Genomic DNA, 115,343 nt, shown 5'->3' with positions numbered 1-115,343 from the left:
ATGATCGGCACGCCGTATTCCGCCGCAGCCCGCGCGCAGGCGTCGATGGCGGTGATTTGCGGCATGCCCACGCCGCTGACAATGCGCGTGGTGCAAATACTGCCCGGTCCCATGCCGACTTTGACGGCATCGGCGCCGGCTTTGATCAAAGCGACGGTTGCCTCGGCCGTTGCGACGTTTCCGGCGATCACTTGGCATTCGGGATAGTGTTTCTTCAGCCACGCGACCATACGAATCACGTTGGCGTGATGTCCGTGGGCGGTGTCGACACACAAGACGTCGACGCCTTTTTCCAGTAACGCGACGGTGCGTTCCCGGTCTTCTTCCTCGACGCCGATCGCGGCGCCGACCCGCAAGCGACCGCGCTCGTCGGTGCAGGCGTGAGGGTGCATCTCGGCGTTGACGATGTCCTTGATCGTCATCAGGGCCTTGAGCAGGTTGTTTTCGTCCACCACGAGCAACTTTTCGATGCGGTGGCTGTGCATGATTCGCTTGGCTTCTTCCGGGTCGGTTCCTTCCGGGACGGTGACGAGCTTGGTGGTCATGAACTTGGAAACCGGGGCGTCCAACTCGGTCACGAAACGCAGGTCCCGGTGGGTGATGATGCCCACGAGCTTGCCGTTATCAATCACCGGCACGCCGGAAATGCCGAATTTCCGGGTGTTCTCCAACGCCTGACGAATGGTCGCGTTGGGAGGCAAAGTGATGGGGTCGGCCACCAATGCCGAACGCGCTTTCTTGACCTTGTCCACCATGCCCGCCTGGCCCTCAACTCCCAGGTTCTTGTGAAGGACCCCCATGCCGCCCTCTTGCGCCACGGCAATGGCTGTGGCGACTTCGGTCACCGTGTCCATCGCCGCGGAAAGAAGCGGAATGTTGAGTGTCAGTGTTCTGGTGAGTTGCGTACGCAGATCGACCTGGCTGGGCAGGACCGAACTCTGCGCCGGCACCAGCAATACATCTTCAAACGTTAACGCTTCTTTTGGATTTGGGTTCAGCATCGAGACTCCCCGGCATCATGGATTCGACAGTTTATTCAGTACTTCGGTAACTTCACGTTCCTTGGCGGCATCAAAGTTCCAGGTGAACAACTCGAAGCCGCCCACCGCGATCGGCCAATCATATGAATATGCACAAATTACGGCTTTTGCTTCCCGGTGGCATGTGATGTCGTTAATGCTCAGCGGGATGTTGTTATCGGCGGCGTATTTCGCGACGGCGGCGGCGATTTCGTGGTCCGCCATGGTTTTCGCGTTCACCATTTTCAAGTACATTTCTTGCTTCACGTTAAAGTCGGCCATCCACTTGGGAACGATCATCACGCCGAAAAACATCACCGCACCCACGATAAGCAGCAGCACGACCGAAACGTAATTGAACTTCCCGCCCTTCGAATCTAAGATTCGACGCCACATGGTTCCCTCCCCGGCAATGTGCGAAAGGTTGGATTTCCCGTCTTTTTCGGCCCCCAAGGGCCGATCATCCTCGTCTAGGGCAAGAGTAACAACTGACCATTACACGGTCAACAACCCGCCTTCGTCCGGGGGCCATTGCGCGTAGACCGCCAAGCCTTCCAAAACGCCGCCCTCAGTCACCAACATTCGTTCGACCTGGAGCAGCTTCATTACTTCCAGCGCGATGATCGCACCGGCCACGATCGTGTCCTCCCGGCCTTTTTCCAATCCCGGTAGCGACAGCCTCCCCGCAGCGGGCATCGATATCAACAAACTCAGCAATTCCTGTACGTTTTCCACCGTCAACACGGCGCGATTGAGTCGCCCGGGTTCATAACGTTCCATCTTCAGCGACATCGCGGCCAAATTCGTGATCGAACCCGCCGTGCCGACCAGCGGGCCATGATCGCCCAAATCCTCGATCCTGACGGCAGCGCGCAACTCTTGACCGACACGTTCGGCGCACGCCGCCAACTGCTTATCAGTCGGCGGATCTTCGTGCAGGTAATCGGCCCGCATCGAGACCGACCCGACATCCACGCTGACCGACGTTTCCGCCTTACCGGCGACGATGGCCGCCAGTTCCGTGGAAAAACCGCCAATATCCAGCAGGACGAAAGGCTGATCCGCAAAGCCCAATTCCAACGTCGCGCCCAGCGAACTGATCGCCGCCTCTAAATCGCCCGCAATCAGGACCGGGTCGAGACCGGCCTCGTCGCGCAACCGCATCAAAAACTCTTTTGCGTTCTCGGCCCGCCGCATCACGCCGCTACAGGACACGCGAATCTCCACGGCGCCGAAAGCTCGCGCTTCTTTCGCCATTTCCTTGGCTGCCTGCACCGTCCGATCCATCGAGGTCTCGGCCAAGCGTCCTGCGGCAAATCCATCAGCCAGACGCGTGATCGTCCGCTTGACGACGAGCCGGTCGAAACTGCCGTTTCGCTGCTCGCAAAGCATGACCCTTACGGTGCCGCTGCCAATGTCCATCGTGGCTAATTTCATGGACGGGGAATATAGCAGAGCCCCCCCTTTCAAGCAATCCGGGAAATGCTTGACAAAAAACGCTAGTGCGCTATATCTAGGGCGTTCTTACGTGCGCCAACACTACATATTGTAAAAAATGGAGAAGCCCATGGCCCCCAAACTAGTAAAAGTTGCAGCAATTTGCGCCGTGTTCGTTCTTTGCGTCGCCGGTTTGGCCGAAGCCAAGGATCTCGCGCAGCGGATCAGCGTCGGCTACAACCACCAACTATCGTTTGGCGTATTGGGCGGATCACTGGATGACACGTTCCTGTCCAACCAAAGCATCAGCACGAAATACTGGATTACGAACCGGTACGGCGTGGAGGGGCTGCTTGGTTTCACGTCGTCCAAGTACGAAGATGACCGCGGCTTCGGCGCGACGATCGCCGGGCGATTTCACGCAAACGTCATCACGTACGAGAAAAACATGAACGTGTACGCCGGTGGCGGATTGGGCATCATTCCGGTGTCGATAGAAGTGAACGACAATGACGACAACAACGTCGGCGTGATGGCCCAGGCGTTTTTCGGCTTTGAATTCTTCCTGCCGGGACTGCCCAACCTCGGTTTCGACGCGGAAGTCGGCCTCCAATACCTGGACTACGACGAGTTCCAGCAGTTCGGCACGTACGGCGGCGGTTTCGGAGTCGTAGGTATTCGGTACTACTTCTAGCCGGGTGTCGCGGCCCTTGCCGGCCGCTCGCTTCAACGTTTTGACTCATCAATAAAACAGCCGCCCGGTTTCCCGGGCGGCTGTCGTTTAATGTCTGGGTCGCGGTTTCCGCATCACCCTCCGCAGCCACCGCTATCGTTGTCATTGTTGTTGTCGTCGTCATCGTCGGCGGCGGAGTCGTCGTTGTTGTCATCGTCGTCGTCATTGTCATCATCGTCGTCATCGTCGCCGGGCGTCGTATCGTCGTCACCGGGCGTCGTATCGTCATCGCCGGGATCGTCAACGCATTCGTCGCTATCCTCGATGCACAACTCGCCCTCCAGGCACGGATCGCCCTCGTGGCCGCATTGGTCGTTATCTTCGTCGCAGAGTTCCGCACCGTTGCACCACAGGCTGTCGTCGGAACACTCAGGCACGTTGCGCACGTCGCACTGATCGGCGTCTTCGTCGCAGAATTCCTCGCCGGTGCACCACAGGCCGTCGTCGGAGCAATCGGGCACGTCGTTGGCGGTACATTGATCGTTGGCCTCATCGCAGACCTCGACGCCGTCGCACCACAAGCCGTTGTCCAGACAAGGTGCGGTCACCGCGGGCATGCAGAGGCTGTCGGCGCATTCCTCGACGCCGTTACAGAAAACGCCGTCATCGCAGTCCTCGTCCTCTTCGCAGAATTCGGTCCAGCCGAGAACCTGGATGTTGTCGATCGCCCACCACCATTCGTAATCGGCGTCGTAGTAGTGGAAACGTACTTGCACACTCGTGATTTCTTCACCCGGGACGGAGACTTCGGATTGTTCGCTGACGCTCTCCTGCCACCGCGCGATGTTCGTCCATTCGCCGTCGTCCACTTTGACATCGACGTCGGCGGTCTCCGGACTAAGATGCCGAAGTTCGTTTTCAAAGCGAACCACGATGTCGCGGAATCCGGACACGTCGATTTGTTCGCTGATTAGTTCCTCGTCCATGTCTTTTCCGGACCCGGCGCAGTCGGAATCGGCGATGGCGAAGATGTTATCCATACGGTCCAAGACGCGGTCGCACGGATTTCTCGTGTTCCACGTGTGCATGCTGCTGCCGCCGTTGACGACTTCCCACGGGTGGTCGTATTCCTCGCTCTCCCACGTTTCCTGCCACAGCAGGACCGGCCCGATGGGCACGACGGAGAGTTCCACCGTGTTGCTCTCCCGGTGACCGAAGACGTCTTCGGCGCGCACGACGTAATAGTAGCGGGTCATGTTGGTGACCGTGTTGTCGATGTAGGTGGTCGTCGAGGTCGTGGCGAGAGGTTCGGAGAAGTTCTGGCCGCCGGACGTGGCGGCGCGGTAAACGAGGTAGGTCACCGCGGTGGCGTCGTCGGCTGCGTCCCAACTCAACTCGACCGCTTCATCGAGGCCGTCGGCGGACTGCAAGCCCGCAAACACGGGCGCCGCGCAATCGACGAAGGCGGTATCGGTTTTCAGCACGTTGTAGTTGCCGTTGCCGTCGTCGGCATCCAGGTAACTCACGGTGATCGCATCGGCATCGGATACCTGCAGAACGCCGTCGCCGCTCGGCGCGCCCGTCGCCGTGTTGATCGAACCCACGTAACGCCCTTCGTCTTCGGTGAGGTTCAGGGTCAATACTTCGGGCGTCGTTTCGGTATCGCTCGAAATATCCACGGTGATGGTCGGGCCGGTGAGGTCGGCATCGGCGACTTCAACGTCAATCGTGTCACTGCAGGTGAAGGCGTCGTCGATTCGCACGTCGCCGTCGGAGTTGATGAAGTAGTCGAGCAAGAAGTAGTAGGCTTCCACGACATCGATGCGGCCCATACCGAAGGTATTATCCTCGCCGGTGGTCCCCAGATCGACCGCCGTGAAATACAAACCCATCTTGATTTCATCCGGCGTACCTTCGGGGAAGGCCTGCCGCAAAAGCAACACGGCGCCCGCCACATGGGGCGTAGCCATCGACGTGCCGCTTTTCGTGCCGTACTGATCGCCGGGCTGCGAACTGCGAACGTCCACACCCACAGACGACACTTCCGGTTTCATGGTCGCGTCGTCGCAATGCGACGGCCCGCGGCTGGAGAAGGAGGCAATCGTTTCGCCATCCTGTTCCAGCGCACCGATAGCAAAGACGTTGTAGTCGCTGGCGATGCGGCTGCCCGGAGACCGGAGGCTGTTGGCGCTCGGCCCTTCATTGCCGGCCGCGAACACAACCACCACGCCCGCCGCTTCGGCGGCATCGATGCCCGCGTTGAAATCTTCGACACACTCACCGTAATAGCCGGGGTGCAAACCCCAGGAGTTGTTCACAACGTCCGGTACGTCGTCGGTCGTGGCGGGGTTGCCGTCCGGATCGGCCATCCACTGAAAGGCCGCGACCGCATCGGAGAAAATGTCGCCGCCGGTGTCGATGGTTTTCGCACCGATCCATTTTGCGCCGGGGGCCATACCGATCTGGTTGCTCCCGCCGTCGTCACCGACCATCGTACCCAGGGTGTGGGTGCCGTGCGTGTTGTATCCCGACTCGGTGGGGAAAGTTTCGTGATCCAGGGGATCGAACCAGGCGTGCCCCGGGTCGACGCCGGGATCCAAACCGCGCCACCGATCGGCGTAGGCCGGGTGCGAGCCATCGGCGCCCGTGTCCTGATCGCAAGCCAGCGTGCCGGTGCCGTCGATGCCCAAGGCCCATAGCTCCGGCGCGCGGGACACGACGATGCCGTTCTCGACGCCCTTGCCCACCGCCGAGGTCATGACGGTTTCGCCTACGGGTTCAATCAGTTCAATCGGCGCGTCGAAGTGGATGCGCTTGACGCCCTTGGCCTGGGCCAGTTGCCGGATAAAGCCCGGTTTGGCCTCAGCGGCGAAGGAATTGACGATCCAGAAAAAACGCACGTTGCGTACTTCTTTGAAGCGCCGCCCTTGGTCTAGCGCGTCGTTGATCGGCGGTTGGCTCACGTCGGCGATGTCCTGCAACTGTGTGATGACTTCATAGTGTCGCCGCGCCATGCCGCCACCGGCGATTTCCGCGTCACGAACCGCGCCGGTGAGATCTAGTTGCTCTTCCAGCGTCGCGTAAATGGCGATGTATTCATCGGCCGCGGCGGTGTCGAGTTTCTTTTGGAGGTTGAGGTCGAGATCGGCCGCGTATGCCGGCGCCGCGAGGGCGCACACGACTAGGAATATCGGTAGGAGGGAGAGGATGCGTCGCATGGGGTGTTCCTTTTCAGTTTGTTTCAGCTACGGTTTGCCCCGCCTGCGTAAAATAAAATTGTAAATCGCGCGCACTTTCTCACAACCAAGCGCGCCGTGTGGATAATGTGGGTCGAGGCGCCGATTGGTCAACCGGCAAAGCGACGTTTTCTTTCTTCTCGTCGGATCGTGGCAGACTAAAATTCCGTCTCAATTTCGATGGTTTCCTCGATCCACGATACCCGTACGTCGCCGCTTTCGTCAGTGCGATAGAGGTCTGCGCCGGTAGCCAGGTAGGCGTCGACAGTCGCCTGGCCGGGATAGCCCATATCGTTTCCGCCGACGGACAAAACGGCCACCTGCGCTTGAAGAAGCGCCAGGAAACTGTCGGAATGCACCAGCCCGTGGTCCGGCACCTTGATAATATCGCACATCAGTTCCACGCCGTATTGTTCGGCCAGCGCGTCTTGGGCAGGCCGGCGAATATCGGCGGTCATTAACGTGCGCAGGCCAGCGTATTCGAACATTTGCACGAGGCCGTTGTTGTCGTAGTCGTCAAATTCGCCGAAGGAGTGATACGTGCCCACGTAAAGCAGCCCGAAGTTATCCAAGTCGCCTTCTTGTTTCACAACGACGGGACCACCCCACTCGTCGAGTGCTTCGAGGAAAGTCTGGTAGGCGGCGTGCGGATTGTCGTCGCCGTTGACCCACACTTCACCGACGTCCACGCAGTCGAAGATTTCATGAAGTCCGCCGCAGTGGTCGTACTGCGGGTGGCTCATGACCATCACGTCGAGATAGTCGATACCCTTGGCTTCCAGGTCGTCGCAAATATTGAAATGGCCGTTTCCTTGCGAACCGCCGTCGACCAGGATGGCGTAGGGTCCGGGCACCTCGAACAAGGCGGCATCGCCGAGACCGACGTCGTAGAAGGTCACCGCGAAGTTCTGCGGATCGTACACGTCGTCATCGTCATCGTCGCCGGCCGTATCATCATCGCCGGCCGTATCGTCGTCGCCGGCCGTATCGTCGTCGCCGGCCGTATCATCGTCGCCGACCGTATCGTCGTCGCCGGCGGCGGTGTCATCGTCACCCCCGAAGCCGTCGGGTGCATCATCGTCCACGCCGGCCATTTCAGGCGGAGCGTCGAGCCTCTCGTAATCCAGCCCGCCGCAAGCCCACATCAACGCGGCCACGGCCAACACCGCCGTTACCATTATCGACCATCGGGTGTATCGCATCGGTCCTCCCGAGATTTCCCATTTACATCGGCATTCTACACTAACTCCATGAGTGAGCCCAAACCCTTTATCGGCATGCCGCCGCGCCCCCTACCCCGCCAACCGACCTTCTATTGACGGTTGACAGGGGCACTAGTTCTGTTAGCGTTTCGCCCGGAAACGGACGCAAGCCAAGGGGGTAAAACACATGGCAGACGTTCGGCCTTTCCGCGGTTATCGCCCCACGCCCGACAACGTCGAAAAAGTCGCTTCACCACCTTATGATGTGCTCGATTCCGAGGAAGCCCGGTGCATGGCCGAAGGCAATCCGTTAAGTTTCCTGCACGTGGTCAAGCCGGAAATCGACCTGCCGCCGGACACCGATCTGTATGCGCCCATCGTGTACGAAACCGCGCGCGATAACCTGCGCCGGTTCATCGACGAAGGCATCCTCGTGAAGGACTCCGTTCCCTGCTACTACGTGTATCAGCAAAAAATGGGAGATCACGTGCAGGTCGGCGTGATGGCCGCGGTCAGCGTCGTGGAATACGACAACGACCTGATCAAGAAGCACGAGCATACGCGCAAGGACAAGGAAGACGACCGCACGCGGCTGGTCGACGTCACGAACGCGAATGCCGGGCCGGTCTTCCTGACCTACCAGGCCAACGCGGGCCTCGATGCGCTGGTGGACGAGGTTCGCGCGGAGAAACCGGACTTCGATTTCGTCGCGCCGGACGGCATCGGCCACACAGTGTGGGTCGTGAACGATACGACGCGGCTCAAGAAACTTGCCGAACTGTTCGCCGAAGTGCCCGCGCTTTACGTCGCCGACGGCCACCACCGCAGCGCGTCGGCCGCTCGCATAGGCCGCGAACGGCGGGGGAAGAATCCGCACCACACCGGCGAGGAACCGTACAACCACTTTCTCGCGGTGCTCTTCCCCGACGATCAGTTGCGCATTCTCGATTACAACCGCGTTGTGACCGACCTGAACGGCCTGACATCGGAGCAGTTGCTGGACGGCATCGCGGTGAATTTCGACGTCGGCCCCGGCAGCGAGGCCAAACCGACCGAGCCGCGCACCTGCGGCATGTACCTCGACGGAAAGTGGTACACACTGCGGGCCAAACCGGGGGTTGTTCCGGAAAACGATCCCGTGCGCAGTCTCGACGTGCAAATCCTTTACGAGAAAGTTTTAATGCCGCTGCTCACCATCGGCGACCCGCGTACCGACAAACGAATCAACTTCGTCGGCGGCATTCGCGGCACGGCCGAGTTGATGCGACTGGTGGACGGCGGCGGTTACGCCGTGGCCTTCGCCATGCACCCGACCACCATCGCCCAGCTTATGGCGATCGCCGACGCGGGATTGGTCATGCCGCCCAAGTCGACGTGGTTCGAACCAAAGTTGCGTTCGGGTGTCGTGGTACGCCTGATTGAGGATTAAGCGAAGCTCCAGGGCGGCCACGGCCGCCCATTTTGTTCGTGAACTTGGAATAAGGAGAAGCAGCCATGTTGATTCTGATTTCCGACGCGTTTGATGATGCATTGCCGAGTAAGTTGGCTCGCTTCGGCGAAGTGACCGACGACAAGGCGCGACTTCCGGAGGCCGATATCGTACTTGTGCGCTCGGCCACGAAGTGTAGGCGAGAATGGATTGATGAGGCCACAAGCCTGAAACTCATCATTCGCGGCGGCGTGGGAATGGACAATATCGACCGGGAGTACGCACACTCCAAGGGCATCCAGACGACCAACACTGCGCAGGCTTCGGCCATCGCCGTGGCGGAGTTGACCCTTGCCCTGATGCTGAGCATCCCGTGCAACATCGTCCCGGGCAACGAAAGCATGCACGAGCGCAAGTGGCTGAAAAAGCAACTCAAGCGCACCGAACTGTACGGCAAAACGCTCGGGTTGATCGGTCTGGGTAACATCGGCACGGAGGTCGCCAAGCGCGCCAAGGCCTTCGGGATGCACGTGATTGCGCAGCGCAAAACCGGCAAGCCCAGCGACCATGCGATCGTCGTCACACGCGCCGAAGAGCTTTTTGAGAAGGCGGATTTCATTTCCGTGCATGTGCCGCTCACGCCCGAAACAGAAAACATGATCAACGCCGAAACCATCGCGATGATGAAAGACGGCGTGATCATCATCAACACCGGCCGCGGCAAAACGGTCAAGGAAGACGACCTCGCCGCGGCGCTGGAAAGCGGCAAAGTACGCGCCTACGGCACGGATGTATATTACAGTGACCCGCCCGCTGAAGACTGCCCGCTCTACGATGCGCCCAACGTCGTCATGACGCCGCACATCGGCGCTTCGAGCAAAGAGAACCTGGCGCGGGTCGGCGACGTGGCGGTGTTGAAAATCGAAGAATTCCTACGCTCATAAAGCAAATATAGAGGAGGAAGGTCCATGAGTCGCGTTCACAACTACTACGCAGGCCCGGCGGCGCTGCCCCTGGCGGCGCTGGAATATGCCCAACAAGAATTCCTCGATTTCGAGGGCACCGGCATGTCGGTCATGGAAATCTCGCACCGTTCCAAGGAATACGACGCCGTGCACAACGAGGCGGTCCAAATGGTGCGCGATCTGCTGAAGCTGCCGGAGAACTACCACGTGCTCATGCTGCAGGGCGGCGCCAGCACGCAGTTCTATCATGTGCCGATGAACTTACTGGGCGGCGAAAAAAGCGCCGACTACGTCATCACGGGCGCGTGGTCGAAGAAAGCCTTCACGGAAGCGAAGATTGTCGGCAAGGCTCGCGCAGCGGCGAGTTCCGAAGGCGATAGCTTCACGAGCATTCCGCGCGAATTCGATTTCGATCCCAACGCGCAGTACGTGCACATCACCAGCAACAACACGATCAAAGGCACGCAGTTCTTCGACTTCCCCGACACCGCGGGGATCCCGCTGGTCGCCGACATGTCCTCGGATATCATGTGCCGTCCTTTCGACGTGAAGCCTTTCGGCATCATGTACGCGGGCGCGCAGAAGAACCTGGGGCCCTCGGGCGTGACGCTGGTGATCATCCGCGACGACGTGATCGAGAAATGTAATCCGGCCGTCCCAACGATGGTCAAATACGCGACGCAAGTCGATAAGAACTCGCTGTTCAACACGGCGCCGACCTTCGGCATCTACATGCTGCGCAATGTGCTGAAGTGGCTGACCGATTTCGGCGGCCTGGAGGCGATGGAAAAACAGAACCGCGCCAAGGGCGAATTGCTCTACGGCCTGATCGACAACTCCGGCGGCTTCTATCGCAACCCGATTCAGGTGGAAGACCGCAGCTTGATGAACGCCGTGTTCCGCCTGCCCTCGGAAGAGTTGGAAGCCAAGCTCGTCGCCGAAGGCAAGGCCAACGGTTTCATCGGCCTGAAGGGCCACCGTTCGGTCGGCGGCATTCGCGTTTCGATGTACAACGCGACCTCGCTGGAGTCGATCCAGGATCTGGCCGCCTTCCTCAAGGACTTCATGCAGAAGAACGGGTAGCACGGAATCGAGACTCATTCGATCGAACCGGGGCGGCAACAAGCCGCCCCGTCTCTTTTCAAGCGGAGCAGAACTTGCTACTTTGCATCGGGTTTCTGTTGGGGAGACGCGTTAACCCATACGTAGGCGAGATATAACGATGAAACGCACGCTGATATCGATGTTCTTGTTCCTTTTGATCGTGTTCACGCCCGCCGCGGCGCAGGATACGATCGAAGGTGTCGTGTACCATGACGCCGACCAGTCCTCGCGCTCGGTCTATTTCCAGGACATTTCCGGCGAAGACGCCGTGCTGCCCGGGATCTCCGTCTACTTGATGGACGGCGAGACGGAAATCGAAGCCATCACCGACGAGTTCGGTGAGTACCTTTTCGAGAGCATAACCCCCGGCACGTATTTCGTGGATGTCGGGTTGCGCGGCTACGAAAGCACGAGCAACAACCACGCCAAGCGGGTTCCCGACGCCATCCGCGAGGGCTACCTCAACATGGTGGCCTTCGGCGACAGCATCGGCGTGTACGGCGGCGAGCATCAGTACCCCGAGCGCTTCGAGTGGATTATGGAAGACTTGGTGGAGATCGATCTGCATAACATTCACGTCGGCGGCAGCCGGAGTTGGGAATGGTTGCCCGGCGACGAAAAAGCCTACTGGGAAGAGCGCCTCGTGCCTTTGCTGTCCGATGCCGACCTGGTCACCTTCACCCTCACCGGCAACGATTTGGACGCTTACGTCGAGGGCATGCAGCCGCCCTACGACATGTGGCAAATCGTGCTGAATTTCATCGAACACCCTGAATATGCACTGGAAGCCGTGCCGCGCCTGCGGGAGATTCTGGCCAACGTCGTGGCGATCAATGATGAGTGCGACGTGGTTTTCATCGTGTACCCGAATTTCGCCAACAGCACGATCATCCAAAGTTACACCGGCGATTTTCTGCAACCCGTCGCCGCCTGGATTTTTGAGATCGCCCTCGGTCTCGAACGGCAGGCCGCCGCGGATACGACCGATGTCAGCGTTACGGATATGATTACGTTCTACGGCGACACATGGCTTGACGACTATCTCGTGGACGAAGTGCACCCTTCGGACCTGGGTTCGCAGGATTACGCCGAGCAGCTCTTCAAGGCACTGGGCGGAGTCATTATTCCCGAAGTTCCCAGCCGCCTCGGCGAAGAACGCATGACCGGTTTCTACGCGCCGGAACTGGTTCCCGGTGACGACGATGACGACGACAATGACGACGATAATAATGACGACAACGACGATAACAATGACGACGACGACAATAACAATGACGACAACGACGATAACAATGACGACAACAACGACGATGACGACACAAATGATGACGATGACATTGCCGAAGACACCGACGACGAGCCCGCAAACAACGCCGATGATGATGACGATAACGATGGCGGCGGAGGGCTTTGCGGTTAATTTCTGACGGGAGACACCATGCGGGTCGCGCGAATTCTGGTAATCGTTTTCTTGCTTTCTTTACCGTTGGCCTTTGGCTTCGCATGCGACGACGACGATGACGACGACGCCCCGGCCGCCGCCGACGACGACGACAACAACGATGACGACGACAACGACGACTCTCCCGCCCCGCTAAGCTTTTGCGCAGTCGATGAAAGCGAAATCGACGCCATCCTGGACCGGCTGACGTTGCGGCAGAAAGTCGCACAGATGTACTACACCGCCGTCAACGTCTTCCCCTGGTTCGACTTGCCGGAAGCCGCCTATATGGTCGGCGACGTGCAGGTCGGCGGCATCCATGAGGTCGTGGCGCTCACCCTTGGTTTCTGGCCCAGTTGGACCGTGCAAAACACGAACAAGCTGCAAAATATTGCGCTGAACTCCGACGCGGGCATCCCGCTGTTTATCGGCATCGATCAGGAAGGCGGCATTCCGCAGATGATGACCGGGCTCACCGGCGGTACCGACACCCCGGGCAACATGGGACTCGGCGCGACCTTTTCACCCGATGCGACCCGCCTCGCCTACGACCTGATGGCCCGTGAACTGCACGAAACAGGCATCAACCTCTCTCTCGCGCCGGTGCTCGGCGTCATGACCGACCACGAGGAAGCCTCGATGTACACGCGCTGCTTCGGGGAGAATACGGAGTGGGTTTCGCAGCACGCGGCTGCCGCCGTCGAGGCCACGCAGCGCAACCTGGTGGTCGCCACGCCCAAGCACTTCCCCGGCCAGACCGCCGCGCCGGGCGACGAACATTACGTGCGGGCCGTCTCGGAGCATTCGGAAGCGGAAATCCGGGAGATCTATCTACCGCCGTTCGTGGCGGCGATCGAGGCCGGCGCCGACATGATCATGCCCACGCACGCGCGTTACGCGGCCTGGGAGGACGAATACCCCGTGACGCTCAGCTCCCGCATGCTCACCGAGCTACTTCGTGACGAGTTGGGATTCGAAGGCGTCATCATCACCGACGACCTGAACATGGACGCTGTGGCCGGCATCGATTGGGGCGAGTTGCCCGACGTGCTGGCGATTCAGGCGGGCGCAGACATCATCATCGACATCTTCGAGGATTTCGAAGCGCGTGACGCCGGAAAGGCGGGCGACTATCCCTCGACGATCGCGGAACAAATCGATTACGTCGTCGGGGCCGTCGGCGATGGTCGGCTTACCGAGGCGCGAATCGACCAGTCCGTGCGCCGCATCCTCAACCTCAAAATGAAGTACTGCCTGTTTGAGAACCCGTTCCGCACCGTGGAAGACGTCCCTGAACGGGTTCACCGGCCGGAAGACGCGGAGTTGTCGCTGGCGCTGCATCGGCAGGCGATCACTCTGTTGCGTGACGAGGACGCGCTGCTGCCTCTGGATGTCGACGACCGCGTTTTCGTGATCACGACCGGGCCGCTGGTGACGCAGATGTACCCCGAAGCCACGTGGCCGCAAATGACGATCAAAACCCTGCTCGGCCCCATGCAGGACATCGACCCGGATGTGACCGGAATGATTTACGGAGGCACGCCGGTCGGCTTCGTGGCCGACATGCTCGTGGACGCCGCGGCGGCAAGCGGAGCGGATCTCCTCGTAATCGGCACGTACAACGCCTATTTCGACGAGGTGCAGCAAGACTTGGTCAACCGCCTGCTCGCCCTCGGGCTGCCCACGGTGATGGTCGCGCAAGCCATGCCGTACGACTTGATGGTTTTCCCCGACGTCGGTACCTACGTGGCGAGCTACAGCAATCGCGGCTTGGCCTTGCAGGTCACCGCGGAAGTGCTCTACGGCCTCTCCGAACCCGGCGGCCGGTTGCCGGTTGCGTTGCCGGGAATGTACGAAATCGGTTGGAGTGCCGCGCTCGACTAAATTTCTTCCAGCGCCGTTTTGATTCTGGCGAAAAGCCGCGCCGCCTCCTCGATCAGTGGGGGTATTTGCGATGCGCGTTCGCCCGAAGCCGCACGGGTGATTTCGGCCATGAGGTCAACCAAGCGTCGCAGTTCCAAACCGCCCGCCGCGTCTCTCATGTCCTCGGCGATTTCTTTCGCGTCTTCGACCTTCGCCGCGGCGACCGCCGCCTGCAGCGCGTCGAGCTTTTCGGCAAAGTCCTGCACGAAAAACGCGATCACTTCCCGCAACATTTCGCGGTCGTCGTCGAAGTTGCGCAGCAGGGTTTCCGCATCAACAAGCGACGGTGAAGCGACCTCTTCGGCACCGTTTTGTTCCCGCCACGCAACGATACGTCCCACGGCATCGCGCAGCGCGGCTACAGTCAAAGGTTTGCCGATCACGTCGCGAACGCCCTGCGCCAGTAGTTCCTCGCGTTGCTGTCCCGCTATCTCGCCGACTACGGCGATGACGGGAACCGCCGCCGTGTCGCCGCTGCGGGCAAGCAACTGCTCGACGTGCGGCTCGGTCGCCAGCACAAGGTCGAAACGCTGCGCCGGGATTTCCTCGGCCGCCAACGCCTTGGCTTCACAGCCCATCCTTTCCAGCAGCAGCAAGGTGATCATCCGGGACGTCGCGTTGTCGTCGAGGACGGCGACGCGCAAACCGCGCACTTGCCGTTCGCGCAAAGAATGCCGCGTGATGATCGCCGCGGCCCGCTGTTTCGGCGGCAAATCGATGTGTTCAATCACGATGCCCATGGCGTCGCGAAACTGCCGCTGCGTAACGGGTTGAGTGAGGTAAAACGAAAATCCGATCTCCCGCAGTCGGGCGGCATCGCCTCGGCGACCGACGCTTGTCACCAAGCCCACGGCCGTGTTGCGCAGGTCCGGATCGCTCTTGATCGTTCGACCCAAATCCTCGGCATCTTGCCCGTGAGAGTGGTTGACAATCAGCGCGAACTGCATGGCCTCATCTTCGCCCGCCGCCTGCCGCAAAAGAGCCGGTGCGTCGTCCATAAGCGGCACATGGCGCACGTCGCAATTCCATTCGGCAAGCCATGTGGCGAGCGGCGCGGCGGCCTCGTCGCTGTCGGATACCAAGAGCACCCGCAAGCCTTCCAAGCCCGCCGGGTCGCCCGCGTCGCGGTGGCTCAGCGACTCGACGCGTCCCAATGTGGCCCGAAAAACCAACGTCAGACCATCGCCGCCGTCGGTTTCGGCTTCCAGGCCGCCTCCCATCGCCGCGGCAATTTCGGCGGCCACCGCCAAGCGCAGTGCGCCCTCGTCGTCGAACTGCTCTTTCTCGCCGTGACTCGAACCGGCGAGCGCCTCGATCATCTTCACCGCGAGGGCCGCGTCCGCCGGCTCGACCTGCAAGTGAAGCGAGAACGCGAGGCGGGTTTCATACTGCGATTCGCCCTCCACCGCGGTTTCCAGCAACACCTCGCTGGACCCGGTGGGCGGCGGCGTGGCCAGCGCCATATTGAGTAGGGCTTGTTTCAAGCGCCCGGCGTCACCCGACACGAGCGCCGGGGTATCCGGGTGAGGCAAGAGGGTGAACGGAGCGTTTCGCTTCTGCCCAAAGAAATCGGTCAGGTTTGCCGCAACGCTATCCAACACGTCGAGCAGATCCAGAGGCTCGTCGGCCAGCACGAAATTACCCGCTTGCAGTCGCGCGAGGTCCAACACGTCGTTGAGAAGCGCGAGTAGCTCGTGTGCGCGCCGTTGCACCAAGTCAATAAGGCTTCGTTGCGAAGGATTCAAGTTGGTGTCCAACAGCGCGTTCAATTCCTCAAGCACGCCGTTGAGGGGTTGGCGGACGCGATGACTGAGACCGGCGAAAAACTCGCTGCGCGGATGTTTCGGATCGTCGCTCATGTCCGTTTCCTTCGCCTGAGAATGTTGAGTGCCTGAGCCCGCGTTGCGCCCGGGACGCCGCGGTTGAACGCTAAGCGTTCTACATCGCGCGGATTCAACCGTTGCAGAGCCCGAAAAACGAAACGCATCGGCGTTTTGGGGTGGCAGCACAGTTGGAGTTGCACTTCGTAGTAGCGGGTCCATTCACGGTTGTTGCAGATTCGTTCGACCACGTTTTGCGGCGTGGTTTTTTCCTTCACGGCCGCCAGCACTTCCCGAATGGTAATGCGTGGATTCTGCAACACCGCTTCCTGGATGATCTTATTCGGATTGCGCAGCAGGATCCGTCGGGCTTCCCGATTGCCCTTCATCGCGAGCAGCAATTTATCCACCATGTTTAATTTGGCGAGCCGCGACATTATCGACTTCGTCTTCTTCTGCTGCTTTTCGGCGTTCTCCGGCGTGACCGGTTCGTCGTCGTCTTCTTCATCCTGCATGAGGTCGTCGGCGAAAAGCATATCGGTATCGAACTCCGCGCCGGCGAGATCCGCGATTCGCACGCACGGGTGCATGCGGTCGTCCGGGATCACGAGTTTTTCCGGCCCCGGGGGAGGCGCGGCCTGTTCGACGCCCGCAGGCTGGGCCAGTCGCTCCCGCTGCTCCGGCGTCAGATCCTCGTCAAAAGCGTGACCTTTTTCGATTTCGTAAAAACGCGTCAGACGGTCGATCACGCTGCGCGGCGTACTCGGATTGACTACCAAACCCAAAAGGATGGGCGGCGACTGTAAGATTGCCCGCTCATTGCCCGCAATGATCGTCAGCACGCGTTCCAAGCGAGAGGTTTCAGCAAGATACGCCAAGGTCGCGGCGGCGACGTTTCGATGCAACGCCACCTGTTCGTAAATGTGGTTGTTGTCGAAGCCGCGGGTGGCAATAAAGTGAAGCAACTTGGGGTTCGTTTCGCCGCTGATGCCGATCAGAATGAGGCTTTCCGGTAACTCTTTGAGGCTTTTCTGCGCCTCTTTCGCCACTCGCTTATCCTTGTCGCCGGAAAGAAAAAACAGGGCGATCAGCAGTTCCTTGGTGCCCAGCGGAATGAGCCCCTTGGCCATGGCGATTCGTTTGGCCGGCGGCACATCGGGAGGAATCCGACGCTGCAATGAGGGCGTCAATTCGTCCCAAGTCAACCGTTGAAACTTCACCATCAAGGTCGCCTATCGTGTGTTGAAACCAAAACTTCGCCGCGCCTGGTTTCCGGCCCGGTCCGTTAACGTGATTTCGGCTTTATGCGCGCCGGTCTTGAGCGCCCAGTAGATTTCGGCTCCCCCGACGCCCCGGCCCGGCTCGTAGTAAGCCAACGCCGACTTGCCGTCAATGAGAACCTGCGCCGCCTGCCACGTTAGCCCCGACAGATCGTCGCTCGCCGAGAACGTCACCACCGCACGCCCGCGGCCGCGTCGAACATTGGAGATCGCCGGCACGTTGCCGTCCCCAGCAAGGCAGAATATGCCGAATTCGCTGGTTCGGGCCGCCACGTAGCCGCGCGGTCCGTCGTCGATCGGCTCGAGCCATTCCGCTTTATCCCGCTTCCAATGGACGATCCCAGGCCGCGGTCCCACCGCCTCAGTTTCCGGCAACCGGAAGCCGACGAGGTGGTCGCGTCGCATCACCGTGCCGGGGTCGCTGACGGTGTAGCACGTCGACCCCACGAGCGGCGACTCGCGCCGAACCACGTTGATTCGAACCGGCTCGTAAAAGCTGAATTCTTCGCCCGCGATGTAGAAAGCGCCGTCGTCGACAGCGACGCGCCGGTTGTTGAACAACCCATGGGAGCCCTCGCCGCGCGCCGCGGTCTTGGTTACATCGCCTGCTTCAACCTCTATGGCCAACGTGAAAGAAGACGAATTGCCCGCCGCGTCGGCCACCGCAACCTCAACCTTATGCGGTCCCGGCGGCAATCGGTCGAAGGTGCCGGCGGCCGCCGCCGAGAAAAACGGGATATCCACCGGGTAAGGATTGTAGGCGCGGTGGAAGAGACGCTGTTTCGCGCCCACGTCGTATTGCGCCCATATCAGCGACTTCTCAAACCAACTCCACTGCTCGTAGCGAGTCTCGAAAAACGGCTCGCCGTCTACGACCACGCCGATTCGATACGGCGCGAACCGTCGCCCCTTGGAGCGAGTGCGATCAAAAGCGTCTACCGCGAGGCCGACGCGGCCTTTCACCCGTATCGGATTGGCGACGGCGTTTCCCGCCGGAATGGGAACCACCCGGGAGCGAGCCGCGCCCGCCACGCGCGCATCGGGGCTCACGGGCACGACCAAAGCCGCACGGATCGTCGGGGCGAGATGATCCTCGACCGGAAAACCGTTGGTCAGCGGATTCAAGTTCACGATGTCGTCGTCACGCAGTTCGAAATGCAGGTGCGCGGTCGAGGTGCCGGTATTGCCGCCATAGGCGATCACTTCACCGCGGGCGATGGGAATCGTGAGTTCCCATTCTTCGAAGTAGTAATCCAGACGACGCAGTCCCTGGCGGCGGCGCAGGTCTTCGCCGATTTGTTGTAAGCGCGGGCTGAAGCGGTCGAGGTGGGCGTACACGGCGACCCGCTTGTCGGGCATGCGCACATAGAGCGCCTTGCCGTAACCGTGGCGATTATCGCGAATGCGCATAAGCACGCCGTCGCCTACCGCAACAATCGGCACGGTGCCGACGCGGCCGTGCAAACTCAAGTCGATGCCGGCGTGCGGGTGATCGTTACGCTTGTCGCACATGACGCTGGTGAGTTCGACGGCAATTCCCCGCGTCGGCCACAAATACCCGCCCGCCGCCGCCAGCGTGGTGGCAAGCAACAAGATCACCGGAAACGCCCATCGCCAAGTTTGATGCAACAACCGGGCTCCTTTCGTGTCTGAAAATAGTGCCGTTTTCGTAAGGGAAAAACCAGCGCCCCAGGCAATTCGTCCCGGCGCGTTGCTAGTTGGGGCGGTTTTTTGTATACTTCCAGGTCTCACCAGGAGATAATTGGATGTTCAAAGTAGGTGATACAGCGGTTTATCCGGCCCACGGGGTTGGAATCATAGAGGGCATTGAAAAAAAGGCGATCGGTGACGTCGTCTACACTTTCTTTATGCTCCGCATTCTCGAAAACGATTACATCATCATGGTGCCGACGGACAACGCCGAGAAGGTGGGTCTACGGCATGTGGCCGGCAAGAAGGAAATCCAAGAGATCTGGAAGATATTGCGAAACACGAAAGTGAAGATCGACAACCAGACTTGGAACCGCCGCCAACGGGACTATACCGACAAGATAAAAACCGGTTCTCTGAAACAATTGGCAACGGTGCTTCGCGACCTGTACGTGCTAAGCAAGGGCAAGGACCTGTCCTACGGTGAGCGCAAGATGCTCGAGCAAGCGCGCTCGCTTCTGGTCGGCGAAGTTGCCGCCTCGACCAATCAAAAAGCCGAACGTGTCGTGTCCAAGATCGAGGCCCTCTACAATTGATGCGCGCCTTCGTTTCGTATGCTGTTGAGATGAAATTTTAGAGAGAGGTTTGGGCATGCGACTGAGACTCGGACTGCTTCTCGTGATTTTGGCGCTCTGTGCTTCGCTCGCTCTGGCCGCCGACCTCCAAATTTGGCCGAAGATCGAAGGTCTGCCTAATTTTTATGTCGGCCTGCCCGATTCCATTAACGGCCAGCACCCCATCGACCGCGAATCATACGGCGAAGGCTGGTTTTGGATGGCCGCCTACGACGACGGCGCCTACTCATTCGCCAATTTCATGATCAGCAACATCGGTCCCGGAGACAACAAGGGCACGGTGGACTTCACGCTCTGGGAACCCGACGGCAACACCTACCTGGACCGCGTGCCGTTCCATCGCGGCTCGGTAACGACGGCCAAAGACCGTCTCGACGTGACGGTCGGCAAAAACCGGGTGTGGGGCTCGCATCCCAATTTCAACGTCAAAGTCAACACCGACAAGCTCGGTGCGGACCTCGCCTACAAGGCCGAACTACCCGGCTTCGCGGTAAACAGCGGCCGCGTCGTGTACGGCGACGTCGACGATTACTACTCGGTTTACACCACTATACCGCGCGCCAAAATCAGCGGCACGCTTCGTACGCCAAAGGGTACGCGCCAGGTTACGGGGCGCGGATACAGCGACCACGGCATTGTTACGATGCTGCCCCATCACTACTCGAAGGCGTGGCATACGCTGCGCTGTTTCGACGACAAGTACACCTTCGACATTCTGGAATTTACGACGCCGGGGAAATGGGGCGCCAAACGCGTGGCGCTGACGATTCTGGGCAAGGACGGCAAGATCCTTTACGGCGGCAGTCGTTATACGTTGACGCCCAGCGGCATCAAAAAGGACGCGAAGTTCGGTCTGTCCTACGGTACGCGCTACGACTTCGCCATCGACCGACCCGGCAAGGTCAAAATGGACGGCCATTTCAGCATCAAAAAGCAGATGCACGCCATCGACCTGCTTTCCCAGCTAAGCTTGATCGAGCGCAAAGTCGCGGCGCTTTTCAGTAAGTCGTACATCTTGCGCTTCGTGGTTGAAGTGCAAGCCGAGGTTACACTGCCGGACGGCAGCCGGGACACGTTTACTGCCCCCGGCGTCGCCGAGGTCATCCACCTGCGGTAACAATGAACGCAACACACGTCGGTCGTCTACACGCTTTCACCGCCTCGCTGCCGGGGTTGCGACGCCTTGCGGCCGGACCGGATACGGCCCGTTTGAGTCGCCGTTACACCTCGCCGCTACGGCGTTTTCTTCACCAGCTTTTTGCCGAAGCGAATTTGGAAAACGCTGACGACGGCTTTCGCTTCACGATTCGTAATCCGTGGTTGCCACAAAACCTGCTGAACGTCGAAATCGTCTTGGACGGTCGCCGCGTCGACGGCTCGCGCGTCGCGTTGGGCGGCAACAAGACCGCTGCGGGGCACCTGAATTTCGCCGCGCCGATCACGGTGACGGTCGCCGGCAAGCGCCTGGGCAACGGCCGTCATTTTCTCGCGCTGACGCTCGTCGGTACGACCGCGACCCTGCCCCTGCCGCAGGTGCCGGTCTTCATGGAAGGCGACCGCGGCCATATCGCGCTTGACCCGGATTCCACTCAGGAAGACGTCGCGGCGATTGTTCCCTTCGCGTATAATGACGCTCTCTGTTTGCTCACTTCCGAGAAGCACCGCGATTGGCAAATCGGCCACCTGCTGGAAGTCATACGCAGCCTCGAAGCCGACCCGCGCGGCGTTTACGCCCTGCCCGATATCGCCGCCGTTCGATTGCTGGCGGTCCATCAACCCGCGGCGTTTGCCACGCTGAAACAAATGATCGAAACCCAGCGCGTTGAGATGGTCATGGGGTTCATGGCCGAGCCTGGTTTCTCAGGTCTCGGCGGTGAATCCGTCGTCCGGCAGGTCACTCGTTGGCAAACCCTCGCGACAGAATTGCTGGGACGACACGCCCCCGTTGCCTGGCTGCCCACCGCCCCGGCCGCACCGGCGACGCTGCCGCAGGTCTTACGCAAAGCCGGTTGCGAATCCTTAGCCATCGGCTGCGCCGCGCCGCACGGCACCCCGGCCCGTTTTTCGTGGGAAGGCCTCGACGGCACGCGCCTGCGTTGCGCTCGTTTGACGCCCGTAAACGCCTCTTTCCCCCTGCCGCTGGCTCCGGTCCCGACTGATCCCGACCAAGGCCAACCCCTAGGAGCGGCGGCATCGGTTTCGGGTTCGTTACCCAAAATCTCCGGTGCCACGTCGCCCGGCCGGTTTTTTGTCGGTTTGCCCGAAAAGACTTTACCCGTCGTTCGCGGAAGTTTCGTCGCCGAGGATCTCGGTGCGGCGCGTCCCGCTTTGCGCCGAATGTTGCGACAAGCCGAGACCGCCGTTACGGACCTCGAGCGGTTGCCGGTGATTCTCGATGAGTCGCTGGACGCTTCCACACAGCAGTTCCTGGCTGACGCTTGGGACCAACTGCTCGACGCTCAGCGTTACGGCGTCGTTTCCGGAGCCGTCACCACGGAAGTAGCCGCCGACCTGACGCATCGACTAAGGAACATCGTCGAACATTGCGCGATGGTGCAAAACGAGATGTTGACCCGCCGCGCCCGTGCGGTTTCGGCGCCGGATTCCGCGACCGGAGCCGTGATCGCCTTGAACACGCTGCCATTCTGGCGGGATCAAATCGTCACCGTGGCACTGCTGGCCGAAGACGGCGTATTGCCCGACCTCTTCGACGGCAAGTATCGGCTGGCCAAGCAAGTGCTGCACACCGAAACGTACGCTGACGGCGAACTCAAGCGAGGCACAGTGGCGTTTCGACTTGCGGTTCCGCCGCTGGGATATCGCGTCGTATGGACGCAACCCCAGTTAACGCTGCCCGACGCCCCGGCGCGGGCCGTAGCGCGGGCCGAGACGCACTGCTTGGAAAACGGTTGGCTTACCGTGGAGTTTGATCCAAGCACGGGCGCTGTGGCGACGATTACCGATCGTCATCGCAAGCGCGTTTATAAGCTGAACGACGCGGGACTGCTGAGTTTGCTCGGAACCGGCGTCACGCCGTCCCAACACTTTCAGGTACAAAGCGCGACCGTCGTCGAAGGCGGGCCGCTGCGTTGCGTTCTGCGTTTCGCGGGCTCGTTGGGCGACCGCGAAGCGGAGATCCTTTACACGCTGTCGCAAACCAGCAAAGCGCTGAGCGCCGAAGCGCGAATCACGGGAGCGGTCGGCCCAGGTCGCCTGGCGGTGCGCGTGCCGCGACTAAAAGGCGCGGGCCACATCGTCGCCGAGATTCCCTACGGCCAAAGCGAGTGCGACGGCGGGCGAACTCCGGCGGGCAACTATTTGGACATCGATCCGCCGGGTCACGGACTAACCATACTCAACCGCGACGGCGCCGCGTTCGAAGTCACGGACAAGCACGTGCTTCTGCACCTGGCGTCGCACTTGGATCGCATTCATTGGCTGCGCGACACGCCGGTGCCGCTGCCCGAACGGGCCGAGTTTAGCTACGGTTTTTTCCCGCACGAGAATCCAACCGGCCCGGCGCTGGTTTTCCGACGCGGTCTTGATTTCACGACGCCGCTACTGGTCGCCCACACGTTGGTGGACGCAGCCGTGGCGACCGAAAAGATTCCCCGCGCAGCCGCCGCGCTGACGCTCTCGCCGGACAATATCCAGGTGGGCGCGGTGTATCGCGAGGCCGACGGCGCCATCGTTTTGCGGCTTGTGGAACGTGGCGGCAAGGACTGCTACGCCCAGTTGAAGATGCATCGTCCCCACGGAAAGATAGAGGCTACGGACTTGCTCGGGCGGCCGGTCAAAGCGTACGAGCCGGGACGATGGTTCAAGAAAAAAGGCGTGATTGATCTGCGTTTTCGCGCTTTCGAGATCAAGACCCTTCGTTTTCATCCGGCGTGAGGCGCTTGAAGAACACGAGTTCGAATCCGTAATGGCCGCCGTCCTCCGCGAACAGATGCCCGGATTAGTACCACCACTCCGAGCGAAAATCGTCGTGCGCGTAGTGGTCGCGCGGCAAGTCGATCCCGTTCTTTTCCGTGATGCGATCGTAATCCACGGCTTTCAGGCAACCGACCGCGGCCAACGCGAGGAACACCAACCAAACGCTTTTTCGCATCAAACTATGTTTCCTTTCGTCGCATCCGCGCCATGATAATCGTGATCGCCAAGCCCAGCAGGCCGAGGGCCGAGACCAGCCAAGCCGCCGCCCGCAGCTTCGTGCTTCCGAACCAAAATTCGACGTCGAAGTCCCCCGCTGGCAATGTCACGTTGACGAGTCCGTCCCGATCTCCGGCCGCTGTTGTCAGGTCGACTCCGTTGACCCGCGCTCGCCAGCCGGGGTACCAGAAACGGTGCAATTGCAGGTCGCCCGTTTCCCTCATCGTGACCTGCGCCCGATAGCGACGCGGCCCGACACGTTCGATGTCGGTGACCGTGCCCCGCGGTGCGGTAATCCGATTCGCCGCCGGGCGGCGCGGCAATAGTTTCACGCCGGCGGGCAGGAAATCGTCGCGCGCGGTGGCGTTGATCCGCGTGTTTCTGATGTGCTCGATGCCGAATTCATCCGCCGGGCGTGCGAATTGTTTCTTCTTGACGCGTTGGTCATATGCCGCTTGGCGATAGCCGCGAAATCGCTGCTGCTCGCGGTTATACAAGAGGTGCTTAGCGTAGGTGTACGGGAAGTACGTCACCAGCGGCAACGCAATAAAACAGAGTGCGAGCCCCAATCCGACGCCTTGTTTCACGTGCTCGGCCAGCCACTGCGCCACCGGCGCCGCCACGAGCGAGGCTGCCAGCGCCGCGGGCAACAGAAAACGCCAAGGGAACTGCACGAAGGCGAGTAACGGGATCAGTCGCCACATCGGCTCCGATACCGCGTGGCACATTGCTAATGACGCAAGCAGCGCGCCCCACCAGAAAAAGAGCGTGCCGCGCCACTTTTGGGACCAGACGAGCACCCAAATCGACGCCGCTAAGCCCACCCAGTGAGCCAAACCCAGTTGGAAGGACATGGTGTCGTCCAACCCGGCCCGCGACCCACCGTGTCCCCAGGTCAACGAGAAGAATTGCTTGAGATAAACGAAATGATCCCAATAGACGAAGTAGCCCTGCGTCAAGCTGCGCTTGGATTGCACGAAGCCGGTTTCGGCAATCGCCGGCAGCCAGAAGAACGCGGCCAGCAGCAATCCCCACAGCCCGGCGAGCGCGCCGTACAGCGGGCCGACGTAGCCCTCGCCGCGATGCCGGATGGTCAAGAATATCCACCATGCGGCCAGCAGCGGAGCTGTGATCATCGCCGTGATGTTGTGTGTCAGCAGCAAGAAGGCGCAACCGATCGCGCCCGCCGCCATGCGTCCGGGCGAGCGGTCCCGCACCGCGCCCAGGATTCCCCACAGCGCCAAGGGCAGCCAGGCGAAGGCCACCGCTTCGCCGAAAGCATGCCGCGCCAGCACGTCGGTGAGGTGGTAGGGGGCCATCACGTAGTACGTGCCCGCCGCGGCCGCCGCCCAGGGGCCGAAAAGTTCCCGCGCCAGCAGCGCGGCGAAAAGCCCGGAGAGCAAGATCGTCAAGCCGTGGGTCAGCTTGATGGCCACGGGCACACCAGCCCCCAGCAGCACGAACAGTTCGGTGATCCAATAGGTCAGCGGTGCGTAGAAATGAAAAAGCAGGCTGCCGTGCCCGGCGTAGAAGGCTTCGGCGAAACGCGGCCACACATCGCCCTCGCGGACCGCCGCGTCCAAAACGATCTGGCGATAGAAATCCATGTACGCGCTGTGTCCGGCCAGCATCCCGGTGTTCCACCATTCGCGCGTGACGACCAGCGTCGCCGCCACGACAAAGAGGTAGGGCCAGGAGTCTTTGAGCCGCTCGCGCAAACCATCGCCTTTCATATTTGGATCGGTGACATTTTGAGGAAATTCGGCCCCGGGGCCAAGCCCGGTCTATTGGGCTTCCGGATACCCGCCCTCGCCCTTGAATTCATCCTCGGCGACGCCCTTCTCGAACTTGTAGCCGCGCCGCTCGGCCTCGGCGACGTAGCTTCCCTCGGCGAGACGAATTTCGTTGTCGGGTCGGATGACGATCGCGCCCGCGCCGGCCACCGGGCAGACCGTCTCGCACTGCCCGCAACCGTTGCACCGCGTGCGGTCGACGTACGGGCGTCGCTTACCCTGTTCATCTTGCACGAAAAATATCGCGTTGTACGGGCATGCCTCGTCGCACACCAGGCAGAATCGTTCCCCCGCCCATACGACGCAGCGCTGCTGATCGATCACCGCCGTGCCGATTTTCGCATATCGTTTTTCATAGAGGTCCAGCGGGCGGATCGCGCCGGTGGGGCACACCGATCCGCAGACGTTGCACCCTTGGTCGCACGGTCCGACGCGCATCCGGTGCAGCGGCGACCATAGCCCCTCCAGGCCGCTTTCGAACCAATCCGGCTGCAGCGTATTGGTCGGACAAGCTTTCACGCACTGCCCGCATCGGATGCAGCGTTTGCGAAACTCGTCTTCCGGTAGTGCGCCGGGCGGGCGCAGCAAGGTGTCGCTTTGTACGGCCCGCGCCGGGCTGCCGTGAAACAGCAGCGCGCCGAAAGCGCCGCCGGCCAAACCGGCCAGCAGCCGCCGCCGTGTCAAATCCAGCGGCCGCCCCAGGCGAAGCAAAGGCGAACCCGGGCCGAAACGAACGACGTGCAGGTGACAATCGGTCACGCAGCGATTGCAGTTGATGCATTCGGCGGGGTCGTATTCGAACTCGTTTTCGCCGATGGCTCCGGTTTCGCAAACGCGCCGACATTTACCGTCGTGGTCGCACGCCGCGCCGACGTGCCGCGGAAAGGGAGTCAGCCGCGCCGCCAGCCCCAGCAACGCGCCGAGCGGGCAGACGCTGCGGCACCAAAAGCGCCGTTGCACGCGGTTGAGCCACAGGATACCCACAAGCATGATCGCGGCGACGATCGCCCCCGAAGACAGCAGCGGCTGGTGCAGGTCGAGATAGTACAGAGTCAGCCAATCCGCTTTACCGGCCAACGGCCGCATGGCGTCGAGCCCCGCATTACCGACAAACGCCGTTGCCGGGTGCAGAAGATACGCGCTGATCCGCGTAAACAGGGCGATGGGGTCAAAGAGGAAAGCCAGCCCGTAGCCGGCGGCCGCCGCGGTCATCACGATCAGCAGGTGAACGTACTTGAACCACCGGCCGACTCGTTCGTGGTTGCGATAGCGCCGCTTCCCTTTGCGCTGAAGCAGGTCGTCGGCGAGTTCGATGGTCGTTCCCAGCGGGCAAATCCAACCACAGAAGAACCGCCCGAGCAGCGCCGTCGCCGCCAGAATGACGAACGCCGCACCCAACCCCGCCACGGCGGTACGGGCCGCGAGCGAGGCGCCGATAAGCAGCAGCGGGTCCATCCGTAAGAACAATTCAACGGGCACCGGTGTTTTCAGCGGGTACGTCGTCAAGCCGATCAGAACGAAGAAGACCAGCAGGAAGAAAAGCTGAAAACCGCGGCGCACGCTCATCACGCCACCGTCAGAATCGGGATCCAGGCCGTGGGAATCGTGCCCACCCCGGCCTCGGCCGCGAGTCGAATGTGCGGCACATCCTGTGGTTTGAGCGCGCGTCCGTTCCACTTGGCAAGTTGCACTGCGACGCTGTCGATGGCGACGTGATCGGTACCGCCGATGATGGTGAACAATTCCTTGATCTCGCCGGGGCCGCCGGGGCCGCCGGTGGTCAGCGCGCGCGTGGCATCAAGAATAATCAGCTTCGGTTGGATATACGTGGCGAAGTCGGCGATCGCCTGGTGCAGGTCCATATCGGCGTGCCAGGTGCGGCGATTTTTGACGGCGCCCATCCAGTTTTTCAAGCTGAAGGACACCAAGGCTCCGCCGTGGCTTTTCGCGACGGGCACGTTGATCAGACAGTCGCACTCGAGAATCGGGCGCATCACTTGGGCTTTTTTCAATTGCTTGCCGCGCGGAATCACCACCTCGGCGAAATAGCGCGCGTCTTTGAGCAATTTGACGTGTACGTCGTCGAGTTTACCCAGCACTTCTTCGTACCCGTTGCGCGCCGCGCACGCGATGGCGGGATGCACGGGGTTGTCGAGCACCTGCACCGACTTCGCGCCGGCTTCCAACGCCATGATCGCCAGCACGCGCACGACATTGGGGTCGGCTGTGGCAGCGCGCAATGGCGGCACCGCGAAACCCATATTCGGTTTGATAACGACTTTGTCGCCCTTGCTCACAAAGCGTCCCATACCGCCCAGCGATTCGACGACTTTCTTGACTGTCTCCAATTGTTTGCCTTTGTATGCCACGATCGGCGCCCCGGCCCGGGCCTGAGTCGGCAACACGGCCCCGGCCGCCGCCACGGCCATCGCCTGTAATACTTGTCGACGCGTGAAATCCATTTGTTGCTCCTTCTTTGCTCGTTGGGTCATCATCGCCGAAACGAGCGGCGTCTTTCAACAGCGGTCGGCGATTGCGACGACCTCGCAACAAACTCACTTCAACGCGGCGATCGCCTCGCGCAGCCGCTCCACGAGCACGTAGTCGTTGCCGGTCATCGCGCCCATGCGCACGTGCGGTTTGGTCTCCATGCCGTGAAAATCGCTGCCGGCGGTATGTAGCAAACCGAAGCGCCGCGCCGCATTCAACCAGTACGCGGTTCGTTCGGCGTCGTGATACGAGCAAATCGCCTCGATGCCGACAAGTCCCGCAGCAATCATTTTTTCCAGCGCCTCCAACGGAATTCGATTCGGATGCGCCACGACGGGAACCGCCCCGACCTCGCGCAATCGGGCGATCGCCTCACGGGTCGGCAAGTTGGCCGCAGCCACGTCCGCCGGTCCGCCTTTGGCCATGACCTCAAAATAGAAGCGAATGTAAGCGTTTTCGTCCGCCGCCACATTCAAATAGGGCTGCACGAGGGGATGCGCGAGGTTGGCCGCGTGCCGCACGAGCACGTTGAAAAAGGTCGACCCGGTCGGCAGGCGTCCACTGGATTCGGCAAGCACTTCATCCAGCGTCAGCTCCAGCCCCAGCTCGACGAACTTGGCCACTCGACGCGCGGCCTGCTCGTGAAACAGGGCGGTGATCTCGTCGAACCAGGCGCGAACGTCGGGACGTTCCGCGTCGACCCCGTACCCGAGCAAGTGGAGTTCGAGACCGTCCAGTTCGGTGTTCAACTCCACAGCGGACACGAACTCAATGCCGGTTTCGCGACTCAGCCGCCGTCCTTCCGGAAGCGCCGCGAGGGTGTTGTGGTCGGCGAAGGCGATACATCGCAAGCCCAATTCGGCGGCCATCGCGAATAGTTCAGCGGGCGTGTGCTGGGCGTCAGCGCTGGCGTCGGTATGCAGGTGCAGATCAATCATTCCCGGTCCTTATGCGTTGCCCCCGGCGCGTCACCGGGCTAAGCTAAGATAAACCATTCGCTCTTGGTGACACAAGAAAGGGTTCGCTATGGTACGTATCGAAATCCTGGTGATTGGTCGTGAGATTTTAACCGGCCGCACGTTAGAGGCTGACGGCAACTGGATTGCCAGGCAGATTTCTTCCATGGGCGGCCGCATCGCGCAGATTTCGGTTATCGACGACGATCAACACGAGATCGCGGCGCGGCTTCACGAGGCCCGCGAACACGGCGCCGATCTGGTTATCACAACCGGCGGCCTCGGTCCGACTTACGACGACGTCACGGCAGCCGGTATCGCCCAAGCGTTGAACGTGCCTCTCGTTCTGCATCAGAGCGCCCGCGATTTCATTGAGGATAAATACCTCGAACTGCATCGCAACGGCATGGTGGAACGCGGTGATTTAACGCCGGAGCGCGAGAAAATGGCCATGCTGCCGCAAGGTGCCGAGTGGATCGATAACCCGGTCGGCGTCGCGCCCGGCATTGCCGTCACCGATAACGGCATGGAAATCGTCGCCCTGCCCGGCGTGCCGAGCGAACTGTACACCATGTTCGACCTCGCCCTCGGTTTGAAGTTGGCGCGCACCTTCGGCGATTCCGGGTTCGCGGAACTCACGCTGGCGACCGAACAACACGACGAGTCGGTACTCAGCCCCATCATCGAAGCCTTGTCGGCCAAGCATCAGGGCTTGCACATCAAGTCGAATCCGACGTATTTCGGCGACGTGGAAGGGATCAGCGTGACGCTCTCCGCGTATGCGCCGACGCAAAACGCGGCCGAGGCCACAGTTCGGCAGGCGATGACGGAAATGGAAGCCGGTTTGGCGAAGCAGCAGGAAACCGACGAGTAATCGCCTATTTCTCCGCTGAGGGCAGCGGTCCGACGCGGGCAATCACCATTCGTTGCAGGTCGATGTACTTGCGGGCGGCCTTCGCCACTTGCTCCGAAGTCACCTTGCGAATTTTCTCCGCTTGCCGCTGATGCGCGCGATACCCCAGGCCGAGCAATTCGTTCAAGCCCATGGTCAGCGCGATCGATCCCGCGGTTTGCAGATCGAGTTGCAGACTGCCGATCAGCATGCGTTTGGCGCGCTCGAATTCTTTCCCCTTCGGCGGCTTGGCAACGACCCGCTCGAGTTGCTCCAACAACGCGTCCTGGGCGGTCTCGGCGGTTTGCGGACCGGTACCGATGTAGACTCCGAATGAACCGCGCTCGATGCCCTCGCGGTGAAAGCTGAAAACGCTGTAGGCCAGATGCTTGCGGTCGCGCAATTCCATGAACAGCCGGCCGCCCTGGCCCGACAACGCGGCATTGAGCACCTGCAAAGCGTATTCGTCGGATTGGCCGATGCGGCACCCCAGGAAACCGACAAGCAGATGCACTTGTTCCTTGTTCATCGTGCGATCCGCGGTAAGCACGCCTTGGGGAGGCGTCGGGGCGGCGATCTTCGCCTCGCGAAATATTTTTTTCCGCATTTTGCCGAAATTCTCCTGCGCCTGTTCCAACACTTCCTCGAAACGCACGTCGCCGGCAATGGAAATGATCAAATTCGCGGGGCTGAGTAAACGCCGCCAATACTTGGCGAGGTTTTCGTTGTCGAGCGATACGAGACTGTCTTCGGTTCCCAGCAGGTTCCGTCCGTAAGGATGGCTCGGGTAAAGATGTTCCAGGAAGAGATCGCGCACGACTTGAGAGGGCGAATCGAGCCGCTCACGCACGTGCCCGATGAGCTCCTCCTTGGCGCGTTTGAGCTCGGTCGGTCGAAAGGCCGGCTGCAACATGGCTTCGGCAACCAGGCCCAAACCGATGTCGAAATCACGAGATAAGAACTCGGCGGCCACGCCGATGGAATTGTACCCGGCCACACCGTGCACGGCGCCCGCCATACCTTCGACGATTTTCGCGAACGAAATGGCGCTCTTCTCCTTCGTTCCCCGAGCCAGCATGTTGGCCGTCAAATTGGACAGGCCGTGTTCGTTTCGCGGCTCGTAACGCGCGCCCCCGAGCATCAGCGTGCGCATGGCGACGATCGGCGCGTGGGCTGTTTCCTGCACGAGCAGGGTCACGCCGTTGGCGAGCACGGTTTTTTTCAGCCGTCCGCGCCGGCCTTTTTCGCCAACGAGCGCCGGCGAGGGAGCGGGCGGCCGCGGCTTGGCGGTTCCCCTTTTTTCCCCGTCGACGAGTTGGGCCATCTTTTGCGACATGGCGTCCAGTTCGCGCGGGTGGAGACTGTAATTCTTGGGAATAAGAGCCGTCGCCGTCAGATTATGGTGGCTCAATACCTTTTGCGCCGCGTCGCGCAGTTTTTCGCGGTTAGCGGACATGACGCGCTGCAAATACTCACGCACCAGGTGAATATCTTCGGTCATGATGACCGAATACCCGAGCGCCTGGCAGATGCCGCCGGCGGTCTCGCGGCGTCCGATGAACGAGGCTTCGATACTGCGGCGCGCGCGGTCGAATTCATCTTCGCGGACCAGTTCGGAACGCAGTCGGTACACTTCGGTCAGGATGGCGGAATACGCTTGGCGCAGCAGGTCCGGACTGGTCACGGCGTCGACGCCGAACACGCCGGGGTCGCGCGGGGCAAACACGTGGGCGGATACCTCGTGCACGAGCCCCTTGATCGCTTTGACCCGGTGTTCCAGCCTCGAACTGTACCCGTGGCCCAGAATAATCGAGAGCAAGTCTAGTTCCGCCGCCAGCGGTTCGTCCCATTTGGCTCCGTGCCACGCCAGATACAGATGCGCGGTGCGGATGGGATCTTGAATCACCTGGCCACGGAATTTCGTTTGTGCAGGTTCGACTGCTCGCTCAAGCCTACGGACCGGAGCCGCATCCATGGATGAAAAGAGTCGTTTGATGAGCTTCAACGTGGCGTCGGTATCCAGGTCGCCGGCCACAGTCAGCACCATATTATCGGGGCGGTAATACTTGGAATAAAAGCGCAGCACGGCGCGCCGGTTGGTTTTCTTCAAGACGCTGGGCAATCCCAGAATCGGTCTCCCGTAGGGATGCGCTTCGAATGCTTTGGCCCAACACGCTTCCGAGACCAGGAAATTGGGTAGGTCGCGATAGAGCTTCATTTCCTCCAAGACGACCTGTATTTCTTTTTTGAGTTCCTTGCTGTCGAAGGCGGCCGACGACATGGCATCGGCGAGAATATCCAAGCCGACCTTGAGTTCGTCTCGGCCCAACGTGAGGTAATAGCAGGTTTGGTCGTAGGAAGTGAACGCGTTGATTTCCCCGCCGGAGCCTTCGATCTCGGCGGCGATCTCGCCCACGCCTCTCCTTTTCGTGCCCTTGAAAATCATATGTTCGTGCAGGTGCGCCAAGCCGGCTTCCCGCAGCTTCTCGTCGGCGCTTCCCACGCCCACCCATACGGCCATCGACACGACCGGCGCAAAGCGCACTTCCTGCACAACGACCCGTAGGCCGTTGGGCAAGGTTAGGAGGACGGGCTCGCCTGACTCTCGATTCCGGCTGCTTGTGTTTTTTGCCACAGATCTTCCCTCACCATGAGATTAACGTGCCATCCGGGAAAAACCGGATAGGTGCCGAATTCGTGGTATTCGGCTTTGTATTGCTCGGCGTATTTCTTTTTTTCCTTATTCCGCACAATCACGACCGCGCTATTGACCGGCTTTTTGTTCGGGTTGCGCCCCACTTTCACCTTGCGGTAATCGTGCAGGTACAGTCGCCCCGGGTTCTTGGAACCCGCCGATAAATGGATCGGCAGTTTTTTCCCACGCCCATCCGCAGCGGCGATTCGGTCGAGATCGTCGATCAAGTCCTCGTACTCCCGCACGGTTTGGACGTAAACGATCTCGTGCTGCCGCGGTCGGCTTTGATCGTTGTGGTTGTAGTCATACTCGTGAAAATTCACTTTGTACGAATACGCTCCCTGCACGACCAGCGCCGCCAACGCCGCACCGGCCAAGACAGCCCGCAGCCAGTTTCGCGGCAGCAGGCGCCACAAATCGTTCAGCCCGTCGGCCGCCAGCAAAATCACCGCGATGCCTATGGTCAACACGCACCACGGAGTCTTGTACGGAATCGCGCTGTACAGTCCAAGGAGTCCCACCGCCACAATCGCCAGCACCAACGTCGTCGGCTTCCGCTTCCAAACGCCTCGCACCAGCGCCCAAGCGGCCAAAGGCAGCGCCGGCCAATAGTACGTCACCAGTAACTCGCCGAAATAGTACCACACTTTGACGTGAGTAGCCTTTTTTACGCCCGTTTCGAACCAAGGCATATAGGCCCGGAAGAAGTCCACCGCCCCCTGCGGATGGGACAAAAAGCTCGTGAACAACAGCACCCAAAGGGAAACGGCGATGCCTACGCCCCAAATCACCGGATGAAAACTCTCGCTTCCGAACAACCGCCCCACGGCCAGCGGTTCTTTCGTGCCGCCATAGGTCGAAGCCAGCCACGCGGTCACGATGGCCGGCGCCATGACCAGGACGTTGAACGCCGTGGTCTCTTTGTTGGCAAAACCGACCACCCACGCGACATAAAACGCGACGATCAACCACGGTCCGCCGCGCCGCGAAGCACGAAAAAAGGCCCAAAGCATCGCAACGGTCGCAAAAGCGAAGTAGACCTCGTGAATAAACGTTCGGTCGAAATATACCGAGGCCGGGTTAATCGCCAGCGCGGCCGCCGCAAAAAGCGCCCCAATTTCGCCGAGAATCGGGCGCATTAGCAGGAGCAGTAGGACGGTTAATACGCCGAAGAGCGCCGGCGTAAAGCGCAACGCGGTCTTGGAATATCCGCCGATCAACGCCGCCGGTAAGCCCGCGAAGTACAAAAAGGGGCCATGATACGCGGTCGGATTGTAGTGATAGACGCTTTTTTCGACCAGTTTTTTGGTAAATGCGTAGTTGACGCACTCGTCGTGATGCGCTGGTTTCAAGCCTAATTGAGCAAAACGGAAGGTGACCGCGGTTAACAAAATAATTGCGGCCAACGCCCAAAACCATCGACTGGAGTGATTCATCGGCGCATCTTGGCATAGGCCATCAAACCGGTCAACGGGAAGCGTCGGCCGAACGTGGAGACTGAAATATCTTTCCGTATCAAGCAAATCCGCACCATGCCTGACAAAGTACTTGAACAATAGCGCCATTCCCGGCTATGATGCATGGGGGTGGTGAATCCCTTGACATTGTGAACGCTTACTCGCAATGTAACGGGGTTTTGTATTAATTGATGAACAGGCGTGAATCACCGTTCCATACGGATCGGCGACGATAGACTGCAAGGATCATTTGAATGATCTTAGATGCGTTATTCGGGATGTTCTCGAACGACCTGGCGATCGACTTGGGTACCGCCAATACCCTGGTGTACGTCAAGGGCCGGGGCATTGTGTTTTCCGAACCCTCGGTGGTCGCCGTGCAAAAAGACGTGCGCGGCATCAAGCGTGTGCTGGCCGTGGGCAAGGAAGCCAAGATGATGGTCGGCAAAACGCCGGGCAACATCGTCGCCATCCGCCCGATGCGCGACGGCGTCATCGCCGATTTCGAGGTCACCCGCGAAATGCTGCGCTACTTCATCCGCAAGGCGCACAACCGCAAAACCCTGGTACGTCCGCGAATTATTATCTGCGTTCCCTACGGTATTACCGAAGTTGAAAAGCGCGCCGTACGGGAGAGCGCCATTTCGGCCAGCGCCCGCGAAGTGTATCTGATCGAAGAGCCCATGGCGGCGGCGATCGGTGCGGGCCTGCCCATCACCGAACCGTCGGGCAACATGATCGTCGACATCGGCGGCGGCACGACCGAGGTGGCGGTGATCAGCCTGGCCGGTTTGGTACACTGCCAGAGCGTGCGGGTGGCCGGCGACAAGATGGACGCGGCGATCATGCAGTATCTCAAACGCAAGTATAATTTGCTGATCGGCGAATCGACCGCCGAACGGATCAAGATGACCATCGGCACCGCCTACCCGAGTGAAGAAGTGATGACTATGGCCGTTAAGGGCCGGGATTTGGTGGCCGGTATCCCCAAGACCATTGAGGTCAACAGCGACGAGATTCACGACGCGCTGATCGAGCCGATTAACACGATCGTCAATGCCGTTCGCGTCGCGCTGGAGCGTACGCCGCCGGAGTTGGCGGCCGATATCGTTGACAAGGGAATCGTACTGACCGGCGGCGGCGCGTTGCTCAAACACCTGGACATCCTCTTACGCGAGGAAACCGGACTTCCCATCAACATTGCCGACGATCCCCTGGCCGCGGTGGTGTTGGGAACCGGCAAGGCGTTGGACGAATTGGACCTGTTGCGTCAGGTCAGCATCCAGGGCTGATCCTCCCGCCGCGCCGGCAACCGCGAGATAAAATATGTGGCGTTTTCTCGGACAACATCGTGTGTTACTGCTGATTCTGTTGCTGGTGCTGATCGGCCTGCACCTGCTCAGTAGCGGGCTGCGGCAGCAAACCGAGTTGTCGCTGGTCGGCAAAATCATCCTTACCGTCTACACGCCCATCTACAAGGTACTCTCCTGGCCCTTCGTCAAAATTGCCAACGGCATCGGCCACTACTTGTACCTGGTCAACGTCAAGGAAACCAACGAGAAGCTCCGCCACCAGAACGCCGTGTTACGCGGCAATCTCGTAGAACTCAACGAACTGCGTACCGCGAACAAACACTTGACCGAAATACTGGAAATGAAGGTGCCGAACACGAGCCCGGTGGCGTACGCGAGCATTATCGGCCGTGGCGATAAGACCGCGTTTCATGTGATTCTACTCGACAAAGGCACCGGCGGCGGCATCGTCAAAGGTATGGCCGTCGTCGCGCCGAGCGGCTTGGTCGGCTACGTTGCCGCGGTCACGAAACGCGCGGCGAAGGTTGTACTGCTCACCGACGCCGGGGCGCGCGTCGACTCCGTCATTCAGCGCACGCGTGAGCCCGCCATGGTTTTCGGCCTCGGCAAAGATCGGTGTACCGTGCACTACCTGGAGAGTGGCGCGGATGTAGCCGAGGGTGACGTGCTGGTTTCATCCGGCTTGGGCGGTATCTTCCCCAAAGGCATCGCGGTGGGCGTCATCCAACACGTTGAGCGCGGTGAATTCGACGTCATTCGCAATATCACCGTAGCGCCCGCCGTCGACTTGGACCGCCTCGAGCACGTCGCGATCCTGCCCTCGGTGGCCGCCGATTTCGAGGGCTTGAAGCCTTGAGGAAATTCGTCGCCTATCTCGTGGCCGCATTGTTGTTTGCGGTTCTGCAATCCATCCTCAAGCGCTTGTTTGGAACTCAGACCGGACCCGAGTTCTTGTTCATCCTGGTCATTTTCTCGGGCGTCTACCACAAGCCCTTCGGTGGTTTGATCCTCGCGTTCATTTTGGGGTTCGTCGCCGATTCTCTGTGGGGGCTGATGCCCGGCCTTTACGCCGCGCTGTTCACGATCACCTTCGCCGTTTGCCGCATCGCGGGGCGGCGGTTCTACATGCGCAGTCACCTATTCCAGATCGCTATCATTGCGGCGATGACCTTCGGGGTTAAGCTGCTGGAAATCACGTTTCTCAATTCGGTGGAGACGCGCACGAATTTGGGTTGGGGAACCTATCTGATCCTATGGCGTCCGTTGCTTTGGAACGCCATATTCGCCATTCCTGTGATTTTCGTCCTCGATCGTTTCGAACAATTTTTCGGCGACGAGTACGCCAGCCAGTTTATCGATCGCCGGGAGTTTCTGTAAGTCATGCAACAGGAAATCGCCGGCGAGAAGCAATACCAAAAATCATTCAACCGATTATCGGCGGTCATCGTCGCGGTTTTTGCCATCCTTTTGGCCCGCTTGTGGTACCTGCAGGAAATCCAAGGTCCGCAACTTCAAAAAAGCAGCGAAGCCAACCGCATCGGCGAGTATCGCATCGGCGGCCCGCGCGGGATGATTTTCGATCGCGAAGGCGAAGCGCTGGTCGACAACCGCCCGTCCTTCGATGTGATCTACAACCCTACCCTCGTCCCGAAGAAAAAGCGGCGCGCGTTCTTGTATCGCGTCTGCGAGGAGATCGGTTGCGATGTCACCTTGGCCGAAGAGCGACTGCGACGACGCCCTGGGGCGATTACGCTCAAGGAAGACATCAGCCGTTCGGAACTCGCCCGCGTCGAAACCCTGGCGATGCTCTACGAGGGCAATCAGTTTCCGTTACGCATCGAGCAAACGGGGAAGCGCACCTTCACGTTCGGCTCGCTTTTCGCTCACGTGATCGGCCACACCGGCGAGATCAACCAACAACAACTCGACCTGCCCGAATACGCCGGCTACCGCCCCGGTGACCGCGTGGGCCGCACCGGTGTCGAGGCGACCTACGAGAAGCACCTGCGCCCCGGCTTTGGCTTAAACAAGGTCGAGGAAAACGCCCGCGGCGTCAGCATTCGCCAGCTCGAATTCGTTCCCGCGGAACCGGGCAAAAATCTGGTTCTCAATCTCAGCCGCCGCCTGCAACACACCGCGGCTCGTGCACTGGCGGGGCACGCGGGCGCCATCGTGGCGCTCGACCCCCGGAACGGCAAGGTTCTCGCGCTCTACAGCGCCCCTTCCTTCGACCCGGAATTATTCACGCGACCGCTCTCGAAGGAGGAGTGGGCCTCGCTGAAAGACAAGCCGCATCACCCGCTGCAAAACAAAGCCATCGGCGGTTTGTATCCGCCGGGTTCGACCTTCAAAGTCGTTTCGGCCCTCGCCGGTTTGCAGGAGGGGGAAATCACGCCGAAGAAAGGCTTCGAATGCCTGGGTAAGTGGCGGTTCGGCGAACGCGATTTCCGCTGCCACAACGAACGCGGCCACGGCTTCGTCAACCTGTACAACAGCATCATGCGAAGCTGCGATGTGTACTACTACAAGCTTTCGGTGGAGCTCGGTATCGACCGCATTTCCAAGTACGCCCGCATATTAGGCGGCGGCTCCAAGACGGGCATCGACATTCCCGGTGAGTTGGACGGCTTAATACCGGACCGCGAGTGGAAGGAACGCGTCTACCATAAAAACTGGATGCCGGGCGAGACGCTCAATACGGCGATCGGCCAGGGCTCGGTGACGATGACGCCGCTCCAATTGGCGGTGATGTACGCCGCCATCGCCAACCGCGGCACGCTCTACCAGCCGCAAGTCGTGGACAAGGTGCTGGCGCCGAACGGCAAAGTGATCAAACAATTCGAGCCCGTCGTGGTCTCCGAAGCCGCCTTTGACGAAGAGAATTTCGATCACTTGCACAAAGCGCTGTCGATGGTGGTCAACGCGCAGGGCGGCAGCGCCTATCATATCCGCCTCAAGAGCATGCTCGTGGCGGGGAAGACGGGAACCAGCCAGGTGCGCCAACTCGGCCGCAACCGGGCGACATCGCGGTACGTGGATTACAAGTACCGGGACCACGCCCTGTTCGCATCTTTCGCGCCGGTCGAGGAACCGGAAATCGTGGTCATCGTTGTGGTGGAACACGGCGGTTTCGGCAGCCGCACGGCGGCCCCGATCGCCCGGATGGTTCTGCAGACCTACGCCGCCATGCGCGCCACACAAGCCGTTGAAAGAGCCACTCAATAATGGGATAGTCCGCGCATGTTGAAGCGACGCGCCTCCATTTTCCGCAACCCCGACAGCCGTTACACCGGCCGGATCGATCGCCGCCTCGTGGCGAATTTCGATTGGCCCTTGTTGACCATTTTGCTGCTGATCCTTCTGGTCGGTCTGGTCAATTTGTATAGCGCCACGCATCACGACGAGGTGCATCAGGGGCGATTCACGCTGCAGTTCGTATGGATTCTCGTCGGACTGGTGCTGATGGTCCTCGCGTTCGCGGTGAACTACCAGGTCTACAAAAACTTGGCCATCGGCATCTTGGTGGCCGTCGTCATTTTCTTATTGGCCACGCTGGTCATCGGATACGTCAGCCACGGCGCGCGGCGCTGGTTAATTCTCGGCCCGTTACGCTTCCAACCCAGCGAGTTCGCCAAACTCGCCGTCACGTTGGCGCTCGCGAAATTTCTTTCCGAAAATCAAAGCGGCGCGGGCCTTTCGATCAAGGAGCTACGTTGGCCCGCGGCCATCGTGCTCGGGCCGACGCTGCTGGTGCTGCTCCAACCCGACCTCGGCACCGCTATCATGACGCTGCTGATCGCCGGCACGATGATCCTTTTCGTCGGTGTGCGCAAAAAGACATTGATCGGCCTGGGCGTTTCCGGCGCGTTCCTCGCTCCCGTGATGTACTTCTTCCTGCTGAAGGACTACCAGCGCGAACGAATACTCACGCTACTGGACCCGGCTCGCGACCCCACCGGCACGGGCTGGCACATTCGACAATCGTTGATCGCCATCGGCTCGGGGCGGACCTTCGGCAAGGGCTTTTTAATGGGCACCCAAACCAAACTCGACTTTCTCCCCGAGCAACACACCGACTTCATTTTCTCGGTGATGGCCGAGGAATGGGGATTTATCGGCGGCTTCGTGATTCTCGCCCTCTTTTTTGCGCTGGTCATGTGGGGCCTGAACATCGCCATGCAATCGAAGGATGAATTCGGCACCTTGCTGGCCGTCGGGTTGACCGCGTTCGTTTTCTGGCACGTCGTGGTCAATATTGGGATGGTGCTTGGATTGCTGCCGGTGGTCGGCGTGCCGCTGCCCTTCGTGTCTTACGGTCGAACATCGCTGCTCACGATGATGATAGCGGTCGGGTTACTGCTCAACATATCCAGCCGACGATATATCTTCTGATCACACGCGAAACGACGCTTCGCCGCCGCACGCCGCGCAACGCCCCTGGTCGTCGAGACCGACGCTCCGCGTACGATAACCGCTGCGTTTGACAAGCTGTGCGCCACATTTCGGACAATGCGTATCCGCCCCGCCGGCCACGTGCGCGTTACCGGCGTAAACGAATTGTAGCTGCTCGCGCGCGATTTCGACTGCCGCTTCCAGACGCGCGATCGGCGTGGGCGGAGCCTCGTGGCGGTGGTTCGGAAAATACCGTGATAAGTGCAGCGGGATGAGCGGCGATACCGAAGCGAGCCACGACACCAATTCGCGCACCTGTCGCGGATCGTCGTTGGCGTCGGTGACCAGCAGGTTCGTCACCTCCACGTGAACGCCCGCCCGCCACGCGGCCTCCACGTTGCGCCGCACGGGCGCGAGACGCCCCCCGGTCAGGCTGCGGTAGAACGCGTCGTCACCCTTGACGTCGATGTTCATGGCGTCGACGTGGCCGCAGAGTTCGTCCCAAGGTTCGCTTTCCAGATAGCCGTTGGTCACCAAGACAACCACCCGACCGGCGTCGTGCAACAGCCGCGCGTTGTCGATGATGTATTCGAACCACACGGTCGGTTCGTTGTAAGTAAACGCGACCCCGATGGAATCCGTCCCGCCCGCCTCCGCGGCCAAAGCCTCCGGGGAGAGGTAACGCGTGTTCACGCGTCCGGTGGAAAGGTGCCAGTTCTGGCAAAAACGGCACGCAAGATTGCAGCCGTTGGCACCCACGGAAAGAATCGGGCTTCCCGGGTGAAAGTGATACAGCGGTTTCTTTTCAATCGGGTCGATCGCCAGGGCTGCCACCTGTCCGTAGCGCACGGCGATCAAGTTGCCGTCGCGGTTGGCGCGATGCCCGCAAAAGCCTTCCCCATCCAGGTCGATGACACAGTGACGCGGGCACAACTCACAGCGACACTGTTGCCCTTCGAGCTTCGTTTGAAAGCGCGCGGTGACGGCTGCGGCAGTCATGGTTTACTCGTTCGGTTTTTTACAGCAACGGAAGCCGACCAGGTAACTTTTCGTATTCGCGCTTGCCGGGACGCGAATCGCACAGCGCACGGCGTAATCCGGCTGGTCCGCAGCGCCGCCCTTGAGAACGTATGACGACTTCCCGGTCGCGATCGGCGAGGCTGTCCACTCGCGCACATTTCCCGACATGTCGTACACGCCGTACCCCGAGCGACAACCGGCCCAGCCGCCCGCTGCGGCGATGCTGCGTTTCTGGCCTTTTCCGTCCTGCGTTGCGCAACGGTTGGCATTGTAGTCGTTGCCGTATGGGAAACGCCGGTTCGCGGGCCCCTTGCAGGAGCGTTCCCACTCGGCTTCCGTACAAAGCCGCTTGCCAACCGCGGTGCACAGGTTCTTGGCCTCGTTCCAGGTTATGTTGGTTTTCGGGGCCTGCCCCGGCTGGTTGGGATATTCGTACAAATCCACGCAGAAGGGCGCGACGTAGGTCGGCGTATTTGGTTTTTCTCCTGCGCGCCGCATCGGATCGGTCGGCGAACTGCCCATACGCACCGAACCGCCGCCGACATACCGCATACCCTCGGAGCATTTCTTCGCCACCGGTATGACGACTTCGGGCGTTTCAGCCAAGGCTTCTTCTTTGCCCTCGAGGGCTTTGGTTTTGAGATCGAGCAACTTGGCGTTCATGGGTTCGACAAGCAAACCGTCATTGGCGCTGGCGATGGTTTCGTCCCATTTTTTGCCGCTGAGGTATCCCTCGGCCAAGTCGATTTTTGTTTGCACGATGGCCTGCCGCGTTTTTTTGGCGTCCGGTTGGTTTTTATCGATCTCCTCGATTTTCTCGCAGGTGCTCAGCGCGCAGGAGCCCTTCGGCTTCACGTAGACTTTATTCTTCATGAACCAATTGAGTTCCTTGACCAATTTGGCGATCTTCTTCGGGTCGGATTGAGTCGCCAACCCTTTTTGCACCGCAGCCAGGTATTCCTTGAAATCCGGATCGTTCGGTCGGATTTTCAGCCCCTGCTTTACCAGGGATAACGCCTTCTGAAAGTCTTCGACGGCGATGAGCGATTCGATTCGCTTCGCAAGATTCGCCAACATTTTGTTGCGGGCTTCGTCCGGGAATGCGTGGTGCGGATCGAGTTTTTCAATCGCCACCACCTTATCCAACGCGGCGTTTCCCGAGGGGTACACAAAGCGATTCTTAGCGATGAGTGCGTTTGCCTCGTTGATCAGCGCCGCAATCTCCTGCGGGATATCTTCCGGAGTTTTTTCCGGAGTCGCCTCCGGTGTCGGTGAGACATCGGCCACGACGGGTGTGGGCTCGGTCGGCGGCGGCCCGCCAAGCCAGTCGCTTAAATACCCGTACGCGAGCACCATCAAGGCCACGAGCGCCGCGCCGATAAAGGCCGCCACAAGCAGCCCCGCCGCGCTTTTTTCCGCCTTGGGTTTCGCTTCGCGGGGTGGAGTCTTCGGTTCCTCGGGCTCAGGCTTCGGCTCAGGCTTTTCTTCGTCGCCTTCAATCCAATCGTCGACGCCGGAGACGATGTCCTCGAACGTGACTTCACCCTCGATTAGGTCCTCGGTTCCTTTTCCGCCCTCAACGATGGCTTCGCCTTCGACCTCCCCTTCCTCGGCTCCAACTTCTTGTTCTTCAGCGGCCGATTCGGCGAGAGCTTCTACTGCTTCCTCCTCGCCTTGTGCGGCCTCTTCAGCTACCGCGCCTTCAACGATTTCTTCTTCGGGCGGCGCTTCTTGTTCGCCTTCCTCTTCGCTTTCCCGCTCCGGCGGTTGATCGAATAGGTCGTCGACGAAAGCCGCCTCGGCAACCGGTTCTTCGGCAACCTCGGCCTCTTCCGCCACCGGCTCTGGCTCTTCCGGTTCGGGTTCTGCTTCGACCGGTTCTTCCGCAACCTCGGGTTCGGCTTCTTCCGGCTCGGGCTCTTCTGCTACCGGTTCTTCTTCAACCTCCGGCTCGGCCTCTTCCGGTTCGGGTTCTGCTTCGACCGGTTCTTCCGCAACCTCAGGCTCAGCCTCTTCCGGTTCGGGTTCCTCTTCGACCGGCTCTTCGACAACCTCGGGTTCCGGCTCAGCCTCTTCCGGTTCGGGCTCTTCCGCTACCGGTTCCTCCGCAACCTCCGGCTCAGCCTCCTCCGGTTCGGGCTCTTCCGCTACCGGTTCCTCCGCAACCTCCGGCTCAGCCTCTTCCGGTTCGGGTTCTTCGGCTACCGGTTCTTCCGCAACCTCAGGCTCAACTTCTTCCGGCTCGGGTTCTTCCGCTACCGGTTCTTCTTCAACCTCCGGCTCGGCCTCTTCCGGTTCGGGTTCTGCTTCGACCGGTTCTTCCGCAACCTCAGGCTCAACTTCCTCCGGCTCGGGTTCTTCCGCTACCGGTTCTTCTTCAGCCTCAGGCTCGACTTTCTCCGGCTCGGGTTCTTCTGCTACCGGCTCTTCTTCGACCTCAGGCTCAACCTCTTCCGCATCGATTTCCCCAAAAAGCTCATCGGCTGCGGCCGCGACATCCCCTTCAATACCGGCCTGTATCTCGGCTTCTTCCGCCGGGGCCTGCTCCTCCACAATTTCGGCTTCGACCTCTTCGAACACGTCGCCCACTTCTTCTTCGGGCGTTTCCTCGACTTGCGGGGCCGGCGGCTCTTCCTTATCGTCCAAACGCACGGATTCCGGCGGTTTTGCCGGTTCTTCGCCGCGGCCAATGGCTTCGCTTTTCGCGATGGCGTTATCAAGCAGGTCGTCAAAAGCGTCGGCGACCCATTGCCCGTCGGCAGGTTCCGCGTCGCCGGTCGCCGACATGGCAAACGGTTCCGGCAGGGAACCGGCGACCTCAGCCAGTGCGTGCCGGAACTCGTCGTAATCGGAGAATCTCTTATCCGGTTTCGGCGCCATGAGACGCCCGATCAGATCGTCCCACTCTTCGGTAACGGCCGCGTTGACTTGCGAGACCGGTTTGGATCCTTTTCTCGGAGGGCGACCGGTCAGCAATTCGTAGAGAAGCGCACCGAGCGCATATTGGTCCGCCGCCGAATCGACTTTTCCGCCGAACGTGACGAATTCCGGCGCGAGGTAATAGTACGGCGCTCCCGCGGAAAGCTGCAGGCTTGCGTATTTGCTGAAGCTAAGCAGGAAGTTGGTGCCCATATCGGTGAGAAGTACGCGCGGATCCTCGGGCAACGGCCCCTCGGGCGACATGCCGAGCACGTGAATATTCGACGGCTTGACGGCGCCGTGGCCCGAACGCTTCGGCAAGGATCCTAGAATATCGCCGATTCTGGCGACCAGCACCGCGGCGCGATGGGGATCGGCGGTTCCGGATTCCTCGGCAAGGAATTCCAGGAATTCTCGAAGGCCGGCGCCTTTAATGTAGGGTAGCAGGAGGAACTTCATTCCATCCTGCTCGCCGACTTCCAGGGGCCTCACAACCTGTGGATGCTTCGCCGCCTTTTCATCGTACGTGGACTTAACTTTCGCTGTCGGGATATAGCCGGGTACAATCCTGGGAAGAAAGACTTTTAAGGCGTAGGTTTTGTCACCCTCCGTGACACGAAAAACCTCGGCCATGGGGCCCCGCCCTATTAATTCCTCGATCGCAAAGCGGCCGGCAAACGTCGAGCCAACGGATAGACCCGTTTTCGTGGCGGCCATTGATCCTCCCTGGGGTAGTCTGCTCTGTTTCTGGAAGCATATAGAATCACAGCTAAACGTAGGTGGCAAGTCGAAATCGGATCGGGCGGCTGCTTGACAGGCGACGATGGCCCTTTCTAACGTACGATGCGCAGCATCGGGAGGTCTGACGTGCAGAAGTTTACCGGTCTGTTTGCGATATCGACCGCCGCTTTGGCGCTGGCTTTCGTGCTCGTGGCGATATTGCGCCGCTTTCTGCTTCGCCGCCCGCTGGACGTGTTCAGCATGTGGCGCGAAACACGCATGGTCGTGTACGCCGCCGTCACCGCCGCACTCTATTTTGCGCTGCTGGTTCCTTTTAAGTGGGCGGTGCTGGTTCCCGGCCTCACCGAGATTCGTCCGGGCGCGGCCGCGCCGTTGGCGCTGTCTTTTCTGCTTGGACCGGCAGCCGCCTGGGGCGCGGCAATCGGTAATTTCATCGGCGATTTCTTCGGCATGTTCGGCCCCGGAAGCCTCGTCGGTTTTGTGGGGAACTTCTTGTTGGCCTATGCCCCCTACGCCATTTACCGCGCCTGGATCGGACACCGATCACCGATCGGCATAGGATGGCGCGGGCCGTTCGTCGCGGCCGTGGGGATCATCGCCGGGTCTCTTGCTTGCGGCACCTTCATCGGTTGGGGTGCGCATTTGATCGGGCTGGCGCCCTTTCGGGTGTTGGCGCCGGTGATCGTGATCAACAACGTGATCGTCGGTCTGGTTCTGGCGCTCCCGCTCGTATTGTTGCTCTATCCCCGCGCCGCGGCCTGGGGCGTCACCTACTACGAAATCATGGATGAAAAGGACGCGGCGCCTGCGCCGACCGCCAAACTGGGATCCGTGATTTTCATTGTCGCGGCCCTCACCGGATTGATCACCGGCGTCGCGCTGCAATCGTTCTTGGGAGTGGACGCCACCGCGCCGTGGGTGCTCGGGCTGGCGGTTTCTCCCTCCATCCTGGCCATGTTCGTCGGCCTGTTGTTGTTGTAGGGCGATGGCCGCTCCACTCCGCTTTCGCGATTTCTCCTTCACGTATCGACGGGCCGCGTCACCCGCCTTGCGCAACGTCGATTTCGAATTATCCGCCGGGGCCTTCGTCGGCCTGACCGGTCGCACCGGCGCCGGCAAAACGACGCTGGCGCGCGCAGCTATCGGGCTGGTTCCTTATTCGCTATCTGGCGACGTGAGCGGAGGGGTCGAATGTTTCGGCGAATTGCTCGCGCGCGACAACCGTCACACCGCAGCCCAACAGGTCGGTCTGGTGTTTCAGGATTTCGAGGCTCAACTCTTTTCGACCTCGGTTCGCGGTGAAGTCGCATTCGGTTTGGAAAGTCGCGGCGTGCCGCCATCGGCCATGCCTGCGCGAATCGACACGGCGCTGCAGGCGGTGGGTTTACTGCAACTGGCCGATCGCGATCCGGGCAGCCTTTCCGGTGGGGAGAAGCAGCGACTGGCCATCGCGTGTGTGCTCGCGGTCGAACCGGACATCCTCGTGTTGGATGAGCCGACGACCGATCTTGATCCGCAAGGCAAGCAGGAGATCGTGGCGTTGTTGCGCGACCTGGCCGACGAAGGCCGCACCGTTCTGCTGATCGAACACGAAGCCCGCTTGCTCGAATTGGCCGACCGCGTCGTCGGCTTGCACGAGGGTGTCTTAGATCATGACGCGCCGTTCGCCCAATGGCGCCGCGACGCCGGGCTTTGTCTCGCGCACGGTATTCAACCGCCGGACCTGACGGTCTTGGCCGAAGCCATGGGTTGGGATGACGTGCCCGCCGACGTGGACGCGGCCTTGGCGGCGTTGCGTGGTTTCGATGCCATACCACCCGAACCGGCCCGGCATGCCGGTGAAGCCCTGTTTTCGTTCGAGGACGTCTCCTTCGAATACGAGCCCGGCCGTCCCGTCGTGCGCCACGTCGATTTGGAGATCCGCCGCGGTGAAGCGATCGCTGTGCTGGGAGCGAACGGCGCCGGAAAAACGACGCTCGTGGGGTTGCTCAACGGTCTGCGGCGTCCCACCGGTGGGCACGTACTATTCGACGGGCGTGACACGACGCAGATGTCGATCGGCGAACTGGGCGCTCACGTCGGCTTTGTTTTTCAGAACCCGGACCACCAGATATTTGCGCCGACGGTTTTCGAAGAAGTCGCCTTCGGGCTCAAAACGCGCGGCTTGGCTCCCGCGGATATTGCCGAGCGCGTCGGGAACATTCTGGAGAGCGTCGGACTATCCGGGCACGAGTCATGCGATCCATTCGTGATGACCAAGGGAGAACGGCAGAAGTTGGCGCTGGCGGGCGTGCTCGTCTTGGAACCGGAAGTGATCATCATGGACGAACCGACGACCGGCCTGGATGCGGTCGAGCAAGCGGCCATGAACGAATTGCTGCGACGCCTTAACGAGCGAGGGCATACGGTAGTCGTCATCACCCACACGATGCAAAGCGCGCTGGAAGTGGCGCGCCGCGCGATCATCGTGGACGAAGGCGGCATTCTCGCCGACGGTCCCGTGCACGACCTTTTTGCCGACCGGGACATGCTGCGTCGCGCGCGACTGAGTTTGCCGCCGGCGACCGAATTGTCTTTACGGCTGGGCTGGGGGGCTCTCTCGGCTGCTTCGTTGGCGCGCCGGTTGCGGGAAGCAAAGCCATGAACGTGTCGTTTTATCAACCACGCAGCGCGTTTTTCATCGCGACGCATCCAAGCGCGCGGTTGCTGAGCGTGATTGCGCTGTTCGTGCCGGCGTTCTTCACCGACGATCCCGTTTTTCAGAGTGTCTATTTCGGACTCACCCTGCTGCTGGCCTTGGGTACGAGAGCAACGGTCAACCTCTGGCGCCTAAAGGGACTGGCGCTTTCGATATTCCTTGTTTCATTGGTGCTGTGGACCCTGTCCTTACCCGGCCGCACGCCGCTGTTTTCATGCGGTCCGTTGACGATATACGACGAAGCGATGATGCACGGTTTGGGCCGGGCTCTCCGCTTGCTCAGTTTTCTGGTTTTAGGCGTGGCGTTCTTGACGGTCACCTCCATCGAGGAATTCACGTACGGGCTGCGCAGCCTCGGTGTTCCATATCGTGTCGGTTTCGCAATCAGCCTCGCGTTCCGGTTGGCGCCGCTTTTCTTGGAAACCGCCGGCCACGTGGCCAACGCGCATCGGGCGCGGGGCGTCGAACTGGACAAGGGGCCTTTCTGGCGTCGGTGGCCGCGTTACGCTCCATTAATGGTGCCGGTATTGGTGTCCGGTTTCCGTCGCGCCGACCAGATGTCGCTTGCTCTGGAAGCGAAAGGATTCGGCTTTCCGGGCCCGCGAACGCACCTCATTTCCCGCTCGCCAACGTGGCGAGATGGGCTCTTGCTTTGTGTTGTGATTTCGCTCAATATTGGCGGACATTTTCTAACAAAGTTTTAGTTCGCGACTACGCGCAAACGTTCCGGAGTAGGATTGCAGACGATCAACGGCCACGTAAAGCACAGCTTTATTTCGGTGTTGGCGGCGACGTTGGCGCTTGCTTTGCTCATCCCGGCCGTTGCGAACGCCGACTCCTTTTTCCACTACGGGTTCTCACCGCGAGCCATTGGCATGGGAAACGCCTTCGTCGCCACGGCGGACGATTGGTCGGCTTCCTATTACAATCCCGGCGGCATCGGCTTCCAAACGCGTCCGGCGTTGGGAGTCGGGTATTGGGCGAACTTTGCGGACCTGGATCCGGTCGGTGTCGACGAATTGAGTTTGGCCGATTCGCGTTCTCTGACTTTCGGCGCCGTGCTGCCCCTTCCCTTCGACAGCGGGCCGTTTAAAGATCGCTTCGCGTTTGCCATCAGCGGGTATGCGCCGGAAGGGCGCCTCCTGCAAATGAACGTCGATGCGCCCAGCACGCCGAACCTCATCACCATGCAGAACGCGCACCGCACCAACGCCACCTATCCTTCGTTGGGGGTTCGCATCACCGACGGACTCGGTGTGGGCGTGGGTGTCCAAACCTTCATCGATACCATCGGCGAGCTGAACGCGAAGGTCGATCCTTCCGGCGATCTGGTTACGCAGGTCGGCGAAGAGTTGTTGATTGTCTACACGCCGACCGCAGGCCTGCTGTTTCGCCCCGGCGAACATTGGGACGTGATGGCCGGTTGGAATTTCGGTTTCGTTTTCCGCGAGGAAACCTACACAACGTATTCCATCCCGGTCAGCGCGGTGCTGGACCAGATTCCGTTCATCGTTCAATTTGACGCCATCAGCTTGTTCACCCCGCGCCAGTACGTCATGGGCATCGCCTACGGGCAGGAGCGTTGGCGCGTAGAGGCCGACCTCTCCTATAACGAGTGGTCGCGTTTTCCCGACCCGAACTTGATTATCAGCGTGGACGTGGCGATTCCCGTCGTCCCGATCTCATTTCAGAACAGCATCAAACGGCCGCCGCATTTTCACGACACATTGACGCCGCGCTTCGGCGCTGAGGGCACCGTGTTGGCGACGCCGAGCGTGGATATGCTGCTGCGCGGCGGTTATTCCTACGACCAGTCGCCGGTGCCGCCGCAGACGGGATATACGAACTACGTGGACGCCGACAAACACATTGGCGCAACATCGCTGGGCGTCCGCTGGTACGGCGTGGGCGACTATCGCTTCGGTGCACCGCTGATCGTCGACGTATTTTATCAAGCTCAGTACCTGCCCGAGCGGGTGCATTACAAGAACCAAGATTACGTTCATCCGGATCACCCGGGTTACCCGAAGGTGGGCGTGAGCGGCATGCTGCATTTGGTTGGCGTCTCGTTCAGCACCTTCTTTGATTATGAGTAAGGGTATGCGGAGACTTTTGCCGATACTGCTCGTTCTGCTTTGCGCCGTTCCGGCCGCGGCTGGATCGTACGACGTATTCGGCACCGGTGCGCGGGCGATCGCCCTGGGCGGAGCGTACTCGGCGATCAGCAACGATATCTCCGGCTTGTACTACAACACCGCCGCCTTGGCGCAGGTCGAGCGGCTGCATGTGGAGTTTGGCTACGCTTACGCGCAGCCGAAGATGATCATCAACGGCCGGGCGCAAAACATCGACGATCACCGCGGCGTGACCCTCGGCGGCATCTTGTCGACAAAGGTTTTCGACCGCCGGCTGAGCCTCGGTCTGAATGTATTCATGCCCGACCACCACATGCTTCGTTTCTTGGTTTTGTCGATTAACCAACCCCACTCGGCGTTCCGTCACAACGCGAACCATTCCTTCACGATCATGTCGGGAGCCGGGTACGAGATTTTCTCGTGGATGCGCGTGGGCATGGGAATCAATGTCCTGGCCAAAGAAAAAGGCGGTATGGACTTCGCCATCACCGAAGACCGCCCCAGTGAGGGCGCGGTGTTCAGCGAGTTGAGTCCGAATTACGCCTTGATGGGCGGCCTGCATTTCACGCCGACCGAGTGGCTGCGACTGGGACTAGCCTTCCGCGACAAGCTCGAACTGCAGTTCAACCTGCCCAACGACATCGGCATTCCCTCCCTGAAGATATTCGACGGTAACCGGCTGCAGGTGCTGCGTCCGAGCCAGCTTTATCTCATTGCCGACTCGAACAGTCATTTCAGTCCGCGAGCCTACGTGCTGGGCGCGGCGTTCGACATCACCGACCGCTGGCTTGCCGCGTTGAACGTGGAATACAACGAGTGGTCGGACATGAGCACCGACGCACCCTACGCCTCGGCTTTCGTTTACGGCGGTTTGGCCGATGTGTTCCCGACGCAGCCGGGTCGGCGACCGAAGCCGCCGGACTTCGACGACGTTTTCAGCTACCACGTGGGCGCGGAGTTCCGCCCAGTGCTCAGAGAGCACCTCCGGGTGGACGTGCGCACCGGTTACTGGTATCGCCCGACGCCGGTACCCGAGCAACGGTACGCCAACAATTATCTGGATTCCGACACGCATATTTTCTCGGCCGGCGCCGGGATTCGCGGCGACGACTTAAGCAAGTACCTGCCGCGTTCGGTTCAGTTCGACACATTCTTCCAGTATCAATACGGCCAGGAACGCGTGTACAAAAAGGCAGATCCCACCGACTTCCTCGGCGATCTAAAATTCCAGGAGACCTGGTGGAATGCCGGCGGTAACCTGACGGTGAGGTTCTAACGATGCGTGTGCGCCCGTTCTATATCGTTATCGTTGCCCTGGTCGTCGTTTTTCTCGCGGCCTGCGGGCAAATGGGTGATCGCTACGGTTCCACATCCGGCACCCCCGCCAACGGCTCGGCACCGTGGTACAAAATCGACTTGGATTTGGACAAGGATCTCGTGCAGTCCTACGTCCTTTACGGCGACGCCACTCATTATCTGAACGAGCCGTGCTACCTGCGGGCCGACGGCAAGTATTTTCTGTTTTACGAGGTCGATGAAATCGACCTGGACACGGATATTATCCACGACAGCTACATCATGGCCGCGGCAAGCGACGACGGCGTGGATTGGCATTTGCTCAACAACCACCTGCCCGTGCTCAAGGCTGAGGAAGCCTGGGAAACCGGCGGCGTGGGTGCGCCAAGCGTTTCGTGGGAAGACAGCCGCTTCGTGATGTATTACGCGGGCGGCGCGAGCACGGGTATCGGCCGCGCCACCAGCGACAACGGCATGGTGTGGACCAAAAGCGACAGCAATCCGCTCCTCGTGCCGAACCAGGTGTGGGAAGGCGGCGAGGAAGGCGTGGTCGGCGCGCCCTCGGTGCTCCATCACGATGGCCGGTACCGCATGTATTACAGCGGCGGCGTGGTGGACGGTCCCGATTTGGCCAGACGAATCGGATACGCCATCGGTTACGCCGAGAGCGACGACGGTTTGGATTTCGTCAAGCGCGACGTGTCCGGTCGTGATTCAATTCACGACGGCGCGAGCGTGGAGCCGATATTCCGCGCCACCCAGGAGTGGGAATTTTATGCCGATGAATTGGGACTGGTGGCCAGCCCTGAGGTTCGGGTAGACCGCCCGGTGGATCGCGACGTCTACCGCCTCTACTACACCGGTAATCTCGTGGGCGACTTCATCTTGCACGACGTCGGCATCGGGACGGCGGCGAGTTTCGACGGCCTGGAATGGGAAAAGGCGACGGACTTCGCCAATCCGATCGTCAACGAGCGCTTCCCGCTGACCCTCTTCGGCGCGTCGCAATACATCACCTACGGCGAGTTCGCGCCGAGCGTCATCAAAAAGGGTAACTCCTACCGCATGGTCTTCGGCCAGACCGACCTGGTCGAAAGCAACCAGGGTATCGGCTTGGCGGTGCATCCGCGCCCGGACAGCCTGTAACGCGCTTTCTCTTTGCATTTTGGATTCGCCTCCACTATTATCTGAAAAGATTTTCATCTTCAGATTGGGCATCGTTTCTAACCAAGTTGGACCCGCCGTGACAAATCGCCGATGACGGTTCGCGGCGCATCCACTACCTATTGGGAAAGGCATAAGCGATGAGTTTGGTGCACCACTTCGTCAAGACGACTCCGGCCCGTATGGAAAAAATTAAAACGAAAATACCGGAAACGGTCGTCGGGCATTACCTGTTCGGAGGCATGATCAAGCGCGATTTTGAATTCATCATGATCCTCATTCCGCTTTGGTTCAATTGGATATGGAACTACGTCTTTTTCACCGAGAAAGGTATTGTCGTATGTTCGCGCAGTTTGTGGCGGGGATTGCGGCCACCGGTGTTCATCGAGTACGACCAGATGCCCGAACTCATCCTGGAGAAAAAACGCACGACGTATCACTTGTGGTTGACGAACCATGAGAACGTACGCACCGACCTCAAAATGGACGGGGGCATCATGTCGCCGAACCCGGTCGGCAAATTGATCGCCGAGAACATTCCCTTGATTCAACAATATGCGCCGAATTTGAAACTGACCGTCATAGAATAGACTGCCGCGTCACTCGGCAGAGCCGACTAAATCTTCCAGCAGTGCCCGATCGACGCCGCGAGCGGCAAGGTGTTCCCACAGCAGGCGCAAGCCTTTGACGCGCAGCAAGTGGAAGACGCCGCCCACGTGCACCCAACGATCGTGCAGGGCGTCGTCAACGATTTCGTGAAGGCGGGCCGCCATACGCTCGTCCCGCACCTGCATGAGCGCGAGGCGCTCGACGGAGAATCCCAGTTGGGTCGGCGGCACCGGTTCATCGGCGAGAAGGCGGCGCGCCCGACGGTAAAAGGACGCCACGGTGCGAGACAACGAGTAATCCGGCCGCTTGAGCAGGCGCGCAATGTTCGCCTCGGTCAGCAACTCATCTTCGACATCCTGCAGCAACAGCCGGGAGATCTCACTGTCGTCAACGAGTTCAACACGGCAACCGTTTTCCGCCGCATATTGTTGCGCGGCGCGAAGTTCAAAGGGTTGACGCAACGTTTCGCGTATGGCGGCGATTTCGCCGTGGTCACGCCGCTCGGCCGGTACGAAGCTTTCCAACTGTGCGACCAAGCGCGGGCCGTTTTCTTCCCGAAACGCCATCGCGTAGGGGCTGACCTCCAGGGTGACGATCGCCGGCCGGTAGCGGCGCAGCACGGTCAACAAACGTTCTTCGCCGACGGGATCGCGGTGCACCACGCCGATCATCACAGGCAAAGAATTGCTCAAGTTTGTCCCCATTGGCGGAGTATTTCGCCGCTGGACGTGTTGACACCAAAAAACGCTCCACCTAGCATACCCCTGCCTCGCTTTTTACAAAACCTAGGAGGACAGCGATGCCATCGAAACGATTGGTGTTCAGCGCCGAATCGGTGACCTGTGGCCAACCCAACAAGCTTTGCGATCTAATCGTAGATACAATTCTTGATGGAGTATTACGCAAAGACCGCTTCGCGCGGGCGGATCTACAAGCCGTGGCTGCGCCCGGTCTTGTGTTGGTCTCCGGCGAACTGACGACCAACACATACATCGACATCACGGGCACCGTACGCCAAGTGTTGACCGATGCCGGATACGATAATCCGGAAATCGCGTTCAATGCCCGCTCCATCGCCGTTCTGAACCTTCTGCAAGAGCAATCCGAAGAAGTCGGCCTGGCCGTGGATAAACGCGGCGCAAGCGATCAAGGCATTGCCATCGGTTACGCCACCAACGAGGCGGCCCGTTTGGGCTTCGACACGAATTTGTCGCCGGTGCCGATTTGGACCGCGCACCAACTCGCCCGCAAGCTCAATGAAGTGCTGGTCGAGAAGAAAATCCCGGGCCTGTTTAGCGACGGCCAAGTGCAAGTTACGTTCATGTACGAAGACAATCTGCCGGTGCGTTTGCTCAACGCCACGGTCAGCACGTGGCACAGCAAGTCTGTCGATCACAAGGCCATTTCGACTGCAGTCAAACAGAAGGTGCTTCGCCCGGTGATCCGCAAATTGGGCGGCATCGATACGAAAAAGGCCGTATTGCACGTCAATCACACGGGCCCATTTACCAGTGGCGGACCGACTGCCAACGTGGGCATGAGTGGCCGCACGACGGTGATGGACCTCTACGGCACGGCCGTACCCACCGGCGGCAAGTCGCTTTCGGGCAAAGATCCGACGAAAACAGACCGCGCCGCCACCTACATGGCGCGGCATGTGGCCAAGTGCGTCGTGGCCGCCGGCCTTGCCGCTCGCTGCGAAGTACGGCTGGCCTATTTATTTGGGCGCGAACGTCCGGTCAGCCTCCAGGTCAATACCTTCGCGACCGGCGTTTGCGGCACCGATCGCGACCTCGCCGACACGATTCGCAAGGTGTTTGATCTTTCTACTCCCGGCATCGTCGAGCACCTCGATTTGCGAAGGGTTCGCTACGCCCCCATTTGTTGCTTTGGCCATATCGGTCGCCCCGGTGTTCCCTGGGAAGACACGGCTTCGGCCGAGCCGTTGGCCGCCGCTTGTGCACCGAAGAAGAAAGGGAAGAAGAAATGAGCGAGCAACGCAAAATCGGCTTCGCCACCAAGGCAATACACGGCCGCAAGCACACCGACAAGCACGATCCGAACGACCATAACCCCTACCGCACCGTTTCGACGCCGATCTTCATGACCTCCACTTTCGCCTTCGATTCGGTCGAACACGGCGCGGCTATTTTCAACGGGGAGTCGCCGGACTACACCTACACCCGCATCGGCAACCCCACGACCGCCGCCCTCGAAAGCGAGGTCGCATACCTCGAAGACGCCGAAGCTGGTGTCTCATTCGCTTCAGGAATGGCGGCGATCAGTCACCTGACTTTCTACTTGGTCAAGCCGGGCGAGAAATTCCTATACGCCAAAACCCTTTATGGCGGCACGCACAGGTTCTTCGGCTATGCCTGCGATGTTCATTTCAAAATGAAACCTGTAGCCGTGGATGCGACGAACCTCGATGAGATCCGCGCCGCAATCGACAAAAACACGAAAATGCTTTTCATCGAAACACCGTCGAATCCAACTCTCGCCGTTGTCGACATCGCCGCGTGTGCTGAGATCGCCCACCAGCACGGCGTGCCTTTGGTCGTCGACAACACATTTCTAACGCCGTATTTCCAGTTACCGATTCATCACGGTGCTGACTTCGTCGTGCATAGTCTCACCAAGTACCTCACCGGACACGGTGATACCGTCGGCGGCCTCGTCGTGGGGCGCGCGGAACGGCTGGCGGATCTCAAGCGAGAGATTTCCAATGATGTGGGCGGCTGTTTCAGCCCCTTCAACGCGTGGCTCGTATTGCGCGGCATTCGCACCCTTCCCGTGCGCATGGAGCGGCATAATGCCAACGCCATGGAGGTCGCCCAGTTTCTGGCTTTCCATCCGAAAGTCGAAGAGGTCTTTTACCCCGGCCTGCGCAGCAATCCCTACTATGAATTGGCCAAGCGACAGCAGCGGGCGCCCGGCGGCATGCTCGCCTTTACGGTCAAAGGAGGCCGTCGCGCGGCCGGAACACTTTCGAATTCTGTAACGCTTTGGACACGCGCCGTCAGCCTGGGCGACGTGGATTCGCTGATTTCCAATCCGGCGACCACAACCCACAGCACGTATTCCGACGATGAATTGCGCGCCGGTGGCATCGATCCCGGGTTGATTCGCCTCTCGGTTGGCTTGGAAGACGTGGACGACCTGATCGAGGACCTGCGCGACGCACTGAAAAAAATCTAGCCAACCAACGAAAAAAACACGAGGCCGCCCGCGAAAGGCGGCCTTATCTTTGTCAAAAGGAGGGCACCATGCCGGAAATGCCCGAAGTCGAAACCCTCGTGCGGTCGCTGCGCTCGCGACTGGTCGGTCGGCGAATTCGTCGTGTCGATGTATACGACGAGAAGCTCGACGCCCTAGACCCGCAACCGCTGCGCGGTCGCACGATTCACGCGGCATTTCGCTCGGGAAAAGAGATCGTGCTGGATCTCTCGACCCCGCGGCGCCCGCTGTGGCTTTGCGTGCACCTGCGGATGACCGGCAAATTGTTGTACACCGATGGCGCCGTTGCGCTTCCCGAAAAACACTTGCGCGCCAGCTTTTACCTCGATGCGGGTGAACTGCGATTCTACGATTCGCGGCGTTTCGGCCGAATTCGTCTCGCGCACACGCAGGCCGATTTTGCCCCGCCCGGCGTCGAAATTCTCTCCGATGAGTTCACGTGGCAGCGGGTCCAGGAACTGATCGGCAACTCTCGGTCGCCCATCAAAGTGTGGCTGTTGCGCCAGGATCGTATCGTGGGATTCGGCAACATCTATGCCGCCGAGGTATGTTTCGCCGCGCGCCTTGATCCACGACGGCCGGCGGCTTCGCTAAGCGTGTCGGAGATCAAAGCTCTGCATCGCGTCACGCGCCGCATCTTCACCGATGCCATCGCATGCGGCGGCACGACGATCTCTGATTTCATGGACTGCGAAGGTCGTTGCGGCGAGTACCGGCACAGGTTGAACGTGTACGGGCGCGAAGGCGAACGATGTCGGCGTCGGGGCTGCGTGGGCGAAATCAAGCGAATCGCGCAAGCGGGCCGCAGCACGTTTTTCTGCCCGACCTGCCAGCGCTAACGGAGCTTCGTCAGCTTCCCTCGATCCAAATGATTACCGGTACTCGAGCTTGTTGGTCGCCAGCAGATCGTCGAGGACGGCCTTGGCGCGGTCGGCGCTGGGCCCGACCGGGTTGGTGAAGATCGCCTTGAGCGCGGTGTGGTAACTCTTGTCTCGCGCCGCTTCGATCGTCAGCACTTCATAGTATTTCGCGCGCATGATCAGCGCGAGCATCGACTCATCCACTTCCCAAGTGCGCCGCGGTTCGGCGCCGTCTTTGGTGATCGTGCATATGGTTTCGACCACGTACTGATCCGGGATGCCGGGGATCGCGCCCTGGTTACGCACGTTCACCGCGTGTTGCAGGCCCAGATCGTTGACGATCGCGTCCATCACCTCGATGGCGATTTTCGAGTAGTACGCGCCGCCGCGTTCGTTGAGTTCCTCGGGCTTGGTTACCTGGTTGGGGTCGCGGTACTTCGCCAGAAGCTTTTCCTCGATTTCTTCCACTTCCTGCGCCCGGGTTTTCGGCTTGCTCTTCAGATGTTCGAGCACGCGTTCGGTATTGTAGTAGAAGCGGTCGTAGTAGAGCGGCACGGCGCCGAGTGCGCGAATCAATTCGGGCTCAAAATCCATGTCGGGGATGTTTTTCGGCCCTTCTTCGCTCGACAAGAAGTCAAGCAGCGAAGCGGTGATATCCTCGCCGCGAACGGTGATCTTGCGCACCCACCCCAGGTGATTGAGGCCGACCACATCCATATCGACTTCGCTTTCGGGTACGCCCAAGTGCTTGGCGACCGTCATTTTCATCTCGATGGGCACGTTACACAGCCCGATGCATTTCTCGCGCCCGGCATAATTGACGATCGCCTCGGTAACCAATCCCGAGGGGTTGGTAAAGTTGATCAGCCACGCGTCGGGACAAACGCGGTCCATTTCTTCGCAAATGTCAAAAATGATCGGCAAGGTTCGCAGCGCCTTGGCCATGCCGCCGATGCCGGTGGTCTCCTGGCCGATCAGGTTATGCCGCAGGCCAAGCAGGATGTCCTGGTGCCGCGCCGCCTGTTTGCCGACCCGGAATTGCGTGCTGACGAAGCTCGCGCCCTCGAGGGCCGCGGTGCGGTTTTTGGTCAGCGTGACGCGAAACGGATTGCCGGCGTGCGCGACCATGCGTTGCGCGAAACCGCCGACGACCTCGAGGCGCTCGTCGTCGATATCCATCAGCGCCAATTCGCTTAGGCCAAGCGCCGCGCTTTTCTCGATGAAACCCTCAATCAACTCGGGAGTGTAGGTGCTGCCGCCGCCGATTACCGCGATCTTCATTGCGTTTCTCCTTGGGCGTTATCTGGTCATCGGCGGCAACTATAATGAGCTTTGGCGGAGGCGACAACCCACCGTCTGGACGATGAACGGGCGTCATTCTAAGATATTTCCCATCATTATCGAGGTTGCAACGATGTCGATGACGCTTGCGGAGATCGCCGCTGTTTTCGAACAGGCCGCCATGTTGCTGGAACTAAGCGGCGCTAATCCTTTCAAAATTCGGGCTTACGCGAACGCGGCCCGTCTGCTGCCAAGCATCGAGGAAGCGGTGGAATCGTTTCTCGAAAAGGCGCAAGCCGGCGAAATCAAGGGCGTGGGAAAGGGGCTGACTCAGGACATCGTCGAACTCCTGGAAACCGGTCGCCTACAATTCGTCGAGGAACTGCGCGCCGGATTTCCCGAAACCATTTTCGATCTGTTCAACGTTCCCGGCCTGGGGCCCAAGAAAGTTAAGGTTCTCTACAGAGAGTTGGGTATCGAAAGCCTCGGTGCCCTGGAGCAGGCGTGCCGTGAACAACACCTCGCACGACTGCCGGGCTTCGGTAAAAAGTCGCAGGAGAAAATCCTCGCCGGCGTGATCCGCATGCGCGACTACCACGGCCGTTTTCATGTTTCCACCGCACGCCGTGTCGCCGACGAGTTGTCCGCCTTCCTCCAGACGACCGGTTTGGCTGACCGGCTCGAAGTCGCCGGTTCACTACGCCGTTACAAGGAGACTGTCAAAGACGTGGACCTGCTTGCCGCGTCGCCAGAGCCCGAACGCTTGATGCGCGCGTTTGTCGAATACGCCGACGTTCTGGAGGTTACCGCACACGGGCCGACGAAGTCGTCGATCGTGCTGAAAAGCGCGGGGATCTCGATCGACCTGCGAGTCGTCACGTCCGCGCAATTTCCCGTCGCGTGGGTGCATTTTACGGGCTCGAAGGAACACAACACTCTGCTGCGCGGCTTGGCCAAAAAGCGCGGCTGGAAACTTTCCGAATACGGCCTCTTCGACGGTGAAACCCCCTTCCCCATCGAAGACGAAGCGGGCGTTTACGCAAAATTCGACCTGCCCTTCGTGCCGCCGGAACTGCGAGAGGGCTTCGACGAGCTCGATCTGGCCGCCGCCGGGCAACTGCCGGAATTGCTGCCCTTCGGCGCTACACGGGGCGTCGTGCACGCCCACAGCAGGTATTCCGACGGTCTGCTGACTTTGGCAGCGCTTGCCGCGGCGGTCCGGGAACGCGGGTTCGCGTATTTGGGGATCACCGACCACTCGCAAACCGCAGCCTATGCCGGCGGCTTGCGGCCCGACGACATCAAGCGACAGCATGAGGAGATCGATCGGCTGAATGCGGAACTGGCGCCCTTCCGCATCTTCAAGGGAATCGAAAGCGACATTCTCCCGGATGGTTCGTTGGATTACGACGAGAAGACGCTCGCCTCGTTCGATTTCGTCATTGCGTCCGTGCACGGCAGCTTCACCATGGATGCAGAAACGATGACCCGTCGCATCATCTCGGCCATCGAGAATCCGCATACGACCATTGTCGGGCACTTGACCGGGCGCTTGCTGCTGACCCGCGATGCCTACGCGGTGGACGTCAACGCGGTTCTGGAAGCGGCGGCGAGACACAATGTGGCCGTCGAACTCAACGCGAATCCGCATCGTTTGGACTTGGATTGGCGGCACCACCGGCGTGCCCGCGAGCTCGGAGTCAAGGTGCCGATCTGCCCGGACGCTCACCGCGCCGAAGGCATCAACGACGTTCACTACGGGGAAGGTATCGCCCGCAAAGGAGGGCTGAGCGCCCTCGACGTTCCCACCTGCCTGCCGGTCGATGAGTTCGGCGCGTGGCTAAGCCGGAGGAAAACATGAACAAGGATTTAAAGAAGAAATCACAAACGATTTATCGCGAGCTAAAGAAGCTGCATCACGACGCGCACATCGAGCTTGTCTTTGCCGATCCGGTGGAGCTTTTAATCGCCACGATTCTCTCGGCGCAATGCACCGACGTGCGGGTCAACGCGGTGACCGCCAACCTGTTCAAAAAGTACCGCAAGCCCGCCGATTACCTCGCGGTCCCGGTCGAGGAACTGGAGAAAGACATCCGCCCGACGGGCTTTTTCCGCAACAAAACCAAGTCGATTCGCGGCGCGATGCAGGTAATGATCCAAGACCACGGCGGCAAGCTGCCGCAAACCCTCGACGACTTGGTCAAGCTGCCGGGCGTGGGGCGCAAAACGGCGAACGTGGTTTTGGGCAACGTCTTCGACACACCCGGCGTGGTGGTCGACACCCACGTCTCACGCATCGCGCGACGCCTCGGCCTGACAACAAACAAGGACCCGGTGAAAATCGAATTCGACCTGATGGAACTGTTTCCGCGCCGGGACTGGACGATGCTCAGTCACGTGCTGATTTTCCACGGACGCCGCATCTGCAAGGCGCGCAAACCGGCCTGCGACCAGTGCCCCGTCACAAACTCGTGCGACTACTTCACGACGGGCGCCTAGAAGGACGTAACGCCGGGTGCAATTGTTGACAACCGTTCGCCGGTATGCTAAACGGACTCCCTCTTGCGTGGCGTATCTGTGCGCCTGTAGCTCAGTGGATAGAGCAACGGACTACGAATCCGTGTGTCGCAGGTTCAAATCCTGCCAGGCGCGCCACACGACACGGCCCGCGGGTTTATTGCCCGCGGGCTTTTTTCATTTCTCGCCCCATTGAAAGTGCGTGCCGTCCTCCGAGTCATCCTCGCTTTCGGCGCGCTCAAAGGAAGATACAAATACTTGGACAGGGGCGCATCCGTCATTTCCCGCGTTGACAGAGATGGATCGTGTCTGTCCCGAGAGCTTGCCGCGTGGCTTTCGCGTCACCCAGGCAGCCAACAGGATCAAACGCCTCAACTTCCAAACCAGCCCCCGCGATTCGGTCCGCGAAGTCGCCGCCGTACCACCGCACATGGTCGGGATGACCGAAGGCCTCATTGCGCGCCGCAGCGCCGGACGCCGCGGCTACGGGGTCTTCGAAAGTAGGTCGGCCGAGCCGTTGGGGTACGATCAACAAAGCCCAACCGCCGGGTCGGAGCATACGCCTGATTTCCCGCAACGCTTGTGCGTCGTCTTCGATGTGTTCCAAAACGTGCGAGGCGATTAGGCCGTCAACCGATTTATCGGGCATGGCAAGGGCGGTGAGATCAAGCACCTGATCCGCACCACCTGGTTCCTTATCAGCCGTCGCGTACCCGGCGCCCACGACGGCGTGAATCGCGTTTGCCAAACACTGGCGCGGGGCGAAATGAACAACCACCATGCCGGACCTCAGCAGCTTGCGGGCCGTGAGAAAGGCCCAGATGAACCGGTGGCGTTCGAGCGCACCGCATCGCGGGCATTTGGCGTTGGGCCTCGGTGGATTGCCGAACGGGAAAAAAGCGGGCGCGTTATGCCCGCATAGCGGGCAGTGGCAATCGGTCATGTCAGAGAATCCTTCCGTTGTTTGACGATCTCTTCATCGCGGAAGCGATCCGGACTCCGCTACATCGCGTCCGTGGTCTTTCGGATTCGGATCGGGTCGTCCAACATGGCGGGAACGCACCGCTCAATTTCCGGCACGACGCGTGACTGCTTCATTCCTCGCCCCATTGAAAGTGCATGCCGTCGGATTGCCGCCAGCGGCCACCCCACGTGAAGCCCATATCCTCCGCGATTTGAACGATTTCCGGATGCATCACCGGCTCCTGACCGAAGGGATTCCATGACGCATCCAGGTCGACGGCCATACCGTAGGCGTGGGTGGAAAGCTGGGTGCCGCGGCGAGTGTTGCGAAACACGTAACTGCCGTCCACCGTGCGCAGGTGGCGAAGCAGGTCGCACGCCAGCAGACGGGCAAAAAGCTCGTAGTAAACCGCCACGCACAGGCGGTGGATGACCAAGCCGTATCCGACCTCGCCGGTGCGCGGATCGCGGCGCGTCGCCAACCAATCCAGCCGCCGGCCGTCGGCGAGCGGATAGTACAGATGCCCCAATCCGTGCACTTCCATTTGCGAGGCGGCATAAAGATTCGGCGGCAATCCCCAATGCTCGCGCTTCTCGTTGATGGCGTCGGCCGTCAACCGACGCGGCCAGCGCAGCGGACTCAAATCGCAAAACGCCAAATGGGCGCTTTCCCAAGACGCGCGGCCGGTCGGTTCGCCGTAAACCGCACGCCATTGGGCGCGACCTTGCGGCGGGGGGAAGTACCAGCCCGTTTGTAGCGACGACGGCGTCTCGCGGGCTTGCCATTCATCCAGCAATTGTAACGCCGCCAGCGTATACGGCCCGACAATGCCGTCCACGCCGCCGGGAACCTGGCGCTCTTCCTGAAAGCGCCGCACGACGGCCTCGGTTCGCATGCCGAACCAACCGTCCACTCCGCCCTGCCCCAGGTCGTAGCCCATGGCCAGCAAAACCCCTTGTATGGAGCGCACATCCTCGCCGTGCATGATGGGATCACTCAATTGCAGCAGTCTCATAGCTTCCCCGTTTCCGATGTTTCTCTTCCTATCATCGCGAGAGACGGAGAACCTACGGGACACGCGGCTCTGATATTCGGCACCCGGGGAAGAAGGCTAAGGCGAGCTTTGATTTTCCTCGGTCATCAACTCACTCAAGCGCTTGTCCAGAAACGCCGCAAACGTTTGATGCCCTTCCGGAGTGAGGTGGGTAGTGTCAAGGAAAAGCGCCGGATCGTTCAAGACAGCCAAGGGATCGACGAACAAAACGTTTTCCTGCGCGGCCGTTTCACGCATCGCCGCGGTCGTCGTGTCGTGAGCGTGGCGCGTTCCGCTGTCAATTTCCGGCATCAGTATGAGCGTGGCGCCGCCGGCTCGCGTCGCCTCGGCCATGCCGGCGAGAATTTCGCGCGGCGTGGGCGGAATGCGAAAGGATTCGACGTCCGCCACGTCCGCAAGAAGATCCGCCTCTCTACGTGCCTGCAACACGCGATCCCGCCACCAGAGAAACGCCTGGCTGCGGTCGAGCGCCTGATACAGGGCCAGACCTATACGATTCGCCGTTCCATGACTCACGGCGCTCTCAAGTTCCCCGAGCGAGTCGTCGCCGCGCGCGCGCATCGCCGCCACGATCTGTTGGGCGCGAGGATAGAAACTCTTCGTCGAAGCCCCGAAGCTCTCGTTGCCGCCGTAATAGAGCACGACGACTTTCGGCTTCAGGCGCATTAGCACCTCACGCAAATAAATGCTCAATTGATAGGCGACGTGGCCCCCACAGCCGGCGTTGATTACATCCCATTCGGGGTGTTGCTGCTGCAATACGCCGGGAAAGGCGTCTTGTATGTCTTCTAAACCCGCGCCATAGGTGCTCGAACTCCCAAGGCAAATAACGCGTGGGCGTGGGGAATCGGTAGGATATTGCGTCCCTTTATTTTTTATAAACTTCGCGCGATCGTGTTGTCCGTAAATATTGGTTAGTTCAAACAGCATCCAGGTGGGTTCGTCACGCTCGTATCGCGGTATGTCCGGCCCCGCAACACGGGCGACGATCTCCGCCCCGGCGAAAAACAAGTGGAGGATTACCACGATAAACAGAACAAAACGCGGCAAGCGTTTGCGTCGCGGTTTCCTCTCGCGGTTTGCCGAAGCGCCACCGGTCGTGGCTTGCGTATCGATTTCCTCGCCCATCTCGAAGGCTATACCCGTTGGTTGTTTACCGCGTGTTGCGGGCCGGCGGCGGCCGACGAAATCATTGTCCGCGTTGGGCCGGCGCAGTTCAACCCCATGCCGACTTCAGGATGGCGGCGCGGGCTTCTCGGGGTGCAGGCAGCCCTCGTGGCATTCGGCATCGCATTGCCCGTCGCATGGTTCGATGTGCACCGTGACAGAGGAGCGCATCAGGCGGCTGCGGATTGCCTCTTCGAGGCCGTCGGCGAGAGAGTGAGCTTCTTCTACGCTCATCGACGCGTCGACCTGCACGTGAAACTCGACGAAGCGATAAGGACCCGCCCGGCGGGTTTTGAGCTTGTGATAACCACGCACGGCCTGTGAATACGAAGTGATAATCTCGCGCACGGCGGCGACTTCCGCTTCGGGCAAACTGGCGTCGATCAAATCCCTCACGGCCTGCTTCGTCAAACGATAGGCCGCGTGGATGATAATCAGCGCCATGCCGATCGCGACGACCGGATCGATCCACACCAGATTCCACGCCGGATTGAGCCACCGACCCAGCCAAATCACGCCCAAGCCCACCATCACGCCGGCCGAGGTTAGCGCGTCGGTGCTCAGGTGCCATGCGTCGGCCTGCAACGCCAGCGACTCGGTTTCTTTGCCCACTTTCATCAGCAGCGAGGAGACGATTACGTTCGTAATGGTCGCCACGAGCATCACGCCCACGCCCCATGCGACCTGCCCGAGTTCGTGGGGGTGCAATAACTTCTGGACGGCCTCGACAATGATCCAAATCGCCGCGAGAAAAATCAGCAGCGCTTCGACCGCGCCCGATAGACTCTCGAATTTTCCGTGGCCGAAAGCATGGTCGTGATCGGGCGGTTTATCGGCGTTGGATACGGCGAACCACGCCATAAGCGCCGCGACCAGGTCGGTCGTAGAGTGTATCGCTTCGGAGATCATGGAGACCGAACCGATGGCCAATCCGGCGACCAGTTTGCCGATGACCAGCAGGGTATTCGAGAAGACCGAAAGCATCGCCACGCGGCGCTTACGACGTCCCATTTGATCGACCGAATGCGGTGTTTTGCTACCCATTGGCGTATTGTACAAAAAATGCGACAGGTTTCAATACCGATCCCTTATTGAGACCAGATGGCCCGTAAATATGTGTCCTCGTCGCATGATACGACCAAATCAGCCGGAACCGACAGAAAATTAGCCGCCAATTTCTCGAATTCGTGGCCAAAATTGTGTCGCAGACGTCCAACATCTTGACGTTTTCGCCTGTTTGTGGCACTAAATGTTGTCATTTTTTTTGCGATAAGAGGAGCCACTTTTGGCAGCGAAACGAAACGGGGGCGGAAACGCCACCTATAACGAGGAGCACGTCCGATCGTTAGATTGGCGCGAGCACATCCGCACGCGGCCGGGGATGTACATCGGCAAATTGGGCGACGGAACCCAATACGACGACGGCATCTACGTACTGCTTAAGGAGATTCTCGACAACAGCGTCGATGAATTTCTCATGGGCGTGGGCCGCAAGATCGAAATCGTCGTGGACGACGACGGGGTGATGGTTCGTGATTTCGGGCGCGGCATTCCGCTGGGTAAATTGGTGGAGTGCGTGGCGCAAATCAACACCGGCGCCAAGTACGACGAGGGAGCATTTTACCGTTCGGTCGGTCTCAATGGCGTGGGGGCGAAGGCGGTCAACGCCCTGTCGGAATTTTTCCGAGTGGAATCCTACCGCGACGGCGAGATGAGATTCGCCGAGTTCTCGCGGGGCGAGTTGAAAAAGGAGAGCAAGCCCAAAGGCTCCAAGCAGCGCAACGGGACACTCGTTCATTTTCGTCCGGACCCCGACGTTTTCCCGAGCTTTGTCTTCCAGTCGGAATTTATCCGCGAACGCCTGTGGATGTACGCCTACTTGAATCGCGGGCTCAAGATCCACTTCAACGGCGAAGTCATATCCAGCGAGAACGGCTTGGGAGACCTACTGCATCGCGAAGTGGCCGACGAAGGCCTCTACCCGAAGATTCACGTGGTGGGCGACGACATCGAATTCGCCCTGACCCATGTCAACCAGTATGGCGAGTCGTATTTGTCTTTCGTCAACGGCCAATACACACACGACGGCGGCACGCACCAGGCAGCCTTCCGCGAGGGTCTCTTGCGAGCTTTCCGGGAGTATTTCAAGAAGGACTTCGACGCGCAGGACGCCCGTGGCGGCATTGTGGGCGCGGTGTTGGTTCGTTTGCACGAGCCGGTTTTCGAATCGCAAACCAAAACGAAACTGGGCAGTGCGACGGTGACGCCCGATGGTCCCTCGGTCCGGTCCTGGGTCGTGGATTTCGTACGCGAGAACCTCGTGCGCCACCTGCATAAGCACCCCGATATCGCCGAGGCTATCCAGAAGAAGATTCTGCGCAACGAACGTGAGCGGAAGGATCTGGCGGGCATTAAGAAGCTGGCCAAGGAACGCGAGAAAAAGGCGAACATCCATAACAAGAAGCTGCGCGATTGCAAGGTTCACTACACGGATCTGAACGAAGAATTCCGCTTTTTCACCCAGCTTTTCATCACCGAGGGCGACAGCGCCTCGGGCAGTATGAACAAAGCGCGTAATCCGGAATACCAAGCGGTTTTTGCGCTGAAGGGGAAGCCGCTCAACACCTTCGGGCATTCGCGGAAAGTTGTGTACCAAAACGAAGAACTGAACTTGTTGCAGCACGCACTGGGCGTCGATGGCGATCTTGACGGCCTTCGCTTCAATCAAGTGATCGTCGCGACGGACGCCGATGTGGACGGGATGCATATTCGGCTACTACTGCTCACGTTCTTTTTGCAGTTCTATCCCGACCTGGTCAAAAAAGGCCATCTATACATTCTGCAAACGCCGCTGTTCCGAGTGCGCAACAAGAAGGAAACCCAATACTGCTACTCGGAAACGGAAAAACAAGAATCGGTCGCCGCGTTGGGCCGCGCGACGGAAATCACGCGGTTCAAGGGACTGGGTGAAATTTCGCCCAACGAGTTCGGCCAGTTTATCGGCGCCAACATGCGCCTGGAGCGTGTGGATTGGCCGCACACTAAGCCGTTGAGCGAGGTGTTGCGCTACTACATGGGTAAGAACACTCCGGAGCGACGTGAAGACATCATCGCACACCTCATTTTCGAACCGATCGATCGCGTCGGCGACAAGGCGGAGAAGTAAGGGCCATGGCGAAGCGTAAACGCGGTACCAAGAAGAAAAACGCCCAAGAGGAATTGCCGCTGGCATCCGGCGCCAAGGCGAAGAACCTGACGCTGGAACACACCTACCGCGACTATTTCCTGCAATATGCTTCTTATGTAATCACCGACCGAGCGATCCCCGACGTCGCCGACGGCTTCAAGCCCGTGCAACGCCGGCTGATGTACGCCATGTGGCGGATGGACGATGGTCGCTACAACAAGGTGGCGAACATCATCGGACATACGATGCAGTTCCATCCCCACGGTGATGCGTCGATCGGCGCGGCGCTGGTCGGCATGGGGCAGCACAACCTGCTGATCGACACGCAGGGAAACTGGGGCGACCCTGTCACGGGCGACTCCGCCGCGGCGGCGCGCTATATCGAGGCGCGGCTGACAAAGTTCGCTAAGGACGTATTGTTCGCGCCGCATCTCACGGAATACAAGAAGTCCTACGACGGACGCAACAAAGAGCCGATCAGCCTCCCCGCGCGTTTTCCGGTCCTGCTGGTCACCGGCGCCGAAGGTATCGCGGTTGGCCTTTCCACGCGCCTGCTGCCGCACAATTTCATCGAAGTGCTCGAAGCACTCAAAGCCTACTTGCGCAAAGAGCCTTTCGAATTGCTGCCCGATTTTCCGACCGGCGGCTCGGCGGACGTGTCCAACTACCAAGACGGCCGGCCGGGAAGCCGCGTGAAGGTGCGGGCAAAGATCGAAATCGGTAAGGGCAAAACGGTCGTCATCAAAGAGATTCCGTACGGGACTACGACCACATCGCTGATCGATTCGATTTTGGCCGCCGCCGACAAGGGGAAAATCAAACTGGCCAAGGTGGAAGACAACACGGCGGCGGAGGTCGACATCCAGGCGACTTTCCAGCGTGGCGTCGACCTGGACCAGGCCATCGACCAGCTTTACGCCTTCACCGATTGCGAAGTCAGCCACAGCCCGAACGGCATGGTAATCGTCAACGGGCGACCGGAGTCGATGGGCGCCATGGAGATAATCGCTCACGCGGCCGAACAGACGCGGGAATTGCTCCGGAGCGACCTACAGTACCAATTGGATCAATTGGAGACGAAATGGCACCACAAGAGCCTGGTGCAGATATTCGTCGAAAACCGGATTTATTTGCGCATCGAGAAGGCCGAAACGTGGGAAGCGGTGCTCGATAATATTCGAACGGGCCTGGAACCCTTCAAGAAGGTACTCCGGCGGGAAGTCAATGAAGATGACCTCGTAATGCTCACCGAGGTGAAGATGCGCCGCATCAGCGCCTGGGACGCCGAACGGGCGCGCGACGAACTGCTGGCCATCGACAAGGACATCAAGAAGGTCAAACGTCACCTGCGAAGCATCACGCAGTACACGATCGACTGGTTCGATTACCTGCAGGAAACCTACGGCGAGGGCCGCGAACGCAAGACGGTGATCGAGGATTTCGACACGATCAAGGCGGTCGAGGTCGTGGCGCGCACCGAGAAGCTGTACGTCGATCGCGAAGGCGGCTTCATCGGCACGGGGCTAAAAAACGCCGAGGACCTGGGCGCGTGTTCCAGCTTGGATGACGTGCTGGTGATGCTGCAAAACGGCACGATGCAGGTTGTGAAGGTCGGCGACAAAGTCTTCGTAGGCGAAAACATTATCCACGTTCAGTTATTTACGCTCGAGGACCGCGAGGCGGTGTTCAACCTGATTTATGAAGATATCCTCAGCGGAAAAGCCTGGGTGAAGCGTTTCACAGTCGGCGGCGTAACGCGGGAACGCCCTTACAATATTGCGGGCAATGCGAAAAAGCCGAAGGTCTTGTTCTGCGTGCCGGGCGACCGGATTCTCGTCTACGTGAAGTTGCGTAAAAAACCGCGCATCCGGACCGATCACTACTACGATCTATCGGAAGTGTTGGTCAAAGGACGCGGCGCGGGCGGCAATATTATCAGCAAGCACAAAATCTCCAGCGTGCGGGAAATTTCGGCGCAGGTTTTTGAGAATCGCACAAACGGCGACAACGGCAATAACGGCGAATGAGTTGTGGACGTGCCCCGCGGCCTAGTGCTACGCTGCGGTTATGAGGCGCGCGCTTTGGCTGGTTTTCATAGTGTTGTTGCTCGGTGCTCCCGTTTCCGCCGAAGATGACACGCTTACATCGACTCCCCCGAAAACCGATTTCTTCCAATTCACCTATAGCAACGAAGTGTGGCGCGACCCGGCTCTCGACCCCCTGGCGAATTCGCTGATCGCGCCCGGCCCGACGCGTTACTCCAACTTTTACGGGCGATGGGTTTCCGGCGATCACCGCATCGATTTCGGCGGCGGCTTGACCGGTTTCACTGATCGTTACGCCTACGGCGAAATGATGGACGGCAGCGCGTTTACGGGGTCGATCGCCTACCGGTACCACGGCCTGTTCGGTGGAGTTATCCGCCCCGTGGCGCGTTTTACAGCCGGGGCCGGACAAGACTACCGACAAGTCGGCGGGCCCGGCTTCGTCGGCTACGGTAGCTCGGGAACCGCCTTCTTCGCGTCGGAAGCGGGCTTGGAAATTGTATACAAGGGAATCGGCATCGGCGTAACCGAAGCCTATGTCGTCACGCAACGCTACGACTTTTTCGACCCCGCCGCCGATGTCACCGGACCGGCAGTTTTCAATCCGACTCCCGACTGGGGCAATTGGTCCGAGTGGCTGACGAATTTCTACCTCATCGTGGAGTAAGCGCTCGGCAAACGGCCCGAAAAGACGCTTTTTCGGTTTATCATTGTACAAGGTCCCCACAGCTTGGTATAATTACCTCCGCCGTGGGTCGGCGCGTGGGGGCTTAAGGAGACTGGCCATGACAGCCAAGTATCTCGCCCACGTATTCCTTTTCTTGTTTCTCCTCGTATTTATGTCTGTGATTGGTGGCTGCGATTGCGGTGACAACGAAAGTTGTGACTGCCCCGACTGTCCTGATTTTTCACTCGATGACGACATCACCCTCGATGACGACACCACCACCGACGACGACACCACCACCGACGATGACACCACCACCGACGACGACACCACCACCGACGATGACACCACCACCGACGACGACACCACCGCTGACGACGACACCACCACGGACGATGACACCACCACCGACGACGACACCACGACCGACGATGACGACGACGATTTGACCGTCAACCACGACTATATCGACGGTGGGAACTTCTCGGGTGCTGCGGTGGCCATGACCGCCGCCGGTGAGGAGTATGTCATCAGCAGTCGGGCGCGCCAGTTGCAGGTGTACAGTCGCACCCCATCCGGGTGGGACTATACCGTCGCGGCGGTGGGCATCTTCGGCAATCCCATGGCGGCTTTGGGTCCGGATGGATCACTGCATATTTCCATGCACGCCTGGGAGAGCGAGCGCTTGCTGTATCTTAGTGACGGTGCCGGACGTTGGGCGACCGAGGTCGTGGACGAAGACGGTATTTGCGGCCATTACAGCGCGATTGCGGTCGACGAGGACGGCACGGTGCACATTGTGTACAACGTGGAAGACTCTCTGGGCGCATCCATTGCCGTGCGTTACGCGCGACAAACGATAACCGGTTGGGACGTCGAGGACGTCACGACCGGCACGGACGTCGGCCCTTTTCCGGCCTTGGCGCTGGATCCCGACGGGTTGCCGTATCTTTCCTACAACCGCGGCGGTGAGGTTGAACTATCCCGCAAGAACGGCGGCAGTTGGGAAGCTCTCACCCTTCCCGACAGCAAATCGCGCGGCCGGGCCTCGGGATTGGCTTTTGACTCCACCGACGCGCTGCACGTGATTTATCACAATGACGCGGCGCCGGACGGGTTGAACTACGCATACGGATCCTTCGACGCGCTGACCTACGAAACGATCCCCGGCGCGTCGGGCGTCGGCGACACAATGGCCATGACGGTGGACCTTGATGACGTCGTGCACTTCGTGTTTTTCAGCAGTTCCACCGGCAGCGTATACGGCAACAACGCGGCCAAGGCGTGGCAGCTATCAAACCTCGGCTCAAGTCAGGCGGTGTATATCACCGCGCACTCGGTCGACGACATCGCCGTATCCATCGGCGGTCTGGGCCTGTACCGGAAAAATGGCTCGACTTGGGATACGCCGGCGTTTTTCGGGCACAGTTTCACCACCGGCGATACCGCGGCGGCGGCGCATCCGATCAGCGGCGAGATACACGTAGCCTATATCGAATCGAATACGGCGACGTTGCGTTACGCGATTGAAACCGGCGGCGGTTGGGCCTCGCAAGTGATCGATCCCGATATCGGATCGGAAGTGGAAAATATTGCGATCGCCGTCGACGCGGGCGACGTGGCGCATGTGACGTACTACGACGCAGCCACCGCGCGCCTGCGCTACGGCAACAACGGCGGCGGCGTCTGGTCCGTCAACAACATCACCGAGACGCCCGGTGCGGGTAAGCACAGCGCGCTGACCCTTGATGCCGGTGGCACGGCGCACGTCTCGTATTACGACGACGACGCGGGCGACTTGTACTACGCGAGGCCGGAGGGCGGAGTTTGGCAGACGCATCAAGTGGCTGACGGAGGTGTCGCGGGCTGCTGGTCGGATATCGCGGTGCGCGGCGAAGAGGTTTGGATCGTCTTTGTCGACCTGACCGCCGGAGCGATCCGCATGGCTGTCGGTGAGGCCGATACCTGGGATTTCGAAACCGTCGATTCCGACGGCGGCGATTTCGTCACACTTGCCTTCGACGATGGCGGCGTCCCGCACGTCGCTTACTACTACAACGCGACGGTGCGACACGCTCAGAAAAACGGCGCCACGTGGGAAGTGGAAACGGTCGATGACATGGCCGCGGCATCCGAAGTGGCCATCGCCCCTCGTGGCGACACGGGCCTCGTGGTGCTTTACCAGGGCATCGACGAAGACCTCATGTTGGCCTCGCGCGCCCGGCGGGCCTGGCAACCGCAAACCGTCGATTGGTTGGGCTCGGCCGGCGCTCACATATCTATGGCCTCGGCGCCCGGCAGCAACCACCTCGCGGCCACCTACGTCGCGCAAGCGGCGCTGTGGTTCATCCTAATCGACTGAGACCGATTTCTTCGAAAATCGAGCCTCGCTTATTGCGGGGCTTTTTCTTTTTCCGCTACGATGTCTGCAATCCGCGAAAGGAGTGAAATGTGGCGGGGCCCTGGAGCGAAACCATCTTGCCGGCAGCGCACTTTGCGCAAGCGTTGTCGCACCTGCCCGCACCGGAAGCCTACCTCGGCTTTTTTCTCGCGGCGCCGCTTTTCGTGGTGGTGCTGGTCATCTACTTGGCGGTTGTTGTCGCGGCCGTATTGGTGGCCCTCGCGGCGATGGCGGTCGGCGTCGAGGCTTCGCATATTTTGCTGGCCCTCGTGGCGGGGATTGCCGCGGCCACGGCCGTCGAACTCTACCGCCGCGGTTGGTGGCCCGGCAATTGGATTGATCTTCATCAACTCGGCGACACCGCACGGTCCAGACGTCGGTTCGGGGCCAAGGCTGTCAACGCGGCCCGACTGCTGGCGCTGGGCGAAAGAATGCCGCAGGGCTGGGCGTGGCAACCGCCGCGCGCCACACTCTCACCGGCGCAACTGGCGCGCGCCGCGCGACGGATCAGGAAATGTTTTCCGGGCGAAATTGTCGTTCGGTCCTCCTTCGCGGCCGAAGACAACGCGGAAGCCAGCCACGCCGGTCTCTTCCGCTCGATAACCCATGTCGATTCTGCCGACGAAAGCGCCGTGGCCGCGGCGCTGACCGAAGTACTTGCTTCGGCGCAAACACCGGCGCTGGAAGAGTACGCGGCGGGCGATGATTCGTTGGCCATACTCGTGCAAAGCCAGGTGACGCATCAACTAGCCGGCTTCGCTTTTAGCGTGGACATTCTTCACGGGAGGCGCGAATGCCGGTTGGTCGAAGTCGTCGAAGGTGGCCGGGCGACGTATCTGTCCGACCGCATCGACGGCTCGGTACATAAACTTTTGGGCGAGGAGGACACGCTTCCGCCGGCGTTGCACACTCAAGTCACGGCGGCCGTCGATCGCATTGCGGCACGATTCCGGCAAGCGATGGAGATCGAATGGGGCTGGGACGGTGAACGCCTCTGGCTCTACCAAGCGCGCCCGGCCACTTCTGTGCCGCCGTTACAAACCTACTTCGTCGCGCCCGGCCTCACACCGACGGTGCCGCTAACCCCGCTGTCGCGGTCGGTTCTGAATCTCGATGAGTTGTTGAACGGCGCTTCGGCTATCAAGGACGGCAGACGCGAGTTTCACGGACTTGATTATTTTGCGTGGCGCGACCCGTGGCAACGCGATCACCAAATCTGGCGGCTTTTGCCGGGATTCGGCAGGCCCTTCAGGGGTCGGTCGGGAAACTTCGCAACGTTACGCCGTCGTCTACGCACGGCCGTTCTCGCGCAACAAGCCGCACGATGGCGTGCCGACGCGTGGGCGGCGCTTGCCGAGCGAATCACGCAGCGAAAAGTCCGCGCCGACCTCCTGGATGAAACCTATCCGCTCGGAAACCGCCATCCGCTTCTCGTGACGGCACGGGAAATTCAACGTCTCATCGCGTCAAACGAAACGGAGTTGCTGCGGGTCGAATTCGGTTGGCTGCCGCGGGAGGAAATGGAACTGCGCGCGCCGCGCGCGGCGGACGAGCCCGATATCTGGCATGAATTCGCCGCGATCGCGGACGTTGCGCCCGAGGCCGAGTCGACTCATTCTTGGCCGAACCTTCGGCGTGAAGCGACGCTGCCTTGGCGCAATGCCTTAGCGCGTTGGTGCGGTCGCCGTCGAAGGGCGGAGCGAATCCGCGTCGAGTCTTTGCATCTGGATATCCTGCGCATCAACCACGCGTTGGCGGCGCGCGCCCGCGCTCGCGCTGTCGAGTTGAAATTGCCGGAAGACGAGGCCTTTTTTCTCACCGCTGACGACCTGGAGACCGGCGACGTGCCGGCACCTGAGCAACTCGCGGCGCGTCGGCGGGAATATGAAGAGGCTTGTCGCGCGGAGCACCCGCCGGTTTTGCATTTTCGTGACGGCGAAAGGACCACCTGGCCTTCCCCGATCGACGACCCGGCGGCCATTCGCGGCGTCGGTGTCGGATCCGGGACGGTAACCGGTACGCTTATTGTCGATTGGGAGGACGCCGGGGACGACGGTATCTTATTCGTTCCCGATACCAACCCGCTTTACATCGGCCGCTTGCGCCCCGGCCGGCCGGTGGTTGCCCCGCGCGGCGGTCTGCTGACCCACTTCGCCGTGATCGCCCGCGAGATCGGAGCGCCGTTGTTTGTGGCGCAGGTGGCGAATCTACAACCCGGTCAACGAGTGCGAATCGATTTTGAACGCGGGGAGCTTCATCTTGTTTGACCTCGGTCCCCTGATGGTCATCCTTTTCGTCGTTTGCCTGGCGGCCGCGCGATGGACCGAGCGTTTCGTACCGCGTCGTGTGATCCGAGCCAGTCTGTTGCTCGCGACCGCGTCGTTGACGGCGGCGATAGTCGTGGAATTGATATACCGCGCGACACCAGGGTTTCAGCACGTTTGGTCCATCCCCCTCACCTTTCTTTTCTACGCCGCGTTTTTCGTCCTGTACTATTCATTACACCGCACGCCGCGGCCATCCTTCGTGGCAACTTCGGGCTGGTGGTTGCTCTTCCTGCTGATCGTGCTGGCCCCGACGCCACGCGACTACGACCAAAACATCTGGTTGCTGGACCTATTGAATAAGGCAACACCCACCGGCTTGATCGGCCGGTTGCCGTGGAACGCCGCCGAAGCCGTCACGCGCGCATTTGCGCTGGTAAATCTTCACGTGGCGCGATTTTTCCTGCCACTGGCGGGCGCCGTCGCCACCGGATTGGCCTACCTGGCGTTTATCGTGTTGCTGGCGATCTTCGGACACAGGCGCGTACCCAAAGCGACGGCGCTTGCCCCGCCGCGTATTGCGCCGCCAATGGCTGTCGCGATCGGATTGGCGGCCTTTCTCGTACCTCGTTACGACGGCCCGTGGGTCGTGAATTACTACCTGACGTTAGTCACCGGAATCGGCATGGGAATGTTTTTCGCGTATGGCCTGGCGACCTTGTGGCGGGCCGGCAGCACGGTTCTTTGGGCACTGGCGGGAGCGGCTTTCGTAACCGGCCACGGCGTGGAGGCCGTCGCCGTTTGGGGGTGGCTACAAAACCTGGTGGGGGTTATCCCGCCACCGCAATCGCCCGATTTCGCGCCCCCGGAATCATTCGCTCGATTCGGTCGCCGCGTTTTATCGCGTCGCGGTCTGTTGCTTTCGGGGCTGCTCGCCATGCTTCTGGCCTTTGCCTTGAGCATCACGGGAGAGTCCACGCCACCGCAACGAGCGCACCCTACGAAACAAACAAACGAATCCCAGGAAACCATGGTTCGTATTTCCCTTGCGGAAGGTTTCGTATGGATGGATCGATTCGAGTTCCCGAATCGCGAGGGCGAGACGCCCTTGGTCGGCGTACTACCCCATGAAGCGGCCGCCGACTGTGCGATGAACGGCAAGCGGCTATGCACGCAACCTGAGATCGCTGCAGCGTGCGGTCAACAAGGGCGGCGTTTCCTCTTTGCCAACAACCCGGGCGAGTCCAAGCGCACCTTAAACGGCCGCTGCAACGTGCTGCCGCTAAACGACGCGCCGCGCGGCGTGTTGCCGAGTGGCGCGATGCCCTGCGCCAGTGAAAACGACGTGTATGACCTAACCGGTAACTTGTGGGAGTGGGTGGGCCCCGTCGCGAAACCGTGGGCATATGCAACCGGTGCTTGCTATTTGAACAATGACTTCCACACGACGCAATGCGGCTTCACGCTCAAATTGCACGTCGAACAGATCGAGAAACTCGATCGGCAGGTATTCGGTTTTCGTTGTTGTCGCGACGGTGTTGATTAGGGCATCGGCGAAAACTCGTAGGTGACGGTCTTCGTGCGCGTCAACCCTTCCAAGCCGTCAAAGCGCAGGCAAATATGCGGCGCTTCCATCGTGAACCACATGTAGAGTTTGGTGGGCAGCCAGCCGATCACGCCCTTGGGCTTGAGTTCCAGTTTGTACGCCTTGAAAGTGCCAAGCGGCGTGGTGATGGTCTCGATGCCACGGTGAACGATATCGCCGTTGACCTCCGAGTCTCCGGTAATCACCTTCCCCGACAACCGGTATCCCGGCGCTTCTTTGAACGGGAAGCCGCGCAGCAACAGGTAAAGGGCGTCGCCGGGCAGCGTTTTGTCGGTGATTTGGAATTCCTTTTTCTCGGACTTGCCGGTCGCGCGATCCTTAAACGAATAGCGGACGACACGGGCGTTCCAGTCGTAATCGAGATGCCAGTCCATCTGCTCGGCGCCGCGGGAAGTCTTTTTCCAATACAACGTGCGCAGCCCCGTCGCGGTCTCGGCCATTTTGGCTTCTTCATCCCATTCAATGCGGCCGGCGCCCTGCGTGTCGTTATCGCCTTTCATCGTAAACAGAAGATGGCTACCGCCGTTTTCGGTGTGCCGCTCATACACCCAATGCATGTTGTAGAGGGTCTTCTCGCCGTCGAGCGTTTGCACCTTGTAGAGCCCGACCTCTCGGTCAGCGACGACCGACGGTGCGAGCTGGGCCCAAGCCACGGCGGATGAAAGCAGGACGAGACAAAGCGATAGCGTCAACAGGCTGCCGAACTTCATGCCAAACCCCTTCGCTGTGCAATGATCGGGAAGTGGCGTCATCTTAGCAAAGCTTCGATATCGCGCAATGTGGATTGACCCGTCTCGCGCATCGGCTATGTTACCGGCGACGTACCGAGGAAGGACGAGAGCGATATGACCCAGAAAGCAACGGAAGAGCTCGCCCTATCGACCGCGTTGGTCGGCCGCAAGCTCCGCTCGATCACCCGCGAGGTTACGTGGCGGGATACTACGAACTACGCCGCAGCCGTGGCCGATCCGAACCCCATGTATCTGGACGACAGCCAACCAGCCGGCCTCGTCGCGCCGCCGCTTTTTGCCGTGGCCCTAACCTGGCCGCTGGCCGTGGATCTGCCTCAGCAATGGGGCGAATTGATGCCGCCGGAAGTGGTTGCCCGCATGGTACACGCGCAGGAGCACCTGATTTTTCACCGGCCGGTGCGCCCCGGAGACGTTCTGACACTCACCGGTGAATGTGCGGCTCTGGTGCCGATCGAGGCGGGTACTCTACTGTACTTGCACATCGACGCCCGCGATCGCGACGGCGAACCGGTTTTTACGGAGTTCAGCACGCCGCTGTTTCGGGGCGTATCGTGTCCCGACGGGCCCAAGGGAAAGAACAACTTGCCGCACATCCCGCCGCTCGCCGAATCAAGTTCCGCCTTATGGCGCGTCGAAGAACCCATCTCTCGGGAAGCTTCCTTCCTCTACGACGGTTGCACAGATATCGTCTTCCCGATTCATACGTCGACGAGTTTTGCGCGGACGGTCGGCTTACCCGACATCATTCTGCAAGGCACGGCGACGCTGGCCAAAGCCGCCCGGGAGATCGTCAATCGTGAAGCCGGCGGCCAACCTGCTCGGCTCAAAGAACTGGCCTGTCGTTTCGTCGGGATGGTAGCGCCGGATTCCGAGATCGGTATCGAAATGACCGCCCGCGAAAGTGCCGACGAGCGGACGCTTCTAGGCTTCCGCGTGACCAACGGTCGCGGCGCGGCAGCAATCAGCCACGGATTCGCGAAGGTCGAATAGCTCTCAATACTGCACCGTATAGACATACCAGCGATTGGCGATCGCCAGCGCCATGAACACGAATGTCGTCAGAACCGCCACGACACCGATGCCGCGAACGGCGGCGTGTCGCTTCGGCGGCGGCAGCAAGTGCGCCAGGACCAAGAGGCCGAGGGGCAACACGTTGACCAGGCGATAGCCCCAAGGGTACTGGGTGGCGGGCACGAAATATCCCCAGTACAGGGAGTCGACCAGCGGCAGCAAACAGAAGAAGGCGACCAGCGGAACGTTGGCCTCCCGCACCATTTCCCGCACGTACCAAGCCGCGGCGACAGCCATGAACGGCAACAAGGGAATGCGGTACCAGCCGAAAGATTTGTCCGAACCCATGGTGATCGCCATAAACACGAGGTACACGAGCGGCGGCCAGACGACAAATGAGAAACGGATATCCCGACTTTTCCGCCGGGCTGCGTCGACCCAGAACCACGCCAGGGCCAGCCAGAACCATACGTGGGTCAAGGAACCGAATTTCTTATGGGCGATGCCGTTGGAAACGATCAGCGACCACAAGCCGCGTGTGCTGAGCGGATTGCCGTGGCCGGCGGCGCCGAAACGGCGTGTCTGTTGGTTCTGTAATACGCGCCAGAAAGTATCCCAGTCGTAGAACGCGCCGTACGCGAAAAAGAGCAGGAAGAAGCCGGCGCCAACGCCCGCAACCAGGCCGGCCGCGCGCCAGCGTCGTTCAAGCAGCAGAACCACGGCGGCGGCCCCAACCACCGAAAGGCCGGTCACTTTCATGGTGCAGCTAAGCCCGGCGAGCACGGCGGCGGCAATCAAGGCGCGGCGGTGGCCGGTATCCAGATAGCGCAAGAGCAGCAACATGGTGCCGAGAAAAAAGGCGATGAGGAAATTTTCACTCTTCACCAAGCGGCCGGCGTACACCGCCGTCGGATACAGCGCGAAGAAGGCGACGGCCAGCAGCGCGAGCGAGCGTCGCCGCAACACCCGGGCCGCAAAAAAGTAAAGCAGCAGGGCGTTTAGGACGGCCGCGGCGATGGGCAGCAACCGCGTTTGGCGGATGAAGTAGTGGTCGTAGCGCGCGGCGAAATCGACACCGCGCAAGGCCAGGTACGATCCCACCAACAAAGCCAGCCCGGGCGGATGATCGAAAAAGGGAAAGACGATCCGGAAATCGTCGCCGAACAGCCGCTCGTGCCTAGTTTGGGATGTACGGTAGGCGGGCAACTGCGACCATGTGCCCGGCACACCCGTGAAAAGGAGGTGCAGGCCGTTGAGCGTGACGTTGTATTCATCGGCGGTTTCATTCGGAAACGGCAAGCGATCATACTTGTAAAAGCGCGTGCCGAACACGACGAACAGTAGGCACACCAACGCGAGGCAAGCACCATTCCCAACGATAAACGCGGTGAGTTCCTGGGTGACCGTTGGCCTCCAGCGGGCCAGAACGATGACCTCCGCCAACAAAAGTGCGCCGAATGCGAAAAGAGTGAGCCACGGCGCGAAAGGCAGCGGCGGCTGACGATAGAAAAAACGACCGCGGAGCGGAACGAAGTCTTCGCTGCCGCGACGCCATTCAAGCAAGGGACCGTCTTTCCCCTGATATTCGGCGCGGAAGGGGTAGGAAGCACTTTCCAGGTCCCGAGCGGCAACCCGCCGGCGTTCCAGGCGAAACGAATCTCCCTCCGCGATTGTCACGTCCAGTCGCCCTTTATTTTGCGAGCGAAATTCGTAGCGCCCCTCGCGCGGGACGCGTAGATAACCGGTCCACGTGACGGCCAGCTTCGGCACTTCGTCGTTGTCGCCATGGCGGCGTGGGTCCCATCGCAGCATCGCCGGCCCTTGGAAGATCTGCCGCTTTACGAAGTACAGATTGGCATCGCGAATTTGCGCCACGGGAACCTGCTGATCGTCGCGCACAACCTGGTATTGCGCTTCAAGGCCGCAGGCGGGCCAAAGCCACACGGCGAGGCAGATCGGCGGCAGCAACAAAGCGGCAAGCCAACATAGGGGCCGTAAACGCACGAAGAGACTCCGTTTGAAAGTGCCGCCAAAATACCATGTTGCATCGACGGCGGCGAGGTGCGTTAATTTGGTTTCGGCGACGGTTCGCGCAATGTTTTGTGGTGAGCGAACCAATCATACGATCGCAGATGGGAGCATGACGTGCAAAAACGGCATTGGACAATGTTGGCGGCTTTTCTGGTGATACTAGCGGCCTGGCCGATGACGGCGGCGGCACAATCCGAGCAGCCATGGTTCGTCATGACCTTCCGCCCCGAAGTTGCCGCCGGTTTCGGCAACATGACGCTGGAATGGGATAGTTTCGGCGGCTTGCTCGACTATAAGGAAGAAGCGGCCATCGAGAGTGTGAGCGCGTGGGGCTTGACGCCGGAAGCCTTTTTCATGCCGACGAGCGGGCGACATTTCATCATCTCGGCGACGGGTATGTTCGGCGGCGGCAACGGCCGATTTGAGGAAGAAGCCGGAGAAGTTATCGACGGCGAGGATTTGCGTTTCAGCTATTGGCACCTGGCTGTCGGTCTGGGCGGACAATGGTTTCTCGGCGCGGCGGAACGTACGAATCTTTACTTGATGGCTCACCTCGGTGGTGGACGCATGCGGTTCAGCGTGGACTACGAGGACGAGGACGCCACGTCGGATCCACTCGGCGCCGGTTACTTTGACGCGACGATCGGTTCCACGTATCGTTTCGCGAGCAATTTCGTCCTGGGCGGCTCGCTCGCGCTGGCCAACCAACGCTTCGCCGGGACGGCCGACTCGGGCGACTTCTGGAACGTCAACACCAGCGGCAGCCTTTTGACGACAAAGTTGAGCTTGGTGTTAGGGTTCGCCGTGTTTTAAGCGCGGTGTTGAATTGTCAGAATAACTACGGTATTCCTGGAAATGGGAAGCTGATTCTCGAAGCCTGTATGCGTCAGCCTTTCCTCCCAAACTCAGCCTAAGGGAGGACCGCCATGCCGGGGAAAAACCAGCCGCATTCGTTCGACGAAATCGTTAATAAACAGATCCGCAAGTGGAATCTGCAAACCGGGCATGAGAAACCTTCGATACAGCATCGCCCGCCCGTCATTTGTATTTCGCGTGAAGCCGGCAGCGGCGGCAACCGCTTGGCGCACGTGTTGGCCGACGCGCTTGATTTCGATTTGTTCGATCAAGCGTTGGTACAACGTATCGCCGACAGCGCAAAGGTCAGCGCGGCGGTCGTGGCCAGCGTGGACGAACGCTGGCGGTCGGTGATGGAAGACTGGATGGCCGATTGGTCCGATCGCCGCCATCTTTGGCTGGACGATTACCTCAAGCATCTGTTGAAAGTGTTGAGCACCATCGGCCAACACGGTCACGCGGTAGTCGTCGGCCGCGGCGGAAACTTCGTCTTGAACCGCAAAGAGTACTTTTACAGCTTGCGCATCCGCGTTATTGCGCCCATCGAACAACGCATCCAGAAGATCGCCTCCAAAATGAAAATGTCGATCGACAACGCGACCAAATCCGTCAACAAGACCGACGCCGACCGCAAGGCTTTCATTCGCAAATATTTCAACGAGGCAATCGACGATCCGGCTAACTATGACTTGGTGATCAACACCGGACGATTAACGATTGAGGATGGTGTGGAGATCGCTCAAGCGGCGCTGGGCACGCTTCTGCGAAAGTAACTTTCCGATACCCAAAAATCAGCGCCGGAAGTCGAGCACCTCAGGCATGAAGTCGGAAACGACGAAACGACTTTTCTTCCGATATCCTTCCGGATCGCCGCCGAGTTGAAACGGCAGGTCGGTATCAGACTCCACAGTGACGTCTTTGACCAGGAAGTCGATCATGTTGTCGCTGTCCCACTTGCCCTGCCAGACGGCGCTCATGTGCGGCAAGAGTTCGCCCACCGAAACCTGCGCCACACGTAGTTGCATGTACCCTTCCTTCGTGCAGGCATAAGGGTAGGCCTTGAGGTTGAAACCGAAGTTTTCCGTCGTGCCGACGCCCACCATGATCGCGCTGCCTTCGTAAAGGAGATCGCCCTTTTTGTGTTCCGTTCGACACGCGCCGTCCGCCTGATTGACGCTGTATACCGGCTCGTCGGAATTGTTGTAGATGCGCACCGGCATTTTCCAGTTGCTGATCGCAATCCGCGGCGCCGCCTTAACAAACGTGGCCCAAAGATACCCCGCCAAGCTGTTGGAGACTTTCCACATGAATCCGGTCTGAAACTTGTTCTTCAGTTCGATGTACTCGTTGAGGATCATCGCGTCGACACCGAAGCCGCCGAAGTGGAAGAGTCGCCCTTCGGATTCGACCATGTTGAACCGGGTGAATCGGAGTTCGTCGCCGCGAAGTTGCCGCAAGGTCCAAATCGGCTCGACTTTCGGCGGCACCTCGAGTTGGCCGGCCCAGCCGTTGCCGGTGCCAAGCTTTAACAGCCCGAATCTCGGTATCTGGTAATCGCCGCCTTTCTTGTTCAATCGAGCGACTTTTTTTCGTACTTGCTCGATGATACGCATCGCCGTGCCGTCGCCGCCGCCGCACAGCACCAGCGGGTATCGTTTCTTGATGATTTCATCGAGGCTTTGGTCGGATTGCTCTATCGTCCTGGTAACATAGATATCCTCGACGTCGACATGTTGCGAAACCATTTCGAGTGTCGACTTGCGAACCTTCCGCGCCTTCATGTTGATCGCCACGGCAAATGGACCCATGGTGCCCCTCCGCAAAATCGGTCAGTCAACGGTTACTAAACGATCATTTAGCTATTCGGACAATTAACACGTGATTTGTCCGTTTGGCAAGCGGCTTTAGAGGCAACCACACCCCACGTCGGGGTCCCAATCGAAGCCGTCCCCGTCGTCGGGTTCGATGCACTCGTCGATTACCTCGATGCAGGACATATTGCGGGGGCATGGGAGTTCCCCCGGGACACACATGTCCGTCTCTTCATCGCAGGCTTCCTCGCCATTGCAGAAAAGGCCGTCATCGGGGCACGGGCTGCCGACATGGTAACACTGGTCGAACTCTTCACTGCACAACTCGGCGCCGTTGCACCAGTTGCCGTCGTCGGGGCAACGGGTTCCCGGCGTGAACGCGTGTCCGCAGGAATCAGACTGTTCGTCGCAGAGTTCCTCTCCGTTACACCACTGGCCGTCGTCGACACACTCGGGGATGTCCTCGACGAGACATTGCCGCGTTTGCTCGTCGCAGGTTTCCCGACCGTTGCAGTACAGATTGTCGCGACATGGATCGCCGAGGTGGTCTTGGCAGATACCTTCGCGGCAGCGATCGACGCCGTTGCAGAAAACCTGGTCGTCGCAGTACATGTCGTCGGCCGCAGGCACGTCCGGCGGACACAAAAAAGACACACCGTCGCAGTATTCCCGACCGTCACAATCATGGGCGAGGCCGCGGCACAAAACCCCGGCATCGTAGTAGCGGTCGGGCGGACAAAGCGGCCCCTCCCCGTCGCACGCCTCAACCTGGTCGCAGAGGCCGGCAGCCGAGCGGCATTCAACGCCGGACTCCATAAAGCTATCGGCGGGACAAGGCGCCGATTCCCCGTCGCAGAGTTCCTCGATATCGCACATGCCGGCCACGGCGCGACACAAAATACCCGACGGGCTCATTCCGTCGTCCGGACAGTCAACTGACGCACCGTCACAGAACTCCACGGCGTCGCACAAATCCGTGGCGTCACGGCAAACGGTCGTCTCGTCGGCGACTTCATCGGTCGGACACGCATAGGCAACGCCGTCGCATAATTCCGCAACATCGCACACGCTGGCAGCCGTCCGGCACTCTCTGGTCACGGGATAGACAGCGTCATCGGGGCAAGTCGGCCCGTCACCGGGGCACAATTCCGGAGCGTCGCACAAGTCGGCGCTTACACGACATTCCATGGTCGAGGGCTCGAACTCGTCGGTCGGGCATGCCGGCCCGTCCCCGGGGCAGAACTCGTTGATGTCGCAATCGCCGGCCACCGCCCGGCATTCGGTGGATGCGAGTGCGAAGTCGTCGACTGGGCAGTCAATCGTGAGACCGTCACAAGATTCGGCGATGTCGCAATCGTCGGCCACTGCCCGGCACTCGAAACTGTCGGGGGAGACCTGATCGGCGGGACAAACGACCGTCGTGCCGTCACAAAATTCGGTCACATCGCAATCGCCGGCCACGGCGCGGCATTCAGTCGTACCGGGCGCCACGCTATCGGCGGGACACGTGCTGGCAAGGGCGTCGCAGTGCTCGGCGAGGTCGCAAACATCGACGGAAGCGCGGCATTCCGTGGTCACCGGTTCGAGTTCATCGGGCGGACAAGCCACGTCAACACCGTCACAAAGCTCCACTGCATCGCATAAATCGACCGCCGCGCGGCATGTGGTCGTCACCGGTTCGACGACGTCGGAGGGGCATGCGGGGCCGTCAGCGGGGCAAAACTCGGCCACATCGCAGATGTCGGCCGCGGGCCGGCATTCCGTGGCACCAGGTTCGAATACGTCTGTGGCACATGTTTTACTCACGCCATCACAGTATTCGATCACATCGCACGGCCCCTGCATATCGCGGCAAATTTCCGTGTCGGGTTCCAGTTCGTCAACGGGACACTCTTTGTTGACGCTGTCGCAGAATTCCGCCGCATCGCATAGGTCGGCGGCGGGACGACACTCGGTGGTAATCGGCTCCACGGCGTCGGTTGGACAAGCGACGCCCGCACCGGTACAGAATTCCGCCGTATCGCACAAGTCGGTACTGGCGCGGCATTCAGTGGTCGCCGGCTCGAAGCTGTCGACGGGACAGTCGGGCGCGCTCCCCTCGCAGTACTCGGGTACGTCACAGATATCCGCGTTGGGTCGGCAGATTCGCGTCCCCGGCAACGGAGTGCAAACCCCGTTCGCGGATCCGCCCGCCGCGACGCTACAAACCTGGCAGTCATCCGGGTTGTTGCCGCCGCACTCGGTACCACAGCAGAAACCATCAACGCAGAAGCCGGTCATGCACTCGTCGTCTTCGTTACACTCCGCGCCGGTAGCGTAAATCCATACGCGTCTGGCCCGGGCGCGGCCGATGCCGTTCTCATCGTTTTTCCGGTATACGATCAACGAGTGACCGCCACCGGCCGAAGCGACATCCGGGTCGAGTTTGCCGCCGACAGTGACATCGATCGGCGCGCCGTCCGGTAGCATGACCACCCCGTCAGGGCGAATCCAGGTTGCGTACAAATCGGGCAGCGAATCGCGATAGTCAATCCACAGAACCATTGAGAATTCGCCGGAGAATGAAACGGCGGGAAATTCTTGGTTTTCAGTCGCGCCGGAGATAAGAAAGCCGTCGGCGTCCAGCACGTTGCCGGCGAGGTTGACTCGCGCGCCGTAAATGTCGCTGCGGGTTCCGCGAAGGTCCTGCCACACCGCCAAAAAATTCGTGCCGTCAAACGTCACGTCCGGTATCGTTTCAATACCGGGATCGCTACACAACGCAAAGCCGGCGGGGTCGAGGACGGTTCCGGCGGCGTTGACTCGCGCGCCGTAAATATCGTGATTGCCCACACGCAGGTCTTGCCACACCACCAATGACATACCGGTCGTGGCACACACCGCGGGATACTCCTGCGAGCTGGCGGCGTCGGAAACAAGCAGCCCCGCCGGGTGCGCGACGACGCCGTCATTATCAACCTGCGTCGCGTAAATATCGGTATCGCCACCGCGCTGATCCTGCCAGGCCACGAGGAAACTCGTGTCGTCGAAAGCCACATCGGGTTTGCGCTGTTCGCCGACGGCGTCGGAAATGAGAATGCCGCCTGGGTCAAGCACGTCTCCGCCCAAGGAAACGCGCGTGCCGTAAATATCGTAAACGCCACTTCGTCGATCTTCCCACACCGCAAGGTAGTTGGTGTCGCCGAACGCCACGGTGGGGTACTCCTGGTCGCCGACCGCAGACGTAAGGTTGATGCCGGCCGAGTCGATGGCGTCGCCCGATTGTGTGATACGCGCCCCGAAGATATCCACGTCGTGGCCGTATCGAAGGTCCCGCCAAACGACGAAGTAGTTGGTGCCGTCGAACGCGACCGCCGGGTACTGCTCCAAGTTGGCAGGTCGCTGGGTCGCAAACGTGAGTCCGGTGGGCGGATAGACGACATCGTCGTGACTTATGAAAGCGCCGAGAATATCGTAATTGGTGGTCCCGCCGTCACGAAAATCCTGCCAAGCCATAAGGTGTCGCGTTCCGTCAAACGCCAAGCAGGGGTACGACTGGATATCGGCGGCCTCGCTGACCGCAATTCCCGACGGCGAAATGACCGTCCCGCTACTGGTCACGCGGGTCGCAAACATGTCCTTGTTACCGTTGCGATCATCAACCCAGGCGACCAAAAAGCTGACGTTATCGAAACCGACAACCGGCAACTCTTGGGTCGCGGCAGTATTGGAAACGGCAAAACCCGTTGAATCCAGAACGGCGCCGCTGATATTCACCCGCGCCGCGTAAATATCGCTGTTGCCATTGCGCTGATCTTGCCAGGCAACGAGGTAGCTTGTCGTGCCGAATGCGAGTTCGGGATTCTCCTGCACCTCCGCGAAAGTGGAAACAACGACGCCGCTGGGATCAAGCACCGTGCCGTCCAAGGCTACCCGGGCCCCGTAAATGTCTTCGCCGGTCACCGAGAAAAAGCGGGAATCCTGCCACACGGCAAAGTAGTTGTCGCCGTCGAAGGCAACGCGGGCATTGCTTTGCGTGCCGTTGGCGTCGGAGATGAGAATGCCGTTACCGTCAAGCCGCGTGCCGTCTGTGGCGATTCGCTGCCCGTAAATATCCGGAAAACTCGAGCGATCGTCATCCCACACAACGAAGTAATTCGTGCCGCCAAAGGTTGCGTCGGGGCTGCATTGTTGGCCGCCGCCGATAAAAATATTGATCGGTGTCGGGTCCGAGACCGTCCCGTCGGCCAATACCCGCCGGGCCAAGATATCGAGAGTCCCGTAGCGCGAGTCTTGCCACGTAACGAGAAAATCCTGACCATCCGACGCCGCCGCGGGGTCCAATTGAGTTCCCGCAACCGTAACCAGCGGCAGCCCTTCCGGATCAAGCACGCCGCCGTGAACGTTAACGCGCGCGCCGTAGATGTCATAGCCGGAAAGAGCGAAATTCCGCCGGTCTGCCCACACCATTAGGTAGTTCGTACCGTTGAACGCGATTTCCGGCGCCGTCTGCGCTTCGGCGGCCGGCGCATAAGCGGGATTATCCACGTCGATCTCCGGCGTCACCAAAGGGTCCAGCACAACCGGGAATATCGACCGATCAACCAACGAGGCCGGAACGCGCAATTCGATAAAATCACCGACAACGTGGGGACGAACTTTACTTTCGGATCCGTAGGCGTCGATCCAAGTCGCCGTGCTATACAATACGCCGAGGCCGTTGTCCGGATCCACGAAATGCAGGCCGCTTTCGGTTTCGCCCACGTAGTCCTGACCCGACCAACGAAGGCGAATGACCACGTCTCCGTCGCCACTCGGGCGCCGATCGAGATTCCAGCCTTGCTCGAGCCCCCCGGTCGTGTTTCTCAACCACTCGGTCACCTCGCCGCGCCGAATCAACACACTTTGTGAGGGCGACAACTCTAGATGAGGCGGCGCATTGGCGATATCGACCCGTCCGCACGTAATGTGATCGGTATGCAAAACCAGCGGCGCGGCGTTAAGTTCCCCGCTCGGTGAGTCATCGACGTAACCTGGGTAAAAGCTGAACGCGCCGGTCTCGGCGACACGCACTCCATAGTTGGAGTGGCCTCCGTAGTAGGCATCTTCTTCCCATCGAAAGGCAAAATGCACCTGACGAATAATGGCCGACACGTCAAAGGGCGGATCTGTTCCGACACCGGCGGGAAGCAGGGCGTCGTCGACTACGTGAGTGTCGTCGTCGAGGGGTGCCGAATCGTCATCTACTTGATTTTGTTTGTCATTTTTCGACGAATAGCCGCACGTCACCACGAACGACACGCCGATCAACAACAAGAAAATGCAGCCGGCGAGGCGAAACTTGGTGAATAACATCATCAATCGTCGACCAAGCAATGGTTTCCTCACGTAAGTATATCGGCGAAAACACCTTTGACATCAACCAAAAATGCAATTTCGGGGCCAAATCGAGATCTGCGGCCCTGCGTGAGTCGGTCAACAAGGTTCCACGTAAGGTCCTGCCGCCGAAATGGTCAACCTCCCCGACGCATCAGAGACGGGAAAATCGGTTGCTTTTTTGCGTATTTATTGGCGAATAGCGGTTGACATCAACAGTTACATAGATACAATTCATTCGCTCTGGATACAAGAATCGTGTATCCATCGGTCGCGCTTTCTCGTCGGTGTTACACAATGCGGCACGAGAACGGCGCGAAATTCGTTTAGTGAGGGGGTGAACCCAACATATGCCTGGAGTTCGTGTACGGGATGGTGAATCCCACGAGCAGGCGCTTAAACGTTTCAAAAAGCAGTGCGAAAAAGCGGGCATCCTCTCAGAAATCCGCAAGCGAGAGCACTACGAGAAACCCAGCGTCCAAAAGAAGAAGAAGGCTGCAGCGGCGCGTAAGCGTTTGCTGAAAAAACTGCGCAAACAAGAGCGCGGTGAACGCCGGGGGCTCTTCAGCTAAATGAGTTTGGCGAAGACCACTAACGAAAACTACAAACAGGCCTTCAAGGCTAGGGATGACCTGCGCGTTCAGGTTCTACGGATGTTGCGTGCCGAGATCCACGGGAAAGAAAAAGAGGCGAAACACGAGATTCCTGATGTGGAACTCGTGACGATAGTTCGCACAATGATCAAGAAGCGTAACGAAGCAGCGGAAGCTTTTCGCCAAGGCGGAGCTACCGAAAGGGCCGATCGGGAGTTGGCGGAAGCCGATTTTCTGGCCACGTATCTGCCACCGGAACTGGACGCGGAAGCCTTGAGCCAACTGATCGCTGAAGCGATCGACGAAGTGGGCGCGAAGGGCATAAAAGACATGGGCGCGGTCATGAAAGCCGTGATGCCCAAAGTCGCCGGCCGCGCCGACGGCAAAACCGTCAACCAGAAGGTGCGCCAGGCGCTTAGTTATTGAGCGCTTGGCGCGTCTTTGTTCACTAAAGAAGAAGAGTCGTGCATTTCATCATTGACCTCATAATTTGTGCGGCCATCGTGGTGCTCGCTCTAAAGGGCTTTTATCGGGGTTTCTGGAACGAGGCCCTCGCCCTCGTCGGCTTTCTTGTCGCTTTGGTAGTAACCGCTGCGCTGTACAAGCCGATCGGTTATTTCATCGCTGATATCATTCATCTGCACCGGGTCGGGGTAAGTGTCGTCGTATTTATTCTGCTGTTCATCGGCGTCTCCTATTTGTTCGCCCTGGCCGGCCGCGCCCTGACCAAGGTGTCCGACAAAATAGAATTATCGGAAATCAACCATGTACTTGGCGCGGTTTTCGGCGGATTCAAGGCGGCGTTCATTTGTGGAATCGTCCTGATGATGCTGATGAAGCTTCCCCTCGGCTGGCTGTCCACAGCGGTCCACGAAGCGATGCTGGCGCCTTATGCCGTGAAAATTGCCCAAGGGCTGCTTAACTTATTTGGGTTGAGCTAACACATCCAAACAGCGGGAACCGATGCCCAACAAAAGCGGTTTCATTCCAAGTGAGATCCGAGAAGAAGTGCGCCTGCGCTCGCCGATCGAACAGATCATCGGCGAAACGGTGACACTCAAGCGTGTGGGATCACGCTTGGTCGGACTGTGCCCGTTTCATCAAGACACCGCTCCGAGTTTCTATGTCAGCCCGGAACGAAGTGCCTACAAATGTTTCGGCTGCGGCGCGCACGGCGACGTGTTCAGCTTCGTCATGGAGACGCAGCGTTTGACCTATGTGGAAGCGGTTCACTACCTGGCCGACCGCTGCGGCGTGGATATCCCCGAGAACCTCCGCGGCGAAAGCCGACCACGTGGATACCGCGATCGCCTGTACGGGACCAACGAATCGGCCGTCTCTTTCTATCGCGAAATGTTGATGAGTCCGGAGATCGGTCGGGAGGCGCGGGAGTATCTGCGGCAACGCGGGCTCACGCGGGCCATGATGGAAGCCTTTGAACTGGGTTTCGCGCCGGGCGGCGGCAGTGCGTTGCTCAACCACTTTCGCAAACGCGAAATCGCCGTCGCCGACGCCGAGGCGACCGGCTTGATCCGCAAGCGTGACCGCGACGAGGGGCATTTCGATTTCTTCCGGCAACGCCTGATGTGTCCCGTGCGCAATACGACGGGCAAAGCGGTCGCTTTTTCGGGCCGCATCCTGGGAGGCGACGGGCCGAAGTACATCAACTCCACCGAAAGCGATGTGTTCAAAAAAAATCGCACCTTCTATGCCTTGCAACTGGCCAAGGACGCAATCGGCCAACGAGACTCGGCCATTGTTTGCGAAGGCAACTTCGACGTGATCGCTCTCCACCAACATGATTTCCGCCACGCGGTGGCGGCCTTGGGTACGGCGTTTACGCCCAATCACGCCGACCTGCTGGAGCGCTACACAAAGAATGTGGTTTTCGTGTTTGACGGCGACGACGCAGGTCAAAAAGCCATGTTCAAATTGGTTGCGATTTACGCGAAACGGGAGTATCAACCTCGGGCGGTGATTCTGCCCTCTGGTGAGGACCCCGACACATTTCTGAAAGGTCAAGGCGCGGAAGAACTGGCGGCATTGATAGAAAACGCGCCCGGCCTCATGGATTTCGCACTTAACCACATTTTCGGCCAATATGGGTCGGACGAGGAAAGCTTAGCCCGGGCCGCGGCCGATGCGTGCGCCATGATCGCTACGATCCAAAGCCCTATCCGTATGGGAATACTGGCGAAATCGCTCGCCGAGCGAACCGGACTAAGTGAATCCGCCGTGCGACATCAGGTGGAACGAGCCAGCCGCGGCGCGCGTGCTCCGGACGTGCGACGTGATAAACAATCACGAAAAGTGATGCCAAGCCCGGAGTGGTCGATTTTGGCAACACTTTTGCACTTTCCTGAAGTGAGGTCGAAACTGGACCTGGCATCGGTCTTGTCGGCATTGCCCGCCGGACCGGCGCTGACCTTGGCCGAACGGTTGGCGCATTGCCAGATAGGCGGCGAACTGATTGGTATCGCCGACCTGGTGACCGACGACGACGACGAACCGGTGCGCGACATGGCCGCGTCGTTGTTAATGAGCGACGCTCCCTGCGAAGCGGCAGCGGCGGCGCAGACAGTATTGGAGGCCGCAAGGCGACGAGACGGTGAGAAATTGAAGGCGGAAATCGAGTCCGTGCGTAAACAACGCGACCAGGCCCGAGAGGCCGAAAACAGTGACCGCGCCGACGAATTGCACCACCGTCTGTCTTCCTTGCGGAAACAACTGAGAATGATTAGGATTTAGCACCTTTTGTGAAGAGGGGTTAGAGTATGCCGAAAGATGAAGAGATCAAAGAGCTCAAACAGTTAATTGCCATCGGCAAAGACCGTGGCTATTTGACCTACGAAGAGGTCAATTCTCTGCTGCCTACCGACGTATTCTCGACCGAACAGATCGAAGACATCATGATCATGTTCAACGAGATGGACATCGAGATCGTCGACAGCGCCGAAGAGTATCGAGAGCGTAACGAGAAGTCGAAGGACGACGAGGAAGATACGGTCGATGCCAGCACGATCGGGAAAACAAACGACCCGGTCCGCATGTACCTGCGTGAAATGGGCGCGGTGAGTCTTCTGACCCGCGAGGGCGAAGTGGAAATCGCCAAGCGCATCGAGAAGGGTCAGCAGCAGGTGCTCAAGGCTGTGATGAGCATCCCGTATACCTCCGAAGTAATCCTGGAGATCCAGGAGAAGCTGGCCAACGGCGAAATGAAGCTGCGCGATGTGATCAAAAACATCGAGGAGCGCGACGACGAAGACGAAGATAGCGAGCCGGTCGAGATTAACGAGCAGGAGCAACTGGACAAGGTACTCAAAACCATGACCCGCATTCGCGATCTGGAAGAACGGATCCTGCGGGATATGAGTACTCTTTCGTTGCGCAAGCTCGACAAGCGCCAACGCACGACCGTCAAGCGACGGTTGGATCGCAACCGCAAAACAATTCTGGAACTGCTGGAAGATATCAACCTGAATACGCCGACGATCGAAATGGTCATCGAACGCCTGAAAGGGCGGTATCATTTAATCAGGGCGGCTCGCAAGCACATCGATAGAGTTCGCAAGCGCACCGGGTTAACCGCCAAGCAGTTACGGAAGCTGGCGCGCAAATTAAGCAAACCGCAGGACTTGGCCGCCGAGGCCAAGAAACTCAACGTGCGTATCGCCCGCGACAAGCTCGAAGCGATGGTGATCGAACATCACACCGCCGAGCAAACGATCAAGCAAGTTGAGAAAGAACTTGAGATCAAGGGCGACGAACTGCGCTCCTTGGTCACGACGGTTCACAATGGCGAAACGCTGGCCAACATCGCCAAGAAGGAATTGATCGAAGCCAACCTGCGGCTGGTCGTTTCCATCGCCAAGAAATACACGAACCGCGGCCTGCAATTCCTCGACCTGATCCAGGAAGGCAATATCGGCCTCATGAAAGCGGTCGATAAATTCGAGTACAAGCGCGGCTACAAATTCTCGACCTACGCCACGTGGTGGATTCGGCAAGCGATCACGCGCGCCATCGCCGATCAGGCGCGCACGATTCGTATTCCGGTTCACATGATCGAAACGATCAACAAGCTGATCCGCACCAGTCGGTATCTCGTTCAGGAAATCGGCCGCGAACCGACCCCGGAAGAGATTGCCGAAAAAATGGACATGCCGCTGGAGAAGGTTCGTAAGGTGCTGAAAATCGCCAAGGAACCGATCAGTCTGGAAACGCCCATCGGTGAAGAGGAAGACAGCCATCTGGGCGATTTCATCGAGGACAAGAAAGTGATGAGCCCCGCCGAAGCGGTCGTCAACCTAAACCTGGCCGACCAAACCAGGCGCGTGCTGGCGACGCTGACTCCGCGGGAGGAAAAGGTTTTGCGTATGCGTTTCGGCATCGGCGAAACAAGCGATCACACGCTCGAAGAAGTCGGTCAAGACTTCGACGTCACGCGCGAACGCATCCGACAGATCGAGGCCAAGGCCTTACGAAAACTTCGGCACCCGAGCCGCGCCAGGAAGCTGCGGAGTTTCCTGGAATAGCAAATAAACCGGCCGCCGATTTCGGCGGCCTTTTTGGTAAATGTGCCCGGTGTATTGACAACGCGAGGCCCAAGGCACTATTAAAGCGCACACCGTAACTGCGGCGACGTCTACGTGTCGGGCCCGTAGCTCAGCGGCTAGAGCTGCCGGCTCATAACCGGCTGGTCGCAGGTTCGAATCCTGCCGGGCCCAGGTTTGTTAACGTCGCCGAGAGATTGACATGGCGAGCAAAACGGCGAAGCGGCGCGTGATACGCGTTCGCGAGCTCCTTGAAGTCCTTGAATCATGGTTTCCCGCTTCTCTGGCTGAGCAGTGGGATAATAGTGGTTTACTTTGCGGCTCCCCCGCCGATGAGGTGAGACGTGTCGGCATTGCCTTGGAAGCCTCCGTCGAAGCCGTGCGCAAAACAGCCGGCCGGTCCGGCGGACTATTGATCACTCACCACCCTGTTATTTTCGATCCTCTTCGCAAAATCGACACCCGCCACGGTTCGGGCGCGGTGCTGCGCGAGGCGATGCGACGCGACGTGGCGCTAGTCGCCTGCCACACGAATGCCGATTGGGCGCCCGAGGGCGTCAACGATGTTCTGGCCGAGCGACTCGGATTGCGCAACGTACACGCCTGGCAGCCGAGTTATCCGACGAAATTCAAAAAGCTGGTCGTCCTCGTCCCCCAGTCGCACATCGAACCGGTCGGCGAAGCGATATTTCGCGCCGGCGGCGGTATCATCGGTACCTACGCGAAATGCTCTTTCCGACATCCGGGAGAAGGCACCTACCTGCCCCTGCCCGGCGCCGATCCCTATGCGGGCAAAGTCGGCGCCCTGTCGGCGGAGCCCGAGATTCGCCTCGAAGTGCGCGTGCCGGCCGCGGCTGTGGACGCCGTGTTGGACGCGATGAACCTCGCCCATCCCTATGAGGAAGTCGCGTTCGACTTGTACGATACCGATCGCCAAAGTCCGTTCGGTGGCGTGGCCCGCGTAGGTGAGTTAGCCCGACCGCAAACGCTGGCCGCTTTCGCCCGGCGCGCGGCGCGGAAACTCGGCGCCCGAACAGGGCGTTTCGTGGGCGATGGCTCGCAAGAGATTCGACGGGTCGTCGTCTGCGGTGGCGACGGTTCCTTTTTATTGAAACAGATTCGACCGGAACCGGGATTGGTCCTGGTAACCGGCGACGTTAAATACCACGAAGCGCTCGACGCCCGGGCGGCGGGTCTACCGATTGTGGATCTGGGGCATTACGCCACAGAGCGACCGTTTGTAGACACGTTGGCCGTACGTTTGGCGAAGGAATTTCCGGCATTGTCCGTGTTCGCCTGCACTCCGGAAGGCGATCCCTTCACGGCCGTATGAGGAGGAGTCTTTGTCTGCTGCAGAACAACTCAAGCGCTTGCACGAACTTCAACAAATCGATCAAAAAATCATGGAAGTGGAACGGTTCCGCGATGAGGCGCCGAAACGCGTCCACCGTATGGAAACGGACATCCAACAGCACCAGGCGATCATCACCGACCGCGAAGCGGTCCTGAAGACCGCCCGTGAAGAGAGACGCGCCAAGGAAAAGGAATTGGAGGAGCACGAAGCGCGAATCACGAAAAACCAAGAACGCTTAATGAACGTAAAGACCAACGAGGAATTCCGCGCTATCCAAAAAGAGAATCAGCGCCAAAAAGAAATGATCGAAGAGCTCGAGGACCAGATTCTGCGCATTATGGATGATATCGACAGCGCGGAACTCGGGGTCAAGAAGGCAAAGGAGCGTTTTGCCGAACTCGAATCGGACGTGCAAAAACAGATCGCTGATCTACAAGCCAAATTGGCGCAAGTGGAAGCGGAATTAGTGGAGCTGAACGCACAGCGAGAGGAAAGGCTGCCGAACATCGACTCGACCTTCCTGGCTCGCTACGACAAGCTCCGTAAGATCACCGGCGGCGTCGCGGTAGTTCGGGTCGAAAACCGAACCTGCCAAGGGTGTCGCATGAACGTTCCGCCGCAAGTGTACAACCTGGTCATTCGCAACGAGGAAATCATCACCTGCCCCAATTGCTACCGTATTCTTTTCTTTGAGGCCGAGGCTGATCAAGCGGCCGGCGGCGAAACCTGACGTGATCGACCTGAAGCGAACCGCGAAGCTTCTGGCGGCGCTGGCCGAGGATGCCAATCTCTCCAAAGCCGCCGACAAAGCTGACCTGAGTACGACTCAAGCCAAGCAAGCCCTCGACGATCTTGCCGCGCGTTTGCGTCGGCAGGCACAGGAACTGGACCGCATCGCCGCGGCCGAGGACGCTCAACACCAGCGGGCCCTCGAACGGACCGGGGATAAACCGGACGCGTTGCTCTTTGCCTTTGACGGCGGCAGCCGCGGCAATCCCGGGCCTTCAGCCGGTGCGGCGGTGGCGATCGATCCGCACGGCTTGGTCATCGCCGAAAAGCACATCTTCCTGGAAAAGGCGACTAACAATGTGGCCGAATATCAGGGACTGTTGATGGCGCTGGCCTTGGCCAAGTCGCTGGGCGTGCGGAATGTCCGCTTGCAGAGCGACAGTGAGTTGATCGTCAAGCAGATGCGCGGCGAATACAAGGTAAAGAACAAAGCTCTGGTGGAACTTTTCATCCGCGCCAACCACATGGTGCGTGAGTTCGATTCTTTCTCGATCCACCACGTCATGCGCGAACAAAACACCGAAGCCGACGCCTGCGTGAACAACGTGTTGGACGAGCGGGCGCCCAAAAGGAAAAAAGGCAAAAATACAGCGGTGGTAGAAAACGAAATTTAGCTACGCGTTGGCGATCGGACGCTTCTCTCATGTTGCGCCCACGAATTCGCAACCCCCTACCTCGCCGCCCCGCCGGATTTATTCGGCACGTGTCGCCTTGGCAGGTCTAACGCGAATAGGGTAAGAAGGAGACGCCGAAGCGGCCGGAGCGACCGCCGGTGGTCTTTTGACCACGGGAGGAAAGTCCGGGCACCACAGGGCGGGGTACCTGCTAACGGCAGGCGGGGGTGACCCTAGGGAAAGTGCCACAGAAAATATACGGCCGATGGCCACGTCTCGGCGTGGCACAGGCAAAGGTGAAATGGTGCGGTAAGAGCGCACCCACGACAGCCGGGAAACCGGCGGTGCGGTAAACCCTACCTGGTGCAAGGTCGATTGGACGCGTTTGAGGTGGCCCGCCGAGCGTCCGAGGTGCCGCTTGAGGCGACGGGTAACCGTCGTCCTAGATGAATGGTCGTTGTCTTGCGGTTCGGAGCGAGATCGAAACGCAAGCGCACAAAACCCGGCTTACAAGGCCGCTTCGGCTCTCGCATTCTCTTTCGGTGTCAATAGATGAAACACGCGATGGCCGTGAGGTCGTCGTCGCTGCCGTTGCGGTAGGCCTTCGAGAGCCACGCGCGAACGTAGCGTAGCGGATCGCCGCCGGCTTCCGCAGCCAGGGCGAGCAAGTCGACATCGTAGGGTTTCCAAAGCCCGTCGCTGCCGATCAGCAACATATCACCGGCCTGCAACTGGATATCGATGGAATCGACGACGAAATGACGCGGCGAGGTACCGTACACATTGGAAAGCACGCCGCCCACTTGCTGATCGCGGGTGAGAACGCGCGCGTGCCCCTCGCGCAGCAGGTAGGCGCGGGTGTCGCCGACGTGAGCGAAACGGGCGCGGAGAATTTCCGTGTCAGCCGAGGGTTCCCAAATCCAGCAAAGTGTACCGGCGCAAGCCATATCCCCGAACTTCTTGTCTGCGGCTTGACCGTCGAAAACCGCCTGATTGCCGCGAAGGGGTAGCTCGTCGAAGCGGGCGATACGTTGTTCCGGTTCCATCGGCGCGGCCTCGATGAGAAAGCGACGGCAGGAATCGGCCGCCAGTTGAGCGGCTTTCGCTCCGCCCTTGGAGCCTCCACAGCCGTCATACACGGCGAAAAGAAAGCCGACTTCCTCCCTTTCAGCCACGCGATTGCCGGGCGGGAAAAATAGAAAACGATCCTCGTTGACCGTGTGGCGAATGCCGGTTTGCGTCGCATAGGCCGTGGAAATCGAAAAATGACGGAAAAACTCAGATTCGCCGCCTCGCTCCGCAATCATGCACGCCTCCGATTTCTGCAAAAGTGTAGTCGAAAGTCCGAACTCAGACGCCTCAACTGGTGTCGGACAACGAGAAACAATGACGAGTTCCGTGTCTTCACCTTGCTAGGCGACAGACCCGGTGCTAAGTTTACGCGAACTCTTCTCTGAGGTGAAACGAGCCCAATATGAAACGATTTTTACCGCTGATGATTGCGTTACTTTTATTAACGAGCGCTTGCGCCGCGACCCAAGTAAAACCCCAAACGACGCCGGATGCCGAACAGCCGAACCTCTCAACGAAAATGCGACTGCTGTACCACATGTCACAGGGTTATCTGGCCCTGGAAGACGGCAACGCGCCCCTCGCCTTCCGCCATTTCGAACAACTGGAAAGCATGGGCGTGGTCGTGCCGGAAGTCTCGTTGATCAAGGCCACGATGCTGATTCAATCCGGGTCGCTGGAACGCGCGATGACGGAAATCGATCACGCGTTGGAGGAAGCGCCCGAAGATACGAACCTGCTGCTACTCAAGGCAGGGATGCTGGCCGCGACGAGCGAAAACGAGAAAGCCATCGAGGTGTACGAAAAAGTACTCGACCTCGAACCTGACAACGAAATGGCCGCCGTGTTCCTATCCGCTCTTTATGAGGAAATGAATCGGCTTAATAAGGCCAAACGCACGCTGGTGAAATTCACCAAAAAGAACCTTAATGCCGCACATGCCTTCTTTTCGCTGGGGCGGATGGAATTGGACGACGACAACTTCGCCGCAGCCAAAGCGGCCTTTGTTCGCACGACGGAACTCGCCCCGGAAAACGCCAAGGCGTGGGTGGGTGTGGGCTTTTCCTGCGAAGGCTTAGGTGAGCGCGAACAAGCGATTCACGCTTACAAGCAAGCCGTCGAACTCGACCCAAGCAATCGTCTGCTGCGCCGCCAACTCATCAGCCTGCATTTGCGGGAACACGATCCTGATGCGGCCATGGCCGAAACGCGCCGGCTGGAATTGCTCGGCGGCGCGTCGGAAACGCGTGTGACGATGGCCGTCGTGCTCTATCACCAAGGTCAGACGGCCGAAGCGCTGGCCGAACTGAACCTGGTACTCAGCCAAAGTCCCGATAACTACCAAGCATGCTATCTCGCGGGCATCTGCATGGCGCGCTTGAATCGCATTGACGAGGCCATCGCGCAGTACCGAAAAATACCGACCGAGAGCGCCTACTTCCTCGATTCGCGTCTGAACCTCGCAACCCTGCTGATGCGCACCGGTCGCGCCGGTGACGCGCTGGCCGAATTGGACCTCCTCGAAAAGGATTACGCGGACGACCTGGACCTACTGCGCATCCGCGCCACGGTCCTCTCGCACATGGAGCGTTTCAAGCAGGCCGAGGCAGCATTGAACAAAGCGCTGAAAATCAAACCACGCGACTCCGAACTGCTCTATTCGCTCGCCGTGCTCTACGAACGCTCGGGGCGTTGGCGCGATGCCGTCGCGCTCATGGAAAAGCGGCTTGAAGACAACCCCAGCGACGTGGACGCCATGAATTTCGTGGGCTACACCCTCGCCGACCACAATGCGCGCCTGGACCGGGCTGAGGAACTGCTTAAACGAGCGGTCGAGTTGCGCCCCTACAGCGGGCACATCGTCGACAGTTACGGATGGGTGCTTTTCAAGCTGGAACGTTACGACGACGCGATCACGTTCTTGAAAAAAGCGTTGGAACTGGAACCTTCCGAAGCGGTGATCGCCGAGCATATCGGTGACGCCTACTTCGCCAAAGGCGACAAGGCCAAGGCGCGGGAGTACTGGGAAAAGGCCCTGACACTCAACCCCGATCTGCCGACGTCAAAACGTCTCAAGGACAAGTTAGGTGGCTAGGAGCCGACTGATTGCACTGGCCGTCGTGTGTTGGCTGGCATTGGCATGCACGCCGGCCAAAAACGTACACGGGCCGGAGACTTCCCTGACGGGTAAAGAAGTCGCGCGACTTCTGGCCGCGCCCGCGGCGCGTGTGGCCACGCTGCAGGCGGCGGGTGTGGCGAAATTCGAATTACTGGATTCAACTCTCGTGGCCGAGATGTTGCTGGTTGTCGACCGGCAGGCCGGGATGCGCTTGGATTTGGTGTCGCCCTTCGGCACGCCGATCTTATCCACGATCGTGACGCCGGAACGGGTTATCTTGCTTAAATTCACCCGCAATGTGTACGTGGAAGGCCCGGCGAACGAGGACACGTCCGAACAACTCCTGGGCATGACGATCCCCCCGCAGCTACTGACTCAAGTCGTGCTGGGAGGGTTCGTCTCCGAGGCCAAAAAATGGCGGCCGGCGGCGCCGAATAAAGACGACGACACAACGCTGGAGTATTTCGAATCCGGTCCTTGGCGGGCCGGTTTGGACGCCGAGAAACAGCGCTTGCGAAAACTGGTCCGAATTGGCGACAATCCGGTGGTAGTTTCGTGGGACAGCTTCAAGGATATCGACGGCATCGACCTGCCCCACGAGATCTCTATCGAAAGAACCAATGAGCGGCAACGGCTTGTTTTAAAGTTAGGCAACGTTCACATAAACCAGAACGTGGACCGCGACCTTTTACGGCCGACGCCGCCGCCCGGATGGACGGTTTTGCGAATCGGCGGAACTCGCTGAATCGGGAGGGAACATGCAGAAGAAGCAGAAAATGATCGGTGAGATTTTAATTGAAGCCGGACTCATTACCGACACCCATCTCCGGTCCGCCTTGGCTCAACAAAAAAGATTCGGCGGGTTCGTCGGCGAACATTTGGTGAAAGCGAATCTGATTACCGAACAACAACTGCTGGATGCGTTAAGCCACCAACTGGGCGTGGCGAAGATCAACTTCCGCAAAAGCCACATTTACAAAGAAGCTTTGCTTTTGGTGCCGCGCGACCTTTGCGTGCGCTATCAGTGCATTCCCGTCGCGGTCAAAGCAGATAAAGGTTACAAGAAACTCCTGCTGGCGATGGTCGACCCAACGAACTTCCAGGCGATACAGGAAATCGAATTCGTATCCGGCCACTCGGTAGTAACGGCGCTGTCCGCCCCAAGCCACATCGCCAGGGCGATCGACTACTGCTACCACATCGACGGTCTGCGCGAGAGCGACGGGCTGGAGGAAGCGCCCGAAGTCGTGGAAATCGCCATGGAGATGGTCGGCGCGGACGACGAGCCGATTATCATCAGCCCGGAAGGAGAATTTTCCGACCGCGACAAGCGATACAAAGATCAAGAATTCCGAGCCATCGTCGAACTACTGATCGAAAAGAGTGTTTTTTCGCGGGCTGAATTTCGCGACAAACTGGAAAAAATGAGGCAGCAAACCTGATGCCGCTATGCCCTCTCTGATCGACGTCACAGACCTCCAAGTTCATTTCGCTACACCCCGTGGACCGGCGCGCGCCGTGGATGGCGTGAGCTTCGCCCTAGCGCCGGGAGAAATCGTCGGGTTGGTGGGTGAGTCCGGTTGCGGCAAATCGGTGACGGCGCTTTCGCTCATGGGACTGCTACCTGCGAAGGGCTGCCGGATCAGCGGTTCCGTGCGCTGGCAGGGCCGCGAATTGCTCGGCCGCAGCGAAGATGAATGGCGCGCTCTACGCGGCCGAGAAATCGCGATGATTTTCCAGGATCCGATGACCAGCCTAAATCCCGTCTTCACCGTGGGCAATCAAATCGGCGAGGTCCTGACCAAGCGCGCGGGACTCCCTTCGCGGGCGGCAAGGTCTCGAGCCGCCGAGCTGTTGGCCGAGGTCGGCATCGACGATGCCAAACAACGTCTGCGCGCCTACCCCGGGCAACTTTCGGGCGGCATGCGGCAACGGGTGATGATCGCCATGGCGATGGCGGCCCGCCCGAAGCTGCTGATCGCCGACGAACCGACCACCGCGCTGGACGTGACGACCCAGGCGCAAGTGCTGCGCCTCATCGACGAGCTACGCCGCCGAACCGGCGCGGCAGTGTTGTTCATCACCCATGACTTGGGCGTGGTCGCCGAACTATGCGAACGCGTCGTCGTACTCTACGCCGGGCGCATGGCCGAGACAGCGCCGGTGGGGGCGTTATTCGACACGGCGGCACACCCGTACACGCGCGGCCTGCTTCGCGCCGTACGCATGATGGACAAGGGCGGCGTCGAAGCGGCCATTCCCGGGCGCGTCGCACCGGCCACCGACTACCCGGCCGGTTGCCGCTTTCACCCGCGTTGTTCGGAAGTGATGGATGTCTGCCGCACCAATTCGCCACCGGTGTTCCGATGTGGAGCCGCCGAAGTGGCTTGCTGGCTGCACCGCGAAACGCCCGCCGACGTCCGCGAGTAACCGGCCGCGACTGACTGTCAGGCTTTTTTCTTCTTCGTCGCAGTTTTCTTCTTCGTCGCGGTTTTCTTCTTCGCGGCTGATTTCCCCGAAGCGGCCGTCTTTTTCGCGGCGCGTCCTTTCTTCGTTTCGCCGGTTGCCTCTTGGCGATCTTGTTTTTGCTGCTCGGCGAAGGCCCCCTCCACTCGCCCCTCACGAATCGCTTCTTCAAAAAGGCGGCGCGCCGCTTGTACGTCGAAGTCCAAACCCTCGTTCTTGCGTTCGAAGTACTCCTCGGCGACTCGACCCAGCCCGTAGGTCAGCGCGAACACGACCGGCGTGCGCAACACACCCCCGACGACCGGCAGGCCGATTTTGATCAGCGCGCCGGTGGCGATGCGCGCGGCAATCGATAGACCGACCGCGCCGAGAATCTGCTTGAATACCTTGGCGGCGTTTTCCACCGAGATGTCGTGTCCCATCCGTTGCCCGACGTGCAGCACCATGGCGACGTGTATCGGCGTCAACAACGCCAACGAAGAAAAGGGTATTGGATTGGCTGCGGCGGCCGCAGCCGCGCCGCTGTAGGCGAGAATGACACGACGGACCGGGGCGCGCTTGTTGCGTTCCTCTTGAAGTTCATCGCGCAGGACGTCCTCGACCGACGCCACGGCCTTTTCCACGGACTCGAATACGGCTTTCGCCTTTTGGTTGATTTTTCCCCACTTAATTTCCATCACCAGCTCCTTTTGACGGTGGCGGGGTTAATTCGCCTGGCCGAATCCCCCGTAGTGCCCTCCCATTTCAACTCCGGCGCCGCGGGACCACACCTCGTCGACGAGTTGCCACGTCCCCCCGAGGCGCTCGAGTTCTTGGACGCGCATCCGCCCGGCCAACGCCATCTTCGTAAACGGTTGGAAACCTTCGGGGCGCGGCGTGGGCAGAGTTGCCGGGATATCATCTTCCCAAAATCCCGTGACGACATATCGCGTATCGCCTCGTTGGATATCAACGGTCACGACTCCGGTTTCGGGGACGGCGGTGAAGGTAAAACGTGAATCGAGGTCTTGCGCCCGCACTTCGATCAATTCGTTTCCGCGCCGCCAGACGAACATTCCCGCTTCGAGACCCATGTCGCCGCCGGCGAGCGCCACGGCCTCACGACGCCGCGGGAATTCCTGACTTTGCATCCAGACATAGCCTTCCGGGAAGTAGTTGCCCCAATTGTGGTCCTGAAAGATCGGTGCGCCGGCGAATCGCTCGGTTTGCCCGCCCCACGAGATTTCCCCCGTGGCGCGTCCCCGCAAGGCGCCGACGTGCCAGTTGACCGGCAAGGTCGGCACATTAGTTAATCCGCCCATGGTTTCGTTCCAGGCTTCCGTCGCCTCGTATTCGATGTTCCAAGTCACGAGCTGATCGCCGTCGCGCAACGAGCCGGTCAAACGGTTTGCCCCCGCCGTGTTATCATTGACGGTCACATCGAAACGACCACGATCGGCTGCGAAGTGTTCCACTCCGAACGTTTCCTCGACGATTTCGCCGCCGTCTCGAAAGACCACGACGTGGGATCCGGACGGTTCCGACGCCGTTGCGCCGGGGTTCTGCACGGCGTAAATAAACGCGTACGAGCCGCCGCCGGGTACCGAAATCCGGAAAAACCATCCTTCAAAAAAGGGGCTCGTCAATCCGTTCCAGTGATAGCGGTTCGGGTCGGTGGAGGGCCAATTGATCTCGACGTCTTCGTCGTTCGTAAAGGACGCCTCTTGGTCGGTGTCGCAGGCAAGCCCAACCAGGATGAAAAGCAAGCACATACCACCGGCCAGCACCAACGTACGCGTCATGAAAACCTCGATGACTGGAGTAGAAGTACCATAACGACGCGGGGGCGCGGATTCAAGAATCGGACGCAGTTATCCTTGCTCTTGAGAGTCGTCCCGTTCCTGTTGCCGCCCCTGCGCGCGATTCGCGACTTCGGCCGTATCGGTCGGGTATTTGCGGGTGATGCAGGCGGTGCAAAGACGGTCTTCGTCAATGCCGATGCCGCGATACAAACCCTCGTGCGTGATATAACGCACCGTTGTGCAATTAAGCAGCTCGCGAATCTCTTCCAAAGAACGGTTCCAGGCAATCAGCTTGGTCTCGTCCGGAGTGTCGATTCCATAAAAGCACGGCCCGATGATGGGGGGCGTGTAATAGAGCATGTGCACGGACTTGGCACCGAGCTCCCAAAGCCGGGCGACAATTTTTTTAGCGGTGTTGCCGCGCACGTTGGAGTCGTCGATGATCGCAATGCGCTGGCCTTCGATGAAGTCGCGAATAAAGATGAATTTCTCGTCGATCACCTTTTTCCGCAGGCTGTCGTTCGCCTCTTGAAAGCTGCGCCGGTTATCCACCTTGATGATGGCGTTGCGGTATTGCTTGTTCAGCAAGTGAGCGAAGGTCTGGCCTGCCGAGACGCTGGTGCCGGGCAATCCGCAAACGACGTCGATATCGTCGACGAGGTCTTCGCATTCTTGAGCGAGCACGGCGCCGAGTTCAGCGCGAATGACTTCGACCCGTTTGCCCCGCATGATGGTATCGGGCCGGGCAAAGTAGACGAACTCGAAAAAGCAGAACGCCTCGCGCCTCTGCGAGATGACGCGGCTGACCGGATTGAGCCATTGGCGGTCGATCCAAACGGCCTCACCGGGTTCCACGTCGCGCACGTCGTGGTAGTCGCCGAAGTAGTTGAAAACACTGGACTCGCTGGCAAAGCCGACCTCGATAGTATTGCCTTCAGCATCCAGTCGGTGAGCCATGCTCAGCGGTCGAATTCCGTGCGGACCGCGGAAGGCAAGTAAGCCGTTTTCCATCAGGCACAGGACGCTATAGGCACCGACGAGTTCTTTTTGAACGTGTTCCACCGCCTGCCAAAGATGCTGTAGCCATTTGTTTGGTTTCTGGTGGGCGTAGACGTAGGCTTTGTTCTGAATCAGCGACGAAATCAGGGTGGCCTGAATGACCTTGGCGTCCACCTCGGTCTGAAAGGAGAAACCCATTTCCTTGAGCTTTTGCGTCTGGCTGTACATGTTGATCAGGTCGCCGTTATTGCACGTAGCCATGCCGGGACGGTCGGTGAAAACCGGCTGAATGTTTCTCATCAAAAAATCGTGAGATGTTTTCCCGGAAGTCACGTAGCGCGTATGAACAATGCCGCTGTTACCGCGCAGGCGTCGCGGATCGTATTCGGCAAAGGCGATCGTGGCCGGCCTTGTGTCACCGTGGTTGTAGAAGTATTTGCCGTCGACCGTGTAGATTTTCGTGCTGCGATGGCCGCGGTTCTGAAGTCGCCCGGCTCCAGCCATCAAGCGTGCGGCAACGGGTTCATTTCCGATGAGTCCGAAAATACCACACATGCTGTTAACCCCACTTTATGATGTTTTTTGCCGGATCAAGAAACCGCAGGGAAGTGTGCGGAAATCGCGCCCGCAGTCCGGTTTACCCCGGCCCTCTTGGTCGTATGTCTTGTACCGTGAAGCTCCTTCATGGTCAATGGGCGAATCACGTGGATCGCCGGAAAACAACAAGAAATCGATGCTGAGAATACGGCGTAACAGCGACCCGACGATCGGAGTCCGAAGAGCCACTCGGGAAGCCCCAACAACGAGCCCTGTTAAACCACGGGCGTTTCGCTGACCGTAGCGGTCGGCCCGGCCTTTCGCCGAATACCGCTCGCCGGTGAAGTTGTATCTTGACAATAAGCGCAGATTTGCAACTATCTCAAACCTATCGTTTCATTGAGGAGAACGAACGTGAGTGTCGATTTTGCGATCGAAGTAGCTTCTGATACCGGCCTACCGAAAACCGGTGTCGCGGCAGCGTTAACGCTCCTGGCCGAAGACGCGACGATTCCCTTCATCGCTCGGTATCGGAAGGAGTTCACCGGCAGCCTGGACGAAGTGCAGCTCGCGCAAATTCGCGATCGGCACGATTACTTGGTCAAGCTCGCCGAACGAAAATCCACGATCCTTAAAACCATCGCGGAGCAAGGCAAGCTGACCGACGAATTGCGCGAACAAATCGAAAGCGCCCCGGACGCCGCGCGCCTTGAAGACCTTTATCTGCCTTACAAACCAAAACGAAAAACTCGTGCCACCGTGGCAATCTCTCAAGGCTTGGAGCCCCTCGCCGACCTGATTTGGGCGCAACAACCCATCGACGGCGATCTGGACCAGATTGCCCAGGAATACGTCAACGAGGAAAAAGGCGTGGCGAACGTGGAGGCCGCCTGGGCGGGCGCGCGCGACATCGTCGCCGGGCGAATCAGTGAAAACGCCGACACCCGCCAAGCTGTGCGCGGACTCATGCTCAAAGAGGGCGAGGTGGTTTCAAAGGTCGCCAAGGGCCGGGAGAAGCAAGGCGCGAAATTCCGCGACTACTTCGATTTCTCCGAGCCGGCGGCGAAAATACCGAGCCACCGCATCCTGGCAATCCGGCGCGGGGATTCCGAACGACATCTGACCTACGAAATTGTCGTGGACCGCGAGCGAGCCCTGGACATCATCAAGAAATTCGCGATTCGAGGCGACGGCGGCCCGCTGGCCGAGCATTTGCATCTCGCCTGCGAAGACGCCTACGACCGCTTGATGAAACGTTCGTTGGAAGCTGGGGTGAGAAACAAACTTCGCGAAAAAGCCGACCACGAAGCGATTCACGTCTTCGCCGCCAACATGCGCAAGTTGTTGATGGCCCCGCCGTTGGGACCGAAATGGACGCTGGGTCTGGACCCGGGCATCCGCACCGGCGTGAAGATGGTCGCCCTGGACGGCAAGGGAGACTTGCTGGCCTCGACCGTCGTATATCCGATCAAAGGTAAACAGGACCGTGAGGAAGCTGCGGCGACGGTGCAACGCTACTGCGAACACTATCGCGTCGAGGCCATCGCCGTGGGTAACGGCACCGGCGGGCGCGAAACCGAAGCCTTCCTACGCGGCCTCGACCGCGATTCGCTCAACGATGCCGTCGTCGTACTCGTCAACGAAAGCGGCGCCAGCGTGTATTCCGCCAGCAGCGTGGCGCGCGGCGAATTCCCGGACTTGGACGTCACGATGCGCGGCGCGGTGAGCATCGGCCGCCGCCTCCAGGACCCGTTGTCCGAACTGGTCAAAATCGATCCGAAGGCGATCGGCGTGGGCCAATACCAACACGACGTAAACCAGGACGATTTGAAACAAGCGTTGGACGAAACGGTGCAAAGCTGCGTCAACGCGGTCGGCGTTGATCTCAACACCGCGAGCCCGCAACTGCTGCAATACGTGGCGGGGCTGAACGCGTCGACGGCGCAGGCCATTGTCGACCACCGCGCCAAAAACGGGCCCTTCGCCAGTCGCACGCAACTGTTGGACGTGCCGCGCGTCGGCCCCAAGACCTTCATCCAATGCGCCGGGTTCTTACGAATCCGCACCAGCGAAAATCCACTCGACGCCTCGGCGGTCCATCCGGAACGCTACGAGTTGGTGGAGCAGATCGCCCGCGACGCGAACACCGATATTCCCGCGTTGATGGAAGATACCGAACTACGCAAGCAAGTCGATCTGGAACGCTATGTCGGCGACGACGTCGGCCTACCGACGTTGAAAGACATCATGACCGAGTTGGCCCGCCCCGGCCGCGATCCGCGCGACAAGTTCGACCCGGTACGCTTCGCGCCCGGGGTGACGGAAATCGCCCACCTCGAAGACGGCATGATTCTAGAGGGCGTAGTGACCAACGTGACCGACTTCGGCGCATTCGTTGATGTCGGCGTGCATCAAGACGGCCTCGTGCACCTTTCGGAACTCGCCTGGCGCTATGTGGACGATGCCACGAAAGTCATCGAAGTCGGGCAAAAGGTTAAGGTCAAAGTGGTCGCCGTGGACATGGACCGCAAACGCATTTCGCTCTCGATCAAGCAAACCGTCGAGGCACCGCCCAAACCGGAACGCCCACCGAGAGAACAGCGCCCGCCACGCGACCGGCAAGGCCAAGGCGGCGGCCGACAGGGTGATCGCCCCCGTCCTTTCAAAGGGGACCGAGGAGAGCGCGGGCGCGACGAACGTAAAAGCGGCGGCAAGCGCGATAGCGACAAGGGCCGACGCCACGAAAGCCCCTTCGCGGGCCTGTTCATGGAAGGCGACAAAATCAAAATGAAGCCCGACCCGGACAAGAAGAAGAAATAGGCCTCAACCTATCGCCGTTTTCCCGTCCGTTACGTATTGTAACAAACAGTCGAAAACAGTTGGTGCCTGGCACCAACTTGTTTTGCAGAAAGTTGCTTTTTTCGTTGTTTTTGGCCTTTATTCATTACGAAAAATAAGGTATTCAGAATTTAAGCTTTGGTGCCTGGCCCCATGGTGTTGGAGTTGAATACGCAGAGGTAGGGCTCGCCGCGATTTTTGATAAATAATTCCCGGTGCCGGATTCCACTTCAATCCATGTCAAATGTGGTTAACCTTTACAAATAATTCATGGCGTTCGAGAACTTCACCAGCGAAGAATTACATCTGACGTTATTTTGAATTTTCGAGGATACGCGACCATGCAATACGAAACCAGACGGCGCTTCCGCGTCATCATTCCCGCCTTTCCCAACTTCAACATTTACAGTTCCATTGCGCGCACGACGACGGCGTTGGGGCCGGTGTCGGTCGCCACGGTGGCGAGTGAAATTCCCGGGTGGGACGTCGAAGTTATCGACGAAAACAATTGCCGCGATAAGTTTTGCCCGCGCGACAAAAACGGACGCCCTGACCATCAACGGTTGCAGGCCGACCGTCCGGCCGACGTCGTCGGATTCTACGCGTCGCTGAGTTCGACCGTCCCGCGCGTGTTCGAATTGGCGCGATTCTACCAGCAGGCCGGCGCCGTGACGCTCGCGGGCGGCAAGCACGTGGACTACCTGCCCGAGGAAGCGTTGGCCAACGGCATCGACACCGTCTGCCATGGTGAGGGCGAGGAGACCACAGTTGAGCTTCTTCAAGGAATCAGCGACCGCGACGCCCGGCGCAATATTGCCGGCATCTCCTTCCGCGAAGGCGATGAGATACACCGCACGCCGGATCGCGATCTGCGCACGATTTTCGACCACCTGCCCTTCCCCGATTTCTCGCTGGTCCGCTACGCAAACATCAAGATCTACCCTGTAAGCCGAACCCGCGGCTGCAACATGAACTGCGAATTCTGCTCGGTGAAGGGCAAACCGCGTTGCGCCACTCCCAACCGCACCGTGAACGAAATCATCCACCTGATCGAAACGCGCGAAGCGCGGAAATTTTTCGAGGCAAGCGACCACTTCACCGCCGACCGCGAGGGCACGCTTTGTTTCTGCCGACTGCTCGGCGATTACCTCGAGCAAACCGGCGTGCGAATTCAGATGACCGTCCAGGTGCGAATCAACGACGCCCGCGACAAAGAACTACTGCAGGCCATGAAACGCGCCGGCATCAACGGCCTCGCGATCGGCTTCGAATCACCGATCGACGAAGAACTGATCGCCATGAAGAAGGGCTACCTCTCCAAGCAAATGCTCAAATGGACCAAAACCCTCAAGCGGTACGGTTTCTTCATCCACGGCATGTTCATTTTCGGCTACCCCCACCGAGAGGAACACCGGAAACAGCATCCGGAGGCCGATCTGTCGGTGGAAGAGCGTACGCACCACTTCAAGCATTTCATCCGGAAGTCGCGTATCGACACCGCGCAAGTGCTTCTGGCGATTCCGCTACCGGGCACCGAATTGCGCACCCGCCTCGCCGCCGAAGGGCGTTTGTACGATCTGGGTTGGGAGTACTACGACGGCCAGTTTCCACTGTATGAACCGGCCGGCGAGGTAGCGCCCGAACAACTGCAAAATGCCTCCGGACAAATCATGGGCAAGTTCTACAGCTTCGGGAATCTGTGGCGCGTGATCATCAACATCATGTTCTACTTCCCGCTCATGGTATTCCCGGCGGTGACGACCTTGCTTTCACTGCGCGTCCGCCCCCTCGCGGCGGCCTTTCGCAACTGGTACAAATTCTTCTTCCGCACCCGCGCCATACGATTGGGCGGACACTTCATCGTCCGGAACTGGGTCCGCAACTTCCGGCGCAGCGACTTCCTCGACAGGCTCGCCGCCGCGAAAAAGAAGCTGCAAGAAAAATCGACGAAGAACACTCATCGTACGCCGCCGACCGGCGTCGATGGCACGCACCTAGCCAGCGGTTCTTAGCGCAACCCCGCAGGCGGTTCGAGCAGGTTGGTGCGGCAGCGATCGCGCATCGTATCCACAGCGATGAAAAATTCCCGCATGGCGGCGACCCAGTAGTAGCGGCCGCGGTCGGTCAGGCGAACGAAATCGGCGTCTTCGGTCACCGAGCCCGTCCAACGAAGCAAAGGCGGGAAGGGAAACATCGCCCGCTCGTAGGAGCGTCCGAATTTGGCGGCGAAGGCTTGCTTATCCAACGTCAGTCCGAAGAGCTTCATCAGGAAGTAGTAGTTGATTGCGTCGCGGCGCGAGAAACGCTTGCGGCGCGCCACGGAGAAGCGACCGGCGCGAATTTTCTCAAAGTATTCGTCCAGTGAAAACGTGTTGGCGTAAATCGTGCCGTCGAGGTAACCGAAGGCGCCGCTGCCCGCCGCGGCGTATTGGTCGTAGGCTATGACGTACTCGTCGACCATGCCGTCGCGCCGCGAAAAGCACCACGCCGTGGAGTCCTGGTAGTCGGGCCGCATGCGTTCGAGAATCATCCGGAAAAAAAGCTTCTCGCGCCGGTAGCTCACCGTACCTACCGTGCGCCGCAGTTCGGCCAGCACCGAGGGCGCGGTCATCAGCGGATAGAAGGTCACCTGCGATGGCAGGAGCTCTGTCAGGTAGTCGAGGTCGCGGCCCAGCGTCGCCTCGGTTTGTGTGGGGATGTTGAAAATCATGTCGACGTTGAGCGTTTGAAAGCGTTCGTTCGCCACGGCGAGGCGATCGCGAATTTGCGCCCCGCTGCCGTATTTCTCCAGGCGACCGATGCGTTCGAGAATGGCGTCGTCGAAAGTCTGCACGCCGACGCTGAGCCGGTCGATGCCCAAATCCGCCAGCGCGTTCAGTCGGTCCCCAACCAGGTGATTGGGGTTGGTCTCGCACGATATCTCCCGCACCGAAAAGAGATCGCGCGCCAGTTCCAGCGTGCGTCCCAACCGGTCGAGGTCGATTGTCGGAGTGCCGCCGCCGATGTAAAGGCTTTGGAAATCGAAACCCGCGTCGCGATATAAGCGCAGTTCGTCGCCCAGCGCATCGAAGTAGGCCGCCGCGACGTCGCGCTCGTAGGGGAAGCGATGAAAGGAACAATACGGGCACAGCGTCTCGCAAAACGGGATGTGGATGTACAGCAGCAAGGGCTCGTCACCCGGCGGCTTGGCCGGCAACTCGTCGCCGATTTCAAAGTCCATGACCGACCGCATCTGCAGCCGGTAGAAGGTGTTGAGGATCGGTTCCAGCAAGTACATCGCGCTTCGTCGGCCCCTTTCCGAGCGCTCGTTGTACACCAAAAGAACGGGAGCGGCAAAACGGCCAACCTAGCCATATGCCGAACGGTCCGCCCTTAGCTCGTACTTATGCGAATCAGTGATCCGGGAAGGTGAGTTGCCCGCCGATATAGCCGACGGTCGCCACCAAGAGTACTTCCGCGCCGTACAGGCCGATGTACAGATAAGAGATCGAGTTGAGTTCGCCGGTCAGCACCGTCGGGTTCGCCACGTGCATCAAGATGATGATCGCGCCTACGACCGTCACGATGATGCCGCCGATCAGCTTGAACATCAGTTTGAAGGTCTTGCCGAGGCCGTAGTACAGCCACCAGGACTGCATGCCCGTCAATACCGCGAAGGGCGCGGTGAGCGTGCCCAGGACAACCAAATGCAGCGCGGTGCGTTCGAAGTAGTAGTGCGGCCCCTGCCCGAAGAAAAGGTGCAGCAGCGCAAATAGAAAACCGGCGAGGATAAGGCCGATTGGAAAATGCACCGCGAACGGGTGCGAATGCCGCTTCACAAAAGGGAAGTTTTTGTAAATCGTCGACAACGGCCACGGCGCCATCGTGACGTGCTCGTCCACGACTTCTTCCTCGACGAGCGCCCCGACGGCGGGAAAGTTCTCGAAAACCGCCGCGTCGTGCGGGGCCGCACCCATCGCCGCGGTGAGGTCCTGCCCGGCCGCGTGTTTCATCATGTGCTGCCCGTTTTTCCATTTCTTGGATTCGGACACGTCGTAGATTTTACCTTGGTAGGCGACATATGTGGGCTTGCCGTCTTGCCCGTTGTGTTCGGCCAGTTCGGCGTGGGTCATCTCGGTTACGAGGTGCGCCACAATGGGAAACTCGGCGAACACGTCATCGCCGTGCGGCGCGGCATCCATGGACTTAGTCAGGTCGGCGCCGCCGTCGTGTTTGAGCATATGCTTGCCGCTCTTCCACTTCTTGGATGCGCTGAGGTCGTAGATCTTACTCTTGTAGGCGACGTAGGTTGGCTTGCCGTCCTGCCCGTTGAATTCGGCCAACTCCGACCGAGTCATGCCTTTCATCCACATCCTCCTGATTTTCCCTTGGAAAGTGGACTGCACGATACGCAATCGAAGCCCGCAGTGTCAAGTTGTCCGCCGGGAAATGGAAGTTATTCCAAGTGTGGAAATCGACGATTCCTACTCATCAAGGCGCAGATTGACATGCCCCTCCAAGGCCTCAAAGGGCGCAAGACGCGATCGCTCGATGACGCCGCCGCGACGCCGAAAATCACGCCATTGACGAAGAATGCGCGGCATCGTCACCAATGCCCGGCGTAGCAACACGGGGTACGGCGGCAGGTTCCATATGTAATCCATAAACATGTCGCGCAGCGCCGGGCACACGGTGATGGCGGCGAAGAAGTTGTCGATGAAACGCGGCTTGAACACGTAGCGGGCCACGTATGCGCCCGTGAGCAGGTGCGGGCCGAACGCCTTGCGCCAAGCACGATCGTAGGTTTGCGGACGCCCGGCGAGAAACGCGTTCGCCAGCAAGTCGGCCGACCACACCGCGTAAATGATCCCCTCGCCCGTGAGTGTGTCGACGAAGCCGCCCGCGTCGCCGATGACGGCCCAATCCTTGCCCGAGCGGCTCTCGCGATACGCGCTCAGGTCGTGCATGTAGGGCAGGAGCGCGCCCTGCGGCGGCCCGAGCGGCTGACGATCCGGGAAGAAATCGCGCATGAAGTCGGCCAGCGCGCCGTTCAAATCAAAGCCGTGCTGCATCGATCCCGCTCCCACGGCGAGACAATCGTGGCGCGCAAACGCCCAGGCGTAGCCGGGCTGCGTCGTGATGCGAATCAGCGTGGGATCCTCGGGGCCGCCTTCGTAAAATCGGCAGATCGCTCCCAGCGTGCGCCCGCGGGGCAACTTGCCTAAGAACGCCTCGCGCACCATCGACCGCACGCCGTCGGCCCCGACGATGTAGTCGGCGGTGAATTCGCCCGCGTCGGTCAGCAGTCGGACGCGGTGATCGTCACGCGCCACGTTTGAGACCCGCAGCGGCACGAAATCGGCGCCGGCCGCGGTGGCTTCGCCGAGCATGACTTCGCCCAGCGCGCGGCGGGAGGTGATCACCAGCGCGTCGCCTTCGTCGATGACAAAAAAACGTCGGTGGGGGGATATCTGCAGCGAGTGGTAGACCTCGTTGCGCGGCAAATCCTCGTGCCGCAAAACCGGAAACATGGACCACGCCTTGTGCGTGATGCCGCCGCCGCACGGCTTCTCCCACGGCACCTGCGGATCGAACAAACGCACCCGCACTCCGGCCTCGGCCAAGCGACGCGCCAAGTGCGCCCCGGCCGGTCCGGCCCCGACAATGGCCACCTCGCTATGGGTTCCGCCGTGCATGGGAGCCACTTGTAGCGGATTCACTAACGCCCGGCAAGCATGCTATACTGAGACTTCGGGTCGGAAAGGACCGAACATGAAAGCGATCGGCGATTTCCGTGCAGCTTTGGCGTTACTTCTGGGACTCCTTTTTCTGTTCATCGTCACGGCCTGCGACGACGACGATGGCGACGGTCACGGCGTGCCGGACGCCACTGATAACGCCTGCGCGATCGAGATTTCCCATCCGGCCGGCGATTACTCCGCCCCCTTCACCGCGACACTATCCTGCGAATGTGACGCGATGCTTTTCTACCGGCGCGATTTCGCCGACGGCACTTGGGAAGGCGATTTCCTCGCGGACCATAATCCCGCGACGATACGCATCGAGCGCGACCAGACGCTGACGGTTTGGGCGGTGACGGCCGCGGGACGCGAACTTGAGCCGGTCGCGCAAACCTACTCGCTGCCGCCGTACTTCCGCGGCATCGCCTACGCCCACAGCGGCGACGAGCGAATCACGCTGCAATGGCAACCGGCCTGGGATGCCGACGGGCCCGTCATCTACCGCATCTACCAGCCCGTCGAAGGCGAGCCGTTGCCCACACTGCAGCCCGTCGTGCAAACCGCCGCCACCGACGTCACGCTTTCGAACATTCATCTCGAACTTACGAACGGCCGCAGCGCGTGTTTCGTCGTGCGGGCGATGGACGCGCGTGGCTTCGAAGACGCCAACGCCATCGAGCGCTGCCTGCCGCCCTACCCCGTGCACTACGTGGACGCGGGCGCGTCTCCCGGCGGCGACGGATCGCGCGGACTGCCGTTCGACTCGTTGCAGGCGGCGAGCGACGCCCTGGTGGAAGAAGGGTCTTTCACCGCGCTGCACGTCGCGGGCGGCGTGTACACCGAGAATCCGAACTTCACCTTGAACGATCCGCCTTACGCCGAAAGCCTGCACGCCGTGTTGGCCTTCGGCGGTTTCGATCCCGACACTTGGCGCCGTGACGTGCCGTCGCAGCCGACGATCCTCGACGGTCAGGGTGCCGATGTGTGGCGTTTGGGCGAAGGCGATTTCATCGACGGCTTCATCGTGACCGGCGGCGGTGACGGGTTCGTGTTGCAGGACCTTCGTTCGGTGACGGTGTTCAACTGCGCGCTGCGCGACAACGACGGCGCCGCGATAGCCGTGCGTGCCTCCGACGTGATTTCGGGCCCCTCGATCACCGCGACCACGATCATTGGGAACAACATCGGCGTGCTGCTCAGCACGGATGCCGACCCCGACTCGCGCACGGGCACGAATCCCTTGCTTCGCAACGTCATTGTGGCGGAAAACGGCGACGGCCTTATCGCGCGGGCGAGCGGCGGTGGGCCTTTCAACGTGGAACTCGGCGCGCGGATACGCAACGCGGTTTTTTACGGCAACGACTCGGGGCTGACCATCGACGCGGGCGGCGGCTTCCTGACGCTCGGCTTCGAGATCACCAACAGTTACCTGGGCGGCGACCTGAACTGTACGGACTGCGGCGCGGGCGTGTTCGGCCTGCACTACTGCGACGTGGCCGACGCCGGAGCCTTCACGGGTCCCGGTGTCTTTTCGGCGGCGCCCGGCTTCCTTGACCCGCCCGATGATTTCCGCTTGGCGGAAGATTCGCCGCTGATCGACGCCGGCGCTCCCGACGCGCTCCTGGCCGACCCTGACGGCAGCCGCGGCGACGTCGGCGCTTTCGGCGGCCCCGGCGCCTGGTGGCTTGAACTCAACACCGGGTTTTAGTTGTCGGGGGTTTCGCCCCGCGCGTTTTTCACTTTTTCGAGGAATTCGGTGAACCACGGTAGATCACGCACCGGGTCGAGATCGGTGTCTTTTTCCAGATGCTCGGTTTTCGGCAGTTTGTCCGCATCCCAAGACCTTTCAAGGTCTCTCCTGCATGTATCGAATTCAGCGAGAAGCGAATGCAGGCACGCGAGGTTGTAGGAGCACGAGCCCTGCTTGATTTCTTCGCCGCGATTCAAGACGTCTTTCGCTTGCCTCAGCAGTTCGGTGCGCGCCGCTCCGTCGGCGAGGTCCGCGAGCTTGCCCAAGGCTGTGCCCCAGTTGTCCAGCGCTTCGTGCTTGTCCGGCTTCGCCGCCACCGCCGCCTTGTACCGACCGATCGCCTCGCGTAAGAGTGACTCCCGCGCCGCCCCCTCGGCAAGGTCCGCGAGTTCGCCCAAGGCCAAGCCCCAGTTGTATAGCGCTTCGTGGTTGTCCGGCTTCGCCGCCACCGCCGCCTCGTACCGACCGATCGCCTCGTGCAAACGCGACTCCCGTTCTGCTCCCTCGGCAAGGTCCGCGAGCGTGGCCAACGCCGCGCCCCAGTTGGACAGCGCCTCG

The 115,343-nt window shown here is 59.9% G+C and carries 86 protein-coding genes, 2 tRNA genes and 1 other RNA gene (1 of these 89 running past the window's edge); 54 read left to right on the top strand and 35 right to left on the bottom strand.

What is annotated here, in order from left to right; all coding sequences use genetic code 11:
• The 3 genes from guaB to P9L99_03040 form a co-directional block, all read right to left on the bottom strand.
• Positions 1–1,001 carry the 5' portion of an IMP dehydrogenase gene (gene guaB, locus P9L99_03050; protein ID MDP8222312.1) on the bottom strand. 460 nt of this gene lie to the left of the window's left edge, so the window shows 1,001 of its 1,461 coding nt (coding positions 1–1,001); it begins with the start codon at positions 999–1,001; its stop codon lies beyond the left edge, outside the window.
• Positions 1,002–1,016: 15 nt separating this feature from the next.
• Complete coding sequence (locus tag P9L99_03045) at positions 1,017–1,415, bottom strand: hypothetical protein (GenBank protein MDP8222311.1); 399 nt, start codon at positions 1,413–1,415, stop codon at positions 1,017–1,019.
• 99 nt (positions 1,416–1,514) lie between these two features.
• Positions 1,515–2,441 carry an ethanolamine ammonia-lyase reactivating factor EutA gene (locus P9L99_03040; protein ID MDP8222310.1) on the bottom strand — a complete coding sequence of 309 codons (927 nt, stop codon included), beginning with the start codon at positions 2,439–2,441 and terminating at the stop codon, positions 1,515–1,517.
• Between the two features lie 145 nt (positions 2,442–2,586).
• On the opposite strand from P9L99_03040, the gene P9L99_03035 reads away from it, so the two are divergent.
• On the top strand, positions 2,587–3,150 hold the full coding sequence (locus P9L99_03035) for a hypothetical protein (protein MDP8222309.1): 564 nt from the start codon (positions 2,587–2,589) through the stop codon (positions 3,148–3,150).
• A gap of 113 nt (positions 3,151–3,263) precedes the next feature.
• On the opposite strand, the gene P9L99_03030 is transcribed toward P9L99_03035, so the two are convergent.
• Complete coding sequence (locus P9L99_03030; protein ID MDP8222308.1) at positions 3,264–6,347, bottom strand: S8 family serine peptidase; 3,084 nt, start codon at positions 6,345–6,347, stop codon at positions 3,264–3,266.
• Positions 6,348–6,523: 176 nt separating this feature from the next.
• Entirely contained in the window at positions 6,524–7,567 is a 1,044-nt protein-coding gene (locus tag P9L99_03025; GenBank protein MDP8222307.1) for a hypothetical protein, read from the bottom strand.
• Positions 7,568–7,754: 187 nt separating this feature from the next.
• Here P9L99_03025 and P9L99_03020 point away from each other — a divergent pair, with 187 nt between their 5' ends.
• The 5 genes from P9L99_03020 (at position 7,755) to P9L99_03000 (ending at position 14,390) form a co-directional block, all read left to right on the top strand.
• The gene (locus tag P9L99_03020; protein MDP8222306.1) at positions 7,755–8,996 is read left to right on the top strand and encodes a DUF1015 family protein; all 1,242 of its coding nucleotides are present in this window, start codon (positions 7,755–7,757) and stop codon (positions 8,994–8,996) included.
• A 65-nt stretch (positions 8,997–9,061) separates the two neighbouring features.
• Positions 9,062–9,940, top strand: coding sequence for an NAD(P)-dependent oxidoreductase (locus P9L99_03015; GenBank protein MDP8222305.1), 879 nt, complete (start codon positions 9,062–9,064; stop codon positions 9,938–9,940).
• Between the two features lie 24 nt (positions 9,941–9,964).
• Entirely contained in the window at positions 9,965–11,044 is a 1,080-nt protein-coding gene (gene serC, locus P9L99_03010) for a 3-phosphoserine/phosphohydroxythreonine transaminase (protein MDP8222304.1), read from the top strand.
• 139 nt (positions 11,045–11,183) lie between these two features.
• Complete coding sequence (locus P9L99_03005; GenBank protein MDP8222303.1) at positions 11,184–12,485, top strand: hypothetical protein; 1,302 nt, start codon at positions 11,184–11,186, stop codon at positions 12,483–12,485.
• Positions 12,486–12,503: 18 nt separating this feature from the next.
• Complete coding sequence (locus P9L99_03000) at positions 12,504–14,390, top strand: glycoside hydrolase family 3 N-terminal domain-containing protein (protein MDP8222302.1); 1,887 nt, start codon at positions 12,504–12,506, stop codon at positions 14,388–14,390.
• On the opposite strand, the gene P9L99_02995 is transcribed toward P9L99_03000, so the two are convergent.
• The 3 genes from P9L99_02995 to P9L99_02985 are packed head-to-tail and all read right to left on the bottom strand — an operon-like array spanning position 14,387 to position 19,158.
• Positions 14,387–16,288, bottom strand: coding sequence for a histidine kinase dimerization/phospho-acceptor domain-containing protein (locus tag P9L99_02995; protein MDP8222301.1), 1,902 nt, complete (start codon positions 16,286–16,288; stop codon positions 14,387–14,389). The genes P9L99_03000 and P9L99_02995 overlap by 4 nt on opposite strands.
• The gene (locus P9L99_02990; GenBank protein ID MDP8222300.1) at positions 16,285–17,472 is read right to left on the bottom strand and encodes a hypothetical protein; all 1,188 of its coding nucleotides are present in this window, start codon (positions 17,470–17,472) and stop codon (positions 16,285–16,287) included. Before P9L99_02990 ends, P9L99_02995 begins: the two co-directional genes overlap by 4 nt.
• 9 nt (positions 17,473–17,481) lie before the next feature.
• On the bottom strand, positions 17,482–19,158 hold the full coding sequence (locus P9L99_02985) for a M23 family metallopeptidase (protein MDP8222299.1): 1,677 nt from the start codon (positions 19,156–19,158) through the stop codon (positions 17,482–17,484).
• 137 nt (positions 19,159–19,295) lie between these two features.
• Between P9L99_02985 and P9L99_02980 the strand changes: the two genes are divergently transcribed.
• From P9L99_02980 to P9L99_02970, 3 genes are read left to right on the top strand one after another with little or no spacing between them, the layout of a single operon-like run.
• On the top strand, positions 19,296–19,775 hold the full coding sequence (locus P9L99_02980) for a CarD family transcriptional regulator (protein ID MDP8222298.1): 480 nt from the start codon (positions 19,296–19,298) through the stop codon (positions 19,773–19,775).
• A gap of 55 nt (positions 19,776–19,830) precedes the next feature.
• On the top strand, positions 19,831–20,931 hold the full coding sequence (locus tag P9L99_02975; protein MDP8222297.1) for a hypothetical protein: 1,101 nt from the start codon (positions 19,831–19,833) through the stop codon (positions 20,929–20,931).
• A 2-nt stretch (positions 20,932–20,933) separates the two neighbouring features.
• Positions 20,934–23,708 (top strand): hypothetical protein, encoded by a 2,775-nt coding sequence (locus P9L99_02970; protein MDP8222296.1) that lies wholly within the window; start codon positions 20,934–20,936, stop codon positions 23,706–23,708.
• Positions 23,709–23,772: 64 nt separating this feature from the next.
• Here the strand turns inward: P9L99_02970 and P9L99_02965 are convergent, their stop codons facing one another.
• The 5 genes from P9L99_02965 to P9L99_02945 all read right to left on the bottom strand — a co-directional run bounded on the left by P9L99_02965 (position 23,773) and on the right by P9L99_02945 (position 29,187).
• Positions 23,773–23,925: a hypothetical protein gene (locus tag P9L99_02965; GenBank protein ID MDP8222295.1), complete on the bottom strand. Its 153-nt coding sequence runs from the start codon at positions 23,923–23,925 to the stop codon at positions 23,773–23,775.
• A gap of 4 nt (positions 23,926–23,929) precedes the next feature.
• Positions 23,930–25,699, bottom strand: a complete 1,770-nt coding sequence (locus P9L99_02960; GenBank protein MDP8222294.1) for a hypothetical protein — start codon at positions 25,697–25,699, stop codon at positions 23,930–23,932.
• Between the two features lie 51 nt (positions 25,700–25,750).
• A complete protein-coding gene (locus P9L99_02955; GenBank protein MDP8222293.1) occupies positions 25,751–27,325 on the bottom strand; it encodes a 4Fe-4S binding protein in 1,575 nt (524 codons plus the stop codon).
• A complete protein-coding gene (locus tag P9L99_02950; protein ID MDP8222292.1) occupies positions 27,325–28,221 on the bottom strand; it encodes a DUF362 domain-containing protein in 897 nt (298 codons plus the stop codon). The genes P9L99_02955 and P9L99_02950 overlap by 1 nt, the downstream gene beginning before the upstream one ends.
• A gap of 93 nt (positions 28,222–28,314) precedes the next feature.
• On the bottom strand, positions 28,315–29,187 hold the full coding sequence (locus P9L99_02945; protein ID MDP8222291.1) for a PHP domain-containing protein: 873 nt from the start codon (positions 29,185–29,187) through the stop codon (positions 28,315–28,317).
• Between the two features lie 88 nt (positions 29,188–29,275).
• On the opposite strand from P9L99_02945, the gene P9L99_02940 reads away from it, so the two are divergent.
• Complete coding sequence (locus P9L99_02940) at positions 29,276–30,079, top strand: molybdopterin-binding protein (GenBank protein MDP8222290.1); 804 nt, start codon at positions 29,276–29,278, stop codon at positions 30,077–30,079.
• A gap of 4 nt (positions 30,080–30,083) precedes the next feature.
• Here P9L99_02940 and P9L99_02935 read toward each other — a convergent pair whose 3' ends face one another.
• Positions 30,084–32,732: a pitrilysin family protein gene (locus P9L99_02935; protein MDP8222289.1), complete on the bottom strand. Its 2,649-nt coding sequence runs from the start codon at positions 32,730–32,732 to the stop codon at positions 30,084–30,086.
• Entirely contained in the window at positions 32,678–34,228 is a 1,551-nt protein-coding gene (locus P9L99_02930; GenBank protein MDP8222288.1) for a TIGR03663 family protein, read from the bottom strand. Before P9L99_02930 ends, P9L99_02935 begins: the two co-directional genes overlap by 55 nt.
• 275 nt (positions 34,229–34,503) lie before the next feature.
• Here P9L99_02930 and P9L99_02925 point away from each other — a divergent pair, with 275 nt between their 5' ends.
• The 5 genes from P9L99_02925 to rodA are packed head-to-tail and all read left to right on the top strand — an operon-like array spanning position 34,504 to position 39,954.
• Complete coding sequence (locus P9L99_02925) at positions 34,504–35,541, top strand: rod shape-determining protein (GenBank protein ID MDP8222287.1); 1,038 nt, start codon at positions 34,504–34,506, stop codon at positions 35,539–35,541.
• 34 nt (positions 35,542–35,575) lie between these two features.
• Entirely contained in the window at positions 35,576–36,418 is an 843-nt protein-coding gene (gene mreC, locus P9L99_02920) for a rod shape-determining protein MreC (GenBank protein ID MDP8222286.1), read from the top strand.
• Positions 36,415–36,939 carry a rod shape-determining protein MreD gene (gene mreD, locus P9L99_02915; protein MDP8222285.1) on the top strand — a complete coding sequence of 175 codons (525 nt, stop codon included), beginning with the start codon at positions 36,415–36,417 and terminating at the stop codon, positions 36,937–36,939. Before mreC ends, mreD begins: the two co-directional genes overlap by 4 nt.
• Before the next feature lie 3 nt (positions 36,940–36,942).
• Positions 36,943–38,787, top strand: coding sequence for a penicillin-binding protein 2 (mrdA, locus tag P9L99_02910; GenBank protein ID MDP8222284.1), 1,845 nt, complete (start codon positions 36,943–36,945; stop codon positions 38,785–38,787).
• Positions 38,788–38,802: 15 nt separating this feature from the next.
• The gene (gene rodA / locus P9L99_02905) at positions 38,803–39,954 is read left to right on the top strand and encodes a rod shape-determining protein RodA (GenBank protein MDP8222283.1); all 1,152 of its coding nucleotides are present in this window, start codon (positions 38,803–38,805) and stop codon (positions 39,952–39,954) included.
• Here rodA and amrS read toward each other — a convergent pair whose 3' ends face one another.
• Positions 39,955–40,953, bottom strand: a complete 999-nt coding sequence (gene amrS / locus P9L99_02900) for an AmmeMemoRadiSam system radical SAM enzyme (protein ID MDP8222282.1) — start codon at positions 40,951–40,953, stop codon at positions 39,955–39,957. It lies immediately after the preceding gene.
• A 3-nt stretch (positions 40,954–40,956) separates the two neighbouring features.
• On the bottom strand, positions 40,957–44,610 hold the full coding sequence (locus P9L99_02895; GenBank protein ID MDP8222281.1) for a bifunctional serine/threonine-protein kinase/formylglycine-generating enzyme family protein: 3,654 nt from the start codon (positions 44,608–44,610) through the stop codon (positions 40,957–40,959).
• 150 nt (positions 44,611–44,760) lie between these two features.
• Between P9L99_02895 and P9L99_02890 the strand changes: the two genes are divergently transcribed.
• The 7 genes from P9L99_02890 (at position 44,761) to P9L99_02860 (ending at position 52,517) form a co-directional block, all read left to right on the top strand.
• Positions 44,761–45,615 carry a QueT transporter family protein gene (locus tag P9L99_02890; protein MDP8222280.1) on the top strand — a complete coding sequence of 285 codons (855 nt, stop codon included), beginning with the start codon at positions 44,761–44,763 and terminating at the stop codon, positions 45,613–45,615.
• A gap of 4 nt (positions 45,616–45,619) precedes the next feature.
• The gene (locus tag P9L99_02885; GenBank protein ID MDP8222279.1) at positions 45,620–47,278 is read left to right on the top strand and encodes an ABC transporter ATP-binding protein; all 1,659 of its coding nucleotides are present in this window, start codon (positions 45,620–45,622) and stop codon (positions 47,276–47,278) included.
• The gene (locus tag P9L99_02880; protein MDP8222278.1) at positions 47,275–48,036 is read left to right on the top strand and encodes an energy-coupling factor transporter transmembrane component T; all 762 of its coding nucleotides are present in this window, start codon (positions 47,275–47,277) and stop codon (positions 48,034–48,036) included. Before P9L99_02885 ends, P9L99_02880 begins: the two co-directional genes overlap by 4 nt.
• Before the next feature lie 33 nt (positions 48,037–48,069).
• Positions 48,070–49,428, top strand: coding sequence for a hypothetical protein (locus P9L99_02875; GenBank protein ID MDP8222277.1), 1,359 nt, complete (start codon positions 48,070–48,072; stop codon positions 49,426–49,428).
• Between the two features lie 4 nt (positions 49,429–49,432).
• Positions 49,433–50,743 (top strand): outer membrane protein transport protein, encoded by a 1,311-nt coding sequence (locus P9L99_02870; protein ID MDP8222276.1) that lies wholly within the window; start codon positions 49,433–49,435, stop codon positions 50,741–50,743.
• 2 nt (positions 50,744–50,745) lie between these two features.
• Positions 50,746–51,909, top strand: coding sequence for a hypothetical protein (locus P9L99_02865; protein ID MDP8222275.1), 1,164 nt, complete (start codon positions 50,746–50,748; stop codon positions 51,907–51,909).
• A 158-nt stretch (positions 51,910–52,067) separates the two neighbouring features.
• Positions 52,068–52,517: a hypothetical protein gene (locus P9L99_02860; GenBank protein MDP8222274.1), complete on the top strand. Its 450-nt coding sequence runs from the start codon at positions 52,068–52,070 to the stop codon at positions 52,515–52,517.
• Positions 52,518–52,526: 9 nt separating this feature from the next.
• Here P9L99_02860 and P9L99_02855 read toward each other — a convergent pair whose 3' ends face one another.
• Entirely contained in the window at positions 52,527–53,228 is a 702-nt protein-coding gene (locus P9L99_02855) for a hypothetical protein (protein ID MDP8222273.1), read from the bottom strand.
• A gap of 107 nt (positions 53,229–53,335) precedes the next feature.
• Between P9L99_02855 and metK the strand changes: the two genes are divergently transcribed.
• The 3 genes from metK (at position 53,336) to mutM (ending at position 56,612) form a co-directional block, all read left to right on the top strand.
• Positions 53,336–54,526 (top strand): methionine adenosyltransferase, encoded by a 1,191-nt coding sequence (metK, locus tag P9L99_02850; GenBank protein ID MDP8222272.1) that lies wholly within the window; start codon positions 53,336–53,338, stop codon positions 54,524–54,526.
• Positions 54,523–55,734, top strand: a complete 1,212-nt coding sequence (locus tag P9L99_02845) for an aminotransferase class I/II-fold pyridoxal phosphate-dependent enzyme (protein ID MDP8222271.1) — start codon at positions 54,523–54,525, stop codon at positions 55,732–55,734. The genes metK and P9L99_02845 overlap by 4 nt, the downstream gene beginning before the upstream one ends.
• A 68-nt stretch (positions 55,735–55,802) precedes the next feature.
• On the top strand, positions 55,803–56,612 hold the full coding sequence (gene mutM, locus P9L99_02840; protein ID MDP8222270.1) for a bifunctional DNA-formamidopyrimidine glycosylase/DNA-(apurinic or apyrimidinic site) lyase: 810 nt from the start codon (positions 55,803–55,805) through the stop codon (positions 56,610–56,612).
• Between the two features lie 33 nt (positions 56,613–56,645).
• Here mutM and P9L99_02835 read toward each other — a convergent pair whose 3' ends face one another.
• Positions 56,646–57,914, bottom strand: a complete 1,269-nt coding sequence (locus tag P9L99_02835; protein MDP8222269.1) for a 6-phospho-beta-glucosidase — start codon at positions 57,912–57,914, stop codon at positions 56,646–56,648.
• 133 nt (positions 57,915–58,047) lie between these two features.
• Here P9L99_02835 and polX point away from each other — a divergent pair, with 133 nt between their 5' ends.
• From polX to P9L99_02820, 3 genes are all read left to right on the top strand, one after another.
• The gene (gene polX, locus P9L99_02830) at positions 58,048–59,775 is read left to right on the top strand and encodes a DNA polymerase/3'-5' exonuclease PolX (protein MDP8222268.1); all 1,728 of its coding nucleotides are present in this window, start codon (positions 58,048–58,050) and stop codon (positions 59,773–59,775) included.
• The gene (gene nth, locus P9L99_02825; GenBank protein MDP8222267.1) at positions 59,772–60,413 is read left to right on the top strand and encodes an endonuclease III; all 642 of its coding nucleotides are present in this window, start codon (positions 59,772–59,774) and stop codon (positions 60,411–60,413) included. Before polX ends, nth begins: the two co-directional genes overlap by 4 nt.
• Positions 60,414–60,493: 80 nt before the next feature.
• Positions 60,494–60,569: transfer RNA gene (locus tag P9L99_02820), tRNA-Arg, on the top strand.
• Positions 60,570–60,708: 139 nt separating this feature from the next.
• Here the strand turns inward: P9L99_02820 and P9L99_02815 are convergent.
• From P9L99_02815 to P9L99_02800, 4 genes are all read right to left on the bottom strand, one after another.
• Positions 60,709–61,212: a class I SAM-dependent methyltransferase gene (locus P9L99_02815; GenBank protein MDP8222266.1), complete on the bottom strand. Its 504-nt coding sequence runs from the start codon at positions 61,210–61,212 to the stop codon at positions 60,709–60,711.
• A 313-nt stretch (positions 61,213–61,525) separates the two neighbouring features.
• Entirely contained in the window at positions 61,526–62,410 is an 885-nt protein-coding gene (locus P9L99_02810) for a M15 family metallopeptidase (GenBank protein MDP8222265.1), read from the bottom strand.
• A gap of 96 nt (positions 62,411–62,506) precedes the next feature.
• Positions 62,507–63,379 carry an SGNH/GDSL hydrolase family protein gene (locus tag P9L99_02805; protein ID MDP8222264.1) on the bottom strand — a complete coding sequence of 291 codons (873 nt, stop codon included), beginning with the start codon at positions 63,377–63,379 and terminating at the stop codon, positions 62,507–62,509.
• Between the two features lie 303 nt (positions 63,380–63,682).
• Positions 63,683–64,660, bottom strand: a complete 978-nt coding sequence (locus P9L99_02800; protein ID MDP8222263.1) for a cation diffusion facilitator family transporter — start codon at positions 64,658–64,660, stop codon at positions 63,683–63,685.
• Between the two features lie 241 nt (positions 64,661–64,901).
• Between P9L99_02800 and P9L99_02795 the strand changes: the two genes are divergently transcribed.
• The 6 genes from P9L99_02795 (at position 64,902) to P9L99_02770 (ending at position 75,726) form a co-directional block, all read left to right on the top strand.
• Entirely contained in the window at positions 64,902–66,782 is a 1,881-nt protein-coding gene (locus P9L99_02795; GenBank protein ID MDP8222262.1) for a toprim domain-containing protein, read from the top strand.
• Between the two features lie 5 nt (positions 66,783–66,787).
• Complete coding sequence (locus P9L99_02790) at positions 66,788–68,830, top strand: DNA gyrase/topoisomerase IV subunit A (protein MDP8222261.1); 2,043 nt, start codon at positions 66,788–66,790, stop codon at positions 68,828–68,830.
• A gap of 40 nt (positions 68,831–68,870) precedes the next feature.
• Positions 68,871–69,515, top strand: a complete 645-nt coding sequence (locus tag P9L99_02785) for a hypothetical protein (GenBank protein ID MDP8222260.1) — start codon at positions 68,871–68,873, stop codon at positions 69,513–69,515.
• A gap of 118 nt (positions 69,516–69,633) precedes the next feature.
• The gene (locus tag P9L99_02780; protein ID MDP8222259.1) at positions 69,634–71,877 is read left to right on the top strand and encodes a hypothetical protein; all 2,244 of its coding nucleotides are present in this window, start codon (positions 69,634–69,636) and stop codon (positions 71,875–71,877) included.
• An 89-nt stretch (positions 71,878–71,966) separates the two neighbouring features.
• Positions 71,967–74,183 carry a PEP/pyruvate-binding domain-containing protein gene (locus tag P9L99_02775; protein ID MDP8222258.1) on the top strand — a complete coding sequence of 739 codons (2,217 nt, stop codon included), beginning with the start codon at positions 71,967–71,969 and terminating at the stop codon, positions 74,181–74,183.
• Positions 74,176–75,726, top strand: coding sequence for an SUMF1/EgtB/PvdO family nonheme iron enzyme (locus P9L99_02770; protein ID MDP8222257.1), 1,551 nt, complete (start codon positions 74,176–74,178; stop codon positions 75,724–75,726). Before P9L99_02775 ends, P9L99_02770 begins: the two co-directional genes overlap by 8 nt.
• Here the strand turns inward: P9L99_02770 and P9L99_02765 are convergent.
• On the bottom strand, positions 75,723–76,496 hold the full coding sequence (locus P9L99_02765; protein MDP8222256.1) for a hypothetical protein: 774 nt from the start codon (positions 76,494–76,496) through the stop codon (positions 75,723–75,725). The two genes, P9L99_02770 and P9L99_02765, sit on opposite strands and share 4 nt — an antisense overlap.
• Before the next feature lie 135 nt (positions 76,497–76,631).
• Here P9L99_02765 and P9L99_02760 point away from each other — a divergent pair, with 135 nt between their 5' ends.
• A complete protein-coding gene (locus tag P9L99_02760) occupies positions 76,632–77,528 on the top strand; it encodes a MaoC/PaaZ C-terminal domain-containing protein (protein ID MDP8222255.1) in 897 nt (298 codons plus the stop codon).
• Between the two features lie 3 nt (positions 77,529–77,531).
• On the opposite strand, the gene P9L99_02755 is transcribed toward P9L99_02760, so the two are convergent.
• Entirely contained in the window at positions 77,532–79,553 is a 2,022-nt protein-coding gene (locus P9L99_02755; protein ID MDP8222254.1) for a glycosyltransferase family 39 protein, read from the bottom strand.
• Between the two features lie 141 nt (positions 79,554–79,694).
• Between P9L99_02755 and P9L99_02750 the strand changes: the two genes are divergently transcribed.
• Entirely contained in the window at positions 79,695–80,393 is a 699-nt protein-coding gene (locus P9L99_02750; GenBank protein MDP8222253.1) for a hypothetical protein, read from the top strand.
• Between the two features lie 113 nt (positions 80,394–80,506).
• Entirely contained in the window at positions 80,507–81,208 is a 702-nt protein-coding gene (locus P9L99_02745; GenBank protein MDP8222252.1) for a cytidylate kinase-like family protein, read from the top strand.
• 18 nt (positions 81,209–81,226) lie between these two features.
• Here P9L99_02745 and P9L99_02740 read toward each other — a convergent pair whose 3' ends face one another.
• Together P9L99_02740 and P9L99_02735 are read right to left on the bottom strand one after the other, a co-directional pair.
• Positions 81,227–82,243: a diacylglycerol kinase family protein gene (locus P9L99_02740; GenBank protein MDP8222251.1), complete on the bottom strand. Its 1,017-nt coding sequence runs from the start codon at positions 82,241–82,243 to the stop codon at positions 81,227–81,229.
• A gap of 96 nt (positions 82,244–82,339) precedes the next feature.
• On the bottom strand, positions 82,340–87,580 hold the full coding sequence (locus P9L99_02735) for a hypothetical protein (protein ID MDP8222250.1): 5,241 nt from the start codon (positions 87,578–87,580) through the stop codon (positions 82,340–82,342).
• Between the two features lie 371 nt (positions 87,581–87,951).
• Between P9L99_02735 and rpsU the strand changes: the two genes are divergently transcribed.
• From rpsU to rnpB, 10 genes are all read left to right on the top strand, one after another.
• Positions 87,952–88,173 carry a 30S ribosomal protein S21 gene (rpsU, locus tag P9L99_02730; protein MDP8222249.1) on the top strand — a complete coding sequence of 74 codons (222 nt, stop codon included), beginning with the start codon at positions 87,952–87,954 and terminating at the stop codon, positions 88,171–88,173.
• Positions 88,174–88,620, top strand: coding sequence for a GatB/YqeY domain-containing protein (locus P9L99_02725; protein ID MDP8222248.1), 447 nt, complete (start codon positions 88,174–88,176; stop codon positions 88,618–88,620).
• A gap of 38 nt (positions 88,621–88,658) precedes the next feature.
• A complete protein-coding gene (locus P9L99_02720; GenBank protein MDP8222247.1) occupies positions 88,659–89,135 on the top strand; it encodes a CvpA family protein in 477 nt (158 codons plus the stop codon).
• A gap of 22 nt (positions 89,136–89,157) precedes the next feature.
• Positions 89,158–90,942, top strand: coding sequence for a DNA primase (gene dnaG / locus P9L99_02715; GenBank protein ID MDP8222246.1), 1,785 nt, complete (start codon positions 89,158–89,160; stop codon positions 90,940–90,942).
• Positions 90,943–90,968: 26 nt separating this feature from the next.
• On the top strand, positions 90,969–92,729 hold the full coding sequence (gene rpoD / locus P9L99_02710; GenBank protein ID MDP8222245.1) for an RNA polymerase sigma factor RpoD: 1,761 nt from the start codon (positions 90,969–90,971) through the stop codon (positions 92,727–92,729).
• A gap of 119 nt (positions 92,730–92,848) precedes the next feature.
• Positions 92,849–92,921 (top strand) — tRNA-Ile (locus tag P9L99_02705).
• 28 nt (positions 92,922–92,949) lie between these two features.
• On the top strand, positions 92,950–94,080 hold the full coding sequence (locus P9L99_02700; protein MDP8222244.1) for a Nif3-like dinuclear metal center hexameric protein: 1,131 nt from the start codon (positions 92,950–92,952) through the stop codon (positions 94,078–94,080).
• A gap of 10 nt (positions 94,081–94,090) precedes the next feature.
• The gene (locus P9L99_02695; GenBank protein MDP8222243.1) at positions 94,091–94,831 is read left to right on the top strand and encodes a C4-type zinc ribbon domain-containing protein; all 741 of its coding nucleotides are present in this window, start codon (positions 94,091–94,093) and stop codon (positions 94,829–94,831) included.
• A 1-nt stretch (position 94,832) separates the two neighbouring features.
• Positions 94,833–95,504: a ribonuclease HI family protein gene (locus tag P9L99_02690; GenBank protein ID MDP8222242.1), complete on the top strand. Its 672-nt coding sequence runs from the start codon at positions 94,833–94,835 to the stop codon at positions 95,502–95,504.
• A 136-nt stretch (positions 95,505–95,640) separates the two neighbouring features.
• Positions 95,641–96,030: RNase P RNA component class A (gene rnpB, locus P9L99_02685), an RNA gene on the top strand.
• Between the two features lie 19 nt (positions 96,031–96,049).
• Here the strand turns inward: rnpB and P9L99_02680 are convergent.
• Complete coding sequence (locus P9L99_02680; GenBank protein ID MDP8222241.1) at positions 96,050–96,811, bottom strand: protein phosphatase 2C domain-containing protein; 762 nt, start codon at positions 96,809–96,811, stop codon at positions 96,050–96,052.
• 167 nt (positions 96,812–96,978) lie between these two features.
• Here P9L99_02680 and P9L99_02675 point away from each other — a divergent pair, with 167 nt between their 5' ends.
• The 4 genes from P9L99_02675 to P9L99_02660 are packed head-to-tail and all read left to right on the top strand — an operon-like array spanning position 96,979 to position 101,124.
• Positions 96,979–98,670, top strand: coding sequence for a tetratricopeptide repeat protein (locus P9L99_02675; GenBank protein MDP8222240.1), 1,692 nt, complete (start codon positions 96,979–96,981; stop codon positions 98,668–98,670).
• Complete coding sequence (locus tag P9L99_02670) at positions 98,663–99,439, top strand: lipoprotein insertase outer membrane protein LolB (protein ID MDP8222239.1); 777 nt, start codon at positions 98,663–98,665, stop codon at positions 99,437–99,439. The genes P9L99_02675 and P9L99_02670 overlap by 8 nt, the downstream gene beginning before the upstream one ends.
• Positions 99,440–99,452: 13 nt before the next feature.
• Positions 99,453–100,136 (top strand): hypothetical protein, encoded by a 684-nt coding sequence (locus P9L99_02665; protein ID MDP8222238.1) that lies wholly within the window; start codon positions 99,453–99,455, stop codon positions 100,134–100,136.
• 7 nt (positions 100,137–100,143) lie between these two features.
• Positions 100,144–101,124: an ABC transporter ATP-binding protein gene (locus P9L99_02660; GenBank protein MDP8222237.1), complete on the top strand. Its 981-nt coding sequence runs from the start codon at positions 100,144–100,146 to the stop codon at positions 101,122–101,124.
• Between the two features lie 17 nt (positions 101,125–101,141).
• On the opposite strand, the gene P9L99_02655 is transcribed toward P9L99_02660, so the two are convergent.
• The 3 genes from P9L99_02655 to P9L99_02645 all read right to left on the bottom strand — a co-directional run bounded on the left by P9L99_02655 (position 101,142) and on the right by P9L99_02645 (position 104,495).
• Entirely contained in the window at positions 101,142–101,837 is a 696-nt protein-coding gene (locus P9L99_02655; protein MDP8222236.1) for a DUF697 domain-containing protein, read from the bottom strand.
• Between the two features lie 27 nt (positions 101,838–101,864).
• A complete protein-coding gene (locus P9L99_02650; protein MDP8222235.1) occupies positions 101,865–102,941 on the bottom strand; it encodes a tocopherol cyclase family protein in 1,077 nt (358 codons plus the stop codon).
• A 69-nt stretch (positions 102,942–103,010) separates the two neighbouring features.
• Positions 103,011–104,495 carry an amidophosphoribosyltransferase gene (locus P9L99_02645; GenBank protein MDP8222234.1) on the bottom strand — a complete coding sequence of 495 codons (1,485 nt, stop codon included), beginning with the start codon at positions 104,493–104,495 and terminating at the stop codon, positions 103,011–103,013.
• Positions 104,496–104,891: 396 nt separating this feature from the next.
• Between P9L99_02645 and P9L99_02640 the strand changes: the two genes are divergently transcribed.
• Complete coding sequence (locus P9L99_02640; GenBank protein MDP8222233.1) at positions 104,892–107,297, top strand: Tex family protein; 2,406 nt, start codon at positions 104,892–104,894, stop codon at positions 107,295–107,297.
• A 359-nt stretch (positions 107,298–107,656) separates the two neighbouring features.
• Positions 107,657–109,327 (top strand): radical SAM protein, encoded by a 1,671-nt coding sequence (locus tag P9L99_02635; protein ID MDP8222232.1) that lies wholly within the window; start codon positions 107,657–107,659, stop codon positions 109,325–109,327.
• On the opposite strand, the gene P9L99_02630 is transcribed toward P9L99_02635, so the two are convergent.
• From P9L99_02630 to P9L99_02620, 3 genes are all read right to left on the bottom strand, one after another.
• Positions 109,324–110,592 (bottom strand): coproporphyrinogen III oxidase family protein, encoded by a 1,269-nt coding sequence (locus P9L99_02630; protein MDP8222231.1) that lies wholly within the window; start codon positions 110,590–110,592, stop codon positions 109,324–109,326. The two genes, P9L99_02635 and P9L99_02630, sit on opposite strands and share 4 nt — an antisense overlap.
• Positions 110,593–110,707: 115 nt before the next feature.
• Positions 110,708–111,661, bottom strand: a complete 954-nt coding sequence (locus tag P9L99_02625) for a cytochrome b5 domain-containing protein (protein ID MDP8222230.1) — start codon at positions 111,659–111,661, stop codon at positions 110,708–110,710.
• Positions 111,662–111,778: 117 nt separating this feature from the next.
• Complete coding sequence (locus P9L99_02620) at positions 111,779–112,990, bottom strand: NAD(P)/FAD-dependent oxidoreductase (GenBank protein MDP8222229.1); 1,212 nt, start codon at positions 112,988–112,990, stop codon at positions 111,779–111,781.
• A 76-nt stretch (positions 112,991–113,066) separates the two neighbouring features.
• Between P9L99_02620 and P9L99_02615 the strand changes: the two genes are divergently transcribed.
• A complete protein-coding gene (locus P9L99_02615; protein MDP8222228.1) occupies positions 113,067–114,743 on the top strand; it encodes a hypothetical protein in 1,677 nt (558 codons plus the stop codon).
• On the opposite strand, the gene P9L99_02610 is transcribed toward P9L99_02615, so the two are convergent.
• On the bottom strand, positions 114,740–115,343 hold a 604-nt coding region (locus tag P9L99_02610; GenBank protein MDP8222227.1), incomplete at its 5' end, for a hypothetical protein. The genes P9L99_02615 and P9L99_02610 overlap by 4 nt on opposite strands.

It is taken from the genome of Candidatus Lernaella stagnicola (assembly GCA_030765525.1).
GTDB classification, from domain to species: Bacteria; Lernaellota; Lernaellaia; order Lernaellales; family Lernaellaceae; genus Lernaella; species Lernaella stagnicola.
The sequence above is the reverse complement of the archived record's forward strand: the minus strand, read 5'-3'. Positions and strand labels throughout refer to the sequence as shown.

Bases quoted from the DNA above. Each gene is read 5' to 3' on its own strand.
- P9L99_03045 (MDP8222311.1), bottom strand. From the start codon at position 1,415: ATGTGGCGTCGAATCTTAGATTCGAAGGGCGGGAAGTTCAATTACGTT.
- P9L99_03040 (MDP8222310.1), bottom strand. From the start codon at position 2,441: ATGGACATTGGCAGCGGCACCGTAAGGGTCATGCTTTGCGAGCAGCGA.
- P9L99_03035 (MDP8222309.1), top strand. From the start codon at position 2,587: ATGGCCCCCAAACTAGTAAAAGTTGCAGCAATTTGCGCCGTGTTCGTT.
- P9L99_03030 (MDP8222308.1), bottom strand. From the start codon at position 6,347: ATGCGACGCATCCTCTCCCTCCTACCGATATTCCTAGTCGTGTGCGCC.
- P9L99_03025 (MDP8222307.1), bottom strand. From the start codon at position 7,567: ATGCGATACACCCGATGGTCGATAATGGTAACGGCGGTGTTGGCCGTG.
- P9L99_03020 (MDP8222306.1), top strand. From the start codon at position 7,755: ATGGCAGACGTTCGGCCTTTCCGCGGTTATCGCCCCACGCCCGACAAC.
- P9L99_03015 (MDP8222305.1), top strand. From the start codon at position 9,062: ATGTTGATTCTGATTTCCGACGCGTTTGATGATGCATTGCCGAGTAAG.
- serC (MDP8222304.1), top strand. From the start codon at position 9,965: ATGAGTCGCGTTCACAACTACTACGCAGGCCCGGCGGCGCTGCCCCTG.
- P9L99_03005 (MDP8222303.1), top strand. From the start codon at position 11,184: ATGAAACGCACGCTGATATCGATGTTCTTGTTCCTTTTGATCGTGTTC.
- P9L99_03000 (MDP8222302.1), top strand. From the start codon at position 12,504: ATGCGGGTCGCGCGAATTCTGGTAATCGTTTTCTTGCTTTCTTTACCG.
- P9L99_02995 (MDP8222301.1), bottom strand. From the start codon at position 16,288: ATGAGCGACGATCCGAAACATCCGCGCAGCGAGTTTTTCGCCGGTCTC.
- P9L99_02990 (MDP8222300.1), bottom strand. From the start codon at position 17,472: ATGGTGAAGTTTCAACGGTTGACTTGGGACGAATTGACGCCCTCATTG.
- P9L99_02980 (MDP8222298.1), top strand. From the start codon at position 19,296: ATGTTCAAAGTAGGTGATACAGCGGTTTATCCGGCCCACGGGGTTGGA.
- P9L99_02975 (MDP8222297.1), top strand. From the start codon at position 19,831: ATGCGACTGAGACTCGGACTGCTTCTCGTGATTTTGGCGCTCTGTGCT.
- P9L99_02970 (MDP8222296.1), top strand. From the start codon at position 20,934: ATGAACGCAACACACGTCGGTCGTCTACACGCTTTCACCGCCTCGCTG.
- P9L99_02965 (MDP8222295.1), bottom strand. From the start codon at position 23,925: ATGCGAAAAAGCGTTTGGTTGGTGTTCCTCGCGTTGGCCGCGGTCGGT.
- P9L99_02960 (MDP8222294.1), bottom strand. From the start codon at position 25,699: ATGAAAGGCGATGGTTTGCGCGAGCGGCTCAAAGACTCCTGGCCCTAC.
- P9L99_02955 (MDP8222293.1), bottom strand. From the start codon at position 27,325: ATGAGCGTGCGCCGCGGTTTTCAGCTTTTCTTCCTGCTGGTCTTCTTC.
- P9L99_02950 (MDP8222292.1), bottom strand. From the start codon at position 28,221: ATGGATTTCACGCGTCGACAAGTATTACAGGCGATGGCCGTGGCGGCG.
- P9L99_02945 (MDP8222291.1), bottom strand. From the start codon at position 29,187: ATGATTGATCTGCACCTGCATACCGACGCCAGCGCTGACGCCCAGCAC.
- P9L99_02940 (MDP8222290.1), top strand. From the start codon at position 29,276: ATGGTACGTATCGAAATCCTGGTGATTGGTCGTGAGATTTTAACCGGC.
- P9L99_02930 (MDP8222288.1), bottom strand. From the start codon at position 34,228: ATGAATCACTCCAGTCGATGGTTTTGGGCGTTGGCCGCAATTATTTTG.
- P9L99_02925 (MDP8222287.1), top strand. From the start codon at position 34,504: ATGATCTTAGATGCGTTATTCGGGATGTTCTCGAACGACCTGGCGATC.
- mreC (MDP8222286.1), top strand. From the start codon at position 35,576: ATGTGGCGTTTTCTCGGACAACATCGTGTGTTACTGCTGATTCTGTTG.
- mrdA (MDP8222284.1), top strand. From the start codon at position 36,943: ATGCAACAGGAAATCGCCGGCGAGAAGCAATACCAAAAATCATTCAAC.
- rodA (MDP8222283.1), top strand. From the start codon at position 38,803: ATGTTGAAGCGACGCGCCTCCATTTTCCGCAACCCCGACAGCCGTTAC.
- amrS (MDP8222282.1), bottom strand. From the start codon at position 40,953: ATGACTGCCGCAGCCGTCACCGCGCGCTTTCAAACGAAGCTCGAAGGG.
- P9L99_02895 (MDP8222281.1), bottom strand. From the start codon at position 44,610: ATGGCCGCCACGAAAACGGGTCTATCCGTTGGCTCGACGTTTGCCGGC.
- P9L99_02885 (MDP8222279.1), top strand. From the start codon at position 45,620: ATGGCCGCTCCACTCCGCTTTCGCGATTTCTCCTTCACGTATCGACGG.
- P9L99_02880 (MDP8222278.1), top strand. From the start codon at position 47,275: ATGAACGTGTCGTTTTATCAACCACGCAGCGCGTTTTTCATCGCGACG.
- P9L99_02870 (MDP8222276.1), top strand. From the start codon at position 49,433: ATGCGGAGACTTTTGCCGATACTGCTCGTTCTGCTTTGCGCCGTTCCG.
- P9L99_02865 (MDP8222275.1), top strand. From the start codon at position 50,746: ATGCGTGTGCGCCCGTTCTATATCGTTATCGTTGCCCTGGTCGTCGTT.
- P9L99_02860 (MDP8222274.1), top strand. From the start codon at position 52,068: ATGAGTTTGGTGCACCACTTCGTCAAGACGACTCCGGCCCGTATGGAA.
- metK (MDP8222272.1), top strand. From the start codon at position 53,336: ATGCCATCGAAACGATTGGTGTTCAGCGCCGAATCGGTGACCTGTGGC.
- P9L99_02845 (MDP8222271.1), top strand. From the start codon at position 54,523: ATGAGCGAGCAACGCAAAATCGGCTTCGCCACCAAGGCAATACACGGC.
- mutM (MDP8222270.1), top strand. From the start codon at position 55,803: ATGCCGGAAATGCCCGAAGTCGAAACCCTCGTGCGGTCGCTGCGCTCG.
- P9L99_02835 (MDP8222269.1), bottom strand. From the start codon at position 57,914: ATGAAGATCGCGGTAATCGGCGGCGGCAGCACCTACACTCCCGAGTTG.
- polX (MDP8222268.1), top strand. From the start codon at position 58,048: ATGTCGATGACGCTTGCGGAGATCGCCGCTGTTTTCGAACAGGCCGCC.
- nth (MDP8222267.1), top strand. From the start codon at position 59,772: ATGAACAAGGATTTAAAGAAGAAATCACAAACGATTTATCGCGAGCTA.
- P9L99_02815 (MDP8222266.1), bottom strand. From the start codon at position 61,212: ATGGTGGTTGTTCATTTCGCCCCGCGCCAGTGTTTGGCAAACGCGATT.
- P9L99_02810 (MDP8222265.1), bottom strand. From the start codon at position 62,410: ATGAGACTGCTGCAATTGAGTGATCCCATCATGCACGGCGAGGATGTG.
- P9L99_02805 (MDP8222264.1), bottom strand. From the start codon at position 63,379: ATGCTGTTTGAACTAACCAATATTTACGGACAACACGATCGCGCGAAG.
- P9L99_02800 (MDP8222263.1), bottom strand. From the start codon at position 64,660: ATGGGTAGCAAAACACCGCATTCGGTCGATCAAATGGGACGTCGTAAG.
- P9L99_02790 (MDP8222261.1), top strand. From the start codon at position 66,788: ATGGCGAAGCGTAAACGCGGTACCAAGAAGAAAAACGCCCAAGAGGAA.
- P9L99_02785 (MDP8222260.1), top strand. From the start codon at position 68,871: ATGAGGCGCGCGCTTTGGCTGGTTTTCATAGTGTTGTTGCTCGGTGCT.
- P9L99_02780 (MDP8222259.1), top strand. From the start codon at position 69,634: ATGACAGCCAAGTATCTCGCCCACGTATTCCTTTTCTTGTTTCTCCTC.
- P9L99_02765 (MDP8222256.1), bottom strand. From the start codon at position 76,496: ATGAAGTTCGGCAGCCTGTTGACGCTATCGCTTTGTCTCGTCCTGCTT.
- P9L99_02760 (MDP8222255.1), top strand. From the start codon at position 76,632: ATGACCCAGAAAGCAACGGAAGAGCTCGCCCTATCGACCGCGTTGGTC.
- P9L99_02745 (MDP8222252.1), top strand. From the start codon at position 80,507: ATGCCGGGGAAAAACCAGCCGCATTCGTTCGACGAAATCGTTAATAAA.
- P9L99_02740 (MDP8222251.1), bottom strand. From the start codon at position 82,243: ATGGGTCCATTTGCCGTGGCGATCAACATGAAGGCGCGGAAGGTTCGC.
- P9L99_02735 (MDP8222250.1), bottom strand. From the start codon at position 87,580: ATGTTATTCACCAAGTTTCGCCTCGCCGGCTGCATTTTCTTGTTGTTG.
- rpsU (MDP8222249.1), top strand. From the start codon at position 87,952: ATGCCTGGAGTTCGTGTACGGGATGGTGAATCCCACGAGCAGGCGCTT.
- P9L99_02725 (MDP8222248.1), top strand. From the start codon at position 88,174: ATGAGTTTGGCGAAGACCACTAACGAAAACTACAAACAGGCCTTCAAG.
- dnaG (MDP8222246.1), top strand. From the start codon at position 89,158: ATGCCCAACAAAAGCGGTTTCATTCCAAGTGAGATCCGAGAAGAAGTG.
- rpoD (MDP8222245.1), top strand. From the start codon at position 90,969: ATGCCGAAAGATGAAGAGATCAAAGAGCTCAAACAGTTAATTGCCATC.
- P9L99_02700 (MDP8222244.1), top strand. From the start codon at position 92,950: ATGGCGAGCAAAACGGCGAAGCGGCGCGTGATACGCGTTCGCGAGCTC.
- P9L99_02680 (MDP8222241.1), bottom strand. From the start codon at position 96,811: ATGATTGCGGAGCGAGGCGGCGAATCTGAGTTTTTCCGTCATTTTTCG.
- P9L99_02675 (MDP8222240.1), top strand. From the start codon at position 96,979: ATGAAACGATTTTTACCGCTGATGATTGCGTTACTTTTATTAACGAGC.
- P9L99_02665 (MDP8222238.1), top strand. From the start codon at position 99,453: ATGCAGAAGAAGCAGAAAATGATCGGTGAGATTTTAATTGAAGCCGGA.
- P9L99_02660 (MDP8222237.1), top strand. From the start codon at position 100,144: ATGCCCTCTCTGATCGACGTCACAGACCTCCAAGTTCATTTCGCTACA.
- P9L99_02655 (MDP8222236.1), bottom strand. From the start codon at position 101,837: ATGGAAATTAAGTGGGGAAAAATCAACCAAAAGGCGAAAGCCGTATTC.
- P9L99_02650 (MDP8222235.1), bottom strand. From the start codon at position 102,941: ATGACGCGTACGTTGGTGCTGGCCGGTGGTATGTGCTTGCTTTTCATC.
- P9L99_02645 (MDP8222234.1), bottom strand. From the start codon at position 104,495: ATGTGTGGTATTTTCGGACTCATCGGAAATGAACCCGTTGCCGCACGC.
- P9L99_02635 (MDP8222232.1), top strand. From the start codon at position 107,657: ATGCAATACGAAACCAGACGGCGCTTCCGCGTCATCATTCCCGCCTTT.
- P9L99_02630 (MDP8222231.1), bottom strand. From the start codon at position 110,592: ATGTACTTGCTGGAACCGATCCTCAACACCTTCTACCGGCTGCAGATG.
- P9L99_02625 (MDP8222230.1), bottom strand. From the start codon at position 111,661: ATGAAAGGCATGACTCGGTCGGAGTTGGCCGAATTCAACGGGCAGGAC.
- P9L99_02620 (MDP8222229.1), bottom strand. From the start codon at position 112,990: ATGCACGGCGGAACCCATAGCGAGGTGGCCATTGTCGGGGCCGGACCG.
- P9L99_02615 (MDP8222228.1), top strand. From the start codon at position 113,067: ATGAAAGCGATCGGCGATTTCCGTGCAGCTTTGGCGTTACTTCTGGGA.